At 73.1% G+C, this 113,484-nt stretch carries 113 protein-coding genes, 2 pseudogenes and 1 riboswitch (2 of these 116 cut by a window edge); of the genes and pseudogenes, 42 read left to right on the plus strand and 73 right to left on the minus strand.

Annotation, left to right across the window (positions count from 1 at the left end):
• The 7 genes from ACERM0_RS03155 to ACERM0_RS03185 all read left to right on the plus strand — a co-directional run.
• Nucleotides 1-3,033: the 3' portion of a BTAD domain-containing putative transcriptional regulator gene (locus ACERM0_RS03155; protein WP_373677066.1), read on the plus strand. Its footprint begins 507 nt before the window's first position; the window shows 3,033 of its 3,540 coding nt (coding positions 508-3,540); its start codon lies beyond the left edge, outside the window; the stop codon is at nt 3,031-3,033.
• A 246-nt stretch (nt 3,034-3,279) separates the two neighbouring features.
• Complete coding sequence (locus tag ACERM0_RS03160) at nt 3,280-4,767, plus strand: HNH endonuclease (RefSeq protein WP_373677067.1); 1,488 nt, start codon at nt 3,280-3,282, stop codon at nt 4,765-4,767.
• A 228-nt stretch (nt 4,768-4,995) separates the two neighbouring features.
• Complete coding sequence (locus ACERM0_RS03165; RefSeq protein WP_373677068.1) at nt 4,996-5,388, plus strand: carboxymuconolactone decarboxylase family protein; 393 nt, start codon at nt 4,996-4,998, stop codon at nt 5,386-5,388.
• A gap of 33 nt (nt 5,389-5,421) precedes the next feature.
• Nucleotides 5,422-5,604, plus strand: coding sequence for a hypothetical protein (locus tag ACERM0_RS03170; protein WP_373677069.1), 183 nt, complete (start codon nt 5,422-5,424; stop codon nt 5,602-5,604).
• A gap of 70 nt (nt 5,605-5,674) precedes the next feature.
• Complete coding sequence (locus ACERM0_RS03175) at nt 5,675-6,259, plus strand: OsmC family protein (protein ID WP_373677070.1); 585 nt, start codon at nt 5,675-5,677, stop codon at nt 6,257-6,259.
• A 39-nt stretch (nt 6,260-6,298) separates the two neighbouring features.
• Nucleotides 6,299-7,078 (plus strand): methanethiol S-methyltransferase, encoded by a 780-nt coding sequence (gene mddA, locus ACERM0_RS03180; RefSeq protein WP_373677071.1) that lies wholly within the window; start codon nt 6,299-6,301, stop codon nt 7,076-7,078.
• Between the two features lie 15 nt (nt 7,079-7,093).
• Nucleotides 7,094-9,277, plus strand: coding sequence for an alpha/beta fold hydrolase (locus ACERM0_RS03185; protein WP_373677072.1), 2,184 nt, complete (start codon nt 7,094-7,096; stop codon nt 9,275-9,277).
• A gap of 8 nt (nt 9,278-9,285) precedes the next feature.
• On the opposite strand, the gene ACERM0_RS03190 is transcribed toward ACERM0_RS03185, so the two are convergent.
• Nucleotides 9,286-9,588 carry a hypothetical protein gene (locus ACERM0_RS03190; RefSeq protein WP_373677073.1) on the minus strand — a complete coding sequence of 101 codons (303 nt, stop codon included), beginning with the start codon at nt 9,586-9,588 and terminating at the stop codon, nt 9,286-9,288.
• 457 nt (nt 9,589-10,045) lie between these two features.
• Here ACERM0_RS03190 and ACERM0_RS03195 point away from each other — a divergent pair, with 457 nt between their 5' ends.
• Both ACERM0_RS03195 and ACERM0_RS03200 read left to right on the plus strand, forming a co-directional pair.
• Complete coding sequence (locus ACERM0_RS03195) at nt 10,046-10,939, plus strand: ABC transporter ATP-binding protein (protein WP_373677472.1); 894 nt, start codon at nt 10,046-10,048, stop codon at nt 10,937-10,939.
• On the plus strand, nt 10,936-11,790 hold the full coding sequence (locus ACERM0_RS03200; RefSeq protein ID WP_373677074.1) for an ABC transporter permease: 855 nt from the start codon (nt 10,936-10,938) through the stop codon (nt 11,788-11,790). Before ACERM0_RS03195 ends, ACERM0_RS03200 begins: the two co-directional genes overlap by 4 nt.
• Before the next feature lie 57 nt (nt 11,791-11,847).
• On the opposite strand, the gene ACERM0_RS03205 is transcribed toward ACERM0_RS03200, so the two are convergent.
• Nucleotides 11,848-12,507 (minus strand): response regulator, encoded by a 660-nt coding sequence (locus ACERM0_RS03205; RefSeq protein WP_373677075.1) that lies wholly within the window; start codon nt 12,505-12,507, stop codon nt 11,848-11,850.
• Nucleotides 12,504-14,387 carry a sensor histidine kinase gene (locus tag ACERM0_RS03210; protein WP_373677076.1) on the minus strand — a complete coding sequence of 628 codons (1,884 nt, stop codon included), beginning with the start codon at nt 14,385-14,387 and terminating at the stop codon, nt 12,504-12,506. The genes ACERM0_RS03205 and ACERM0_RS03210 overlap by 4 nt, the downstream gene beginning before the upstream one ends.
• A 168-nt stretch (nt 14,388-14,555) precedes the next feature.
• On the opposite strand from ACERM0_RS03210, the gene ACERM0_RS03215 reads away from it, so the two are divergent.
• Nucleotides 14,556-15,263, plus strand: coding sequence for a hypothetical protein (locus ACERM0_RS03215; protein WP_373677077.1), 708 nt, complete (start codon nt 14,556-14,558; stop codon nt 15,261-15,263).
• Nucleotides 15,264-15,367: 104 nt separating this feature from the next.
• Here ACERM0_RS03215 and ACERM0_RS03220 read toward each other — a convergent pair whose 3' ends face one another.
• Nucleotides 15,368-15,931 (minus strand): hypothetical protein, encoded by a 564-nt coding sequence (locus ACERM0_RS03220; RefSeq protein WP_373677078.1) that lies wholly within the window; start codon nt 15,929-15,931, stop codon nt 15,368-15,370.
• Nucleotides 15,932-15,949: 18 nt separating this feature from the next.
• Between ACERM0_RS03220 and ACERM0_RS03225 the strand changes: the two genes are divergently transcribed.
• Both ACERM0_RS03225 and ACERM0_RS03230 read left to right on the plus strand, forming a co-directional pair.
• On the plus strand, nt 15,950-17,185 hold the full coding sequence (locus ACERM0_RS03225) for a sensor histidine kinase (protein ID WP_373677079.1): 1,236 nt from the start codon (nt 15,950-15,952) through the stop codon (nt 17,183-17,185).
• On the plus strand, nt 17,182-17,847 hold the full coding sequence (locus ACERM0_RS03230) for a response regulator (protein WP_373677080.1): 666 nt from the start codon (nt 17,182-17,184) through the stop codon (nt 17,845-17,847). Before ACERM0_RS03225 ends, ACERM0_RS03230 begins: the two co-directional genes overlap by 4 nt.
• 141 nt (nt 17,848-17,988) lie before the next feature.
• Here ACERM0_RS03230 and ACERM0_RS03235 read toward each other — a convergent pair whose 3' ends face one another.
• A complete protein-coding gene (locus tag ACERM0_RS03235; protein ID WP_373677081.1) occupies nt 17,989-18,573 on the minus strand; it encodes a TetR/AcrR family transcriptional regulator in 585 nt (194 codons plus the stop codon).
• A gap of 103 nt (nt 18,574-18,676) precedes the next feature.
• Here ACERM0_RS03235 and ACERM0_RS03240 point away from each other — a divergent pair.
• From ACERM0_RS03240 to ACERM0_RS03255, 4 genes and pseudogenes are all read left to right on the plus strand, one after another.
• A pseudogene (locus ACERM0_RS03240) lies at nt 18,677-19,369 on the plus strand (MFS transporter); the annotation flags it as partial.
• A gap of 67 nt (nt 19,370-19,436) precedes the next feature.
• Nucleotides 19,437-19,817 (plus strand): hypothetical protein, encoded by a 381-nt coding sequence (locus ACERM0_RS03245; RefSeq protein WP_373677491.1) that lies wholly within the window; start codon nt 19,437-19,439, stop codon nt 19,815-19,817.
• Between the two features lie 101 nt (nt 19,818-19,918).
• The gene (locus ACERM0_RS03250; RefSeq protein ID WP_373677473.1) at nt 19,919-20,527 is read left to right on the plus strand and encodes a TOPRIM nucleotidyl transferase/hydrolase domain-containing protein; all 609 of its coding nucleotides are present in this window, start codon (nt 19,919-19,921) and stop codon (nt 20,525-20,527) included.
• Between the two features lie 80 nt (nt 20,528-20,607).
• Nucleotides 20,608-21,060: an SRPBCC family protein gene (locus tag ACERM0_RS03255; protein WP_373677082.1), complete on the plus strand. Its 453-nt coding sequence runs from the start codon at nt 20,608-20,610 to the stop codon at nt 21,058-21,060.
• A gap of 26 nt (nt 21,061-21,086) precedes the next feature.
• Here ACERM0_RS03255 and ACERM0_RS03260 read toward each other — a convergent pair whose 3' ends face one another.
• The 3 genes from ACERM0_RS03260 to ACERM0_RS03270 form a co-directional block, all read right to left on the minus strand.
• On the minus strand, nt 21,087-21,542 hold the full coding sequence (locus ACERM0_RS03260) for a GNAT family N-acetyltransferase (RefSeq protein ID WP_373677083.1): 456 nt from the start codon (nt 21,540-21,542) through the stop codon (nt 21,087-21,089).
• 51 nt (nt 21,543-21,593) lie between these two features.
• A complete protein-coding gene (locus ACERM0_RS03265; RefSeq protein WP_373677084.1) occupies nt 21,594-22,655 on the minus strand; it encodes a carbon-nitrogen hydrolase family protein in 1,062 nt (353 codons plus the stop codon).
• Between the two features lie 122 nt (nt 22,656-22,777).
• Nucleotides 22,778-23,365 carry a helix-turn-helix domain-containing protein gene (locus tag ACERM0_RS03270; protein WP_373677085.1) on the minus strand — a complete coding sequence of 196 codons (588 nt, stop codon included), beginning with the start codon at nt 23,363-23,365 and terminating at the stop codon, nt 22,778-22,780.
• 90 nt (nt 23,366-23,455) lie between these two features.
• On the opposite strand from ACERM0_RS03270, the gene ACERM0_RS03275 reads away from it, so the two are divergent.
• Entirely contained in the window at nt 23,456-24,403 is a 948-nt protein-coding gene (locus ACERM0_RS03275) for an NAD(P)/FAD-dependent oxidoreductase (protein ID WP_373677086.1), read from the plus strand.
• A gap of 52 nt (nt 24,404-24,455) precedes the next feature.
• On the opposite strand, the gene aroE is transcribed toward ACERM0_RS03275, so the two are convergent.
• The 7 genes from aroE to ACERM0_RS03310 all read right to left on the minus strand — a co-directional run bounded on the left by aroE (nt 24,456) and on the right by ACERM0_RS03310 (nt 31,851).
• A complete protein-coding gene (aroE, locus tag ACERM0_RS03280; protein WP_373677087.1) occupies nt 24,456-25,355 on the minus strand; it encodes a shikimate dehydrogenase in 900 nt (299 codons plus the stop codon).
• Entirely contained in the window at nt 25,352-26,479 is a 1,128-nt protein-coding gene (mltG, locus tag ACERM0_RS03285) for an endolytic transglycosylase MltG (protein WP_373677088.1), read from the minus strand. The genes aroE and mltG overlap by 4 nt, the downstream gene beginning before the upstream one ends.
• 62 nt (nt 26,480-26,541) lie before the next feature.
• On the minus strand, nt 26,542-27,021 hold the full coding sequence (ruvX, locus tag ACERM0_RS03290) for a Holliday junction resolvase RuvX (RefSeq protein WP_373677089.1): 480 nt from the start codon (nt 27,019-27,021) through the stop codon (nt 26,542-26,544).
• A complete protein-coding gene (gene alaS, locus ACERM0_RS03295) occupies nt 27,021-29,702 on the minus strand; it encodes an alanine--tRNA ligase (RefSeq protein WP_373677090.1) in 2,682 nt (893 codons plus the stop codon). The genes ruvX and alaS overlap by 1 nt, the downstream gene beginning before the upstream one ends.
• An 83-nt stretch (nt 29,703-29,785) precedes the next feature.
• The gene (locus tag ACERM0_RS03300) at nt 29,786-30,061 is read right to left on the minus strand and encodes a hypothetical protein (RefSeq protein WP_373677091.1); all 276 of its coding nucleotides are present in this window, start codon (nt 30,059-30,061) and stop codon (nt 29,786-29,788) included.
• A gap of 12 nt (nt 30,062-30,073) precedes the next feature.
• Nucleotides 30,074-30,424 carry a DUF948 domain-containing protein gene (locus ACERM0_RS03305; protein WP_373677092.1) on the minus strand — a complete coding sequence of 117 codons (351 nt, stop codon included), beginning with the start codon at nt 30,422-30,424 and terminating at the stop codon, nt 30,074-30,076.
• Nucleotides 30,421-31,851, minus strand: a complete 1,431-nt coding sequence (locus tag ACERM0_RS03310; RefSeq protein WP_373677093.1) for a replication-associated recombination protein A — start codon at nt 31,849-31,851, stop codon at nt 30,421-30,423. The genes ACERM0_RS03305 and ACERM0_RS03310 overlap by 4 nt, the downstream gene beginning before the upstream one ends.
• Nucleotides 31,852-31,945: 94 nt before the next feature.
• Between ACERM0_RS03310 and ACERM0_RS03315 the strand changes: the two genes are divergently transcribed.
• Nucleotides 31,946-32,902: a hypothetical protein gene (locus ACERM0_RS03315; protein ID WP_373677094.1), complete on the plus strand. Its 957-nt coding sequence runs from the start codon at nt 31,946-31,948 to the stop codon at nt 32,900-32,902.
• A gap of 6 nt (nt 32,903-32,908) precedes the next feature.
• Here ACERM0_RS03315 and ACERM0_RS03320 read toward each other — a convergent pair whose 3' ends face one another.
• The 26 genes from ACERM0_RS03320 to ACERM0_RS03445 all read right to left on the minus strand — a co-directional run bounded on the left by ACERM0_RS03320 (nt 32,909) and on the right by ACERM0_RS03445 (nt 58,936).
• Complete coding sequence (locus ACERM0_RS03320) at nt 32,909-33,331, minus strand: VOC family protein (protein WP_373677095.1); 423 nt, start codon at nt 33,329-33,331, stop codon at nt 32,909-32,911.
• Nucleotides 33,328-33,579: a helix-turn-helix domain-containing protein gene (locus ACERM0_RS03325; protein ID WP_373677096.1), complete on the minus strand. Its 252-nt coding sequence runs from the start codon at nt 33,577-33,579 to the stop codon at nt 33,328-33,330. The genes ACERM0_RS03320 and ACERM0_RS03325 overlap by 4 nt, the downstream gene beginning before the upstream one ends.
• The gene (locus tag ACERM0_RS03330) at nt 33,579-34,250 is read right to left on the minus strand and encodes a DUF2975 domain-containing protein (RefSeq protein WP_373677097.1); all 672 of its coding nucleotides are present in this window, start codon (nt 34,248-34,250) and stop codon (nt 33,579-33,581) included. The genes ACERM0_RS03325 and ACERM0_RS03330 overlap by 1 nt, the downstream gene beginning before the upstream one ends.
• 193 nt (nt 34,251-34,443) lie before the next feature.
• Entirely contained in the window at nt 34,444-36,264 is a 1,821-nt protein-coding gene (gene aspS, locus ACERM0_RS03335; RefSeq protein WP_373677474.1) for an aspartate--tRNA ligase, read from the minus strand.
• A gap of 93 nt (nt 36,265-36,357) precedes the next feature.
• The gene (gene hisS, locus ACERM0_RS03340) at nt 36,358-37,668 is read right to left on the minus strand and encodes a histidine--tRNA ligase (RefSeq protein WP_373677098.1); all 1,311 of its coding nucleotides are present in this window, start codon (nt 37,666-37,668) and stop codon (nt 36,358-36,360) included.
• An 83-nt stretch (nt 37,669-37,751) separates the two neighbouring features.
• The gene (locus tag ACERM0_RS03345; protein ID WP_373677099.1) at nt 37,752-38,489 is read right to left on the minus strand and encodes an MBL fold metallo-hydrolase; all 738 of its coding nucleotides are present in this window, start codon (nt 38,487-38,489) and stop codon (nt 37,752-37,754) included.
• A gap of 90 nt (nt 38,490-38,579) precedes the next feature.
• On the minus strand, nt 38,580-39,446 hold the full coding sequence (locus ACERM0_RS03350; protein ID WP_373677100.1) for a GNAT family N-acetyltransferase: 867 nt from the start codon (nt 39,444-39,446) through the stop codon (nt 38,580-38,582).
• Nucleotides 39,446-41,668, minus strand: a complete 2,223-nt coding sequence (locus ACERM0_RS03355; RefSeq protein ID WP_373677101.1) for a bifunctional (p)ppGpp synthetase/guanosine-3',5'-bis(diphosphate) 3'-pyrophosphohydrolase — start codon at nt 41,666-41,668, stop codon at nt 39,446-39,448. The genes ACERM0_RS03350 and ACERM0_RS03355 overlap by 1 nt, the downstream gene beginning before the upstream one ends.
• Nucleotides 41,669-41,857: 189 nt before the next feature.
• Nucleotides 41,858-42,382, minus strand: coding sequence for an adenine phosphoribosyltransferase (locus ACERM0_RS03360; protein ID WP_373677475.1), 525 nt, complete (start codon nt 42,380-42,382; stop codon nt 41,858-41,860).
• A 44-nt stretch (nt 42,383-42,426) separates the two neighbouring features.
• Nucleotides 42,427-43,482, minus strand: coding sequence for a protein translocase subunit SecF (gene secF, locus ACERM0_RS03365; RefSeq protein ID WP_373677102.1), 1,056 nt, complete (start codon nt 43,480-43,482; stop codon nt 42,427-42,429).
• On the minus strand, nt 43,479-44,963 hold the full coding sequence (secD, locus tag ACERM0_RS03370; protein WP_373677103.1) for a protein translocase subunit SecD: 1,485 nt from the start codon (nt 44,961-44,963) through the stop codon (nt 43,479-43,481). Before secD ends, secF begins: the two co-directional genes overlap by 4 nt.
• A gap of 32 nt (nt 44,964-44,995) precedes the next feature.
• The gene (locus ACERM0_RS03375) at nt 44,996-45,895 is read right to left on the minus strand and encodes an HD domain-containing protein (protein ID WP_373677104.1); all 900 of its coding nucleotides are present in this window, start codon (nt 45,893-45,895) and stop codon (nt 44,996-44,998) included.
• Nucleotides 45,892-46,167 carry a preprotein translocase subunit YajC gene (gene yajC, locus ACERM0_RS03380; RefSeq protein ID WP_373677105.1) on the minus strand — a complete coding sequence of 92 codons (276 nt, stop codon included), beginning with the start codon at nt 46,165-46,167 and terminating at the stop codon, nt 45,892-45,894. Before yajC ends, ACERM0_RS03375 begins: the two co-directional genes overlap by 4 nt.
• 174 nt (nt 46,168-46,341) lie before the next feature.
• Nucleotides 46,342-47,994 carry a potassium/proton antiporter gene (locus ACERM0_RS03385; RefSeq protein WP_373677106.1) on the minus strand — a complete coding sequence of 551 codons (1,653 nt, stop codon included), beginning with the start codon at nt 47,992-47,994 and terminating at the stop codon, nt 46,342-46,344.
• Between the two features lie 41 nt (nt 47,995-48,035).
• Nucleotides 48,036-49,163, minus strand: coding sequence for a Holliday junction branch migration DNA helicase RuvB (ruvB, locus tag ACERM0_RS03390; protein WP_373677107.1), 1,128 nt, complete (start codon nt 49,161-49,163; stop codon nt 48,036-48,038).
• Complete coding sequence (ruvA, locus tag ACERM0_RS03395; protein ID WP_373677108.1) at nt 49,160-49,786, minus strand: Holliday junction branch migration protein RuvA; 627 nt, start codon at nt 49,784-49,786, stop codon at nt 49,160-49,162. Before ruvA ends, ruvB begins: the two co-directional genes overlap by 4 nt.
• Complete coding sequence (gene ruvC, locus ACERM0_RS03400; protein ID WP_373677476.1) at nt 49,783-50,427, minus strand: crossover junction endodeoxyribonuclease RuvC; 645 nt, start codon at nt 50,425-50,427, stop codon at nt 49,783-49,785. Before ruvC ends, ruvA begins: the two co-directional genes overlap by 4 nt.
• Before the next feature lie 239 nt (nt 50,428-50,666).
• Complete coding sequence (locus ACERM0_RS03405) at nt 50,667-51,425, minus strand: YebC/PmpR family DNA-binding transcriptional regulator (protein WP_373677109.1); 759 nt, start codon at nt 51,423-51,425, stop codon at nt 50,667-50,669.
• A gap of 364 nt (nt 51,426-51,789) precedes the next feature.
• On the minus strand, nt 51,790-52,680 hold the full coding sequence (locus tag ACERM0_RS03410; protein ID WP_373677110.1) for an AEC family transporter: 891 nt from the start codon (nt 52,678-52,680) through the stop codon (nt 51,790-51,792).
• 7 nt (nt 52,681-52,687) lie between these two features.
• A complete protein-coding gene (locus ACERM0_RS03415) occupies nt 52,688-52,972 on the minus strand; it encodes a hypothetical protein (RefSeq protein ID WP_373677111.1) in 285 nt (94 codons plus the stop codon).
• Between the two features lie 10 nt (nt 52,973-52,982).
• Nucleotides 52,983-53,591, minus strand: coding sequence for a pyridoxal 5'-phosphate synthase glutaminase subunit PdxT (gene pdxT / locus ACERM0_RS03420; RefSeq protein WP_373677477.1), 609 nt, complete (start codon nt 53,589-53,591; stop codon nt 52,983-52,985).
• A gap of 92 nt (nt 53,592-53,683) precedes the next feature.
• Nucleotides 53,684-54,592, minus strand: a complete 909-nt coding sequence (pdxS, locus tag ACERM0_RS03425; protein ID WP_373677113.1) for a pyridoxal 5'-phosphate synthase lyase subunit PdxS — start codon at nt 54,590-54,592, stop codon at nt 53,684-53,686.
• A gap of 128 nt (nt 54,593-54,720) precedes the next feature.
• A complete protein-coding gene (locus ACERM0_RS03430; RefSeq protein ID WP_373677114.1) occupies nt 54,721-55,800 on the minus strand; it encodes a DUF3048 domain-containing protein in 1,080 nt (359 codons plus the stop codon).
• Nucleotides 55,801-55,962: 162 nt separating this feature from the next.
• A complete protein-coding gene (locus tag ACERM0_RS03435; protein ID WP_373677115.1) occupies nt 55,963-57,081 on the minus strand; it encodes a glycosyltransferase family 4 protein in 1,119 nt (372 codons plus the stop codon).
• The gene (locus ACERM0_RS03440) at nt 57,078-58,103 is read right to left on the minus strand and encodes a phosphatidylinositol mannoside acyltransferase (protein WP_373677116.1); all 1,026 of its coding nucleotides are present in this window, start codon (nt 58,101-58,103) and stop codon (nt 57,078-57,080) included. Before ACERM0_RS03440 ends, ACERM0_RS03435 begins: the two co-directional genes overlap by 4 nt.
• Nucleotides 58,100-58,936, minus strand: coding sequence for a CDP-alcohol phosphatidyltransferase family protein (locus ACERM0_RS03445; protein ID WP_373677117.1), 837 nt, complete (start codon nt 58,934-58,936; stop codon nt 58,100-58,102). Before ACERM0_RS03445 ends, ACERM0_RS03440 begins: the two co-directional genes overlap by 4 nt.
• Nucleotides 58,937-59,109: 173 nt before the next feature.
• On the opposite strand from ACERM0_RS03445, the gene msrB reads away from it, so the two are divergent.
• Entirely contained in the window at nt 59,110-59,514 is a 405-nt protein-coding gene (msrB, locus tag ACERM0_RS03450) for a peptide-methionine (R)-S-oxide reductase MsrB (RefSeq protein WP_373677118.1), read from the plus strand.
• 47 nt (nt 59,515-59,561) lie between these two features.
• On the opposite strand, the gene ACERM0_RS03455 is transcribed toward msrB, so the two are convergent.
• Nucleotides 59,562-60,350, minus strand: coding sequence for a lysophospholipid acyltransferase family protein (locus tag ACERM0_RS03455; RefSeq protein ID WP_373677478.1), 789 nt, complete (start codon nt 60,348-60,350; stop codon nt 59,562-59,564).
• Nucleotides 60,351-60,585: 235 nt separating this feature from the next.
• On the opposite strand from ACERM0_RS03455, the gene ACERM0_RS03460 reads away from it, so the two are divergent.
• Nucleotides 60,586-61,041 (plus strand): hypothetical protein, encoded by a 456-nt coding sequence (locus ACERM0_RS03460; RefSeq protein ID WP_373677119.1) that lies wholly within the window; start codon nt 60,586-60,588, stop codon nt 61,039-61,041.
• A gap of 16 nt (nt 61,042-61,057) precedes the next feature.
• Here ACERM0_RS03460 and ACERM0_RS03465 read toward each other — a convergent pair whose 3' ends face one another.
• The 12 genes from ACERM0_RS03465 to ACERM0_RS03520 form a co-directional block, all read right to left on the minus strand.
• Nucleotides 61,058-63,205, minus strand: coding sequence for a prolyl oligopeptidase family serine peptidase (locus ACERM0_RS03465; RefSeq protein ID WP_373677120.1), 2,148 nt, complete (start codon nt 63,203-63,205; stop codon nt 61,058-61,060).
• Nucleotides 63,202-64,008 carry an endonuclease/exonuclease/phosphatase family protein gene (locus ACERM0_RS03470; protein ID WP_373677121.1) on the minus strand — a complete coding sequence of 269 codons (807 nt, stop codon included), beginning with the start codon at nt 64,006-64,008 and terminating at the stop codon, nt 63,202-63,204. Before ACERM0_RS03470 ends, ACERM0_RS03465 begins: the two co-directional genes overlap by 4 nt.
• Nucleotides 64,005-64,976 carry an ROK family protein gene (locus ACERM0_RS03475; protein ID WP_373677122.1) on the minus strand — a complete coding sequence of 324 codons (972 nt, stop codon included), beginning with the start codon at nt 64,974-64,976 and terminating at the stop codon, nt 64,005-64,007. The genes ACERM0_RS03470 and ACERM0_RS03475 overlap by 4 nt, the downstream gene beginning before the upstream one ends.
• 62 nt (nt 64,977-65,038) lie before the next feature.
• Nucleotides 65,039-65,458: a hypothetical protein gene (locus ACERM0_RS03480; RefSeq protein WP_373677123.1), complete on the minus strand. Its 420-nt coding sequence runs from the start codon at nt 65,456-65,458 to the stop codon at nt 65,039-65,041.
• Nucleotides 65,455-66,672, minus strand: a complete 1,218-nt coding sequence (locus tag ACERM0_RS03485; RefSeq protein WP_373677124.1) for an ArsA family ATPase — start codon at nt 66,670-66,672, stop codon at nt 65,455-65,457. Before ACERM0_RS03485 ends, ACERM0_RS03480 begins: the two co-directional genes overlap by 4 nt.
• A 99-nt stretch (nt 66,673-66,771) precedes the next feature.
• A complete protein-coding gene (locus tag ACERM0_RS03490; RefSeq protein WP_373677125.1) occupies nt 66,772-67,260 on the minus strand; it encodes a hypothetical protein in 489 nt (162 codons plus the stop codon).
• Nucleotides 67,257-68,042: an alpha/beta hydrolase gene (locus tag ACERM0_RS03495; RefSeq protein WP_373677126.1), complete on the minus strand. Its 786-nt coding sequence runs from the start codon at nt 68,040-68,042 to the stop codon at nt 67,257-67,259. Before ACERM0_RS03495 ends, ACERM0_RS03490 begins: the two co-directional genes overlap by 4 nt.
• Before the next feature lie 50 nt (nt 68,043-68,092).
• Nucleotides 68,093-69,223: a glycosyltransferase family 4 protein gene (locus ACERM0_RS03500; RefSeq protein ID WP_373677127.1), complete on the minus strand. Its 1,131-nt coding sequence runs from the start codon at nt 69,221-69,223 to the stop codon at nt 68,093-68,095.
• Nucleotides 69,220-70,596, minus strand: coding sequence for a M48 family metalloprotease (locus ACERM0_RS03505; RefSeq protein WP_373677128.1), 1,377 nt, complete (start codon nt 70,594-70,596; stop codon nt 69,220-69,222). The genes ACERM0_RS03500 and ACERM0_RS03505 overlap by 4 nt, the downstream gene beginning before the upstream one ends.
• A 26-nt stretch (nt 70,597-70,622) precedes the next feature.
• Nucleotides 70,623-71,837, minus strand: a complete 1,215-nt coding sequence (locus tag ACERM0_RS03510) for an NYN domain-containing protein (RefSeq protein WP_373677129.1) — start codon at nt 71,835-71,837, stop codon at nt 70,623-70,625.
• On the minus strand, nt 71,837-72,082 hold the full coding sequence (locus ACERM0_RS03515) for a hypothetical protein (RefSeq protein WP_373677130.1): 246 nt from the start codon (nt 72,080-72,082) through the stop codon (nt 71,837-71,839). The genes ACERM0_RS03510 and ACERM0_RS03515 overlap by 1 nt, the downstream gene beginning before the upstream one ends.
• 18 nt (nt 72,083-72,100) lie before the next feature.
• A complete protein-coding gene (locus tag ACERM0_RS03520; RefSeq protein ID WP_373677131.1) occupies nt 72,101-72,703 on the minus strand; it encodes a DUF309 domain-containing protein in 603 nt (200 codons plus the stop codon).
• A gap of 235 nt (nt 72,704-72,938) precedes the next feature.
• Here ACERM0_RS03520 and mutM point away from each other — a divergent pair, with 235 nt between their 5' ends.
• Entirely contained in the window at nt 72,939-73,772 is an 834-nt protein-coding gene (mutM, locus tag ACERM0_RS03525) for a bifunctional DNA-formamidopyrimidine glycosylase/DNA-(apurinic or apyrimidinic site) lyase (RefSeq protein ID WP_373677132.1), read from the plus strand.
• A 30-nt stretch (nt 73,773-73,802) separates the two neighbouring features.
• Here mutM and ACERM0_RS03530 read toward each other — a convergent pair whose 3' ends face one another.
• On the minus strand, nt 73,803-74,432 hold the full coding sequence (locus ACERM0_RS03530) for a TetR/AcrR family transcriptional regulator (RefSeq protein WP_373677133.1): 630 nt from the start codon (nt 74,430-74,432) through the stop codon (nt 73,803-73,805).
• A 198-nt stretch (nt 74,433-74,630) separates the two neighbouring features.
• Between ACERM0_RS03530 and ACERM0_RS03535 the strand changes: the two genes are divergently transcribed.
• The gene (locus ACERM0_RS03535) at nt 74,631-74,888 is read left to right on the plus strand and encodes a WhiB family transcriptional regulator (RefSeq protein ID WP_373677134.1); all 258 of its coding nucleotides are present in this window, start codon (nt 74,631-74,633) and stop codon (nt 74,886-74,888) included.
• 249 nt (nt 74,889-75,137) lie between these two features.
• A complete protein-coding gene (locus tag ACERM0_RS03540; RefSeq protein ID WP_373677135.1) occupies nt 75,138-77,027 on the plus strand; it encodes a DEDD exonuclease domain-containing protein in 1,890 nt (629 codons plus the stop codon).
• Here the strand turns inward: ACERM0_RS03540 and ACERM0_RS03545 are convergent.
• The 3 genes from ACERM0_RS03545 to trpD are packed head-to-tail and all read right to left on the minus strand — an operon-like array spanning nt 76,937 to nt 78,921.
• Nucleotides 76,937-77,407: a hypothetical protein gene (locus ACERM0_RS03545; RefSeq protein ID WP_373677136.1), complete on the minus strand. Its 471-nt coding sequence runs from the start codon at nt 77,405-77,407 to the stop codon at nt 76,937-76,939. The genes ACERM0_RS03540 and ACERM0_RS03545 overlap by 91 nt on opposite strands.
• A 4-nt stretch (nt 77,408-77,411) precedes the next feature.
• A complete protein-coding gene (locus ACERM0_RS03550) occupies nt 77,412-77,864 on the minus strand; it encodes a tRNA-binding protein (RefSeq protein WP_373677137.1) in 453 nt (150 codons plus the stop codon).
• A complete protein-coding gene (gene trpD, locus ACERM0_RS03555; RefSeq protein WP_373677138.1) occupies nt 77,857-78,921 on the minus strand; it encodes an anthranilate phosphoribosyltransferase in 1,065 nt (354 codons plus the stop codon). Before trpD ends, ACERM0_RS03550 begins: the two co-directional genes overlap by 8 nt.
• A gap of 147 nt (nt 78,922-79,068) precedes the next feature.
• Between trpD and ACERM0_RS03560 the strand changes: the two genes are divergently transcribed.
• Nucleotides 79,069-79,797: a response regulator gene (locus tag ACERM0_RS03560; protein ID WP_373677139.1), complete on the plus strand. Its 729-nt coding sequence runs from the start codon at nt 79,069-79,071 to the stop codon at nt 79,795-79,797.
• Nucleotides 79,798-79,815: 18 nt separating this feature from the next.
• Here ACERM0_RS03560 and ACERM0_RS03565 read toward each other — a convergent pair whose 3' ends face one another.
• Complete coding sequence (locus ACERM0_RS03565) at nt 79,816-80,268, minus strand: response regulator (protein ID WP_373677140.1); 453 nt, start codon at nt 80,266-80,268, stop codon at nt 79,816-79,818.
• A gap of 103 nt (nt 80,269-80,371) precedes the next feature.
• Between ACERM0_RS03565 and ACERM0_RS03570 the strand changes: the two genes are divergently transcribed.
• The 3 genes from ACERM0_RS03570 to ACERM0_RS03580 all read left to right on the plus strand — a co-directional run bounded on the left by ACERM0_RS03570 (nt 80,372) and on the right by ACERM0_RS03580 (nt 83,115).
• Nucleotides 80,372-81,532 (plus strand): cysteine desulfurase family protein, encoded by a 1,161-nt coding sequence (locus ACERM0_RS03570; RefSeq protein ID WP_373677141.1) that lies wholly within the window; start codon nt 80,372-80,374, stop codon nt 81,530-81,532.
• A riboswitch (cyclic di-AMP (ydaO/yuaA leader) is annotated at nt 81,528-81,664 on the plus strand. (Overlaps the previous gene by 5 nt.)
• A 1-nt stretch (nt 81,665) precedes the next feature.
• Nucleotides 81,666-82,787, plus strand: a complete 1,122-nt coding sequence (locus ACERM0_RS03575; RefSeq protein ID WP_373677142.1) for a universal stress protein — start codon at nt 81,666-81,668, stop codon at nt 82,785-82,787.
• Between the two features lie 67 nt (nt 82,788-82,854).
• The gene (locus ACERM0_RS03580; RefSeq protein ID WP_373677143.1) at nt 82,855-83,115 is read left to right on the plus strand and encodes a sulfurtransferase TusA family protein; all 261 of its coding nucleotides are present in this window, start codon (nt 82,855-82,857) and stop codon (nt 83,113-83,115) included.
• On the opposite strand, the gene ACERM0_RS03585 is transcribed toward ACERM0_RS03580, so the two are convergent.
• Nucleotides 83,109-83,654 carry a hypothetical protein gene (locus ACERM0_RS03585; protein WP_373677144.1) on the minus strand — a complete coding sequence of 182 codons (546 nt, stop codon included), beginning with the start codon at nt 83,652-83,654 and terminating at the stop codon, nt 83,109-83,111. The genes ACERM0_RS03580 and ACERM0_RS03585 overlap by 7 nt on opposite strands.
• A 172-nt stretch (nt 83,655-83,826) precedes the next feature.
• On the opposite strand from ACERM0_RS03585, the gene ACERM0_RS03590 reads away from it, so the two are divergent.
• Complete coding sequence (locus tag ACERM0_RS03590) at nt 83,827-84,084, plus strand: hypothetical protein (protein WP_373677145.1); 258 nt, start codon at nt 83,827-83,829, stop codon at nt 84,082-84,084.
• Between the two features lie 30 nt (nt 84,085-84,114).
• Here ACERM0_RS03590 and ACERM0_RS03595 read toward each other — a convergent pair whose 3' ends face one another.
• From ACERM0_RS03595 to ACERM0_RS03605, 3 genes are all read right to left on the minus strand, one after another.
• Nucleotides 84,115-84,489: a DUF983 domain-containing protein gene (locus tag ACERM0_RS03595; RefSeq protein WP_373677146.1), complete on the minus strand. Its 375-nt coding sequence runs from the start codon at nt 84,487-84,489 to the stop codon at nt 84,115-84,117.
• Between the two features lie 51 nt (nt 84,490-84,540).
• Nucleotides 84,541-85,035 carry a DUF2243 domain-containing protein gene (locus tag ACERM0_RS03600; protein ID WP_373677147.1) on the minus strand — a complete coding sequence of 165 codons (495 nt, stop codon included), beginning with the start codon at nt 85,033-85,035 and terminating at the stop codon, nt 84,541-84,543.
• Nucleotides 85,036-85,216: 181 nt separating this feature from the next.
• Nucleotides 85,217-85,573 (minus strand): HesB/IscA family protein, encoded by a 357-nt coding sequence (locus tag ACERM0_RS03605; protein ID WP_373677480.1) that lies wholly within the window; start codon nt 85,571-85,573, stop codon nt 85,217-85,219.
• Nucleotides 85,574-85,717: 144 nt separating this feature from the next.
• Here ACERM0_RS03605 and ACERM0_RS03610 point away from each other — a divergent pair, with 144 nt between their 5' ends.
• Nucleotides 85,718-86,410 (plus strand): DUF1775 domain-containing protein, encoded by a 693-nt coding sequence (locus ACERM0_RS03610; RefSeq protein WP_373677148.1) that lies wholly within the window; start codon nt 85,718-85,720, stop codon nt 86,408-86,410.
• Nucleotides 86,411-86,476: 66 nt separating this feature from the next.
• Here the strand turns inward: ACERM0_RS03610 and ACERM0_RS03615 are convergent, their stop codons facing one another.
• On the minus strand, nt 86,477-88,669 hold the full coding sequence (locus tag ACERM0_RS03615) for a 5'-nucleotidase C-terminal domain-containing protein (protein ID WP_373677149.1): 2,193 nt from the start codon (nt 88,667-88,669) through the stop codon (nt 86,477-86,479).
• A gap of 279 nt (nt 88,670-88,948) precedes the next feature.
• Nucleotides 88,949-89,959, minus strand: a complete 1,011-nt coding sequence (locus tag ACERM0_RS03620) for a glycerate kinase (protein ID WP_373677150.1) — start codon at nt 89,957-89,959, stop codon at nt 88,949-88,951.
• A 172-nt stretch (nt 89,960-90,131) separates the two neighbouring features.
• Between ACERM0_RS03620 and nadA the strand changes: the two genes are divergently transcribed.
• The 4 genes from nadA (at nt 90,132) to ACERM0_RS03640 (ending at nt 95,139) form a co-directional block, all read left to right on the plus strand.
• Nucleotides 90,132-91,385, plus strand: coding sequence for a quinolinate synthase NadA (gene nadA / locus ACERM0_RS03625; protein WP_373677151.1), 1,254 nt, complete (start codon nt 90,132-90,134; stop codon nt 91,383-91,385).
• Nucleotides 91,386-91,592: 207 nt separating this feature from the next.
• Entirely contained in the window at nt 91,593-92,198 is a 606-nt protein-coding gene (locus ACERM0_RS03630) for a hypothetical protein (RefSeq protein WP_373677152.1), read from the plus strand.
• Complete coding sequence (gene ctaD / locus ACERM0_RS03635; RefSeq protein WP_373677153.1) at nt 92,195-94,141, plus strand: cytochrome c oxidase subunit I; 1,947 nt, start codon at nt 92,195-92,197, stop codon at nt 94,139-94,141. Before ACERM0_RS03630 ends, ctaD begins: the two co-directional genes overlap by 4 nt.
• A gap of 131 nt (nt 94,142-94,272) precedes the next feature.
• Nucleotides 94,273-95,139 (plus strand): YhjD/YihY/BrkB family envelope integrity protein, encoded by an 867-nt coding sequence (locus ACERM0_RS03640; protein ID WP_373677154.1) that lies wholly within the window; start codon nt 94,273-94,275, stop codon nt 95,137-95,139.
• A 1-nt stretch (nt 95,140) separates the two neighbouring features.
• Here the strand turns inward: ACERM0_RS03640 and ACERM0_RS03645 are convergent, their stop codons facing one another.
• Nucleotides 95,141-95,401: a hypothetical protein gene (locus tag ACERM0_RS03645; protein ID WP_373677155.1), complete on the minus strand. Its 261-nt coding sequence runs from the start codon at nt 95,399-95,401 to the stop codon at nt 95,141-95,143.
• A 114-nt stretch (nt 95,402-95,515) separates the two neighbouring features.
• Between ACERM0_RS03645 and ACERM0_RS03650 the strand changes: the two genes are divergently transcribed.
• On the plus strand, nt 95,516-96,664 hold the full coding sequence (locus ACERM0_RS03650) for a phosphatidylserine/phosphatidylglycerophosphate/cardiolipin synthase family protein (RefSeq protein WP_373677156.1): 1,149 nt from the start codon (nt 95,516-95,518) through the stop codon (nt 96,662-96,664).
• A gap of 6 nt (nt 96,665-96,670) precedes the next feature.
• Here ACERM0_RS03650 and gcvT read toward each other — a convergent pair whose 3' ends face one another.
• A complete protein-coding gene (gcvT, locus tag ACERM0_RS03655) occupies nt 96,671-97,774 on the minus strand; it encodes a glycine cleavage system aminomethyltransferase GcvT (protein WP_373677157.1) in 1,104 nt (367 codons plus the stop codon).
• Between gcvT and ACERM0_RS03660 the strand changes: the two are divergent.
• The 5 genes and pseudogenes from ACERM0_RS03660 to lipA form a co-directional block, all read left to right on the plus strand.
• Nucleotides 97,692-98,264 (plus strand): annotated as a pseudogene (locus ACERM0_RS03660) (biotin/lipoyl-containing protein); the annotation flags it as partial. The gene gcvT and the pseudogene ACERM0_RS03660 sit on opposite strands and share 83 nt — an antisense overlap.
• A gap of 231 nt (nt 98,265-98,495) precedes the next feature.
• Nucleotides 98,496-99,920 carry a dihydrolipoyl dehydrogenase gene (lpdA, locus tag ACERM0_RS03665; RefSeq protein ID WP_373677481.1) on the plus strand — a complete coding sequence of 475 codons (1,425 nt, stop codon included), beginning with the start codon at nt 98,496-98,498 and terminating at the stop codon, nt 99,918-99,920.
• 5 nt (nt 99,921-99,925) lie between these two features.
• Nucleotides 99,926-101,449, plus strand: coding sequence for a 2-oxoglutarate dehydrogenase, E2 component, dihydrolipoamide succinyltransferase (gene sucB / locus ACERM0_RS03670; protein ID WP_373677482.1), 1,524 nt, complete (start codon nt 99,926-99,928; stop codon nt 101,447-101,449).
• Between the two features lie 80 nt (nt 101,450-101,529).
• Nucleotides 101,530-102,210: a lipoyl(octanoyl) transferase LipB gene (lipB, locus tag ACERM0_RS03675; RefSeq protein ID WP_373677483.1), complete on the plus strand. Its 681-nt coding sequence runs from the start codon at nt 101,530-101,532 to the stop codon at nt 102,208-102,210.
• Nucleotides 102,207-103,244, plus strand: coding sequence for a lipoyl synthase (gene lipA / locus ACERM0_RS03680; protein ID WP_373677158.1), 1,038 nt, complete (start codon nt 102,207-102,209; stop codon nt 103,242-103,244). Before lipB ends, lipA begins: the two co-directional genes overlap by 4 nt.
• Nucleotides 103,245-103,260: 16 nt before the next feature.
• Here the strand turns inward: lipA and ACERM0_RS03685 are convergent, their stop codons facing one another.
• The 4 genes from ACERM0_RS03685 to ACERM0_RS03700 are packed head-to-tail and all read right to left on the minus strand — an operon-like array spanning nt 103,261 to nt 106,713.
• Nucleotides 103,261-103,911, minus strand: a complete 651-nt coding sequence (locus ACERM0_RS03685; protein ID WP_373677159.1) for a response regulator transcription factor — start codon at nt 103,909-103,911, stop codon at nt 103,261-103,263.
• Complete coding sequence (locus ACERM0_RS03690) at nt 103,908-105,005, minus strand: sensor histidine kinase (RefSeq protein WP_373677160.1); 1,098 nt, start codon at nt 105,003-105,005, stop codon at nt 103,908-103,910. The genes ACERM0_RS03685 and ACERM0_RS03690 overlap by 4 nt, the downstream gene beginning before the upstream one ends.
• A complete protein-coding gene (locus ACERM0_RS03695) occupies nt 105,002-105,793 on the minus strand; it encodes an ABC transporter permease (protein ID WP_373677161.1) in 792 nt (263 codons plus the stop codon). The genes ACERM0_RS03690 and ACERM0_RS03695 overlap by 4 nt, the downstream gene beginning before the upstream one ends.
• Nucleotides 105,790-106,713, minus strand: a complete 924-nt coding sequence (locus ACERM0_RS03700; RefSeq protein WP_373677162.1) for an ABC transporter ATP-binding protein — start codon at nt 106,711-106,713, stop codon at nt 105,790-105,792. Before ACERM0_RS03700 ends, ACERM0_RS03695 begins: the two co-directional genes overlap by 4 nt.
• A 244-nt stretch (nt 106,714-106,957) precedes the next feature.
• Between ACERM0_RS03700 and ACERM0_RS03705 the strand changes: the two genes are divergently transcribed.
• Entirely contained in the window at nt 106,958-107,251 is a 294-nt protein-coding gene (locus ACERM0_RS03705; RefSeq protein ID WP_373677163.1) for a hypothetical protein, read from the plus strand.
• Nucleotides 107,248-109,929, plus strand: coding sequence for a pyruvate, phosphate dikinase (gene ppdK, locus ACERM0_RS03710; RefSeq protein WP_373677164.1), 2,682 nt, complete (start codon nt 107,248-107,250; stop codon nt 109,927-109,929). The genes ACERM0_RS03705 and ppdK overlap by 4 nt, the downstream gene beginning before the upstream one ends.
• An 81-nt stretch (nt 109,930-110,010) precedes the next feature.
• Here the strand turns inward: ppdK and ACERM0_RS03715 are convergent, their stop codons facing one another.
• Nucleotides 110,011-111,240 carry a mechanosensitive ion channel family protein gene (locus ACERM0_RS03715; protein WP_373677165.1) on the minus strand — a complete coding sequence of 410 codons (1,230 nt, stop codon included), beginning with the start codon at nt 111,238-111,240 and terminating at the stop codon, nt 110,011-110,013.
• Between the two features lie 476 nt (nt 111,241-111,716).
• On the opposite strand from ACERM0_RS03715, the gene glnA reads away from it, so the two are divergent.
• A complete protein-coding gene (gene glnA, locus ACERM0_RS03720; RefSeq protein ID WP_373677166.1) occupies nt 111,717-113,150 on the plus strand; it encodes a type I glutamate--ammonia ligase in 1,434 nt (477 codons plus the stop codon).
• 163 nt (nt 113,151-113,313) lie between these two features.
• Here glnA and ACERM0_RS03725 read toward each other — a convergent pair whose 3' ends face one another.
• A protein-coding gene (locus ACERM0_RS03725; RefSeq protein WP_373677167.1) for a glycosyltransferase crosses the window boundary here: on the minus strand, nt 113,314-113,484 show its end. The gene runs 876 nt beyond the window's last position; the window shows 171 of its 1,047 coding nt (coding positions 877-1,047); the start codon falls outside the window, past its right edge — the gene reads right to left on this strand; its stop codon occupies nt 113,314-113,316.

Raw genomic sequence — 113,484 nt, forward strand, 5'->3', positions numbered from 1 at the left:
GCCCGCGCCGCGCTCGAGCGCCTCCGTCACGACCTTCGCCGCCTCGGCTGGGACGCGGCCCTCGCACTCGGCGACGCCGCGGGCGCGCGCGACCTGGCCCGCGACGCGCTCGCCGCCGACCCGCTCGACGAAGTGGCAGCGCGCACCGCCATGCGGGCGGCGCATCTGCTCGGCGAGCAGGCCGACGCGCTGCGCACCTACGACGACCTGCGCACGGCGCTGGCGGACGAGCTGGGCGTCGACCCCGACGTGCGCACGCGCCACGTCCACCTCGCGATCCTGCGCGACGAACGCCTCATGGTCGACGGCGATCGGACCACACCGACGCCGGTCGTGGGCCCGTCACCTCATGACGCCAGCAAGACCGTCTCGGCCGGCTTCGTCGGTCGCGACCACGAACTGGCCGTCCTGCGGCGCCAGTGGGAAGCCGCGATCGGGGGACGCTCTGGACTGGTACTGGTCGTCGGCGAGGCCGGGATCGGCAAGACCCGACTCGCCGAGCAGCTGGGCGAGCTCGTGCGGTCCACCGGCGGCCGGCGGCTGCACGTGCGCTGCCACGAGGCCGAGCAATCCCAGTTCGTCGCGCCACTCGTCGAGGTCGTGGTGCAGCTCGCCGGCAGCGAGCCGCCGGACCGGCTCCGCGAGCTCGCCGGGCCGTGGACGGGCACGCTGGTCGAGCTCGTCCCCGAGCTTCGCCCGATCCTCGAGCCCGGTCCGTACGACCGGGCGTCGGCGGACATCGAGCGGCGCCGCGCCTTCCAGGCCGTCACGGACCTGCTCGGTGACCTCGCGCGGGACCGGCCGACCCTGCTGCACCTCGACGACCTGCACCTCGCGGGTGCGTCGACGCTGGAGGCGCTGCACTTCCTCGCGCGCCACACGATCGTTGCCCCGTTGCTGATGGTGGCGACGATCCGGGTCGAGGAAGGCGCCGAGGTGCTGCGCGAGCTACACGACGTCGCACAACGCCTCGACCTCGGACCGTTGCCCGACGATGCCGTGGCCGCCCTCGTCCGCGCGGCCGGCGCCGAGCGGTTCGCGGCGCGGATCCTGTCCATGACCCGGGGGCACACGCTGTCCGTCGTCGAGTCGCTCGCTGCGCTGGCGGAGGCCGACGACGACGCGGACGAGCCGCCCTTGCCGGTCACGTTGCAGGCCGCCGTCCTGCGTCGGGTGGAGCGGGCCGGCGCCGACGTCGAGGAGCTGCTGCGCGCCGCGGCCGTGCTCGGGCCGACCTTCGAGCCCGGCGCCGTGGCCGCCCTGCTCGACCTGGCAGTCGCCGAGGCGGTGCGCCGTGCCGGACGTGCCGTGCACGCCCGGCTGCTGGTGGAGGACGGGGTCCGGTTCGCGTTCGGCAACGACCTGAACCGGGAGATCGTCTACCGGTCGATCCCTGGGCCGGCCCGGGCTCTGCACCACCGGCGTGCAGCCGCGCTCCTGGCCGGGCAACCGGAAGCCGTGGCGCGCCATGCCCACGCCGCCGGCGACCTGCCCCTGGCGCTCGAGTCCTGGCTGGACGCCGCCGACGACGCAGCGAGCCAATACGCGAACCGCGACGCGGAGCGCCTGCTCACCCAGGCCATTGACGCCGGCGAGCGCCTCGACGACACGATCGGGACGGCACGCGCCCGGCTCGCGCGCGGGGCCGTCCGGGAGGTCCAGGGCGACTACGTCGGCGCCTTCGTCGACCTGGAGGTGGCCGCGGAGCTGGCCCGCGGCAGCGCCCGGCCAGACCTGGAGGCGGCCGCGCTGCGAGCTCTGGGCGGGGACGTGATCGTCGGGCTCGGCCGGCCGACGACCGACTGCGTGCCCTACCTCGAGGTCGGGTTGGACGTCGCCGAGGCGGCCCGGCTCGGCACGATCGAGGTCGAGCTGATGGGGCGGCTCGCCGTCGTGTGGGCCAACCGGACCCGCTTCGACCTCGCGTCCGACCTAGCCGACCGTGCGCTCGCCCGCGCCCGCGAGCTCGACGACGACCGGGCGCTCGCCCTGGCGCTGGACGCGGTCAAGAACGTCACCGCCTACACCGGCGACCTCGACCGGCTCCAGGAGGTCGTGCCGGCCCTCGAGCGGCTCCTGCGCGACACCGGCGACCTCGCCCTGCTGCAGTGGTGTCTGTTCGAGTCCGCCATGCCCCCGTTCGCACGCGGCCGGTGGCGGACCGCCGAGCTGGTCCTGGACCGCGCGTTCGCGCTCAACCGGCGCACCGGTCATCCGTGGCGGGCCTTCTTCCTCGCCCACCGTTCGTGGTTCCGACGGGCGCAGGGCGACTACGGGCGGGCCATCGACGACGCGCGCACGGCCGGTCGCGCCGAGGTCTCGGCACGCCACCCGTGGTGGACGGCGTTCGCGGCGACGATGCTGGGCTGGGTACTGAGCGACGCCGGCGCCCATGAGGAAGCCGTCGACCGCCTGCAGCAGGCGGTCACGGCGGTCGAACGCGACGGCATGGAGGGCTACCTGCTGCGCTGCGTCGCCCACCTCGCGCTGGCGACGTGGCGTGCTGGCGACACGGAGCAGGCAACGAGGTGGCTCACCCGCGGCGAGCGGCTGGCGGCGGCGGTGCGGACGCCACCGCGTCAGGCGTTCCTCCACGGGGCGCACGCCTACGCGGCCCTGGCAAGGGTACGACTGGCGCGCGGTGACCTGGACGCGGCCGAAGCCCTCCTGGCACCCGTCCGCGCACCGGCGGCCGCCGCCGACTGGCACGAGATCGTCGTCACCGACCGGCTGCTGCGCGGCCGATCCCGGCACCTGCTGGGCGACCACGAGCACGCGCGGCGCCTGCTCGACGAGGCACACCGCACCGCCGAGGAGGTCGGGCTGCTCCCCCTCGCCTGGGAGGCACGCGTCGCGAGCGGCCACGCCTGTACCGCCATGGGCGACACGGACGCCGCCGTCGCGCACGCCGTGATGGCGGACCGCCACCTCGACGCCATCGCCGCATCCGTCGACGACGCCGCGCTGGCGGCGCGACTCCGCCAGGTCGCACAGCGGCGGGCGGCGGACCCGACGGGCGAGCCGGCCGGCTGACCCGGGGCAGCCGGGAGCAGGTCCTCGGGCTGCGTCAGGCCGGGATCGTGCTCGGCGTCGCCCGGTCATCGCGGCTGGCCCGCCGGGATCGGCCACGTCGGTGTCCTGGTGACTCCCGACGCCCGCGTGGCGCGGGCGTCGTCTTGGTCGTGCGGTGCTGCAGGCTGTGGAACGTTGACCGACGAATCCACAAGGAACCGCAGATCCAGCCGCTGAATCGCCAACCCGCCACATACCATACGCACCATGCCCACACCCCCCGCCACCCCGCCCAGCACCGTCAGCGCGGTGCCCGCGACCGCGCCTCGCGCGGGGTACCGAGCAGTCCGGCTGCACCACAACGGCGCCCGCGAACACGCCCCGGACTACACGACCGACGCCGCTCCGGTGCCCGGCCACACCGATGGTGGGGATCTGCGCCTGGCGATCCGGCACGCGGCCGCTGCGATGGAACGGGTCCGGGTGTTGGCGGCCGACCGGGCCGTGTCTGGTAACGGGGAGCTGGCCGGGCTGCTGGAACTGCTCGCCACTGCTGACACCTGCCAGGCCGCGGTGGTCGAACTGGTCGACCGCATCGAAGACGGCTCGCTGGCCGAACGTCGGGCCGGTCTGCCGTTGGAGGGGCTGCTCGCATTGCAGTCCAAGGCCACGTTCGGGGACCGGCGGTTCCTGCACACCGTCCGGGACGTGCTGGCCTGTATGCCCAACGTCAAGGCCGCGTTCCATGCCGGTGCGCTCGGCTGGGGGCAGGTCCGCGCGATCGTGTGCGAAGCCGGCCCGTTGACGGTGGCGCTGCGGGCCGAGCTCGACCAGCGGTTCGCGGATCTCGACGAGCTCGAGCGGCTGCAGGCCGACGAGCTGGTCGACCACGTGCGGGTCGCGGCCGGCCGGCTACGTGAAGACCTCGAACAGGCCCGTAGTGTCCGGCGGGTCGAGCGGCGCTATCTGCACGTCCAGCCCGACCTCGAAGGCGGCGTGCGCGGTTCGTTCGCGTTCCCGGCCACCGAGGGGGCGCTGCTCCGCGAGGCGCTCGAAGCCGCCGCCGCACCGCCCACCGGTGACCGCGACGTGACCCGTGACGCCCTCGACCCTGATCCGGACACCGTCGACGACGACGGCCCGGACGTGCTCGGCGAGGGGTTCGATCGGCCGCGGGGCCGGCAGCTGGCGGATGCGTTCGTCAAGCTGGCCGAGGTGTTCCTGTCCGGCCACCGTACCGACGGCACCATGGTGCGTGCCCGCCCGTCGATGGTGGTGGTCACCGACATCCAGTCCCTGGTCGGTGACTCCGAGCAGGCGCGGCGGGCGCGGCTGTTGTGGCGGCTGCCGGGCGCGCCGCCGGCGCTGACCCCGTTGGCGTTGCGGCGGCTGACGGATGACTGCCGGATGCAGTTCGTGCTGACCGACGGGCACGAGGTGCTGGGCATCAGCGCCCCGACCACGTCGATCCCAGCCCGGCTACGTCAGGCGGTGCTGGCCCGCGACCAGGGCTGCCGGTTCCCGGGCTGCCGGATGCCGGCCGCCTGGACCGACCTGCACCACGTCATCCCACGCGAACACGGCGGCCACACGGTGCTGCACAACCTGGTCGCGCTCTGCCGACGGCATCACACCGCGGTCACCGAAGGCCGCTGGCAACTCGACATGACCGTCGACGGGACCGTCACCGTCAAACGCGGACTTCGGCGGGCGACCTCCGACCCGCCGCTACGGCGACAACCGGTCACCGCCTGACCTCGCACTTGCGGCGACATCCGTCGACCGCACCCGACCGCACCACGCTCGGCACGCCCGGCTACATCCGCATGTCGCCGGGCCGTCAGACGGGCGCCGTCACAGGCGCGCGGCGAGGCGGTCGTCGTCGGTGGCCAGCCCGAGCAGCCGGTTGCGCTGTGTCGCTGCAACGCCGCTGCAACAGGGCGCGGCAGTGTGTGGGCATCACCACGTCAGGAGGGATGCCCCATGACCACGACCGCACGCGCACGTACCGAGGTGGAGGCCGAGATCAAGGAGACGCTGGGACTCGTCCCGAGCTTCTTCACCACCATCCCGGAGGACACGCTCGACCACGAGTGGCAACTGTTCCAGCGCATGGAGTTCGGCGAGACCCGCATCCCGAACAAGTACAAGGAACTGCTGATGCTCGCAGTGCACGCGGAGACGCGCTGCCGCTACTGCACGCTGTTCCACACCGAGGCCGCGAAGCTCTTCGGCGCGACCGACGAGGAGATCCAGGAGGCGGTCCACCTCGCCAAGTACACGGTCGGCTGGAGCGTGTACCTGAACGGCATGCGCGAGCCCGAGGACCGGTTCGCCGACGAGCTCGCGCAGATCGGCGCGCACCTGTCCGCCTGACCGCGAGGCGGCGTCTGCCCAGGAGGAACGCTCGTGAGGGTCGAGCGAGTCCGACCGACCGCATGGCGCGTGACGTTCCACCCGCTGGAGCTCGCGGCGCTCATCTCCGCGGCCCGGTGGGCCGAGGGCGGGGCGGAGGGCGAGCTGCCCCCGGAGGCGCGCTCGCAGCTCCGCGCCGTGCTCGACAGCTACGACGAGGCGGTCGCCCGCAGCTGACCGCCGCAGCCGCGCCGCGCGCCTCCCTGCTGCGGGCCTGCGAATCCCGAACGCCGTCCGGAGGTACCACATGCACCGCAATGGACTGGATCTGACCGTACTCGAACGTTCCACGGCGCAGCTCGCCGCCGGACCGGCTGCCGGCGCCACCCGTCTACGCGTCACCAACCGCTGGGCGGGCGCCTTCGCCGCGACCGCGCGGGCCGACGAACTCCGCGTCGGGCCGCTCGCCCTGCCGCGCGATCACGAGGTCGGCGTCGACCTGCCCACACCCTTCGGCGGCCACGACCGTGCGCCCGCCCCGGGCGAGCTGCTGCTGTCCGCGCTCACGGGCTGCGTGTTGCACCAGTTCGTGCAGCATGCCGCCGTCGGCGGGCTCGACCTCGACGGGCTGACGATCAGCGCCGAGGGACACCTCGACCTGCGCGGCAGCCTGGGAGTACCCGGCGTCGAGCCCGGCATGACACGAATAGCGCTCCACGCCGAGGTGGCGACCGAGGTGGACGATGGCGCGCTGCGCGAACTGCTCGCCTCGGCCGTCGCCACCTCGCCGGTCGCCGGCTCCCTGCGCGGCTCGGTCCACCTCGACGCCGAGGCGGAGGCGATCGCGCCGGTGCGCCCGACGCCTACGACTGCCACGACCGCCACGACCTGACAGCCAGGGACGCGACGACCACGCAAGCGGAGGATGATCATGCGACGGCTGCTCCTCGTCGGGTACGGCGCCCTCGCCTACCTGCTGTTCCTCGGCGTCTTCGCCTACACGGTCGGGTTCCTCGCCAACGCGGTGGTCCCACGCGGCATCGACGAGGGGCCGGCCGGGCCACTGCCGGTCGCGATCGCCGTGAACGCCGCGCTGCTGGGGCTCTTCGCCGTCCAGCACACGGTCATGGCCCGGCCCGGTTTCAAGCGCTGGTGGACCCGATTCGTGCCGCCGTCGATCGAACGCAGCACGTTCGTGCTGGCCGCGAGCCTGTCGCTCGTGCTCGTCGTCCGGCTCTGGCAGCCGATGCCGGAGACGGTCTGGCCCGTCGAGTCCGGATGGCTACGGGTGGGGCTGTGGGGCCTGTACGGCCTGGGTTGGGTCACCGTCGTGGGCAGCACGTTCATGATCGACCACTTCGAACTGTTCGGGCTGAGCCAGGTGGTCGCGCGCGCCCGCGAGCGCGCCCACGTCCCGCCGCCGTTCCGTCTGACGATGCTCTACGCGTTCGTCCGGCACCCGATCATGGTCGGCTTCCTGATCGCGTTCTGGGCCACGCCCGACATGAGCCAGGGCCGGCTGCTCTTCGCGGCGCTCGGCACCGGCTACATCCTCTTGGGGGTCCGGTTCGAGGAGCGCGACCTACGGGCGAGCCTCGGCGACACCTACCGGCGCTACGAGGCCGAGGTCCCGCGGTTCGTGCCTCGGTTCGCCCGCCCGCACGAGGGTGCGCCGGTGGACGATGGCGTGCCCGTCGCGCAGGATGGCTGACGGAGGGAGCGGATCATGCGAGCGCGGGAGGCCGACGCCGACGGCTTCGTCGAGCACGAGGGCGTCAAGATCCACTACGAGGTGTTCGGCGACGGCGCCCCGACGCTGCTGCTCCTGCCGACCTGGACCATCGTCCACAAACGGTTCTGGAAGGCGCAGATCGGCCACCTCGCCCGCCACTTCCGCGTCGTCACCTACGACGGTCCCGGCAACGGCCGCTCCGACCGGCCCGTCGACCCGCAGGCCTACCACCATCAGCGGCAGGTCGCTTACGCCCTCGCGGTGCTGGACGCCACAGGGACGGAGCTGGCCGTGCTCGTGTCGCTGTCGCAGGCCGCGAACTGGGTGCTCGACCTCGCGAGCAACCACCCGGACCGGGTCCTCGGTGCCGTCTACGTCGCGCCGTCGCTGGACGTGGCGGACGGCCACGATGCCCGCAGCGTCGGTGTCGACTTCTCGGGTCCGGCGCCGCGCGGACTGCAGCCGTCGCGTGTCCCGTCGGGCGGACGCGATGCGGCCACCGACTGGCCCAAGTACAACCTCGCCTACTGGCAGGAGCACCACGAGGACTTCCTCTGGTTCTTCTTCGGCCAGTGCTTCTCCGAGGAGTTCTCGACCAAGCCGATCGAGGACTGCGTCGCCTGGGGCCTGGAGACGACGCCCGAGGTGCTGGTCGCCGAGGCGCGGGGGCAGGCCAGGCCCGAACGCCCGGTCGTCGAGGCATGGGCGGCCGCCGTGGCCAGCCCGACGCTGGTGATCCACGGCGATCGGGATCGCATCAGCCGACTGCGACGGGCCGAACGGTTGGCGGAGCTGACCGGGGGTGAACTGCTGGTCCTGGAGGGCGGCGGGCACCTGCCGCTGGCACGCGACCCCGTCCGGCTCAACCTGGCGATCCAGCAGTTCGCCGAACGGTTCCGGCCGGCTCCGTCGGGGCGCCGCACCTGGCGGCGTGCCGCACGGCGTGGCAGGAGCGTGCTGTACCTGTCCTCGCCGATCGGGCTGGGTCATGCCCGCCGCGACCTCGCGATCGCACAGGAACTGCGCCGCCACCACCCGGACGTCGAGGTGGACTGGCTCACGCAACATCCGGTGACCCGGTTCCTCGAGCAGGCCGGCGAGCGCGTCCATCCAGCCAGCGCCTGGCTCGCCAGCGAGTCCGGCCACGTCGAGGCGCAGGCCGGCGAGCACGACCTGCACTGCTTCCAGGCGCTGCGCGAGATGGACGAGATCCTGGTCGCCAACTTCCACGTCTTCCACGACCTCGTCGCCGACGGCACCTACGACCTGGTCGTCGGGGACGAGTCCTGGGACGTCGACCACTTCCTCCACGACAACCCGGAGCTGAAGCGCGGCGCGTACGCGTGGTTCACCGACTTCGTGGGGATGCTGCCGATGCCGGGCGGCGACCGCGGGCCGTTCTCCGGCTCGACCGACCCGGACGCGCGCGAGGCGGTCGTGGCTGCCGACGTGAACGCGGAGATGATCGAGCAGATCGAACGGTTCCCGTACGTACGGGACCGGGCCATCTTCGTGGGCGACCCCGAGGACATCGTGCCCGGTCGCTTCGGTCCCGACCTGCCCGGGATCCGCGAGTGGACCGAGGCGCACTACGACTTCGCCGGCTACGTGACCGGCTTCGACCCGGTGGGCCTGCCCGACCGCGACGAATTGCGCGCCGAACTCGGCTACGCGCCGGGCGAACAGGTGTGCATCGTCACGGTGGGTGGATCGGGTGTCGGCGGCGACCTGCTGCGTCGCGTCATCGCGGCCCACCCGCAGGCCGCACGCGCGGTCGACGGGCTGCGCATGGTGGTCGTCGCCGGCCCGCGTATCGACCCGGCGTCCCTGCCGAGCCACGACGGTCTCGAGGTGGTCGGCTTCCTGCCCGGCCTCCACCGCCACCTCGCGGCCTGCGACCTGGCCGTGGTGCAGGGCGGGCTGACCACCTGCATGGAGCTGACCGCGACCGGCCGCCCGTTCGTCTACGTGCCGCTCCGCCACCACTTCGAGCAGCACCACCACGTGGCGCACCGGCTGCGACGCTACGGCGCCGGCCGCCGCCTGGACTACCAGGAAGCGGACCCGGACCACCTCGCGGCCGTGATCGCGCAGGAGATCGGCCGGGACGTCGCCTACCGGCCGGTCGCCACGGACGGGGCCGAACGCGCCGCGGCGCTGCTCGCCGACCTGCTGTGACGGCCGGATCAGCTCGCGGTGTCCCGCGGGTGGTCGCGGATCCGTTCGGGTCGCCAGGGCCACGCGTTCTCGAGCCACGCGCGGACGGTCGCGGCCAGCAGCGCGTCGAGATCCACCCGGTCGACGCGAACCCAGCTCTGCACATGGACGTCGGTGCCGGGCTGGTCGTCGGGGTAGATGTAGACGCACCCGATGACGTCGGCGACGTCGGCGGGGCCACGAGCCTCGAGCACGGTGTAGGTGAAGCCGACCCGGTCGCGGAAGTGGTCGTGGTGGCGCTGCAGGTCCGCGAGGTTCTGCTCGAGCGACATGGGCCGCGGCCAGCTCCCGTCCGGATACCCCGGCGTCGAACGGATGTGGTCGATGGAGCCCATCCACGCCGCGTGGTCGCGCTCGTTGTGTTCCGGGCCGAGAAGGCCGGAGCCGGAAGGCCGTGTGGTCCAGGTGCGTCGGCGGTGAGAAATCGGCCGGGACGAACGGTTCTTGGTCCTGGCGTATCGGCACGGGCGCTCCTCCGTGTCCGGGCATCGCCGCGATCCTACGGCCGCGAAGCCGCCCAGTTCAGATCGAGGTCGGTGACGGCCCCGCACCGGGGCGAGCACGGTGGATCGGTGCCATATTCCCCGGCTCGTTCCGACCGCACGGCCGCCCTCGAACGACTAGACGTACGACTTGCGCTGCGCAATGAGCCCGCGAGGAGGCCATGTGGACGGTTCGAGGGTCGAACAGGCTGGCGCCGAACATCCCGTCGTCGTGCGCGGGTTGCGGATGCGGTACGGGAACAGCGACGTGCTCACGGGTGTCGACTTCGACGTGGCGCGCGGGGAGGTCGTCGCGCTGCTCGGTCCCAACGGTGCCGGCAAGACCACGACGATCGAGATCCTCGAGGGCTTCCGGATGCCGTCCGGCGGTGAGGTCACCGTGCTCGGTGCGGACCCGGCGACCGGCGACGAGTCCTGGCGGGCACGCAGCGGGGTGGTGCTGCAGTCGTGGCGCGATCATCCGCGATGGACGCCCCGTCGGCTTCTGACCCACCTCGGCCGCTACTACCTGCCCTTCTCGACCGCGGAGAGGCCACGTCCCCGTGACGTCGAGGAGCTGATCTCACTCGTCGGCCTCGTCGAGCAGGCCGACCAGAAGATCGTCACGCTCTCCGGAGGCCAGCGCCGCCGGCTGGACGTGGCCATCGGCATCGTCGGCCGCCCAGAACTGCTCTTCCTCGACGAGCCGACGACCGGGTTCGACCCGCACGCGCGCCGGGAGTTCCACGACCTCGTGTATCGACTGTCGGAGGTCGAGGACACCACGATCCTGTTGACCACCCATGACCTGGCGGAGGCCGAGAAGCTCGCCGACCGGATCCTGATCCTGGCGGCGGGCCGGATCGTCGCCGACGGTTCGGCCGACGAGCTCGCGCGGCAGGTCGAGGGCAAGACCCACGTCCGCTGGCGCCGCGACGGGGAGCACCACGTGCACGCGGCCGACGACGCCGTCGGCTTCGTCCGGCAGCTGCTCGCCCAGTACGACGACCTCGACGACCTGGAGGTGCGCCACACGAGCCTCGAGGACACCTATCTGACGATGGTGCAGCAGCACGAGTCTGGCGACGCGGTCGATGCGGCATCCACGTTCACGCGCACGACCGAGGAGGTGGGTCCGTGAACCCCAAGTTGCATGCGAGCCGGATCGGGCTCCACCGAGGCTGGACCGAGTTCCTCCAGAGCTTGAAGAGCCCGCAGGACCAGGGGTTCTACCTGTTCATGGCGCTCGCCGTGCTCGGCTACCTCTTCATCCGTCGCAACACGGTCATCGACGAGATCGGGATGACCATCCCGCAGGTGTCGATGCCGTCGATCCTGGGTGGCTTGCTCGCGTTCGGGGTGGTGATCGGTCCTGCCTACCAGTTGGCCATGGATCGGGAGGACGGCACGTTGCTGCGCTACAAGGCCATGCCGCACGGCATCGGCGGATACGTCACCAGCCAGCTCGCCTACCACTCGCTCGGGTTGGTACCGATGCTGCTGGTCATCCTGGTCCCGGGCTTCCTGTTGTTCGACGGGCTCATGCAGCGCGGCACGACGGGCTGGCTGACCATGATCTGGGTGCTGCTGCTCGGTCTGGCCGCGATGATGCCGATCGGCATCGTCATCGGCGCCCTCGTACCGAGCACGCAGAAAGTCGGCAGCTGGGGCATGCTGCCGATCATGGTGCTGGTGAGCATCTCGGGCATCTTCTTCCCGATCCAGGCCCTCTGGGGCTGGGTCCAGCCGATCGCGCAGGCCTTCCCGCTCTACTGGATCGGGCTCGGCATGCGCTCGGCGTTCCTGCCCGATGCCGCCCTGGCGATCGAGGTTGGACAGTCGTGGCGCACCGGCGCGACCGTCGCCGTCCTCGCCGCGTGGGCCATCGTCGGCACGGCCATCTGCCCGCCGGTGCTGCGGCGCATGGCACGCCGCCAGTCCGGCGCAGCGGTGCAGGCTGCCCGTGAGCAGGCGACGCAGTGGGTGCGATGACCGCCGGGATGGACCGTGGAACTGGCGCAGTGACCTCGCAACACGACACCAGGCTGGTCAGCCTTCGCCGGGGCTGACGAGACCGGTTTCGTAGGCGAGCACGACGGCCTGGACGCGGTCGCGGAGTCCGAGTTTCGCAAAGATGCGGGTGACGTGCGTCTTCACGGTGGCCTCGCCGAGGTAGAGCTCGGCAGCGATCTCTGCGTTGGACAGACCGCGGGCGATGACGCGCAAGACCTCGATCTCCCGTGGTGTGAGTGCGGCCAGGGTGTCCGGGATGTCACCCGAGGCTGGGGGATGATGGACGTAGGTCTCGACGAGCCGGCGGGTGACGGTGGGTGCGAACAGCATCTCGCCCGTGTGGCAGGCACGTACGGCGTCGGCGAGGTCAGCTGGCGGTGTGGTCTTGAGCAGGAAACCGCTCGCACCCGCGCGTAGGGCACCGACGACGTACTCGTCGAGGTCGAACATGGTCAGGATGACGACTCGGCAGTCGGGGCGGGCCTGCAGGACGGTCCGGGTACCGCTGATGCCGTCGACGTCGGGCATCTGGACGTCCATGAGCACGACGTCCGCCTGGTGGGTGGCCGCGGCGGTGGCGGCGTCGAGCCCGTTGGCGACCTCCGCCACGACCTCGATGTCGGCTTCGGCATCGAGGATGGCGCGCAGGCCACCGCGGATGAGGTTCTGGTCGTCGGCGATCACGACCCGGATCATGGCTGCACCTGGGGGGCGGGTCGGTCCAGGGGGAGCCGCGCGGTCACGACGAAGCCGCGGTCGCTCGCGGGTCCGGCGGTGACGGTGCCGCGAAGGGCGCGGACACGTTCGGCCAGGCCGACGAGCCCGAACCCACCGGCGGAGGGGATGGCGGGTTCGTGTCCGGGGCCGTCGTCTCGGACGATGACCTCCAGGATGCCGTCCTGGTCGGCGACGGTGACCTGCACGGCGGCGCCGGGCGCGTAACGGGTCGCGTTCGTGAGCGCCTCCTGGACTATCCGATAGATCGTCGCCGCCAGCGGAGGATCGTGCGGCAGCCGTTCGGGCAGGCCCAACGACACGGTCAGGCCAGCGGCCTCGATCCGGCCCGCCAGGGCGTGCAGCGCGTCGTCGAGGCCGCTCGTTTCGGGGCTGGCGGCCAGTCCGGCCGCGCCGACCGCACCGGCGTCGAGCAGACCGAACAGCATGTCGAGCTCGACCTGCGCGTCGGCGCCGGTGCTGCGCACCGTGGCCAGTGCCTCCCGGGCCTGTGCGGGTGCCCGAGCGGCCAACGCGGCGGCAGCGCCAGCCTGCAGGACCATGACTCCGACGGCGTGGCTGGCGACATCGTGCAACTCACGTGCCAGGCGTAGACGCTCGCTCTGGACCGCGGCCGCAGCGATCGCGTCGTGCTGGGCCTTGAGCGAGGTCGCGGTCGCCTCCGAGCTTCGCTCCTCGCGCTGGCGGGCGGTCCACACGTGCCCGGCCACCGCGGCCAGGGCCAGCAGCGCGGAGGTCATGACGACGTTGTCCGGCTCGTCGTGATAGACGTCCGCCAGCACCAACACGGCCAGGAGCGACAGCGCTCCACAGGCACGCCGGCTCCTCTCGCCGGCGGCGGACCAGGCCAGCAGCATGAACACGGCTGCGCTCCACAGGCCGTAGGGCAGCGGCTGGCCCAGGATCAGGGCCCCAGCGGGCGCGAGCGCAGCGGCCAGACAGGCCAGCAAGGGGTCGGTGCGGCGCAGCGCGAGACTCGCGACGAACCCGCCCGCCAACACGACCCCGAGCAGGCCGCCCAGGGCACGCTCCGGCGCCACGTCCAGCCGCGCGTACAGGACCATCTCGCCGACGTACAGCACTGCCACCGCGGCGGCGGTGGCCAGGTCGGTGCGCCAACGTGGCGGTGGCCGAGGGGCTGGCGGCGGGTCGGCGACGTCCGCTTCCGTGCGCAACAGGCCGAGGAGCCGTCGCAGTTCGGTGGTGGCGTCCCTGCCCTGCTGCTGGATCGCGACCATCGCGGACCGGTCGAGGTCACGCCCCGCCTGCTCGGCATGGCCGGCCATCCCCACCACCGCGGCGCGGATCGTGCGCAGCGCCTCGCCGGCCAGGCGCGCCCGCTCTTCGGCCACCACCTGCGCGGCCGTCACCTGCGGGTCGGTCGCGGCCAACTCGGCGGCCACCTCAGCGGCCTGCTCGGCCCCCAGTGTGCGACGGCGAACGAGGTAGCCACACACCCAGATGGTCCCCACCAGGACGACGACGAACAGGCCGGTCGCGAGGGTTGGGTCGGTGGCCCACTGCGCGGCGGCGAGCACCCCGGCGACCGCCAGGCCCCCGGCTCTGTCGGCGTAGCGCCCGAGCGCGTAGGCCACGATGAGGAACACCGCCATGCCGGCCGGGCTCTCGGCGGGCACCCCCAGGGCGGCGCGCAGCAGGTGGAGACCGGCCGTGCTCAGGCCCGCGACCAGCGGGGCACGGCGGAAGCCCAGCACCACCAGCCCGCTCAACGGCGCGCTCAGCACCGGTCCCAGCCCTTCGGCGGCCAGCAAGAGCGCATCCGAGGCGACGCAGCCGGCCGCCAGGGCGGCCTCGAGACGGTAGGCAGGACCGATCCTCATGACCGGACCATAACGACACGCAGCCCCGGCCGCGTCCGCCTGGAGGTTGAGCCGCCTCCGACCTGGCGCGAGCCCGGTCGGTGCGTCGAGGCTGACGCGAAGGGGCGCCGCAGCGCTGAAGGTGACCGTGGACCGCGGAACGGGCCGCGGACGACATGGAGCACCCTCATGAGCTCTGCGAACCGACTGATCGGCGGGATGAGCATCGTGCTCGTCCCGCTGCTGTTCGGCATCGGCGACCAACTACGCATGGCGGCCGAGCCCCCCACCGGCCTGGGGAGTGTCGACCCCGACTACGGCGTCGCCGAGGCCACCGCCACCCTGGCCAGCATCGACGCCAACCGCGGCCTTTTCCTCGCCGCGTCCTACCTCGTCCTGCTCGCGGTGCTGCTGTCCTTCCCGGCGATGCTCGCGGTCTGGCGGCTGTCCGTCGAAGGAGCGCCGCGCTGGGCCTGGGTCGGCGCGACCCTGGCCGCCCTCGGCATCATCGGCCAGGCCGTGCACCTCGCTGGCTACTTCGGGCTGTCCCTCGCCTTCTCCGCCTTCCACGATCTCGGCGTCGCCGCCGAGCTCTTCGTCGCGACCGGGGTCAACAGCTTCCTGATCGCGCTGTTCGTCCCGTTCCTGCTGGGGCTGCTCGCGCCCATCCCCCAGGTCGTCGGCCTGCGCCGCGCACGAATCATTCCTTTGTGGGCCGCACTCGCCGTCGTCGCAGGTGTCGCCGTCATGGTCATCGCCGGGTCGACACCCGCGACGTCCGCCTTCACCGCGATCCTGCTCGCGGCCGGGCTGTTCCCCGCGGCGCGCACGATGCTCCGCACACACGAACCCCCCGCCACCACGCATTCCGTCCGCACGGTTCCCGGACCGGCCTGACGCGCTGAGCCCGGCCCAGCGGCCGGGTGCAGCCCCGCACCCTCGGCCCGACGGTCGCCGCGACAGCGGCGAGTGTCCGGCGCCCGACCCGCTTCTCGACGTCGCTAGTCAGCCACAGCTGGCAGTGGGGCGGGCCCGGGGTCCGCGGCCAGGGCAACGGCCAGCCAGACCAGAGCCATGCCGAAGCCGTTCGCGAAGGGGGGTAGCAGGAACATGATCGGGAGGAACGCTGCGACGCCTGCGCCGGTCCACCAGGGCCAGCGCCTGCCGGTGCCGAGTACCCCGGCCGCGACCAGGCCGACGAAGGTCGGCAGGACGGCGAGTACGAACAGCCAGTCGGGCGGCTCCGACCCGGCGACGGGCACACTGACCATGGTGAGACCGGCGAGGGTCATCCCGGTGGGGGCCAGCCACCAGAGCAGCGCCCGCCAACCGGTCACGGGCACGATCAGTGCGAGGGCAACGGCGCCGGCGAGGAAGGCGAGCCCTGCCGTCACCTCTGACACGAGGCCGAGCCCGGTGGTGTGCTCGTCGACGTCGCCCGCGAGCGCGACGAACCCGTTGGTGACCAGCATGGCCGTGGCGGCGAGGGCTGCGAGACGGGCAGGGCGTCGCCGGTGATCGTTGGTCGCGGCAGTGGCGCGGCTCGTGAGTGGGGACCAGGACATGACAGGCTCCTTCCGAACGTGTCGGACCGACATGGCCCGACTGCGAGGAGGCAACCGGAACGGCGCCCGGCCGACCTCCCCCTGGTGGCTCGATCGCCTCTGTCTCGAGGCAGAGATCTGCCGTGCGCTACCGCCGGGGTCCTTAAGATCGCTGGCATGAAGCTCGCGCCCCGGACGCCGTTCGCGCGCGACCTGCTACTCGCGGTCGCGGTGACGGCGGTGGCCCAAATCGAGCTGGTACTGCTCGCCGCGCAGGCGGGCGGGCCAGTGGTCTGGCACCACGCAACGAGCCTGCTGATCCTGCCCGCGCTGGCGTTGCGGCGGCGAGCTCCACTCTGGTCGATCCTGATCGCTGCAGTCGGGCTGCTGTTCCAGCCTCTCATCGGTCCGGCCGCGGTGGCCACGCCGTATCTGGCCCTCCTGTTCTTGCTGGCGTCGCTCGGTTGGTTCGCTCCACTCCGTCAGGGTGTGGTCGGGGTGGCGGTGACGCTGGTCTGCGGGCTGGGATACGACACGCTGGCCGGTGCGGCGCCAGTGGCCGACGTGGTCGTCAACGCGGCGCTGCTCGTCCTGGCGTGGGCGGCCGGTCGGGGGCTGCGGGTGACGACCGATCGACGGGTGGCTGCCGAGGTGGAAGCTGACCGGACCGCCCGCGCCGCCGTGGACGCGGAGCGCGGTCGCATCGCTCGGGACGTGCACGACTCGTTGGGCCACGCACTGACGTTGATGACCCTGCAGGCTGGCAGCGCCCGTGAACGGGTCGATCAGCCGGTGGCCTCGGAAGCGTTGACGCTGATCGAGCGGACCGGCAGGGAAGCGCTGACCGATCTCCACCGGGTTCTCGGGCTGTTGGATCTCGAGGGCGACAGGGGCAAGGGCCTGGCGCACCTTCCCGACCTGGTCGCCGGTATCGCCCCCGTCGGACTGCAGGTCGACCTGGAGGTCCAGGCGCACGAGGTCCCGCGCAGCGTCGCGAACGCGACGTACTGGGTGGTGCAAGAGGCGCTGACCAACATCGCGCGGCACAGCCACGCGCGCGTGGCCGACGTGCGTGTGTGTTCCCGGGCGGGCGAGCTGGTGACCGTCGTGGCCGATCCGGGCCCCGCCCGACACGGCGCCAGGCCGGGTACGGGTCGCGGGCTCATGGGCCTGCAGCGGCGACTCGAACCATTGGGCGGCACGCTGGCGGTCGCTTCGGACGCAGCCGGCTGGCGGGTGGAAGTGCACATCCCACTGCCGGAGCGATCGCCGTGACCGGCTTGCGGGTGGTGATCGCCGACGACGAACCACTCGTCAGGCAGGGGCTACGGATGGTCATCGAGTTCGATGGCGACATGACCGTGGTGGCCGAGGCCGCCGACGGGCGTGAGGCACTGAGACGCGCCATCGAGCATCGACCCGACCTGACGCTGCTCGACGTCCGGATGCCGATCATGGACGGGGTCGAGGTCTGCCGCCGGATCGTCGCGTCCCCCCAGCTGGCAGCCGTCCGCCCGGTCGTGCTGACCACGTTCGCCGAAGACGAGTTGGTGGTAGCCGCGCTTCGTGCAGGTGCCGCCGGCTACCTGCTCAAGAGCATGCCACCCGACCAGATCCGCCAGGCCGCCCGCACCGCGGTAGAGGGCCAGACCGCGCTCGCCCCCGCGCTCGTGGACCGGCTGGTTCGCGACTACACCACCCGACGGGCCGAGCCCTCACCCGCATTGACACGGCTGACCGAACGCGAGACCGACGTGCTGCGCGAGATCGCCCACGGCCGCTCGAACCTCGAGATCGCCGATGCTCTCTACATCAGCGAGGGCACGGTCAAGACACACGTCGCCTCGCTGTTGCGCAAGCTCGAGCTGCGAGACCGCACCCAAGCAGCCGTGGCTGCCTATGAGCTCGGGCTCGTGCGCCCGGGTGACGCCAACTGATCTGATGCATCGGCCGATCACGAACGACCGAGGAACGGCATCCGCCCGGTAGGAGGACCCGAGGCAGGATCGACGAGATCCGAGGCGTGCACCTGCTGGGACGGATCCGGCCTGCGGTAGCGAGGCAACCATGCAGCCCCATCACGCCACGTCGAGCCTCGAGTGGGCAAGCGCCCGTGCCCTCTCGACGGCGACGCTGGGGGGTTCGAGCATCATGGCGGAGAGGGCGCCGCGGTAAATCAGCTCGACGTCCGCGGCGAGGCGGTCCGGGTCGTCGGCGTCGGTGTCGGCGGCCAGCGCCCGGAGGCAACCGGCGATGGCCGTCCAGTGGTCGACGACGACGCTGGTGGCCGGATGTGACGGGTCGGCCACCTCGACGAGTGCGTCGACGAACGCGCAGCCTCGCGCTCGGCGCGTCTCGTCCTCCCAGGTGTCGAGCGCATCGAAGATGGCGAGCAGGCGCCCCTCGGGGGTCGACTGTGCGTCGATGGCAGCCTGCCAGTGCGCCGTCCATCGCCGGTCGCGGGTCCGCAGGTACTCGACCACGAGACCGTCCTTGCCGCCGAACTGGTGGTAAAGCGTCTTTCGAGCGACTCGAGCGTGGTCGAGGATCGCGTCCACACCGGTGTTCACGATGCCGCGTGCGAAGAAGAGTTCGTCGGCAGCCGCGAGGAGCCGTTGGCGCGGCGACGCCACGGCGACTTCGTCCTGCGATCTTCCGGTCATGCCGGTCATGGTATGCGCCGCTACGGTAGACCGATCGTTCTATCTACCGGGTGAGGCGCTGATGATCGAACCATCACGGCAGGCGGGAGACGTGCTGACCGGGATGGCGGTCATCGCGGTCTGCTACGGCCTGGGCCGGTACGCCTATGGCCTGTTCGTCCCGGAGCTGCAGGAATCGCTGGGTCTCGGCTCGACCGCCAGCGGCGCGATCGGCGGCCTCTCCCACGCTGGCTACGCGCTCGGACTCGTCGGCGCGCCACGGCTCGCCCGCCGCCTCGGCGCCGACCGGATCCCGGCCGGGGCCGGTCTGTGTGCCGCCGTCGGGCTGGGTGCGGTCGCGGCGAGCGTGGGACCGATCAGCCTGGGGGCCGCGGTGTTGGTGGCCGGCACCGGCAGCGGGCTGTCCTCCCCCGCCCTGGCGCAGCTCGTCGTGCAGCGGTTCCGGCGCGCGGACCGCTCGCCCGCGCAGACCTGGATCAACAGCGGCACCAGCCTCGGGCTCGCGATCTCCGCCCCGACGGTGCTGCTGGCCGTGCAGTGGAGGACCACCTGGAGCGTGTTCGCGCTGCTCGCGGCCCTCGTGGCGGCGACGGCGTGGGTCAGGCTGACCAACCGGAGGCGTGACGCTGCCGGCGGAGCCCCGAGAGATCGACGTCCCCGCCGGCGACCGACGCCCACGAGGAGCCTGCTGTCGTTCTCCCTGGTGGTCGGGATGACCAGCGCCCCGTACTGGACGTTCGCTCGCGAGCGGGTCATCGCCGCAGGACTCACCGCCGGCTGGTCCGCCGGCTTCTGGATCGTCATCGGGGGGCCTCGGCGTCACCGGCGGGGTCGCGGGCCTCATGGCGGCGCGGCTGGGTCTCGTGAGGACCCTGCGCATCTGGAGCGCCCTGTGGGCCCTCTCGCTCGGGCTCCTGGCGCTGCCGACCCTGCCCACCGTCGTCGCCCTCGGGTCGGCCGGCATCTTCGGAGCCGCCTACATGGCCCTCACCGGGCTCCTCATCCTGTGGGGCGTCGCGGACATGGCGGACGACGCGACAGCGGGCGTACGCGCCTGCTTCCTCGCCCTCGGCGCCGGTCAGGCGATCGCCACGCCCATGGCCGGTGTCGTTGCCGACGTGTGGAGCCTGCCGGCCGCGTTCGCCCTCGCCGCCACCGGCAGCCTCGCCCAACTCGTCATCGCCCCGGCCGCCGAACGTGCAGGCACCTCCCCGCCACCGCTGCTGCACGCCGAAGCCAGCTGACCGCCAGGCACGGCCGCGGGCCGCGGAAGCGCTTCCGCGGGAGCGTCCGACCGCTTCCGCGGCAGCCGGCAATTGGCACCCGGGTGCGGCACGCTGGCACCATGAGCAGCAGGATTCCCCAGGAGGTCGCCAGCGCCGCCGCGGCGGTTGTCGCGGTCGGAGCGCGTGCGGCGATGCTCGTCGAAGGCGGCAGTGACCGGGCGGCGGTGCGAGCACTCGCGGCGCGCCGGGGCCGCGACCTCGATGCCGAGGGCGTCGCCGTCGTCGCCCTGGGCGGCATCACCAATCTCGGGCACTACGTCGAACTCCTGGGTCCCCGAGGGGCGGGCCTGCACCTCGCCGGGCTCTACGACGAGCCGGAGGCCGGCGTCGTGCGCCGCGGGTTGACGGCCTCCGGCATCCCTGCCGGCCAGGACCTGACCGTCCACGGGTTCCATGGCTGCCGCCGCGACCTCGAGGACGAGCTGCTGCGTGTGCTGGGTGCCGGTGCCGTGCTTCGCATCTTCGAACAGGACGGCGAGGCGGGACGATTCAGGACGTTCCAGCGCCAACCTGCCCAGCGGGGACGGCCGATCGAGGCGCACCTGCATCGGTTCCTCGGGATCCGGTCGGGTCGCAAGCTCCGGTACGGGCGGCTCCTGGTCGAGGCGCTCGACCTGGATCGCGTGCCCGCCCCGCTCGACGCCGTCCTGACCGAAGTGTGCACCTGACCCCAGCAACGCCGGAGACGTCCGCCATGCGGGGCATCCGGGCGGCTACCGTGCCGACGATCGCCGCACGTGGAACCGTGATGCCTGCCATGACCGTCAGCCGCCACGTCGACGCCCCACCGGAGCGGGTCTGGGCCGTCCTGACCGATCTCGAGCGCTCGCCCGAGGTCATCGGCGCCATCCAATCGGTGGAGGTCCACACCGGCCCAGGCTTCGAGGTCGGCACACGCTGGACGGAGACCCGCACCATGATGGGTCGGACCGCCAGCGAGACCATGGAAGTCACGGCGGTCGACCCGGGACGGTCCTACGTCGTCGAAGCGGACAGCGGCGGCACCCACTACCGCAGCGAGTTCCGTCTGGCTCCGGACGGCGACGGCACGGCCCTGACCATGACCTTCGACGGCCAGCCGTCGGGGCTGGGCGGCCGGGTCGCGGCGGCCACGCTCGGACGACTCCTTGCGCGGCCGACCCGCAAGGCCCTGGCCGCCGACCTCGACGACATCGCACAGGCCAGCGAACACGGCGGCTGACGCAAGCCGCAACGTCGAGCGAGCCGCTACGTCGAGGTGCCGGCAAGCGACAGGCGTGCCACGACCTCGCCGTCATCCATCTCGCCGTTCGGCTCGAAGCCGAGGCCGAGGTAGAACCGTTCCGGGCTGCCGTCACCCGGCACCCAGCTCGTGTGGATCGAGGTGCCACCGCGCGAGCGGATCTTCTCGAAGGCCAACGCCAGCGCGGCGGACGCGATCCCCTGCCGTTGATGGGCGCGACCGACCATCAACCGCCACAACCAGTAGGGACGGCCATCCTCGTCGTCGAGGTCGATCTCCAGCATCAGGAAGCCCACGACCTCACGGTCGCGCACGATGGCGCGAGGCCATGCGTGGGCGTAGTTGGCGTAGGCCTCGGCCAGGGACCAGACGTTGTCCGCGACGAAGCGCTTCTGATCCGGTGCGACCTCGAGGTCACACACCGCCGCGACGTTCTCGTCGGTGATCGGCTCGAGACCCACCGTCGACGTCGTAGGCCCCACCAGAGTTCCGATCTCGGGCCGCCAGGAGTTCTACCGGCGTGCATCCGCCGTGGCAGGCTGCTGCATGGCGCCAGACGAGGACCGTCGGGCGACGTCATCGGCGGTGGCCGCGCCCCCGTGATGCTCGTCGTTCCCCGTCGTCGTAGCCGCGCTGGACGCTGGCGATGCCGCGGTCGAACGAGCAGGTGGGCGGGGACGCTCGTCGACCTCGAGCCGGAACACGTCCGGGCGGGCGTAGTGGCCGACGGGGTCGAACTGGCGCCGGGCACTCACGAGCGCATCCAGATCGCAGTCGGCGATCACGATCCCGGGTTCGCCGACCAGCGGTCCCGCGAGCAGCTGACCACCGGGACCGACGACGCAGGAATTGCCGCGCGCCAGCCAGTCGTCGCTGCCCCCGTAGATCTCGTCGCGCCCAGGGATGCCCTGCGGGACGTCGGACCCGCGCAGGCAGAACGTCACGCCGACCACGAAACAGCGGCCTTCCTTGGCGATGTGACGCATCGTCGGAACCCAGGCATCGCTGTTGTCCCAGGTCGGCGCCACCAGGACGTCCATCCCCTGGGCGTAGAGGTGGTAGCGAGCCAGCGGCATGTAGTTCTCCCAGCAGATCAGGCCACCGAGCCGACCCACCGGGGTGTCCAGAACCGACATCGTCGAGCCGTCGCCCATCCCCCAGACCAGCCGCTCGCCGCCGGTCGGCATCAGCTTGCGATGCACGGCCAGGAGATGCCCGTCCGGGCCGAACCACGCCAGCGAGTTGTACAGCGTGGACCCGTCACGCTCGTTGATCCCCACCGCGAGGTGCACCCCCGCCGACCGTGCCGCGTCCGCGAGTGCGTCGACCGCGGGCCCTGGCACGGTCACCGACTGCTCGACCAATCGCTCGTACCAGCGGGCCGGCCCGTCGGCCCACGGGGTCGTGCGCCACACCCAGTCCGGGTAGGTCGGCACGAACGCCTCCGGAAAGACCACCAGCTCGGCCCCTTCGGCCGCCGCCTGGCCGGTGAGCGCGTGCACCCTCGCCACGGTGGCATCCCGGTCGAGGAACACCGGCGCGTCCTGGACGGCTGCCACACGGACGATGGTCACGATCGCTCTCCTGGCATGCCGTGATGGGGCCCACCCACCAGCATCGAACGAGCCGCCCGGGCACGTCAAGGTGCTCGGGCCACGCGTCACCCCACACCCAGCGGGAGCGACGGGTGTCGGCATCAGGTGCGCAGGTGGAAGCGTTCTCCCTGGGGGCTGAAGATGGCGATGAGCTCGACGGGTTCGTCGAAGGTGCCGAACCAGTGGGGCGTGAGGGTGGAGAACTCGACCGCTTCGCCGGCCTCGATCACGAGGTCGTCCTCGCCGAGGATGAGGCGCATGCGGCCGCTGAGGACGTACATCCAGTCGTGTCCCTCGTGGACCGGCAGCACCGCGGGAGGGTGGCTGCGGCCGGGCTCGACGAGGTACTTGTAGGCGTGCAGCCCGCCGGCAGGTCCGCGGTGGGTCAGCGGCCACACCGTGACGCCGTGACGGGCCGTCGGGGCGTTGCGCACCCGGGGGTCGGGTGTGACCGCGGGCGCGAGGAGGTCGTCGATGCTGACCCCGAGCGCGGAAGCGATCCCGGGGAGGTGGTCGACCGCCAGGCGGCGCTTGCCGGACTCGAGGCGGCTGAGCGTCGACACGTCGAGGCGTGCCGCATCGGCCACCTGCTGCAGGGTGAGTCCGCGGTCCGTGCGCAGCTGTCGTAGTCGGTGACGGATCCGCTGGTCCAGGTCCCGGTCAGGGGTCTCGGCCACGGCGGCCTCCATGGCGTCGCGTGGTTTGCCAGTTCAGCAATCCATCTTGCCAGGCCGAGTCACCGAGGTCACGCTGTTGCGACCCGTGAAGGAGGACGCCCGATGTCTCTGCCTGCCGAACGCCTCGTCGACGTCTGCGTGATCGGCGGTGGGCCGGCCGGCCTGTCCGCCGCCCTGGTCCTGGCCCGCTCGCGGCGGTCCGTGCTGGTCATCGACGCCGGCGAGCCCCGCAACGCGCCCGCCGTGGCCATGCACGCGTTCCTCAGCCGTGACGGCATGGCGCCGGCCGAGTTCCTGCGCCTGGGGCGTGCGGAGGTCGTCGGCTACGGCGGCGAGGTCGAGTCCGGCCAGGTGGTCGACGTCGAGCGCACGGAGGGGCGGTTCCGGGTCGTGCGTGCCGATGGCCGCGCCGTTCGTGCTCGCCGGCTGGTCGTCACCACGGGGCTCGTGGACGAACTTCCCGGCGTCCCCGGTCTGGCCGAGCGCTGGGGTCGGGACGTCGTGCACTGCCCCTACTGTCACGGTTGGGAGGTGCGCGACCGTCTGATCGGGGTGCTGAACACCTCGCCGATGTCGCTGCACCAGGCGGGCCTGTTCCGCCAGCTCAGCGAGCGCATCGTTCTGCTCGCGCACGACGGGCCCTCGCCGGATGCCGATCAGGCGGCACAGCTGGCCGCACGTGACGTCGAGGTGGTCGAGGGTCGGGTCGCGGCGCTGGAGATCGAACAGGACGTTCTCACGGGCGTGCGACTGGAGGACGGACGCGCGGTGACGCTGGAGGTGTTGGCCGTCGCCCCGCGCTTCGTGGGCCGCTCCGCCCTGTTGGAGGAGCTCGGGCTGGACCCGGTGGAGCTCCCGTCGGCGACCGGGCTCCACGTGCCCTCGGATCCCACGGGGGCGACCAGCGTCCCCGGCGTGTGGGTGGCCGGCAACGTCACCGACCCGAGCGCCCAGGTCATCACCGCTGCCGCGCAGGGCAACCGCGTCGGGGCCGTCGTCAACGCGGACCTCGTCACCGAGGACCTGGCGCTCGCACGGGTCGGTCCCTGACGAGCGCACGACCGCGTGCACGGAACCGCTCGCGGGCGGCGTGGCCAGCGCGTCAGCGGTGGGCGAGCGCGGCCAGGGCGGCTGCCGACATCGTCTCCACGGGTGCCGGCCGGCCGGTCCAGCGCCGGTAGGAGGCGGCAGCCTGGCCGATCAGCATGCCCAACCCGTGGAACGTGTCGGCGCCGCGGTCGCGGGCGTCCTGCAGGAACGGGGTCGGCTCCGCGCCGGCGGCTACTGGCACGCGCGGATACAGCAGGTCGTAGGCGACCTGCCCGACCTGCAACGCGTGGAAGGCCGGGGGCAGTCGTTCGCCGTGCAGCCCCAACGGCGTGGCGTTCACGACGAGGCGTGCCCCATCGACGGCGCGAACGACGGCGGCCTCGTCGGCGAGGTCGACCGCTTCGGGCTGTCGCGCGCCGGCCCGCTCCCCCAGCGCCGCCAGCTCGTGTGCCGCCTCCGCGCGCCGGCCGACGACCGTCAGCCCGCAGCCGAGACGCCCCGCGGCGACCGCCGCGGCCCGGGCGGCGCCGCCGGTGCCGAGCAGCAGCAGCCGGTCCCCCGGCGCCAGCATCACGTCGGCGCGCAGCGCGTCCGCGAGCCCGACGGCGTCGGTGTTGTCGCCCAGCAGCCCGTCGGTGTCCCAGACGAGCGTGTTGGCGGCCCCGATCAGCTGGGCCTCGGCCGTCAGCCGATCGCACAACCGCGCAACGGCCTCCTTGTGCGGCACCGTCACGTTCGCACCGACCCCACCCACGACACCGAACGCGTCGACCGTCCGTGCCAGTGCGTCCGGTGGGCACGGCAGGGCCAGGTACACCAGGTCCAGGCCGTGCTCGTGGAACGCGGCGTTGTGCATCACGGGCGACAGCGAGTTCGCCACCGGCCAGCCGAACAGCGCCACCGGACGGGTGCTCGCCGTCGGCCAGGGGGCTCCGTCGGCCGGCCGGCTCACTCGGGCAGGTCCTCGCCCTGGCAACGGCCGGCATCGCGGAACGCGGCCACGTTGACGTTGTGCTCGTCGAGCGTGTCCGCGAACGCGTGCCGCCCGTCGCACTCCGGCGTCAGCACGTAGAAGCGGTAGCTGACGTCGGCCGGCTCGTACGCGGCCAGCAGCGACGCCCGGCCCATGCCGGAGATCGGCCCCGGCGGCAGGCCCTCCACGACGTAGGTGTTGTAGGGGTGCTCCACCTCGAGGTCCTCGAGGAGCACGACGTCCCGCGGCTCCCCGACGGCGTAGACGACCGTCGCGTCGATCTGCAACCGCATGCCGTCGTCGAGGCGGTTCTCGATCACGCCCGCCACGGTCTGCCGTTCGTCGTCGACCCGGGTCTCGCGCTCGATCAGGCTGGCCAGCGTCAGCATGTCGAAGCGGTTCAGCCCGCGATCCTCCGCCGCCGCGACCTGCTCCTCGGGCACCTCGGACATCACCCGCTCGAGCTGGTCGACCATGCGTTGCAGCACGTCCAGCGGCGCGGCGTCGGCACGCACCTCGTAGGTCTCGGGGAACAGCAACCCCTCGTAGGGCTCCTCGACCTCCTCGGGAGCTTCGGCCGGCTCTGGCACCCACTCGGGCAGCTGCAACACCCCGTCGGCGTTCTCGCCGGCCTCGGTGCGCTCGTCCAGCACGGTCTGGAAGTCGGCCTCGTCGTACGCCTCGAACTGGTCGGCCAGGCGCGCCAGGGTCTGCTCGACGGTCAGACCCTCCTGGACCGTGAAGCGCACCCCGGCGTTGGCGCCGCCGCGGGCAGGCCCGTCCATGAGCGTCTGGATCACGGCCTCGGAGTCCATGCCGGTCTGGAAGTCGTACTCGCCCGGCTGCAGTTGCGCGGCCAGTTCGACGTCGCTGGCGGCGATCCGGAACGTGGTGGCGTTGCGGACGACCCCGGCCTCCTCGAGCCGGTCGGCGACCGAGCGCACCGACTCGCCCTGCTCGACGGTGAGCGAGACGGGCTGGCCGGCCTCGACGCGGTTCGGCGTCGGCAGCGCGTCCGCGAGCCACATCACCCCGGCACCGACCCCCAGTGCGACGAGTCCGAGGAACCCCAGGAACCACTTCGAGCCCCGGCTCAACGCCACCTGCCTACTCCTTCTTCGTGGCCGTCGGCCGTGGTCGTGCGCCCCGCTCCCCCGTGGCGGGCTCAGCCGGCCCGATGCCGGCGCTGCGCCTCCAGCACGGACTGTAGGAGGATGCTGGCCGCCACGCGGTCGATGTGCTGCCGGCGATCCTCGCGTGACGCGTCCTGGTCGAGCATCACGCGCTGCGCCTCGGTCGTCGTGAACCGCTCGTCCCAGAGCGCGACGGGCAGGCCGGTGCGGGCCCGCAGCCGCTCGGCGAACCACCGCGAGCGCTGCGCCGGGTTGCCTTCGCTGCCGTCGAGCTGGCGTGGCTCGCCGATCACCAGCCCGACGACCTCGTGGCGGGCGACGGCGTTGACCAGCCCGTCGAGCGCCGGACCGTCCTGGTTGCGCGGGACCTGCAGGGTCTCTGCCGGCGACGCGATCGTCTGGGTCGGGTCGGAGACGGCGAGCCCGATGCGCACCTCACCGAGGTCGATCGCCAGCAGCCGCCCGGTGGTGGGCAGCTCGTCGGAGCGGCGCTTGCCGAGCTCGTAGCCCATCAGCGACCCCCTGCCGCGTCGCGGGCCTCACGGGCCGCGACCTGCAGCGCCTCGTCGAGCTTGGCGCCCTGCTTGCCGCCGGCCTGGGCGAGGTCGCCCTTGCCGCCGGCGCCGCCGCCGACCACCTGCGCCGCCGGGTGCAGGATCGGGCGGGCCTCGACACCCGCGGCCGCCAGGTCCGGCGACACCGCGCAGATCAGCTGGGCCTTGCCGTCGTCGGTGGCCGTGCCGACGACCACGAGCGCGCGCTCGCCGAGGTGGCCGCGGATCTCCGTCGCCAGCCGGCGCAGGTCGTCCATCGCCAGCCCGTCGGCACGCTGTACCACCACCGCCAGCCCGTCGTCACGGGCCGTCTCGTCCGCGATGCGCTTGGCCTCCTGCGACAGGTTGGCGCCGCGCAGCTTGGCGAGCTCCTTGTCGGCGACCTTCAGCCGGTCCAGCAGCTGGCGGACCCGCTCGACGGCCTGGTCGGTCGGCGCGTCGACCAGCCGCGAGATCTCCTCGGCCACCAACCGCTCGCGGGACAGGTGCGCGAACGCGTCCGCGCCGGTCAGCGCCTCGATCCGGCGGGTGTTGGACCCGATCGACTCCTCGCGCACGATCGTGATCGTGCCGATCTTCGCCCCCGACGGGACGTGCGTGCCGCCGCACAGCTCCTTGGAGAACTCCCCGATCGTCACCACCCGCACGACCTGGCCGTACTTGTCGCCGAAGTTGGCGACCGCCCCGGAGCGCTTGGCGTCGTCGAGGCTCATCACCTCGGTGTGCACGTGCGGGTCGCGCAGGACCCGCTCGTTGATCGACGACTCGATCTCCGCGAGCCGATCGCGCGAGACCGACTCGAAGTGCGGGAAGTCGAACCGCAACCGGCCGGGCTGCACCAGCGAACCGGCCTGCTGGGCGTGGTCGCCGAGGAACTCCTTGATCGTGGCGTGCAGCACGTGCGTCGCGGAGTGGCTGCGGGCCGTCGACACCCGTCGGGACGGGTCGACGTGCGCCTCGACCGGCTGGCCCTGGCGCACCTCACCGGCCACGACCCGGGCACGGTGCACGATCAGGCCCTCGATGGCCTCCTGGGTGTCGAGCACCTGCAGGCGACCCGTCGGCGTCTCCAGCGCGCCGGTGTCGCCGACCTGACCACCACCCTCGGCGTAGAAGGGCGTGCGCGGCAGCACGACCTCGACCTCGTCGCCCTCGGTGGCGGTGTGCTGGATGCCGCCGGGCGTGACGATCGCGCCCAGCTCGGCCTCCGCGGTCAACGACTCGTAGCCGAGGAAGTCGGTGGTACCGACCTGCGCGGCCGCCTCGCGGTAGGTCTCAGGGGACACCCCGCCGCCGCCCTTCTTGGCCGCGGCCCGGGCCCGTTCGCGCTGCTGCTGCATCAGCTCGTCGAACCGGTCGCGGTCGAGCGCCAGGCCGGCGTCCTCGGCGATCTCGGCCGTCAGGTCGATCGGGAACCCGAACGTGTCGTGCAGTTCGAAGGCGACGTCGCCTGGGAAGGCGTCCTTGCCGGTGTCGCCCGCCCGCACCGTCGTGATGGCCTGGTCGACGCGCTCGAGGCCCTGGCGGATGCGCGCCCCGAAATCCTTCTCCTCCGCGCCGGCGATGCGCGTGACGAGCTCGCGCTGCTTCTCCAGCTCCGGGTAGGAGGCGCGCATCTGCTGAATGACCTGCTCGACCATCGGCAGCAGCAGCTGGTCGCCGGCACCGATGTCCATGCCCAGAAGCTGGCCGTGGCGCACCGCGCGGCGCATCAGGCGGCGCAGCACGTAGCCGCGGCCCTCCTTGGACGGCAGCACCCCGTCGGCGATCAGGAACGCCGACGTGCGCGCGTGCTCGGCGATGACCCGCAGCGAGACGTCCTGGTCGTCGCTCTTGCCGTAGGTGGCGCCGGTCAGCTCGCCGGCCCGCGCCAGCAGCGGCGCGAACAGGTCGGTCTCGAAGACGTTGTCGACGCCCTGCAGCAGCACGGCCATGCGTTCCAGCCCGAGGCCGGTGTCGACGTTCTTGGCCGGCAGGTCACCGAGGACGTTGCCGTCGTCGTCCTGCTCGTGCTGCATGAACACGAGGTTGTAGTACTCGAGGTAGCGCTCGCCGTTGACGACGGGGCCACCCTCCTCGCCCCACTCCGGACCGCGGTCGTAGTTGAGCTCCGAGCAGGGCCCACACGGTCCGGCCGCGCCCGTGGACCAGAAGTTGTCGGAGGCGTCCAGCCGCGACGAACCCTCGGGTACGCCCACCCGCTGGATGCGCTCGGGCGCGATGTCGGTCTCCTCGAGCCAGTAGCGCTCGGACTCGTCGTCGTCCTCGAAGACGGTGACCCAGATGCGCTCCGGGTCGAGCCCGAACCGGTCGACCGACAGCTGCCACGACCAGCGGATCGCCTCGCGCTTGAAGTAGTCGCCGAAGCTGAAGTTGCCCAGCATCTCGAAGAACGTCAGGTGCCGGGTGGTGTGGCCGACGTTCTCGATGTCGTTGGTGCGGGCGCACTTCTGGTAGCTGGTGGCACGCGGGGCCGGCGGTGTGGCGTCGCCCATGAAGTAGGGCTTGAACGGCAGCATGCCGGCGATGGTCAGCAGGACGGTCGGGTCCTGCGGGATCAGCGAGGCCGAGTCGAAGCGCCGGTGGCCGTGTTCGACGTAGAAGTCGAGGAACGTGTTGCGGATGGTCAGGGAGTCCAACGTGTTCTCACTGTCGTCGGCGCCGCGTCCCACCGGATCTCTTCGTGGGGGGCGCGCATGCGGCTGAGGTCGGGCGGCCGGCGTCAGTCGCCGATGGCGCGCGCCTGCTCGGCGGCCGCCGTGGGCAGGTCGGGCACGCGGTAGCGGGTGCGCAGCTCTGCTTCACGCGCCTGTGCGGCGCGGCGACCTTCCTCGGCGGCGTAGCGCAGCCGTTCGCTGAACGTGCCGGCGGCCTGGCCGGCCCGGCCGGCGACGTGGACGGGCGAGGTCGCACGCTTGGCGGCGTCGAGCTTGCGCACGGCGTAGGCGCCCAGCAGCAGCCCGGCGCCGAGTCCGAGGGCGAGCGAGAAGACGCGCATGGGTGGCTCCGGTCAGTCGCGCAGGGCGCGGGCGGCCTTGGCGGTGCCCGCGGCCACCGCGGCGGCCTTGATCAGGGGGCTGGCGAGGGTGGCGTGCACGACCCCGAGGATGCGGTCGGTCGTCGAGGTGATCGACTGCACGCCCGCCATGATCGTGTCCACACGGGCGAGTTCGACGTTCACGCCGGCGACGGTCTCGTTGACGCCACGCAGGATCGGGACGGACTCGTCGGTGACCCGCCCGACCGTGCCGATGACGTTGTCGAGCAGCTTGACGGCGCGCATGACCAGCAGGCACAGCGCGGCGACGAGCACGCCCCAGAACAATGCGGCGGCCACGATCGCCCAGTCCCTGACGGTCACGTCGACTCTTCTCCCTGGTCACGGTGCTTGGTGGCGGAGCGGCCCCGCGCCTGCTCGCGCAGGGCGGCGACCCGGTCGGCGACGGCTGCCTCGTGGCCGTGACGGGAGGGCTGGTACAGCCTCGCCCCGTCCAGCTCGTCGGGCAGGTACCGCTGATCGGACGCGAACCCGCTCGGGTGGTCGTGAGGATAGTCGTAGCCGACGCCGTGCCCGAGGGCGCGCGCGCCCTTGTAGTGGGCGTCGCGCAGATGGGGCGGCACCGGGGCGTTGCCGTGGCGGCGCACGGCCTCCAACCCAGCGCCGATGGCGCGGGTCACGCTGTTGGACTTGGGGGCGACCGCCAGCGCGATCGCGGCCTGGGTGAGCGCGAAGCGCGCTTCGGGCAGCCCGACCTTGTCGAGGGCGTCGAACGCGGCCACCGCCAGCGGCAGCGCCTGCCGGTCGGCCAGCCCGACGTCCTCGGAGGCGAAGATCACCATGCGCCGCGCCACGAAGCGCGGGTCCTCGCCGCCCTCGAGCATCCGCAGCAGCCAGTAGACCGCCCCGTCGGGGTCGGAGCCGCGCATCGACTTGATGAAGGCGCTGACGATGTCGTAGTGCTGGTCGGAGGCCTTGTCGTAGCGGAACCGCTGCATGGCGTCGGCGACGTCGTCCACGCCGAGGTGGGCGGTGGGGCCCTCCGCGCCGGGGCGGGTCACGCCGGCGGCCGCGGCGGCGATCTCCAGCGCGGTCAACGCCGCGCGGGCGTCGCCGTCGCCGACGTGGACGAGGTGGGCGACCGCGTCCTGTTCCAGCGTGACGCGACCCCCGAACCCGCGGTCGGGGTCGTCGGTCGCACGCGCCAACAGCGCGCGCAGATCCTCGTCGGTCAGCGACTGCAGCCGCACCAGCTGGCAGCGCGACAGCAACGGTGGGTTGAGCTCGAAGAACGGGTTCTCCGTCGTGGCGCCGATCAGCGTGACCCAACCCGCCTCGACCCCGGGCAGCAGCGCGTCCTGCTGGCCCTTGTTGAAGCGGTGGATCTCGTCGACGAACAGCACCGTGCGCCGGCCCCGCAGCTCCAGCCGGCTGCGGCCCTCGTCGATGATGCGGCGCACGTCCTTCACGCCGGCGGTGACCGCGGACAACTCGGTCCAGGCGGCCTCGACATGGGCGGCGATCACGGTCGCGAGGCTGGTCTTGCCCACCCCGGGCGGGCCCCACAGGATCAGGGAGCGCAGTTCGCCCTGGTCGAGCATGGCGCGCAGCGGCTTGCCGGGCCCGAGCGCGTCGAGCTGGCCGACGTACTCGTCCAGGTCCCGCGGCCGCAGCCGGGCCGCCAGCGGCATGCCGGCGGGCACGCTCGCGGGCCGGGAGCGGTCCCCCGCCGCGGACGTGTCGGTCGGCGCCGGGCGCGCCGGCGCGTCGTCGAACAACTGATCGCTCATCCGCGCCACCGTACCCGCGCACCGGATCGCACCGGCGCGCACCTGGAACCGTCGGCCGCCCGCGGACGTCAGACTGGCCGGCGAGGAGGCGACGATGCGAACGGCGAGGTACCTCGGGATCGGACTCGCGCTCGGCCTGGTGCTGGGCGGCTGCGGCGGTACACCGGCGTCCGAGCCGGGCGCGGCACCGGGCGCCGCGGACGACGGGTCGGCGAACGGCGGCAGCGGAGCGGACGAGGTGTGCCGGCCACCGCTGACCGACGACGACCCCGACCCCCTCGCGGGCGGCGGCCAGCACGACGTGTTCGCCGGCGAGAACTGGGTGGAACCGGTCATGCAGGCGGCGCTGCGCGACCACGCCGACACCTTCGCGGGGCTGTGGCTCGACCAGCACGCGGGCGAGGTCGTCGTGATGCTCACCGGCGACGACCCCGGTCCCGTCCTCGAGGCCCTGCGCACCCACGCCGATCACCCCGAGGCGCTGGTGTGCATGCACGCCGAGCACACCGAGGCCGACCTCGACCACCTCGCCAACGAGGCGTTCACCGCCCTGCAGGCCGGCGGCAGCGTCGTGTCCGGCGGCACCGACCTGGTCCGCAACCGGGTCGTGCTCGAGTACGAGGGCGACCCCGAGGAGGCACGTGAGCTGCTCGGCGAGCTCGCCGACCACCCGGCACTGCTGGTGCGGCAGCCGGCCTGCGCGGAGGTCGAGCCCGTCCCGGACGACGCAGTCGCCCTGCCCGGCGACGGCTCGACCTGCGTCGCCATGGACGCGTTGGCCTCCGGCACGCTGACCGGCGACGCGGGAGCGGGCTGCCTGTGGCTGGAGCACGACGGCACGCGCACCGACGTCGTGTGGCCGCGTGCCTGGTACGTCACGTCCGACGGCGTGGTGCACGACCACCACGGCCAGGCCCGGGCCGCCATCGGCGACGAGGTGGGCGCCGGTGGCGGCAATGCCGGCCCGGACGGCGGCGACGCCCTGCCCGACGACTGCCGCGAACCCGGCGCGAACGTGTGGGTGCTCGGCAGCCTCGACCCGGCGGGGTGACGTCGGCTAGGGGCGGTCGCCGACCTGGGCGTCGGCGGGTGCGTCCGAGAACAGCGTCAGCTGCAGGTTCGCCGGTGCCTCCAGCCGGGCGTTGAGCGAGCGCCACGGCGTGACCGTCGGCGGGGCGACCAGCTCCGCACCCGCCCCGGTCGCCGCCTGGGTCGCCTCGATGCTGTCGTCGACGCGCAGCGCGACCCGGACGTGCCCGGCGACGCGCTGTCCCACCTCGACATCGTCGATGTAGGCCGCGTGCACGGGGTCGGTCAGCTCCAGCGTCGCGCGGCCCGCCTCCAGGATGGTGACGTGACCGCCGTCGACGACGTGGGCCTCGCGTTCCGGCATCCCCAGCACGTCGCGGTAGAACCGCAGCGCCGCCTCGTGGTCGTCCACGGTCACGACCAGCCGCAGCTCCTGCACCCCGCCCGTCATGCTCCTGCTCCCGGTCCGTCGACGCTGAAGAGGTCGCCCGGCTGGCAGTCGAGCACATCGCAGATGGCCGTGAGCGTGGAGAACCGGACCGCCTTGGCACGGTCGTTCTTCAGCACCGAGAGGTTCACGACCGTCACCCCGACCCGGTCCGCCAACTCGCGCAGGGTCATGCCGCGGGCGTCGAGCAGGGCGTCGAGGTGGCAGCGCACCCGGTGGCCGGTCCCGGCCGCGGCGTCGGCGGCCGCCATCAGACGAGCCCCTCGACGTCGTCGGCCAGGGCGCCGCCGTGGCGGAAGACCTCGGCCATGACGAGCAGGGCCGCCACCAGCAGCAACGGCAGCAAGGGCAGGTCGAGGATGGTGAAACCCACCGGCGCGTCGCCGGCCGGATCGACCCGACCGAGGACCGCCACGGTGGCCAGCGTGCCCAGCGCCGACGGCAGCAGCGCGACCGCCAGCACGGTCGCGGCCATCCCCCGCCACCGGGTGACGTTGCGGTGCGCGAAGGGGCGGCCGGCCGCGACCTCGCGCAGCAGACGGCTGAACAGCCACGACCCGGCCAGCGTCAGGACCCCGATGGCCACGGCCGGGGACGCCGCCAGCAGGCGCAGCGCCAAGGGCAGCCGATCGACCTCCAGGACCGCGTCGGCGCCCTCTCGTCCGCCGCTCTCCACCGTGACGGCCCCGCCGTGCCCGTCACCCACCGCCAGGCTCGTCCCGGCGGGCAGGCCCGCGACGTCGTCGAACCCGAGCAGGTCGGCGTCGACCACCACCGCCACGGCACCACCCGCGTCGGCCACCTGCACGGCCGCGACGATTAGCCCGCCGACGAACGTCAGCACCCCGAAGGCGAGCACGAAGCCCGCCAGCAGGCGGGCGCGCCGCTCCAACCGCTCCGGTGCCGCGATGCCCGATCCCATGACCCGCCCTCCGTGCCGCGGGCCACGCACCCGCCGCCATATCGAAAGACGATAACGCATCGAAAAACGATATGCCACCGGGCGAGCGGCGCTAGAGAGATCGGATGCGTGCATCCTGACGCGCACGGACGGCGGGTCGGGATGCACGCATCCGCGCCGGACCGCGGCCCGCAGGCGGCGGTCCGGGCGCCGGTCAGTCCGCCTTGGGCTTGGGCAGCTCGCGCAGCCCGAGCTCCTTCAGGGCGGCCGGGTCGTAGGGCGCCGGCGCGTCGGTCAGCGGGTCGCTGCCGGTCTGCGTCTTCGGGAAGGCGATCACCTCGCGGATCGACCGCTCGCCGCAGATCAGCATCACGGTGCGGTCGATGCCGGGCGCGATCCCGGCGTGCGGCGGCACACCGTGACTGAAGCCGCGCAGCAGGAAGCCGAACTTCTCCTCGGCCGCCTCGTCGGAGATGCCCAGGAAGCGGAACACGCGCCGCTGCAGGTCCGCGTCGTGGATCCGGACCGACCCGGACGCCAGTTCCACGCCGTTGAGCACGATGTCGTAGGCGCGGGCGGTGGCCTCGCCGGGACGCTGCTCGAAGTCGTCGAGGTACTCCGGCGCGGGCGAGGTGAACGGGTGGTGGTTGGGCACCCAGCCGGACGAGGTGGCGGCGGTGGGGTCGTCGGACTCGGCCGCGGGGTCGAACATCGGCGGCTCGACGACCCAGCAGAACTCCCAGCGTCCCTCCGGGACGAGGCCGCGCTCCTCGGCCAGCGCGACCCGCAGGGCGCCCATGAGCTGCCGCGCGAACGAACGCGGGCCGGCCCCGAAGAACACCGCGTCGCCGGGCTCGGCGCCGGTCTCGCGCAGGACGCCCTCGAGCTCGGCGTCGGACATGAACTTCGACAGCGGACTGCGCAGCGTCGGCGGGCCCGCTCCCCCGTTCCCGCTCTCGCCGGGCTCGACGACGCCCCAGGCCAGGCCCTTGGCGCCGCGGCGCTTCGCCCACTCGGTCCACTCGTCGAACTCGCGACGGGTCAGCTCGCCGCCCTTGGGCAGCGCCAGCGCGACGACCGCACCGCCGGACGCCAGCACGCCCTTGAAGACGCCCACCTCGGTGTCGGCGAAGACCTCGCCCAGGTCGGCGAGCTCCATCTCGAAGCGCAGGTCGGGCTTGTCGGTGCCGAAGCGGCGCATCGCGTCGGCGTACTTCAGGCGCGGGAACGGCGCCTGCAGCTCGACGTCGAGGACCTTGTCGAAGATCTCGACGAACATCTCTTCCATCAGCGCGTAGACGTCCTCTTCGTCGCCGAAGGACATCTCCAGGTCGAGCTGGGTGAACTCGGGCTGGCGGTCGGCGCGCAGGTTCTCGTCGCGGAAGCAGCGTGCGATCTGGTAGTAGCGCTCGATGCCGGACACCATCAACAGCTGCTTGAACAGCTGCGGCGACTGCGGCAGCGCGTAGGTCGTGCCCGGCTGCAGCCGCGACGGGACCAGGAAGTCACGGGCCCCCTCGGGGGTGGGCCGGGTCAACTGCGGCGTCTCCACGTCGATGAAGCCGTGCCGCTCCATCACCCGGCGGATGATCGAGACGACCTGGGCGCGCACCTGCAGATTGCGCAGCATCCGCTGGCGGCGCAGGTCGACGTAGCGGTGCTGCAGACGGCGCTCCTCGGCCACCTCGACGTCGTCCTCGACCGGGAACGGCGGCGTCTGCGCCTCCGACAACACCTCGATCGAGGTGGCGGCCAGCTCCACGTCGCCGGTGGCCAGCCGCTGGTTGCGCATGCCCTCGGGCCGCTCGCGGACGGTGCCGGTGACCTTCACGACCCATTCGGTGCGCACCCGGTGGGCCGCCTCCAGGGCCTCCGAAGCCTCGGGGTCGGCCACCACCTGGAGGATGCCGCTGCGGTCACGCAGGTCGAGGAACGCGACCCCACCGTGGTCGCGGCGGGTGTCGACCCAACCGGCGACGGTCACGCTCTCACCGGCGTGTTCGGAACGCAGGGTGCCCGCACCGTGGGTGCGCATGGCGCCGAAGGGGGTGATGCTCACGTCGTGGTCCTCGTGTGTGGTCTGTCGGAGTCGCGGCCGACGGAGGCGGGGTGCGCCGGCCCGGGATGCTCAACGGCCGAGCAGCCGGTGCAGGTGGTCGGCCAGATCGGCCTCGGCGACGGTCTGCTGGTCACCGGAGGCGAGGTGCTTGACGGCGACCGTACCCGCGGCCCGCTCGTCGACCCCGCGGATCACGGCCGCGCGGGCACCGCGACGGTCGGCGTGCTTGAGCTGCTTGCCGAGCTTGCCGCTGCCCGCGTAGACGTCGGCGCTGAACCCCTGACCGCGCAGCCGCTGGGCCAGCGCCAGCGCGTCCGCGCCGGCCGCGTCGTCCAGGACGGTTACCAGCACGTCGGGGCCGACCTGCACGTCCTGCTCCTGCTGTTCCAGCAGCAGCAGGATGCGTTCGATGCCCAGCGACCCGCCGGTCGCCGGCACGTCCTGGCCCTGGAACATGCCGACGAGACCGTCGTAGCGCCCGCCCGCCGCGATCGTGGCGTCGAGGCCCTCGTGCACGACCTCGAACACCGGCCCGGTGTAGTAGGTCAGCCCGCGGGCCAGGACCGGCGCGAAGGCGATCCGCCCGCCGGGAAGGTCACCGACGAGCTCCAGGACCCGGTCGACCTCGGCCAGGCCCTCGCGGCCGCGTTCGGTGTCACCGAGCCGTTCGCGGACCCGCTCGACGAGGTCGCCGGCGGCGAGGTCCTTGGCCAGGGTGTCGACGGCCGCGGACGGCACGCCGCGCTCGACCAGTTCGGCCGCGACCCGCTCGGGCCCGATCTTGTCGAGCTTGTCCAGCGCGACCAGCGCCGACGCCTCCAGCTCCTGCGGTACCCCGTAGGCCTCGATCAGGCCGTGCAGCGCCTTGCGCGAGTTGAGCTGCACCCGGAAGCCGGCCAACCCGAGCCGGTCCAGGACGTCGGCGACGGCCACCAGGGTCGCTGCGTCGGCGAGCAGCGAGTCGGAGCCGACGGTGTCCACGTCACACTGGAAGAACTCGCGGTAGCGGCCCTTGCCTGGTCGGTCGGCGCGCCACACCGGAGCGATGTGGTAGCGCTTGAACGGCGTCGGCAGCTGTGAGCCGTAGCGCGCCGCCACCCGCGCGAGCGGCACCGTCAGGTCGTAGCGCAGCGCCAGGTCGGCCTCGCCGGTGGCGGCGTGCTCGCCCCGGCGCAGGATCTTGAAGATGAGCTGGTCGCCCTCCTCGCCGTACTTGCCGGTGAGGACCTCCAGGCGCTCGAAGGCCGGCGTGTCCAGCGGCTCGAAGCCATGGGCGTCGAACGCCGCGCGGATGGTCGCGAACGCGCGCTCGCGCCGCGACACCTCCGCGGGCAGGAAGTCACGCGTGCCCGACGGCGGGTTGGCGTCGATGGTGGCCATGGCGGGACGGACCTCTGCGGGGGCGACGGGGCAGCCCGACGCGACGACGGGCGATCCGCGAGGCTAGCGGCCGCGCGGCCGGGTCAGCGCTCGCCGCCCGCGACCAACTGCCGCAGGAACGGGTTGGTGCGACGCTCCTGTCCCACCGTGGTGTCGGGGCCGTGACCGCTGAGGACCAGGGTGCGGTCCTCCAGCGGGAGCACGGTCTCCGCGAGCGAGCGCTGCATGTCGGCGAGCGATCCGCGCGGGAAATCGGTCCGGCCGATCGAGCCGGCGAACAGCAGGTCGCCGGAGAACAACACCTGGTCGGTAGCGGCGTCCGCTCCACCGAGCGCGAACGTGATCGGCACCTCGGCGAGCTCCTGCCCGAGGTAGGTGACGTGGCCGGGCGTGTGCCCGGGGTTGTGCTGGACGTCGAAGCGGAACCCGGCGAACTCCAGCCGTTCGCCGTCCTTCACCTCGCGCAGGTACTCGTGCGGCGGATCCCACGCGAGCCCGAACTGCTGCTCGAGCAGCTCCGGCGGCGCGCCGAACGCGGCGGCCGGGTCGTCCCACAGCCAGCGGTCGTCGGCGTGCAGCAGCACCGGCACGTCCAGGGTGCGCGCCAGTTCCGGCACCGCCCAGACGTGGTCGAGGTGGCCGTGGGTGAGCAGGATCGCCTCGCACGCCACGCCGGCGCTGGCCAGCCGGGTGGGGATCGCTTCGGCGCCGCCCTCGCCAGGGTCGACGACCACGGCGCTGCCGCGCGCCCGGTCACCGATGATCCAGCAGTTGGTCTGCCAGCGGCCGAGTGGCGTGCCCAGCACGAATCGTTCCGTCACGAACGCACCTCACGGGGGAAGGTCGACCGGGCGAGGCTAGCCACGGGCCGGACCTTCGTGACAAGTCGGACGCCGGCCGCTCGTGGGCGTTCAGACCGCGAGACGCCAGTGGGCCTGTTCGCCGACGACCCGGTAGCCCAGTCGCTCGTAGAGGGCGTTGCTGGTCGGGTTGGCCGCGTCGGTGTTGAGGAACGCGAACCGCCGACGACGCAGCACGTCGCGGGTCACGGCGGTGACGGTCGCGCCGGCGTAGCCACGACCGCGGTGGGCCGGCGGCGTGTAGACGGCCGAGACCCGCTGTCCGTCGGGGGTCTCCGCGTCGGCCTCGGCCATGGACACCACCGTGCCGTCCGGGCGCTCGAACACCCACAGCCCGTGCCGGCCCGCGAGCCGGCGCACGAGCCCCTCCCGCAACGCGTCCACGTCCAGTTCCGCGCGGGGCATGGCCTCCTGCTGGAACGCGACGGCGAAGCGGACCAGCACCGTCAGGTCCTCGGGGCGGGCGGCGCGGACCCGACCGGCCGGTGGCGAGGGCGCCGCCTCGACCCGTTCGCAGGCCAGGACCGGCAGGCACATCACCTGCTCGGCCCCGACGCCGGCGCAGGCCGCCAACTCCCTGGCGAGCCCTTCCGTCAGTGCCGCCTCACCCACGAGGTCGCGCGGCAACCCCTCACCGGCGAACGTCACGGCAATCGCGTCGGCGAGGTCGCGCGGGTCCTGCGCGGGCGACAGGGCGACCAGCCACGGTCGCGGCGGCGTGCGCTGCACGACGCCGGCCACCGCGCCGTCCTCGTCGTCCTCGACCACCCAGAACCGCGCGTCGGCGTACTCGCCGGCCTCGACCCGCGACAGCACGCCCAGGGCCAGACTGTGGACGGCTTCGCCCTGGGCGACGAGGAACGGGCGCGCGACCGCGGCGTACGCGGCCAGGTCCGCGACCGCGCGCAACCGCAGCATCAGCGACCGGCGGCCTGGGGGATCACCCGGTACGCGTCGTAGACGCCCTCGACCCGTCGGACGCTGCGCAGCGCGTACTCCAGGTGGGTGGGGTCGCCGAGTTCGAAGGAGAAGCGCAGCACCGCGACCCGGTCCTTACGCGTGGCGACCTGGGCCGAGGTGATGTTGATGTGCAGGTCACCGAGGACGGCGGTGATGTCGCGCAAGAGGTGCTTGCGGTCGAGCGCCTCGATCTGCACGGACACCAGGAAGTTGGCGGTGACCTCGCCCGACCAGTCGACCGGCACGAACCGTTCCGGGTCGCGTTCGAGGTCGGCGACGTTCGAGCAGTCGGCGCGGTGGACCGACACCCCCCGGCCGCGGGTCACGAACCCGACGATGTCGTCGCCGGGCACCGGCGTGCAGCAGCGCGCCAGCTTGACCAGCATGCCGCTGTCGCCCTCGACCTCGACGTCGTCGCCGTGGCTGGGCGAGAGCCGGATCGGCGCGCTGGTCGACTCGAGCGCGGCCTCCTCGGTCGGCTCCTCCTCGACCTCGGTGAGCTCGTTGAGGACCTGCTGGGCGACCGTGCCGGCGCTGACGTGGTTCTCGCCGACGGCGCGGAAGAGCGCCTCGACGTTCTTGTACGACAGGGCGCGGGCGACCTCGGTGAGGTCGCCGGCCGCCATCGCCCGGGCGTAGCTGATGCCCTTGCGGCGCAGGGCGCGGGTGATCGCGTCCCGGCCGCGGGTGATGGCGTCCTCGCGCCGCTCGCGGTTGAAGTAGGCCCGGATCTTGGACTGCGCGCGCGTGGAGGCCGCCACCTGCAGCCAGTCGCGCGACGGGCCGGCGTCCTCGGCCTTGGAGGTGAGGATCTCGATCGAGTCACCGTTGACCAGCTGGTGGTCGAGCGGCACGAGCCGGCCGTTGACGCGCGCGCCGATGCAGCGGTGGCCGACCTCGGTGTGCACGGCGTAGGCGAAGTCGATCGGGGTCGAGCCGGCGGGCAGGCCCATGACCTCACCCTTGGGCGTGAAGACGAAGACCTCGTCCTGGTACAGGTCGATCTTGAGCGACTCCAGGTAGTCGCCCGGCTCCTGGACCTCCTGCTGCCATTCCAGCAGCTGCTCGATCCACGGCAGGTCGTCGGTGCCGGCGTCGTCGCCGCCTCGCGAGCCGTCCTTGTACTTCCAGTGCGCCGCGACGCCGTACTCGGCCGTCTCGTGCATGGCCCGGGTGCGGATCTGGATCTCCAGCGGGCGGCCCTTGGGGCCGATCACCGAGGTGTGCAGCGACTGGTAGAGGTTGACCTTCGGCATCGCGATGTAGTCCTTGAAACGTCCCGGGACGGGACGCCAGGTCGCGTGCAGTTGGCCGAGCACCGCGTAACAGTCACGGACCGACGAGACGATGACGCGGACCGCGACGAGGTCGTAGATCTCGTCGAACTCCTTGCCGCGCAGGACCATCTTCTCGTAGATCGAGTAGTAGTGCTTCGGGCGGCCGGTGACCTCGCCACGGACCTTGAGCTCGCGCAGTTGGTCACGGATCGCGGCCATGACCTCTTCGATGTAGGCCTCACGCTCGGGGTTGCGCTCCTCGACCATCGCCACGATCTCGTCGTAGCGCTTGGGGTGGAGCGTCTTGAACCCGAGGTCCTCCAGACGCAGCTTGAAGTTCTGCATGCCGAGGCGGTGGGCCAACGGCGCGTAGATGTCCAGCGTCTCCTGCGCGATGCGCTTCTGCTTGTCGCGCGGCATGTGGCCGATGGTCTCCATGTTGTGGAGCCGGTCGGCGAGCTTGATGACGAGCACCCGGATGTCGCGGGCCATCGCCAGGATCATCTTGCGCAGCGTCTCGGCCTGCTGCTGCTGCTTGGACTCGACCTGGATGCGGTCGAGCTTGGTGACCCCGTCGACGAGGTGGGCGACCTCGTCCCCGAAGCCCTGGCGGATGTCCTCGAGCGTGCAGGGGGTGTCCTCGACCGTGTCGTGCAGCAGCGCGGCGGCCAGGGTGGGCGTCCCCAGCCCCAGCGTCGCCAGCTCGGTCGCGACCGCCACGGGATGGGTGATGTAGGCCTCGCCGGAGCGGCGCCGCTGCCCCTCGTGCAGCATCTCCGCGAAGCGGTAGGCGCGGACGACCTCGCGTAGGTCGGCCCGGGTGGAGGCCCGGATGGCGGCCGCGAGTCCCTCCAGCTCCGGGGGGACGTGCTCGCGCTGGACCAGCGGCAGTCGCGACAGCACCCCGAGAACGCCCGACGGGCGCGCGGGACGAGGGACAGGACGCGCGTCGCGCTCCTGCTCGGTCCCGGTGGTGCTGTCCTGCGCCAGCTCCCCACTCCCCTCGGCTCGCGGGTGTCGTTCGACCAACTGTACCGACACCCGGGCGGGTCCCCGTGTGGGCGTTCGGGACGAGCCGGCGCCGCGGCCGGGTCAGTAGGTCAGCAGCGAGACGTGGTCGTACTTGAGCCGCTTCGCGCCCTCGAGGAAGCCGAGCTCGATGAGGAAGCCCAGCCCGACCACGTCACCGCCGAGCTGCTCCACCAGGTCGATGGTGGCGGCCGCGGTGCCGCCGGTCGCCAGCACGTCGTCGACGATCAGCACGCGATCACCGGCGGCGATCGCGTCGCGGTGCAGCTCCAGCGTCTCCGAGCCGTACTCGAGGTCGTAGGTGACGGACACGGCCTCGTGCGGGAGCTTGCCGGCCTTGCGCGCCGGGACGAACCCGGCGCCGAAGTGGTAGGCCACCGGGGCGGCCAGGATGAAGCCCCGTGCCTCGATGCCCACGACCTTGTCGACCGTGCCGCGTCCGAACCGGGTCACCAGCCAGTCGACCGCGGTCGAGAACGTGACGTGGTCACCCAGCAGCGGCGTGACGTCCTTGAAGACCACGCCCGGCTTCGGGTAGTCGGGGATGTCCCGCACGCGAGCGGCGAGCACCGAGGGGTCGAGCTGGATCTCCAACGGGCTTCTCCTGGAAGCGGACGACGGTCCGGCGGCGCTCAGCGGCGTCGCTTCTTGCGCTTGCCCTCGCCACGGACGTACTCGGTGGTGATCGGTGCGCGCCGCTCGCTGCTGGCGGTCACGGCCGGGACCTCGTCGGCCTCGTCGCCGCCGCGCTCGAGCCGCTCGGCCTCGCGCTCGGCGGCCTTGCGGTTCTCCGGCTCGCGCATCTTCCACCAGGCGAGGAACGGCGCCGCGACGAACAGCGACGAGTACACGCCGACCAGCATGCCGATGAACAGCGCCAGCGCCAGGTCCTGCAGCGTCGTCGCGCCCAGCACCTGCGCGCCGATGAACAGCAGCGCCGCGACCGGCAGCACGGACGTGATCGAGGTGTTCAGGGAGCGGTACAGCACCTCGTTCATCGACGCGTTGACGAGCTGGGCGTAGGTCCGACGGCCGGGCTCGCCCAGCTGGACGCCGTTCTCCTTCACCCGGTCGAACACGACCACGGTGTCGTACAGCGAGTAACCCAGGATGGTGAGCAGCGCGATCACGGTGGCGGGCGAGACGTTGAACCCGACCAGCGAGTAGACCCCGATCGTGATCAGCAGGTCGTGCACCAGCGCGATGACGGCCGCGACGGCCATCTTGAACTCCAGCCGGAACGAGATGTAGATCACGACGACGACCATGAACACCAGCAGTGCCTCGAGCGCCTGCTGCGTGATGCGTTGGCCCCAGGTCGGCCCGACGAAGCTGATGGTCGAGTTGTCGGCGCCCGACACCTCGACCAGGGCCTCCTCGACCGCCACCGCCTCGGGACTGCCCGGCTCGAGCGCGTCAGTGCGCACCAGGGCACCACGGGCGTCGCCCTCGCCCTGCAACTGCGGGATGACGTCCTGCGCGCCGGCCTCCTCGGCGGCCTGCTGCAGCTCTTGCGAGGTGGTGTCCGGGTCGATGCCCTCCAGGCGGTAGGCGGTACCGCCGACGAAGTCGATCGACAGGTCGAGCCCGCCGATCAGCAGCGAACCCAGGCTGACCAGGATGACGGCGCCGGAGATGGTCGCCCAGAGTCGGGCGCGCCCGACGAAGTCGAAGTTCGGCGTCCTCATCGGCGGCCTCCCGCGGTCGCGACGGCGGCCGGCTCGGCGGCCCGCACCGTCTTGCGGTTCATGACCTTCGTGCCCGACAGCAGGAACACCAGCGGGCGGGTGAAGAAGAACATGATCATGATGTCGAGGATGCTCGCGATCCCGAGCATGAGGGCGAACCCGCGCACCGGCCCGACGGCGAGGAAGTACAGGATGACGGCCGCCGCCAGCGTAACCGTGTTGCCGGCCAGGTTGGTGCGGAAGGCCGAGGCGAACGCCGTCTTCACGCTGGTGCGGACGGTCTTGCCGAGGTTGGCCTCGTCGCGGATGCGTTCGAAGAAGATGATCGACGAGTCGGCGGTGATGCCGATGGACACGATCAGACCGGCGATCCCGGCGAGCGTGAGTGCGAACCCGAAGTTGCCCAGCAGGGTGATCAGCGACAGGGTGACGACGCCGAAGATCCCGAGCGCCCCCAGGGCGACCAGCCCGAGCACCCGGTAGAAGAACAGCAGCCAGATCCCGACCAGCACGAGGCCGATCGCTCCGGCCAGCAGGCCCGACTGCAGCGACTCGGTCCCCAGGGTCGGCGACACGACGTCGAAGGTGGCGGCATCCAGGCTGATCGGGAGCGCACCGGTACGCAGGATCAGGGCGAGGTCGACCGCGTCGGCCTCCTGCTCCTCCTGGGTGGCGCCGCCGGTGGTGATGGTCGCGGTGCCGCCGGTGATGCCCGTGCCGCAGGCCACCCCCGGGTTCATGCCGGGCGCGGACTCCACGACGTTGTCGAGCACGATGGCGAGCATGCCCGGCTGGCCCTGGTCGCGTTCGCAGGCCAGCTCGCTGGTGATCTCCGCCCATTCCTGGCCGCCCTGGTTGTCGAGCTCCAGGGTCACCTCGAACCCGCCCTGGCCCAGGGTCGGGAAGGCGTTGTCGATGCGCTCGCCCGTCAGGGCGACCGGCCCGACGCGGTACTTCTCCACCGGCGTCGCGGCGGCGTCCTCGTCCGCCTCGCCGGGGCTGGCGCCCTCGGTCGGTGAGCCACAGAGGATCCCCGACTCGCCGGCCGCCAGCTCCTCGCGCTCGTCGACGGGCGCGGCGCAGTCCGGTCCTTCCTCGTAGTCCGGGTCGCCGGGCGGGATCACCGCCTCGACCGGACGGAAGGCGAGCTGCGCGGTCGTGCCGATGATCTCCTGCACGCGCTCGGCGTCGGAGATGCCCGGCAGCTGCACGATGATGTCGTTGCCGGCGCGCGAGATGTCCGGCTCGGCGACGCCGAGGCTGTCGACGCGGGCCCGGATGACCTCCACGGTCTGGTCCAGGATGTCGTCGATGCCCTCCTCGGGTTCGTCGCCCTGGAGCTCGGCGGTGTAGATGGCACTGATGCCGCCCTGCAGGTCCAGGCCGAGGTTGGGCCGGTTGCCCAGCCCGAGGTACGTGCCGGCGAGCAGCACGATCAGGAGGGTCACCGTCAGCGTGGCGACGTAGCTCCGCTTGTTCACGTCAGGGTCCTACGGTGTCGGGCGTGCCGGCGTCAGCCGAGCGGCACGCCGTTGGCGGTGATGCGGAACTCGCAGCCGAGTGTCCGTGCGGCCCGGCGGCACATCACCATCCGTTCCAGGAAGATCTCGAAGTACTCGATGACCGTCGACCGGGTCGTGTCGAGCTCGAGCTCGAGCGTGATGGTGGCGGCGTCCGCGTCCACCCGCAGGAACGAGTGCGTCACGGCGTCGTTGACCCGGTCGTGGATGTCGGCCGCCGTGTCGGCGCCCTTGCGGACCCGGCTGCGGTGCACGTCGGCCTTGTCCGCCAGGATGACGGCCGCGCCGACGGGCCCGATGGAGGATCCGTACTGCTCCTCGTGGTTGCCGATCGCGGAGAGCACCAGGCCGATCCGGTAGGGGTCGACCTCCAGTCGGCGCAGGGCGTCGTAGGCGATCCAGGCACCCGACAGGCCGTGGTTCATGCGGCTGACGACGTTGCCGACGTCGTGCAGGTAGCCGCCCACGGCGGCGAGGTCGCACAGCTCCCGGTCGGCGCCGAGGTGCAGCAGGACGTTGTGGGCGATGCGCCCGACCAGGTTGGCGTGGCGGAAGCCGTGCTCGGTGAAACCTTGCGCGTCGAGGAACTGGTCGGAGAGCTTGATGAAGGCGCTGACCACCTCGTCCGACTGCAGCTGGGTGAGGATGTCGACCGACCCGCCGGTGCGGCGCTCGGTCTCCAGGGCCACCTCGGCGGCCTCCGCGACGGCGTCCTGCGCGTCGATACCGCGCACGAGCGCGGCCTCGGCCGACCCGGCGATCGCGACCGCCGGGTCCCCCAGCTGCTGAGGCCGCTCCACCTCGGCCGCCTCGGGTGGCGGGGGCGCGTCGTCGCGCTCGGCCGCCGCGGGGTCGAGGTGGTCGCGGTCCTCGGCGAGGCGGTCGTCGGTCACGTGTCCGCCGTGTCGTCGTTCACCACGCGCGCGAGCGCGCTGCGCTGGTAGCGCAGGATCACGTCGTCGGTGACGAGCAGGTCCATCGTGTCGTCCGTGAGCGCGGTGATGCGCCCGTGCAGACCACCGATGGTGACGACATCGTCGCCGACCTGCAGGTCGGCAACCTTCTTCTGATGTTCCTTCTGCCGCTTCTGCTGCGGACGGATCAGCAGCAGATAGAGCACCACCAGGAACAACAGCGGCAGCAGCAGGCCACCAAGACCTTCCACGACGACGTCCTTTGTCGACCTCGAGACGATTTCCGCGCGGCGCTCGCACCGGGCGGCGCCCGGTGGCCGCGCGGAAAGCCGCCCGACCGTTCCGGCGGGGTGCGCCGGTGGCGAGGGCCGGCATGGTGCTCGCCGGAACCCGTGGCCCGTACGGTGGGCGGACGGACGGTCAGCCTACCGCTCGTCGGCGCCCGTGCCAGGTTGCCGTGACACGGTGTCGTCGTCGCCGGCCGACTCGCGCAGCGGTTCGGCGCCGTCGGCCTGCCGACGGCGCACCGGGCCTCGCCTGACGCCGTCGGCGTCGAGGGCCGTGGACCCGCCCGGCACGCCAGCCGTCGGGCCGTCCGGGAGGTCCTCGCCGCGCGCCCAGGCGGTCAGCCGGTCCGCGGCATCACCCTGCCGCTCGGTGGTCAACAGCAGGACGTCGCCGTTGGCGAGGCGCGTGTCACCACGTGGGATCAGCACCCGGTGCTCACGCACGATGGCGGCCACGAGCGCGCGGTCGGGCGGCGGGATCTCGTGCAGGCGCCGGCCGTGGAGGGCGAGGTCCTCGGTCACGAAGACCTCGATCAGGTCGACGTCGATGCCCTCGATGGGCAGGGCCTCGGCGACGGGGGCCCAGCCCGGCCGCTCGACCTGCAGTCCGAGGCGCTTGACCAACGGCAACAGGGTGGTGCCCTGCACCAGGACGGACACCAGGACCACGAAGAAGACGACGTTGAAGATCGCGCCGCCGTCGTCGACGGTGGCCGTTGCGGGGAAGGTCCCCAGCACGATCGGCACGGCGCCGCGCAGTCCGCCCCACGACAGCAGCATGCGTTCCTGCCATGAGTACCGCTGCCCGAGGGTGCACAGCCAGACGGCGGTCGGCCGGGCGACGAACGTCAGGATCAGCGCGACGAGCAGGCCCGAGAGGACCACCGGAATCAGCTCGGACGGGGTCACGAGCAGTCCGAGGAGCAGGAAGAGCCCGATCTCCGAGGCGTTGGCGAGTGCCTCGTGCACACCGCGGATCGAGCGTCGGTGCCGAGGCACGAACGCGCCGATCAGCAACCCCGCGACGTAGACGGCCACGAACCCCGAGGCCCCCACGGAGGCGGCCGCGGCGTAGGCCATGGCGCCCAGGGCACCGGCCACGACCGGGTACATCCCTTCGACACCCAGTTCGAGCCGGCGCAGGGCCACGGCCCCCAGGGCGCCGATCAGACCGCCGACGATGCCGCCGCCCAAGAGCTGCACGACGGCAAAGAGGGCCCAGTCGCCGGGCCCGACGCCACCGTCGACGATCGTCGCGATCATGCCGACGGTCAACATGACCGCGATCGGGTCGTTGGCGCCGGACTCCAGCCGTAGCAGCGCGGAGATCCGGCGCGGCAGCGGGGTCGTGCGCATCATGGAGAACACGGCCGCGGCGTCGGTGGAGGCGACCACCGCGCCGATCAGCATCGACGTGGCCGGGTCCAGGTCCAGGAGCCACCAGATGCCGAGCCCGGTCACGGCCGCGGTGACGGCGACGCCGATCGTGGCCAGCGCGGTCCCCGGTAGGGCGGCCAGCCGCAGGTCGGTCGGCTTGGTGGTCAAGCCACCTTCGAAGAGGATGAAGAGCAGGGCGATCGTGCCGACGTTCTGCACCAGGGCCGCGTCGTCGAGGACGACCAGGCCGACCCCCTCGTTGCCGGCCACCATGCCCAGTACGAGGAACAGCAACGCGCCGGGGACCCGCAGGCGCTGACCGAGCTTGTCGAGGACCGCCGCGGACAGTCCGGCCAGCAGCAGCAGCGTCGAGCCGACGAGCAACAGGGCGTCCACGCCGATCTCGAGCTGCACGCGTCACCTTCCGTCCCGGGCTCGTCGGGATTCTGGAAACGCTAGCCCGTGTCCGGCGTGCCCTCGTCCGCGTCGTCGAACAGCGACACGGCACCCGGTGTGCGGTGCGGCAGCGCCGCGCCAGGTGGCGGCATCGGGCGGCCGAGGTGGGCGTACGCGCCGGCGGTGGCGATCCGGCCGCGGGGCGTGCGCTGGAGCAGACCGCAGCGCAGCAGGAACGGCTCGACGGCGTCCTCGAGGGTGTCGGGTTCCTCGGCCACGGCGGTGGCCAGGGTGGTCAGCCCGACCGGTCCCCCACCGAAGTTGTCGACGACCGCCTCGAGGACGCGACGGTCGAGCCGGTCCAGGCCGAGCTCGTCGACGTCGAAGACCTCCAACGCGGCCCGGGCCACGGCCAGGTCGATCCGGGAGCCGGCCTCCACCTCGGCGTAGTCACGGACCCGGCGCAAGAGCCGGTTGGCGATGCGGGGGGTGCCGCGCGAGCGGCTGGCGATCTCCGCCGCGCCGTCCCCGTCGACGTCCACGCTCAGCAGGCCCGCGGAGCGGCGCACGATGGCGAGCAGTTCGTCGGTCTCGTAGTGCTCGAGGTGGGCGGCGAACCCGAACCGGTCCCGCAGCGGCGAGGAGATCAGGCCGGTGCGCGTGGTGGCGCCGACCAGCGTGAACCGCGGCAGGTCCAGCCGGATGGAACGCGCACCGGGCCCCTTGCCGACGACGATGTCGAGCTGGAAGTCCTCCATCGCCGAGTACAGGACCTCTTCGACGGTGCGGGGCAGGCGGTGGATCTCGTCGACGAACAGGACGTCGCCGCCTTCCAGGCCGGTCAGGATCGCGGCCAGGTCGCCCGGGCGCTCGATCGCCGGGCCGGACGTGGCACGGAACTGCGCGCCCACCTCGGCGGCGACGATGGCGGCCAGGGTCGTCTTGCCGAGCCCCGGCGCGCCGGACAGCAGCACGTGGTCGGCGGGCTGGCCGCGGCGGCGCGCGCCGGTCAGCACCAGCTGCAGCTGGCGGCGCACCCGGTCCTGGCCGATGAACTCGTCCAGCCGGGCCGGGCGCAGGCTCGCCTCCAGGCCGTCCTCGCCCGGCAGCGACCCGACGTCGAGCAGCGGGTTCTCGTCCGCGGCGAACGGCCCGTCGGCGTCGGCGGGGGCGTCCTGCCAGCTCACGAGCGGGCCCCCTCGAACGCGGCGGCACCGAGGTGGCGCAGGCAGGCGCGGATGAGGTCGGTGACCGCGGCGTCGGCCGGTATCGCACCGTCGGCGGCGACGGCGGCCAGCGCCTGCTGGACCTCGCCGGCCGAGTAGCCCAGGGCGAGCAGCGCGTCGCGGGTCTCCGCCTGCAGGCCGGGGGTGCCGACACCGACGGCGGCGCCGGGCAGCTCCCCGCCGGTCGGGCCGCCGACCTTGTCCTTGAGCTCGAGCACGAGCCGCTCGGCGACCTTCTTGCCGACGCCGGGGATCGCGGTCAAGGTGGCGACGTCGGCGCCGCCGATGGCGGTGCGCAGCACGTCGGGTCGGTGGGTGCCCAGCGCGGCGAGCGCGAGCTTGGGACCGACGCCGGAGGAGGTCAGCAGCAGCTCGAACAGCTGCAGCTGGCTGCGCTCCGTGAAGCCGTAGAGGGTCATCGACTCCTCGCGGACCTGCAGCGAGGTGTGCAGCTCGACCGGCTCGCCGCGGGGCGGTATCCGCTCGCCGGGCGTCACGTGCACGAGGTAGCCGACGCCGCCGACGTCCACGACGACGGTGGCGGTGTCACGGTGGGCGACGCGGCCTCGCAGGGACGCGATCACGGGCGACCTCCGGCGCGGTTGGCGGGTCGGGCACGGTGCCGGGACGGCGGGCTGGGTGAGGCGGGTGGCAGCCGGTCCCCCAGCACCGCCTCCCAACCGCCGCGGGCAGCGGTGTCGGCGGCGCGGTGGGCGTCGGCCAGCTCGCCGGCCGCCGCGGTGCCGATCGCGCGGGTCTGCAGCCGCGAGCGGGCGAGGTGGGTCAGCGCCACGGCGAGGGCGTCGGCGACGTCGGCCGGACGCGGCACCTCGGCCAGCCCGAGCTGGGCCGCGACCAGCCGGCCGACCGCGTCCTTGTCCGCGGCGCCCGTGCCGGCGACCGTCTGCTTGACCTCGTTCGGGCTGTAGGCGGTGACGGCCAGCCCGGCACGCGCGGCGGCGGCCAGCGCGACGCCCGCGGCCTGTCCGGTCGCCATCGCCGAGCGGACGTTGGAGGAGAACAGCACCCGCTCGACCGCGACGGCGTCGGGCCGGTGCCGGGCGACGACGGCCTCGATGGCCTCCTGCACGGCCAGCAGCCGGCGTTCCAGCGGCAGGTCCGGTGAGGTCCGCACGCACTCGTGGTGCACGACGGTGGGCCGGGCCGCCGGGCCGCGCACGACACCGAGCCCGCAGCGGGTCAGGCCCGGGTCGATGCCCAGCACCGTCGTCGGTACGGCGCCCACCTCGTCGGCCACGCTGGCTCCTCGAACCGCTCATCGAACGTGCGTTCGCACGAGCCTAGCAACCGTGGGAGACGCGCCCCGGGAGGCGTCCCCACCGCCGCTTTGCCGCCGGTTCCTGCTCGACCGGCGCCTGTGGCGGCCGTGGGTGGCGGGCGAACCGTCACCGGCGGCGGGACCCGCTCGCTGCGCGGTGCCCGGCGCCAACGGTCGCCGGAGGACTACTCCTCCAGGCTCTCGATGAGTTCCTCGGGGATGTCGAAGTTGGCGTAGACGTCCTGGACGTCGTCGTTGTCGTCGAGGGTGTCGAGCAGGCGCAGCACCTTCTTCGCCTCGGCCACGTCCGCGATGGGGACCGTCGAGGCGGGCACCATGGTCGAGCCGGCCTCGACGATGCCGAACCCGCCGTCCTCGAAGGCCTTGCGCAGCCCCGCCACGTCGGACGGGTCGCACCAGGCGGTGTACTGCTCGCCGCTGTGCTCGAGGTCCTCCAACCCGGCGTCCAGGCCGACCATCATCAGGTCGTCCTCGCTGTGACCGTTGGCGTCCACGACGACTTGGCCGCGGCGGGAGAACAGGAAGGACACGGAGCCGGGCTCGGCGAGGTTGCCGCCGGCCTTGCTGAAGGCGCTACGCACGTCGGAGGCGGTGCGGTTGCGGTTGTCGGTCAGACAGTCGACGAGCACCGCCACACCGCCGGGCGCGTAGCCCTCGTACTGGGCGCTCTCGTACGCGGCGGCGCCGGCGTCCTCGCCCGAGCCGCGCTTGCAGGCGCGCTCGATCGTGTCCTTGGGTACGTCGGCGTCCTTCGCCTTCTGCACGGCCAGGGCCAGCGAGGGCGACTGCTCCGGGTCGGAGGTGTTGGCCTCGCGGGCGGCGGACTCGATCGCGCGGATCAGCTTGGCGAACTGCTTGCCGCGCTTCTTGTCCTGCGCCGCCTTGCGGTGCTTGATGTTGGCCCACTTGCTGTGGCCGGCCATGCGCTGCCTTTCGTGCGCGACACGCCCTGGTCGCGGACGGGGTGAACTCGACCGGCAAGCCTACCGGGGCCGGCCGGCGAGCAACCAGACCGCCCTCACCGGTCGACCAGCACCTACGACGGCCAGCGCGGTGAGCGGCCGGGTGCGGAGTCGGGCGGCACGAGGTCGACGCAGCGACGCAGGGACGGTGCAGCGTTGCCCCGGTGCAGCGCTGGCCCGACCGAGCGACCTCGACATCGCGTCGTGCCGGACCGCGCCCGACCGTGTGACGTTCCGACACCTCGGTGACACCGGACACACACCAGCGCCGCTCCCGCGTCACATCGACCCGCTGGCGTCACACTTCCGGCCGCCCGTGGGCTCCTCAGCCCAGAGCGAGGGTCCACAGCGGCAGGGTGGCCATGGCGACGACCGCGCCGACGGCGATCAGCTGGGCCGCGAGGCGGTCGTCGAGTCCGGCCGAGGCGGCCACGACCCCGCCCATCACCATCGGCGGCATGGCCGACTCCAGCACCGACACCCGCCAGACGTCGTCCAGGCCCACGGAACGGGCGACGAGGAGGACGACCGCCGGTGCCAGCACGAGGCGGGCGGCAAGGCCGGCGGTCAGTGGTGCGGGTCGCCACCCGGCGCCGCGCAGCCGCAGGCGCATGCCGACCGCGATCATGGCGACCGGCGTGACGGTGGCGCCGAGCGTCGTCGCGACGTCCCCCAGCGCCGGGGGCAGCCCACCCAGGCCGTTGGCGAGCAGGCTCACGACCAGGGCGACGAAGGGCGGGAACCGCAGCACGCGACGGACCATCACCGCCGGGCCGGGTGGCGTGGCGGCGCCGTAGCGGGCCGCGACGACGGTGGAGAGGGTCGCCAGCGCCAGGAAGGAGCCGAACTGGTCGTAGACGACGGCGAACGGCAGTACGGCGGCGCCGAGCAGCGCCTCGACGGCAGGGAAGCCGAGGAAGCTGGTGTTGCCCAGCGGCACGACCACCAGCAGCGTGCCGGTGGTGCGCCGGTCGAGGTCGGCGAGGCGGCAGCCGGCCCACACCAGCAGGCTCAGCCCGAGCACGACCGCCCAGGCGACGGCGGCCGGCAGCAGGAAGCGGGCGTCGACCTCCAGGTCCGGCACCACCGCGAGGATCAGCGCGGGCAGTGCCACGCGAACCAGGAAGGCCTCCAGCGTCGCGGCGGCGTCCCGTGGCAGCACCCGGACGTGGCCGAGCAGGACACCGACGAGCAGGAGGGCGAGGACCGTGAGCACGCGCCGCCTACCGGCGCCGGCGGTGCGGCGGGTGCCGGCGGGTCAGCAGGCAGCGGACCCGGACGGTGTAGACGAGCGTCCCCAGCAGCAGCACCCCGGCGGCGAGGAACGAGCCCCGGACCGCGAGCACGACCGCCAGGGCGGAGCCCAGCCACGGGACCAGCGGCGCGGCCGGCGGGGGCTGGCGACCGGGCCCGACGGTGGGTTCGCGCACGGCGAGAGCGGTCGCCAGGCCCAGCGTCACCAGGCCGATGGCGACCAGGACACCGGCCTGTCCGAACACCTCGCGCACGTCGAGGAGGCTAGCGCTGCGGCGACGAACTCTGGACGACGGCCGCCACGAAGGCGGCGTGGAGACGGTCGTCGCCGGTCACCTCGGGATGGAAGGCGGCCGCCAGCAGGTGCCCCTGCCGCACGATGACGGGATGACCGTCGACCTGCGCGAGCACCTCGACGTCACCGTCGAGCACCGTCTCGACCCGCGGTGCGCGGATGAACGAGACGTCCATCGGCCCACCGTCGACACCGGCCACCTCCAGGCGCGTGTCGAACGAGTCGACCTGCCGGCCGAAGGCGTTGCGGCGGGTCCGGACGGCGAGCCCGCCGACCAGCGGCTGTGGGCGGTCCTGGTCGAGTTCGTCGGAGAGCAGGATCATCCCGGCGCAGGTCCCGAACACCGGCAACCCGTCGCCGATGCGCTCGCGCAGCGGCTCCATGAGCCCGAAGCGCTCGAGCAGCTTGCCGATCGTGGTGGACTCGCCGCCGGGGATGATCAGCCCGTCGACGGCCGCCAGTTGCTCGGCGGTGCGGACCTCGACCGCGTGGGCCCCGCAGCGGCGCAGCGCGCGGAGGTGCTCGAGGACGTCGCCCTGCAGCGCGAGCACGCCGATCGTGGGCGCGTCGGCGGGCAGCTGCGGGTCCGGCTCACGGCCCACCAGCCGCTCCCCCGGCACCCAGGGCCGGCGGGGTCGGCGGGACGCGGCGTCGGGACGGGTGCGGGTGCTCACCACCCGCGGTCGGCGTACTTCTGGTTCTCCGGCAGGCTCTGGATCTCGATGCCGACCATCGCCTCGCCGAGGTTGCGCGACACCTTCGCGATGACGCCGGCGTCCTCGAAGTGGGTCGTCGCCTCCACGATCGCGCGGGCGCGCTGCTGCGGGTTGCCGGACTTGAAGATGCCGGACCCGACGAAGACGCCGTCCGCGCCGAGCTGCATCATCATCGCCGCGTCGGCGGGCGTGGCGATGCCGCCGGCGGTGAACAGCACGACCGGCAGCCGGCCGGTGTCGGCGACCTCGCGGATCAGCTCGACCGGGGCCCGGTGCTCCTTGGCGGCGGCGTACAGCTCGGTCTCGTCCATCGTGGCGAGCTTGCGGATCTCGCCGGTGATGGACCGCATGTGCCGGGTGGCCTCGACGACGTTGCCGGTGCCGGCCTCGCCCTTGGAGCGGATCATCGCCGCCCCCTCGGCGATGCGGCGCAGCGCCTCACCGAGGTTGGTGGCGCCGCAGACGAACGGGACGTCGAACGCCCACTTGTCGATGTGGTTGGCCTCGTCGGCCGGCGTGAGCACCTCGGACTCGTCGACGTAGTCGACGCCGAGGGACTGCAGGACCTGCGCCTCCACGAAGTGGCCGATGCGGGCCTTGGCCATCACCGGGATGGACACGGCCTCGATGATGCCGTCGATCATGTCGGGGTCCGACATGCGGGCGACACCGCCGTCGCGGCGGATGTCGGCCGGCACCCGCTCGAGCGCCATGACGGCGACGGCGCCGGCCTCCTCGGCGATACGGGCCTGCTCGGGCGTCACGACGTCCATGATGACGCCGCCCTTCAGCATGTCCGCGAGCCCGCGCTTGACGCGGGTCGTCCCGTGCTTGGTGGACGTGGCCTGGTTCGTGTCGGTCATCGTGCTCTCGAGACATCAGAGGCGGGGTCGACGGCCAGCGTACTGCGTGGCCCTTGCAGCATTCATCCCGGTGCCGTGCGAACGGTGTCTGCGGCCCGGACGGGCCGAGTGACCCGCGGCCGGTGTGGTCAGCCGGCGGCTGGTGCGGCTGGCAGACGGCTGGCGTCCGGCAGCAGCAGCCAAGTCGGACCGGGCTTGAGCGCGAGGTCCCCGCCGTCCTCGTCCAGCAGCCGCAGCGGGGCGGTGTCGTCGGCCTTCTCCCACGTCGCCTCGAACCAGGCACCGTCGCGCAGCACGATGGCGCGGCCCTCGCCGGTCACGTCGGTCTCGTCGTAGGGGTTGCCGGCGGTGTCGCAGCAGCCGGACTGGTAGTGGCGGGCGCCGATGACGACCACGTTGGCCGCAGCGACGCGTCCGTCACCGGTGACGGTGAACGGCTCGCCGTTCTGCAGGCGCCGGTAGACGCCCTCGGCCGTGTCGTAGGTGAAGCCGGTCCGGAAGCTGCCCGACATGGCCACCTCGATCGCGGCGCCGGCGCTGTCGCAGTCGGGCATGGCGCCGGGGCACGACGGCAGGTCGGTGTCGAACCGGAACGCGGCGGCCTCGGCCGGCGGCGTCGCACCCCGTTCGGCGACGGTGGCCAGCGTCTCGGGGGTGCGGACGTAGAGGTTGTGGGGCGCCTTGCGGCCGCTGTCGCGGTAGAAGCCGCCCTCGCCCTCGGTCACCAGCACGAGGGGGCTGCCGGCGAGCAGGCCCTGGACCTGGTCGCGGGCGCCCGAGTAGGCGAACCCGGCGCGCTCGGCCAGGCCGGAGGCGACCTGGACGTCGATCGGCCGCGCGGAGCGGACCGGCCCGGCGGTCTCGGGTACGTGGCTGTGGAACACGGTGATGAAGCGGGTGACCCCGCCCTCGACCAGTTCCTCGAACACGAGATCCGCGGCGTCGAGGCCGGCCTGCGGCCGGGCCGCCGGCGAGTTCTCGATCTTCACGACGAGCGCCGGCCGGTCGGTGAGGTCCTCGGAGGTCGGCAGGCCGGTCAGCGGTGCGAGGGTCTCGTCGACCGGCTCGGCATCGGGCTCGGGCTCCGCCTCGGACGCATCGGGCTCGGCCGCGGCCGTCTCCACGGGCTCGGGCTCCCCGTCGGAGGAGCAGGCGGACAGCAGCAGGGCGGCGGCGAGGCACGCGGGCACGAGGCGGCGGAACGACACGAGGAGACCTCTGGGGGACGAGCGGCCGTGGTCATTCGGTCAGGTCGGCCGGCGGCGTCAGAATACGACGAGAGCCGTCCACTCCGGGACATCTGTCCCATCACCGGTGCGGCCGGCGCTCGCACCGCCACGAGCGGGCGTGGGCGCGGCGACGCGCGGGTGTCAGCGCGCGCTGACGTCGAGGTAGATCTCGCGCAGCCGGCCGGCGACGACGGGCCAGTCGTGTGCTGCCGCGGTGCGCCGCCCCTCGGCCGCCATCGCCGCACGCAGCGCCGGATTGTCGAGCAGCGTGCCGATCGCCTCGGCCAGCGCCCGCGGCTCGCCTGGCGGGACGAGCCGGCCCTGCACGCCGTCGCGGGCGACGCTGCGGTAGCCGGGCAGGTCCGAGGCGACCAGGGGTCGGCCCGCTGCCATCGCCTCCAACAGCACGATGCCGAAGGACTCGCCGCCCAGGGCCGGGGACACGTACAGGTCGCAGGACGCGAAGAAGCGCGGCAGTTCCTCCTGCCCGACGCGACCGAGGAAGACCACGTCGGCACGGAGGCGGGCCGGCAGCAACTGCTGGCACCGGTCGCGTTCGGGGCCGTCACCGACCACGTACAGGCGCAGGTCAGGACGCTGGGTCTTCAACAGCGTGAACGCGCGGATCAGCGGCTCGAGCCCCTTGCGGCGCTCCAGCCGTCCGACGAACAGCAGCGTCGGACGGTCGGCGTCGATGATCTCCGCGATCGGCGCGGCCTCGGCGAACCGGGCGACGTCGACGCCGTTGGGCACGATCCGGAACCGGCCGACGGGCAGTCCCAGGGCCCGGGCGTGGTAGGAGGCGGCCGCGTCGCTGACCGCGATCGCGCTCGCCAGCCGGTTCAGGATCCGCCGTCCGTAGGGGCGCGCCACCTGGTAGGCCCGGGCGTCCGCCGACCACGCATGGAAGGTGCCCACGACCGACGCCACGTCGGCGCGGACGGCCGCGAGGCCCGCCCACGGGACCACCGGCTCGTGTACGTGCACGGCGTCGGGTGCGAAGGCCCGGAGCTGCTCCCGCAGCCGGCGGACCGCCAGCGGTGAGGGCGCGACCGGCGCGATCGAGCCGTTGAACGGCACCCGGAACGAGCGCCCGACCGGCGGCCGCTCGGTGCTGCCGGGCCCGAGCACCACGACCTCGTCGCCACGGGTTCGCAGGGCCGCCGCCAGGTGCTGGACGTGCGACTGCACGCCACCGGGTACCTCGAGGTCGTACGGCGAGACCAGCGCCACGCGCAGCGGCGGGACGTCGGCCGTCACAGCCGCCCCCCGAAGTTACGCCGGCGCTGGGCCCAGTCGTCGCGGGCGAGGGCGGCCCAGTCGTCACCCCGACGCCAGGCGGCGACCACCGGGTGGTCGGGCTCGCGGTCGGCCAGCCAGTTGGGGACGAACACGTGCCACTGCTCGGGCGCGAACCGGACCAGTGCCTCGAGCTCGCGCGCGACCGCCTGGGTGCCGTCGTAGACGTCGAGGCGGTCGACCTCGATGGGCGGGCGGACGTGGCCGTGGAAGCCGTCGCCGCGGGTGAAGAAGGCACCGGCGGCGACCGGCCGGCCGGTGCGGCGCGCCAGCGCGGCGGTGCCGGGCGGCAAACGGCACGGCTCACCGAAGAAGTCGACGATCGGGCCCTTCTTGGTGAGGTCGCGATCGGCGAGCAGGGTGGCGACCGCGCCGGCCTCACGGACCCGTCGTTCCAGCTGGTCGAGCATGTCGCCGCCGCGCACGAGCGGGATCACCTCGATGCCTGCCTGCTCGCGCAGCCGGACGAAGCGCTCGAACAGGCGCCGAGGCTCCACGAGCTCGGCGACGACGACCATGCCCCAGCGCCGCTGGGTGGTGAAGAAGGCACCGACGTCCCAGGAGCCGAGGTGGCCGGTCGCGAACACGCCCCCCTCGCCCGAGTCGCGGACCGCGTCGACGTGATGGAGCCCCTCGCCCGTGGAGGCGGCGACCACCTCGGCGCCGTCCATGGTGTGCAGCCGGAAGCTGTCGAGCCAGTAGCGGGCGTAGGACACGTAGGCGTCACGGACGAGGTCGCGGAGCTGGGACGGCGAGGCGTCCGGGACCACGCGTGCGAGGTTGCGCCGCACCTGGTCGCGCTGGCGGTCGGAGGCGGCGCGGTACCACACCGGCCCCAGCCTGGCCGGCAGCCGCCGGGCGACCGGTGCCGGCAGCGCCGCGGCCGCCTCCCACACGGTCCGGTACTGCCAGTAGGCGGCCCGCTGGCGGAGTGTCTCGGGTGGCGCGGGCGGCAGGTCGGCGAGCGAGGCCGAGCGCCTCACCGTCCCCTCCCCCGGCCGAGGCGACCGGACAACCGGCGCTCATCGCGGCGACCCCGGGCGGTGCCGTCACCGTCACCGTCGACGCCCTCACCGTCGGGCCGCGACAGCTCCTGCGTGATCTGGGCGGCGCGCTGCGCCGAGTCGAGGGCCGGGTCGAAGTTGTACTCGCCGTAGAACCGACGTGCTGCCCGCAGGAAGCCGCGGCTCCAGGCCCGGTCGGCGACGGCCAGTTCGAGCAGTTCCTCGGGGATGTCGCGGTCGATCTGGCACCAGACGTGATGGATGCGCTGCACCACGGTGACGGTCGCGCCGACTGCGAGCAGCCACAGCACCGGTTCCAGCAGCCAACGGTGGAAGATCAGTGCGAACATGAGCAGGATGGCGCGCTCGGCCCGTTCCATGATGCCGATGTCGCAGGTCAGGTCGATCGACTCCGCCTTCGCCCGCACGTAGCTGGTGACCTCGGCCGCGACCAGTGCGACCACCGCCAGGACGAACACCCGTGGCTCGTCCCGCACCCACCACGCCACCCCGGCGAGGATCAGGCCGTCGGAGATCCGGTCGCTGACCGAGTCGTAGAACCCACCGAACGGCGTCGAGCGGCCGGTCGCGCGGGCCACGGCGCCGTCGAAGGTGTCCATCAGGCCGCCCGCGACCAGGACCCACCCGCCGATGATCGGCTGCCCGTTGGCGACGAACCACGTGGCCACGCCCGTGAGCACGAGCCCGAACGTCGTCAGCCAGTTCGGCGTGATGCCGGTACGAGCGATGCCCCGGCCCACCGGCGTCGTCACCGCGTCGACGTACTCGGGGAACCGAGACCGCAGTGCCACGTCGTCCTCGTTCGCTGGGCTCGGGGCCGACGCCGGCCGTCGGCCCCGAAGGGCGCATCCACGCTAGCAATACCGGGCGGTTCGGCCCGGGACCGCTGTCCACACGTCGCGCAGCGCCCGTCGCCGTACCCTGCGTCGGGCGCCACCACGATCGGCCGGAAGGGGCTCGTCCCATGACCGAGAAACTGCAGATGACCGACGCCGAATGGCGGGAGCGCCTGACCCCCGAGCAGTACGCGGTGCTACGCCAGCAGGGCACGGAGCGGCCCTTCACGGGCGCCTACTGGGACGAGCACGGCGAGGGCACGTACCGCTGTGCCGGCTGTGGGACGGCGTTGTTCCGCTCCGACACCAAGTTCGACGCCCACTGCGGCTGGCCGAGCTTCTACCAGCCGGTGGACGACGAGGTGGTCGAGGAACACCTCGACACCAGCCTCGGGATGCGGCGCATCGAGGTGACCTGCGCGACCTGCGGCGGACACCTGGGCCACGTCTTCGACGACGCGCCGGACCAGCCGACCGGCCTGCGTTACTGCATCAACTCGGTCTCGCTCGACCTCGACCGCGACGGCGCCTGATCCGCGCGCGCCGTTCGCGTCGTCGGTCGCCGGTCGCGCTGGTCGCGTCAGCCGGCGGCGCGCTGGTCGGCGCCCGGCTCGTCGCTGCCGATGTCGTCGGGCATCCCCACCGCGGCGCCGCCGTCGACGACCGGCTCGGCGGTGACCGGGTCGGCGGTGACGTCGACGTCGCCCGACTTCACCCGCGCCGCGTACTCGTCGACGTACTCCTGCCCGCTGAGCATCATGATCTCGTACATCAGCTCGTCGGTCGCCGAACGCAGCACGAACGGGTCGGTACGACGGTCGCGGTAGCGCGACAGGTCCAGCGGCCGCCCGTAGCGGACGGTGATCGGGTGGCGGGTCGGCACGTAGCTGCCGGTCGGCATCGCCCGGTTGGTGCCGAGCACGGCGCACGGGATGACCGGGACCTCGGCCTCCAGCGCCATGCGCACCGGGCCGGTCTTGCCCCGGTACAGGCGGCCGTCGGGGCTGCGGGTGCCCTCCGGGTAGATGCCCAGCAGGTCACCGCGACGCAGGATCTCCACGCCGGTGCGCAGGCTGTCGCCGCCCTTCTCCCCACCGCCACGGTGGACCGGGACGACGCCGGTGCCCTGGAAGAACCAGCGCGTGCGCCAGGAGTCCCAGTAGTCGGCCTTGCCGAGGAAGTACACCGGCCGTGGCACGTTCAGTGGCAGGACGATCGAGTCGATGAACGACAGGTGGTTGCTCGCCAGGATGGCCGGCGCCGCGACGGGCACGTGCTCGAGCCCCTCCAGCCGCAGGCGCGTGTAGCGGTTGACGACCGGTGGCAGCGCCCGCTTGAGCGTTCGATACATCCGTGGCGCGTCTGCCATTCCGGGCACGGGGGCCTCCTCGGTCGTTCCCGCGATACAAGCATCTCGGTCGACTCGTCCGGGGACCGTCCGCCCGACGTGCGGCCGGCTGACTCCCCCGTCGCCGCTAGCCTACGGTCGCCCCGAGGAGGCGTCGAGCCCCCTCCGTCCGTGACGCACCTTCGGACGACCGTGAGCCCACCGACGGACGGCCGGAGCGGCGGCGGAACCCGCGCGCGACGACAGGAGCCTGGGAGTGGCGAGTGACCTCGGAGCGTGGCCGGCCGAGCAGGCGAGCGTCCTGCTCGAGGTCCTGCAGCGGGACGGGCTGAACCCGGAGGCCCGGCGCACCCGTGAGGGGATCCTCGTGCTGGTCCCGGACGAGCAGTCCGACCAGGCGCACCAGGTCCTGGCCGCCAACATGGACATCATCGCCCGGGCAGCTCGGCCGTCCGGCCATGGCCCGCGAACCCGCAGCCGCCCGGCGCGGCGCAAGGCCGAACCGCCACCGCGCCGCCGGCGCACCGACCAGGACCCCAGCCTCACCAGCGAGCGCATGCTGCGCATCGGGCCGGCGATCGCCCTGTTCCTGATCACCCTGCTCCTGGCCGGCCTGGTGCCGGGAGGTGCCCTACCGATCCTGGCCGCGGGCGTCCTGGCGAGCATCTGGCTACTGGGCAAGCAGACGCAGCGCGACCAGGACGACGACTGACGGACCCGTCGTGTCCCTACCGGAGCGCGGCCCGCAGGAACTCGACCTGCAGCCGCAGCAGCTGTTCGGCAACGACCTCCTGCGGCGTCATGTGGGTCACCCCCGACAGGGGCAGGAACCGGTGTGCCCGCCCGTCCGCCAGCAGGGCGCTGGACAGCTGCAGGGCGTGCGCGGCCACGACGTTGTCGTCGGCCAGCCCGTGGATCAGCAGCAGGTCGGGCACCGGGTCCGGCCAGGCCTCGGCGCCCAGCAGGCGGCCGTCGGGATCGACGAGGCTGGAAACGGTGTACGCGCCGGGCTGGTCGCCGGGGTGCCCGAGGTAGCGCTCGGTGTAGTGGGTGTCGTACAGGCGCCAGTCGGTCACGGGTGCGCCCGCGATGGCGGCGCGGAAGACGTCGGGGCGGCGCAGCACGGCGAGCGCCGCCAGGAAGCCGCCGAACGACCAGCCACGGATCGCCACGCGCGTCCGGTCCAGGCGCGGGTCGGCGTCCGCGGCCGCGTGCAGCGCGTCGATCTGGTCCTCGAGCACCGGCGTGGCCAGGTCGCCGTGGATGGCCCGCTCCCAGGCGGGGCCACGCGCCGGTGAGCCGCGCCCGTCGACGACCAGCACCGCGAACCCCTGGTCGGCCAGCCACTGCGACGTCAGGTGTGCCGCGCCGTTGTGCAGCACACGCTGGGCGTGCGGGCCGCCGTAGGGGTCGAGCAGCACGGGCAGGCGTGCGTCGGGTCCGGCGTCCTGCGGCACGAACAGGGCCGCCCGCAGCCGTCGCGGTCCGAGCTCCAGCAGGCGCGGACGCGGACGCAGAACGGGCGTCGCGGCCCGCACGGCGACCTCGGCCACCACGGTCCCGTCGGCGTCGACGACCTGCACGCGGGGTGCGGTCGTCGTCAGCGTGGCGCTGGCGACGACGTAGCGACCGGCCGAGGCAGCCGCGCAGACGTGGACACCCGGTTCGGCGGGGCCGAGCCGGCGGACCCCGCCCGCCGGCCGCCAGGCGAAGGCGTGGACCTGCGTCGGATCCTCCTCCGAGGCCGTGAACACGACCTCGTCCGCGTCCGCCGACACCACGGCGCGCACCTGCAGGCCCGGCGGCGTGACCGGCCGGCCGTCGACCATGAGGGCGCGGCTGCCGTCGGGGCCGTGCTCGGCGAGGTCCTCGACCGTGACCAGCGAAGGGCCCTGCCAGGCCGGCGTGCCGTCGACCAGTTCGACCCAGGCGTCGTCGCGCTGCTCGTGGAGGAGTTCCGTCGCGCCGGTGTCGGGATCCGCCCGCAGGACCTGCGCGTGGCGCTGGTCGCGGGACTGCACCTGCAGCACCAGGCCCGCCTCGTCCCAGTTCACCCGCGCGAGGTACGGGAACGCCTCGCGGTCCCACACGACGTCGATGCGGCGCCCACCCTCCAGGCCCAGCACGGCGAGCCGGACGTCGGCGTTGTCGGTGCCGGCGGCCGGGTAGGCGATGCGCTGCGGGGTGCGCTCCGGGTTGGCCGGGTCGGCGATCCACCAGCTCGGCACGGCGGACTCGTCGACGCGCGTCACCGCCACGCGCTCGCCGTCCGGCGCCCACCACGTGCCGCGGCCGCGGCCCATCTCCTCGGCCGCGACGAACTCCGCCCGCCCCCAGGCCACCCCGTCCTCCACGACGAGCGGGCGGGTGACGCCGGGCTGGGTCGGCCCGCCCACGAGGTCGAGCACGTGGACGGCGTCCCCGCTGACGTAGACGACGCGGCGGCCGTCGGGGGCCGGCCGCGGGTCGAAGGCCGGACCGGCCGACGGGTGCTCGACGAGGGTCTCGTAGGCACGCTCGTAGGTGTGCAGGCGCCCGCCGAGGGTGAAGGCGACCAGCGTCGCGTCCCGGTCGGTCGCGTACGACGTGATGCCGCCGGCCATCTCGCGGGCGCGTTCGCGGCGGGCGCGTTCCTCGGGTGGGAGGTCGGACGGGTCCTCCGCGCCGAGCGCGGCGGGATCGACGAGGCAGCGCTCGCCGTCGGCACCGTCGGCCACGGCGTCGAGGTCGAGTTCCCACAGGCCGGTGACCGGGTCCTCGCCGTCCGGAGAGCGCAGGAAGAGCAGGCGCCGACCGGTCGGGTCGAAGCGGAACGCCCGCGGCACGCCGAGGGTGAAGCGGCGGGTGCGGGCATGCTGGCGCGGGAAGTTGCTCACGCGGGCCTCCGGCGGGGCTGGTGGTCGGGTGCCGCCGGCCCCGTGGCCGCCGGACCGGCGGCGGGGTCGTCCCCCGGCCGGACCGACGGCGGTTGCGGGCGCAGCCCCCGGTCCTCCAACGGCAGCCGGGTGGCGTCGTCGGCGAACCCGGCGACGTCGGCGACGACGGGGCGATGGTGGCTGGCGATGGCGACCGGGTGCTGCGTCGGGACGAAGCTGCCCAGCACCCGCAGGGACCGGTCGACGAAGACGAAGTCCTGACGGGTGCTGGGATCGACGGTCGGGTAGGTCTCGCCGCCGCCGGTGCCCGCGACGGCGTGGGCGTCGAGGAACCGCTCCGCCAGCGCCGCCGCGACCGGCGAGCGCGTCGACTCGTTGAGGTCGCAGCCGACGATGCTGGGCGCGTCGACCGTGTCGAGGAAGGTCTGCAGCTGTTCGAGGTTGGCGCGCCGGTACTCGGGCCGCAGCCCGAGCTGGACGGCCGTCACCGAGAGGCGCAGGCCGCCGATCCGGGCGATCACGTGGGTCGCCTCACGCCGGGGTACGTCGCGTGGGGTGCGCAGCGGTACCCCGGCCGTGGAGCTGACCCGCACGTCGGCATGGACCAGCACGGCCGTACCGGCGCCCCGCCGACCCGAGCGGGCGGCGACCCGCAGACCGGCCGAGCCGGCCAGCCGCTTCAGCCGGGCCGCCCCGGGCGCCTCCAGCACGCAGACGATGCGGGGGTCGAGGTCACGCAGGACCGTGGCCGCCGCCCCCAGGTCGAGGCCGCCGCTGACGTTGTACGCGACGACCCGGATCACGCGAGGCTGCCCTCGTTCTCGCCGGCCCCGCGCTGGGCACGGTCGGCGGCGAGCAGGGCCGCACCCACCATGCCGGCGTCGTCTCCCAGCGCGGCCAGCTCGATGGCCGGGGCCTTGCGCCACTCGGCGCCGATCATGCGCTGCTGCAGCGCCTCGGACGCGGCCGGGACGACCCACCGGGACGTCGCGAGCGCGGCACCGCCACCGATGAGCACCACCTCGGGGTCGAGGAGGTTGACGAGGCTGGCCGCGGCGACGCCCAGCCACGTGCCGGCCTCCGTGAGGACCGTCTGCGCGAGCGGGTCGCCGCCGAGAGCGGCCTGGCTGACGTCCTTGCCGGTGGGGGCGTCGAGTCCTCGCAGCACCGTCTCGCCGGGGTGGTCGGGTGCCCGCTCCGCCGCGATGCGGCCGATGGACGTGCCGGACGCGTACGCCTCGATGCAGCCGCGGTTGCCGCACGGACAGCGGCGCCCGCCCTCCTTCACGATGATGTGGCCGGTCTCCGCGGCGAACCCGTTGGCGCCGAGCAGCAGGTGGCCGTCGACGACGACACCGCCACCGACCCCCGTGCCGAGGGTGATCATCACGACGTCGCAGTGGCCCCGTGCCGCACCGACCCGTTGTTCGCCGAGGGTGGCGGCGGACGCGTCGTTGACGACGGCGATCGGACCGGCGGTGGTGTCGGCCAGCTCCCGCGCGATGGCCACGTCCCGCACGCCGATGTTCGGGCCGTACCGGATCACGCCGTCGGGGCTGACCAGACCGGCGATCCCGATGCCGACCGGCAGGTCCCCACGCTCCCCGGCGAGCTGCCGGATGGAGGTGCGCAACGTGTCCAGCAGCAGGCCGGTGTCGTGCGCCGGCGTCTCGCGGCGCTGACGGTCGAGCACGCGGCCATCCGCGGCGATGGTCGCGGCGACCAGCTTCGTGCCACCGATGTCGATGCCGATGGCGACGGGGTCGGGCACTGCAGCGGCCTTTCTGGTGGAAGCGTTGGTCGCGGGCGAGCCTGGGAGCGGCTGGAGCGGCGTCAGTCGAGGTCGATGCGCTCGAGCGGGTCGTCTCCGCGGCCGCCGGCGCCGCGCCCGGCGGCGTCGGCGCCACGGCCGGCGGCGTCGGGGCCGGCGGGCGGCTGCAGGTCGGCGACCAGGGCGCGGACGGCCTTCGTCAGATGGCGGGCGGCGTCGGTGAGGTGTGCGACCGCCTCGGGATGCGAGGCGGCGAGCGCCCGCAGCCCCGCACACCAGGGGCACACACCGCAGACGTCCGGGCCGTGCGCCTGCTGGTGGGCGTCGCCGTCCTCGTCCGGCGCGGCAGGGTCCTCCGTCTCTTCACCCGCGGTTTCCTGGCCGCGGCGGGCGGCGCGGTGTGCCTCGACCGGGTCCGCGTCCCCGAGCCGCCCGTCGGCCCCGTCGGACGCCCACCACGGATCGCGTGCGTGCGCGCTCATGTCGCCACCTCCACGCCGCCGGCGACGGCCTCGACCGGCCGGAAGCGGACCTCCAGCCAGCCGTCGCGCAGGGCGGCGCCGGCGACCTCGTCACGGCGCAGCGCCCCGGGCAGCGGCACGGTCCGTCGCACGCCAGCGACCTTGAGGTGCAGGTCCCCGCCGCGGCGGTGGAGGTCGACCTCGTCGCGGCCGGCGAAGGGCAGGGCGACGCGCAGCACGTGCCCGTCCGCGGTCGGTGCCACGGTGACCGGGCGGACCGGCGGCAGCAGGCCGTCGGGTTCCACGTCGGCGTACAGCGCGTCGGCGAGGCGCGCGAGCCCCGGCACGCCGATCACCTCGTCGTCCAGCAGCGGGGCCCGCAGCACCGGCGTCGGGGCGAAGGCGGTCTCGATCGTGCGCAGATGGTGGGCCTGACGGTCCTTCCACCGGGCCAGGTACGGGTCGGTGACACCGTCCGGCAGGACCCGGTTGACCACGACCGCGTCGACGCCGTAGCCGAACAACGACAGCGTCGTGGCGGTGCGCTCGGTCTCGGCCACCGACAGCCGCTCCGGGTTGCACACCAGGCGCAGTGCGGCCCGGGCCGGGTCCTGGAGCAGGGCGTGGACGTCGGCCAGGTCGCGGTGCACGCGTTCCACGGTGGCGAACACCGCGTCGTCGGGCAGCGGCAGGGCGGCCAGTCCGGCGCCCCGTGCCAGCGGTCGCAGCGCGCGGGCCATGCGCCGGCCCGGACCGGCGAGCCGGTCGACGTACCACCCCAACGCGTCGGGCAGCGCCAGCAGGCGCAGCGTCTCGGCCGTGGGAGCGCAGTCGACCACCACGAGGTCGTAGGCGCCGCTGGCGAGGTGGTCGCGCAGGTCGATCAGGGCGAACAGTTCGTCGATGCCGGGCAGCAGTACGAGCTCCTCGGCCGCGATCTCGCCGAGCCCGCTCCAGGACAGCAGTGCGACGAGGTAGTCGCGCACGTCGCGCCAGTGCCGCTCGAGGCGCGCCTGCGCGTCCACCTGCTGGGCGTGCAGGGAGCCGGCGACGCGGCCCGTCATCGGGACCGGCTCGGCCCGGTCGCCCAGCGGCACGTCGATGGCGTCGGCCAACGAATGGGCGGGGTCCGTCGAGGTGACCAGCACCCGCGCCCCGGCCGTCGCGGCGCGCACCGCCGTCGCGGCGGCGACGGACGTCTTGCCGACGCCGCCCTTGCCGGTGAAGAGCAGCACGCGGGTCAGGATCGCCTCGATGTGGGCAGGGGCGTGAACGGCCAGAGGCTAGCGAACACCACGTCGTGGCCCGCCCCCCGGGCCGGCCGTCGGCGGGGGTCAGGGCAGCAGGCCCGCCGAGGTCCGCGACTCCAGGTGCAGGTGGTCCTTCAGGCCCCACAGGCCCCGCCGTACCGCCCGGCGGTAGTCGACCAGCACCGCGCTGGCTCGCGCCTTGGGTGCGCTCGCGACCAGCAGGTGGTGGACGACCGTGCCGCCGTGGCCGGGCTCGAGCCAGAACTCCGCACGTCCCTCGAGGTCACCGCGCAGTGCCAACGCGAACCCCTGCTCGTGTCGCCAGCCGTGCAGCCGCGCGGCGATCCGGATCCGCCGCAGCGGCGCACCGGCCAGATCGAGCGCCCACACCTCGTCGGGGGCGGCGTCGGGCGGCGCGTCGGGGGCGCACTCGGGCGGCAACGGCCGCACCCGGATCCCCGGCCACCAGTCGGGCCAGCCCGCGACGTCGGTCAGGCGGCGATAGACGAGGCCGGCCGGGGCCCGGACGAACCCGTCGTCGTCGACGTGGAGGTCGGTCCGGGAGCGCCTCATCCCACGTGCCCGGCCACGAACTCGAGCAGGGCGCCGCGCAACCGCTCGGCGTCGTAGTCCAGCTGCGGCAGGTGGTAGGACCGCTCGCAGACGAGCGTGGCCACGTCGACCGAGGCGACCAGCTGTTGCAGGTTCTTCGCGTTCTCCGCCGGGACGGTGTGGTCGTCGGGCGACCAGGCCACGAACAGCGGCTGCGTCAGGTCGACGAGCTGGGCGCGGATGCGGCGCAGCTGGGAGATCAGCGACTGCGCGGCCCGGGCCGACACCAGCGGGTAGGCGCCCTCGGCGACTCCCGGCCGGGCGATGTCGTTGGACGGCAGGCCGGCGAGGTCGCGGGGCAGGTAGGGCAGCAGGTACTGCAGCACGGGGGCGACCTTGGCCAGCGGCTGGATCGGGTCGGACACCTGCGGGTTGACGACCGCGACGGCGGCCACCCGGTCCGGGTGCGCGCTGGCGTAGTCGAGCGAGAGCGTGCCGCCCATCGAGTGACCGACCAGGACGATGCGTGAACAGCCACCCGCGAGGTGGTCGACGGTGCGCGACAGCGCGTCGTACCAGTCCGCGTAGCGGGTGGCGCCGAGGTCACGGACGCTGGTGCCGTGCCCGGGCAACAGCGGGACCTCGACGGCGTAGCCCTCGGCGGCGAACCACTGACCGATGGGGCGTGTCGCGAGCGGGTTGCCGGTGAACCCGTGCGTGACGACGATCCCGATGTCGGCCCGCTCGCCGGTGCCACGCGACGTCCACGGCTCGGCACCCTCGATGCTCACGATCGCGTCCAACGCCACCCCTCCTCGCCCGCCGGCGAACCGTAGCGCGTGAGGGGCGCGGATCAGGCGCCGACCACGTCGTCCAGCAGCCGGGCGAAGCGCTCGGCGATCGCGGTCCACGACCACTGCCGCTCGACCCATGCCCGCCCTACGGCGCCGGCGTCCGCCCGGCCGCGGTCGTCAGCGAGCCAGCCGTCGATGGCGGCCACGATGGCGTCGTCGTCGCGGCCGTCCACGACCGTGCCGGTCTCTCCCGGGCGGACCGCCTCCGGCGCACCACCGGAGTCGCCGGCGACGACGGGGACCCCGCAGGCCTGTGCCTCGAGGTAGACGATCCCGAGCCCCTCGACGTCGGTGCCGGCCAGGCGGGTGCGGCAGGGCATGGCGAACACGTCGAGCGCCGCGTAGCAGGCCGGCAGGTCCTCCCACGGCGCCCGGCCGGCGAGCACGATGCCGGCCTGCCGGCCGCCGGCGTCCGCCGCCGCCCTGGCCAGCCTCGACGCCAGCGGCCCCTCTCCCACCACGACGAGCCACGCGTCCGGGTGCGCCGCCCGGACGCGCGGCCACAGTCGGACCAGCCGGTCCTGTCCCTTGCGCGGCACCAGCCGCGACACACAGCCGACGAGCGGCGCGTCGGGCGGCACCCCCCATCGTTCGCGCAGACGTCCGCCGTCGACGTCGGGGGTGAACCGCTCCTCGTCGACACCGGGCGGGACGCGGACGAGCCGAGGTGCGGCGACGTGGGGCCGCAGCCGATCCTCGGTCCAGTCGCTGATGGTGGTCAGCGCGGCCAGGTCCCGGGTCGCGCGGCGGACCAGTCGGCCGAGACCCACGCCGGGCAGGCCGGCCTCCAGTCCGTGCGAGAGCGACACGACCGGCACGCCGAGCCCGTCCCCGAGTCGTCCGGCCAGCTCCCCCAGTGGCCACGACGCGCCGAGCACCACCACGTCGGGCCGGTGCGACCGGCCGACGGTCAGGGTGCTGCGCAGCGTGCGCGGCGTGGGGAACACCGGGCCGGGAAGGCGGACGGTGCGGTAGCGCTGGCGGGCGTCATGCGCCGCTGCCTCGTCGTCGCCGGCCGGCCCGACCACCAGGGTGTCGTCGGGGTGGACGCGGTCGAGGAGGTTCCCGACGAACTGCTGGATGCCGCCCGCCCGGGGCGGCAGGTCGTTGGTGAGCCACAGCACTCTCACGGGCGCGCGCCTCCGGGCTCCGCGGGGGGTGGCCCGGCGATCGCGGGATGCCGCTGGTCGGCTTCCAGGGCCTCCAGCTCGGCCAGGGACGGCAGTTCGACGCCGGCCGCACGGGCCCACCCGTCGAGGTAACGGATCCGCTCGGCCACGGTGGGGTGGGTGCCGTAGAGCACGCGCGTCCAGGCCGGCGGCTGCGGTGCCGACAGGTCGCGGACGGTGAAGACGCGGGTCGTCGCGAGCAGGGTGGTGGGATCGCGGGTCAGCTCGACGGCACGTGCGTCGGCGGCGGCCTCGGCCCGTCGGCTGACCGCGTTGCCGATGGGGGTGCCGACCAGTTCCAGCACCGCGGTGGCGGCCAGGACGACCGCGATCATGCGCGGGTCGCCCGCACCACGGGCATTCATCGCCCCGCGTAGGCCGGGTCGGGCCAACACCCAGCGCAGCGTCAGGCCGCCGGCCAGCAGCGCGGCCGCGGACAGGGCGACGCCGCGCAGCAGGTCGGCGTGCTCCTGGTGGGCCAGCTCGTGGGCGACGACGCTGGCGATCTGCTCCGGGGGCAGCTCGAGGAGGTTGTCGTAGACGACCACCCGCTCGGTCGGTCCGAGCCCGGTCACGAGCGCGTTGACCCGGGTCGTCCGCAGGCTGGCGGCACCGACGCGCAGGTCGACGTCGGGGTCCCCGGCCCGCGCGAGGACATCCTCGACGGCCGCGCGTGCCGGTCCGGCCGGCATCGGCGAGGTGGGCAGGAACAGTGGCTGTACGACCAGCGGGTGCAGCAACACGAACCCGGCGGCCAGGAAGGTGCCGGCCACCGTCACGCGGTACGGCCACGACGTCGGCCACCGGCGCACGGCGGCGAGCAGCAGCGCCGCGAGCACCGCCACCGCCAGCCACCGCCCTCCCGCCCGCAGCAGCCAGTCACCGAACCAGCCGGCGACCGAGCGGGTACGGAAGCCCCAGCGGCCGTCGTGGACGATGCCGACGAAGATCGCCAGCGGCAGCAGCGTGAGCGAGGTGAGCACGCTGATGCGCAGCGCGATCAGTGCCGCCCGCAGGGGCGCGTTGCCGGCCCCGCGGGCCCAACGGTCGACGTGGCGTCGGCCCCAGCGGGTCACGACGAAGACCGACGGGACGAGGACGCCGAGCGCGGTGGCCAGTCCCGCCACGACGTAGCGCGGCGTGCGGTACTCGCGGACGGCGTCGAGCACCTCGACGGAGAACCGGGCGAGCCCACCGTCCGTGGCCGGGACAGGTGGCGCGAGCGGGCGCCATACCGAGGCCACGATCCCGGCGACCGCCAGCACGACGGCCACCCAGGCCCACACCCCGGCACGGTCGCGGCGGCCACCCACGTGGAGGGCTCCGCGCCTCATCTGCACCCCTCCGGGGAGCCTCGCGGTCATCCGAGTGCCCACAGGAACTCGCGCGTGCCCGCCACGTCCGCTCCGGACATGCGCACCCGTGCCTGCAGTTCGCGGTCGTCGGTCACCACCAGCACCGGCTCGTCGGTGCCCTCGACGCTGAGCACCAACTCGTCGTCGGCGGTGACGCCCTCCGGGGTGAAACGCACCTCGACCTCCCGGCTCGCCAGCGCGGGACGGGCACGGCTCGCGCGCTCGCCGTCGAAGATCGCGACCGGCCGGATGCGGCGCTGCAGCGCCGCCGTGGCCAGCAGTTGGACCAGCCAGGCACGCTGGGTCTCCAGGTCGAGGTGGTCGCGGTGCTGGCGGGTCAGGTTGTAGCCGTCGACCAGGACGAGCCGGCCAGGGTGCAGCAGCAGCGCCACGGCCTCGGCGGTGCCGGAGCGCACGCCCTCGGGCAGGCGGCTGGGCCGCCCCGGCACCACCCGCGGCGGCCGGTCGCGTCGTTGCCGCTCACGGCGTCGCTGTGAGTCGCGTGCCTCGGCCACCTGGGCTCGGCGCCGTTCGTCCGCGCGGCGGCGCTCGGCCCGCCGTTCCTCGTCTGCACGGCGCAGCGCGGCGAGTTCCTCGCGCAGCCGCGCCTGGGCGGACTCACCTCGCCGGCGCTCGCGTGCCACCGCCGCCTCCCGTGCAGCCTCCGCCGCGGTGAGCTCCTCCTGCGCGGCGGCCAGTCGCGTCCGCGCGTCGGCGAGTGCCGCCTCGGCGGTCGCCGCGGCCTCCTCGGCCCGCTTCGCACGCACCTCGGCCGCGTCGAGGCGGCGCCGCAGCGCGTCGCGTTCGTCCCGGGCCTCGCGGAGCCGCTCCCGGGCCCGCTCGAGGGCGCGGCGGTCGGTGGCCGGCGGCGGAGGCGCCGGTGCCGGTGCCGGTGGAGCCGGTGGCGGCGCCGTCGTGAGCGCTCGGGTCCACGTGTCGAGGAGGCCCTCGTCGACCAGCCGGCGGTGCAGCGCCCGCCACGCGGGCCCGTCGTCGGCGAGCAACGTGCACAGGTCGCGGCGTACCCGCCCGCCGGCGAGTCGACCGGTCGGGGCGGACCGCAGCCGCCGCAGGACGGGGCTGGCCGCCGCCTCGTCGACGTCGTGCAGGGCGGCTCGGATGCTCGGCAGCAACGACGCCCACACGTCGGCCGGCAGGTCGAGCAGCGCCGACGCGGCGGGCGGCGGCGGGACCTCGGTCGCGGCGTCGTCGGTGGGCACTAGGCGCCGGCCGGAGCCGACTCCACGTGCACCGCGTCGGCCCGTCCGCACCAGCGGCAGGTCACCGACTCGATCGTCTGCTCGAGGATCTCCTCCTCCTCGACGCGTCGGTCACCGCCGAGGTCGAAGTGGTGGAAGCGACGGGTCCGGGTGGTGGCCACCACGTCGAAGCGGGTGACGTTGCCGCAGCCGTCGCAGCGGAAGCGCCCGCCGGCCTCCAGGCCCCGGGCGAGATCGTCGGTCACGGACGGCTCCTTCACGGCTCAGGCGTCGCGGCGGCGCGGTTCGCGGGCACGGCCCGCCGCGAGCCACACCGGCTCGTCGGGGATGGGGGTGGGCGCGGTCGGCGGCTCGAGCGCCGCGGGGTCCGGCGTGAACCAGGGCCCGTCGTCCATCGCCGGGAACCGCGGGAAGCCGACCTCGATGACCGCGCCGGCGTCCTCGAGCGCGGCGACGGCGCCGGTGCAGGCCACGCGGAGCTGTTCCACGTCGACGCCGCGGTGCACGTCCGGGTAGGGGTCGAGGCGCTCGGCCGCCCGGCGGAACAGCGAGATCGCACCGGACAGGTTGCCCCGCTGCAGGTGCACCCCGGCGACGGCGACCTGGATGACCCCCTGCCAGAAGTCGGCATCGGCCTCGGGGGCGGCGTGCCAGACGTGCTCGAGGCATTCGTGGGCCTCGAAGAAGCGCTCGTCGTTCCAGAGCGCCACCCCGAGCCGCAACGCCTCCTCCACCGAGGAGGGTTCGTGCTCCTCGGCCAGCGGGACGTCCGTCGTGCCGTAGGGCAGGGGGCGTCCCGTCCGGTCGCGCGGCCGGGCCTGCTCCGGTCGGCCGTCCTCGCGCCGGTCGCGCTGGTCGTCGCTCACGTCGGCGTCCCGTCCTCGTTCGGGTGCGTCGCGAGCGTAACCGGCCGCACCTCGACGTCCGTCCCACCGATATCGTCCCCGCCATGCCAGAGCTGCCCGAGGTCGCCTCGTGCTCGGGGCGCGGCAGCTCGGACCCACCCGCCCGCACGTAGGTTCGCCATGCCAGAGCTGCCCGAGGTCGCCTCGTGCTCGGGGCGCGGCAGCTCGGACCCACCCGCCCGCACGTAGGTTCGCCATGCCAGAGCTGCCCGAGGTCGAGTCGGTGCGCCGGCAGCTCGCGCCGGAGCTGACGGGGCGACGGGTCGTGGACGTGTGGTGGGACGCGCACCCCCACGCCCGGCTGTCGGACCTGGACCTGCTGACCGGTCGCCGCATCGAGGCGGTGCGGCGGCGCGGGAAGTTCCTGTTGTGCCCGCTGGACCTCGACGAGGACGGCCACGCCTACGAGCTGGTGCTGCACCTGGGGATGACGGGCTCGTTCCGGTTCGTGCCGGCGGCGGCGGGCTTCGGCGACCTCACCCACGTGCGGGTGCGCGCCGAGCTGGACGACGGGCAGGCGCTGCTGTTCCGCGACCCGCGGCGCTTCGGGCGGGCGTCTGTGGTCCCCGCGGGTGACTATGCGCGCGTGGTGCCGACGCTGGCGCGGTTCGGGCCCGAGCCGCTGTCCGACGAGTTCGACCCGGACGTGTTCGCGGCGGCGTTGGCACGTAGCCGCGCCCCGGTGAAGGCGCTGCTGCTCGACCAGCGTGTGGTGGCCGGCGTCGGCAACATCTACGCCGACGAGGCGCTGTGGCTCGCGCGCATCCATCCGGCCAGCCGGCGGGTCGGCCGCGAGCGTGCCCGGCGGCTGCACGCCGCGATCCGCTCGGTGCTGGCCGCCGCGATCGAGCGCGAGGGGACGACCTTCCGCGACTACCAGATGGTCAACGGCGAGTCGGGCCGCAACGCCGACTTCCTCATGGCCTACGGGCAGGGCGAGCTGCCGTGCACGCGGTGCGGCACGCCGATGGTCCGCTCGGTCGTCGCCCAGCGAGGCACCACCCACTGCCCCACCTGCCAGCGCCGCTGAGCCACCCCCACGGGGCATCCGGGTGCGAGGTCAGGCCCGGAAGCCGCCGGCGACCAGCGCGTGCGCGAAGGCCCGCGCCTCGGCCTCGTCCTCCACCCGGACGTACAGCGGCGGGATGCTGAAGTACGACAGCATCAACCGCATGATGACCTCGGCCGCTGCGGGCGGGTCGACCGGCCGCAGCTCGCCGCGCTGAACGCCCGTGCGGAGCAGGTCGGTGAACAGCTCCAGCCCGCGGCGTACGAGCGGCCCACCGTTGGCCGTGATCCGCGGCAACAGGATGCCCGGCTCCTCGTCGCGGCCGCGGGTCATGACCGGATGGTTGACGAAGAAGCTGACACCGGCCACGAACGCCGCCTCGATCCGCGAGGGAGCGTCGTCGTGTTCCTCGACGGCCGCGCGCAGGCGCCGGTCGAGGCGGTCGGCCTCGCGCTCGAGCAGCGCGTCGAGCAGGGCGTCCTTGTTCGCGAAGTGCCGGTAGAGCGTCGCCTTGCCGGCCCGGGCCTCGCGGGCGACGTCCTCCATGGTGGTCTTGCGGATGCCCACGGCCACGAACCGGCGGGCGGCGGCGGCGAGCAGGTCCTCGCGGCGGTCGCGCCGACGACCGGCCTCGTCGTCCTCGTGTGCGGCACCGCCGCCGTCAGTGTCGGTGCTGCGCACGCCGTCGTCACCTCGTCCGGACCGTCGGTTGTCCGACCCCGTCCGGACGACGGTGCCGGTAGCGGGCCGGCGACGACCACGCTGCACCTGCCCGCTGAAAGGCACACCGTAGCGGCACCGGACCCCAGGTCACGGCTGCCGCGTCGGCCCATCCCCGCGGCTCCCCGCGCCGCACCCGAACCCAAAGACGGAGGCACCGTGTCCGCGCCGCTCCCCCTGGTCGTTCCCGGCTCCTGGCACGAGGAGGCCAACTGCAAGGACGTCGAGGTCGACGTCTTCTTCTCCCTGGACGAGGAGGACCAGCGCGAGGCCCTGGCACGCTGCCACGCCTGCCCGGTCCGCGCCCAGTGCCTCGAGTACGCGGTCGTCAACCGCGAGCAGTACGGCATCTGGGGCGGCACCCGTGAGCAGGAGCGCCGCCGCCTGATGCGGGACCGGCGCCGCTACGCCGCCTGATCGGTCTGCGCCCCGCTCCTTGCCGGCTCGGCGCAGAGCGGACCGCGGCGAGCTACGAACCGCCACGGGCCGCGATGTCCCGCTCGCGCGCAGTCACGTCCGCGCAGCGTCATGTCCGCGCGCAGTCACGCGCGCGCTGACTCGTCGCGGCACTGACGTCGCCGCGGTGACGATCACCGTGGCGTTGTCGCACGGACCTGGTAGAACGCATGTTCGTACGAACACGTGTTCCCTACCGGGAGATACCGGGTGGCCGCGACGGCGACGCAGTTCGGGTTCGAGGAGCTCGGGACCGCGCTCTTCGACACCACGTTCGTGGTCCTCGACCTGGAGACCACGGGTCTGCAGCCGGGCCACGACCGCATCACCGAGGTCGGTGCGGTCAAGGTCCGCGGCGGCGAGGTGCTCGGCGAGTTGCGCACGTTCGTGCACCCGCAGCGGCCGATCCCCCCGGCGATCACGGCCGTCACCGGCATCACCGACGCCATGGTCCGCGACGCGCCACCGATCGGCAGCGTGGTGCCGATCCTGCGGGAGTTCCTCGGCTCGGCCGTGTTCGTCGCCCACAACGCCACGTTCGACCTGTCGTTCCTGCGCGCGGCGTGGGAGGCCACCGGTCACGGCACCTTCGACCCGGTCGTCGTCGACACCGCACGGCTCGGCCGCCGGCTGCTGCGTGACGAGGTGCGCAACTGCCGGCTGGACACGCTGGCCCGGCACCTGCGCGCGCGCACGCTGCCGGAGCACCGCGCGCTGACCGATGCGCGCGCGACCGTGGACGTGCTGCACGGGCTGATCGAGCGCGCCGGTGCGCTCGGCGCCACGACGTTGGAGGATCTGCGCGACCTGTGCCGCTCCACCTCGGACAAGGCGTTCCGCCGCATCGACCTGGTGCGCGAGGCGCCGGCGACCTGCGGGGTCTACCGGTTCCTCGACGCCCGCAGCGAGGTGCTCTACGTCGGCAAGGCGACCGACCTCCGCTCGCGGCTGCGCACCTACTTCGGGCAGGACCGGCGCCGGCGGATGGCCGACCTGGTGCGCGAGACGGAGCGGGTCACCTGGACGCCGACGGCGACGCTGCTGGAGGCCGAGGTCCGCGAACTGCGCGAGATCCACGCCCACCGGCCGCGCTACAACCGTCGCTCGACGCGTCCGGAGGCCGCCGTCCACGTGGCGCTGACCCGCGAGGCGTTCCCGCGGCTGTCGGTGGTGCGCACGCCGGGCCCGAGCCACTTGCGGACGCTGGGGCCGCTGCCGTCGCGGGCGGCGGCCCAGCAGCTGGTGGACGCGCTGCACGACGCCTTCCCGCTGCGTACCTGCTCGCCCCGGCTCCGCCGCGCGCAGGACCATCCCGCCTGCGTGCTGAAGGAGCTCGGTCGGTGTGGCGCGCCCTGCGACGGCACGCAGTCGGCGGACGACTACGCCCGGGTGGTGGCCGCGGTGGAGACCGCCTGGGAGGACCCGACGGACCTCCTCGGACGGCTGCGGGCACGGATGCTGCGCTTCGGCCGCGACGGCCGGTTCGAGCGGGCCGGCGAGGTGCGCGCCCGCCTGCACGCGGCGGCCCGGGCGGTGCACACGGCCCGGGCGCGTGCGGCCCTGGCCACCGTCGACGAACTGGTGGTCGCCCGCGAGGACCGCGACGGCTGCGAGGTGGTGGTCGTGCGGCGTGGGCGCCTGGCCGGCACGGGGCGCCTGTCACGTCGGAGCAGCGATGCCGAGGTGCTGGCGTGGCACGCGCAGGCGGCGCTGGAGCCCTGCGCCGGCCCCCCCGGCCGGGACGACGCCGAGGAGATGGCGCTGGTGCTCGCCTGGCTCGACCGCGCCGGCGGGCGCGTCGTCGCCGTGACGGGCGACTGGGTCCTGCCGACCGCCGGCGGCGCGGCGCTGTCGTCGGCGGTCGAGGAGGCGCGCCGGCTGGGACGCCAACTCCGCCGTGACCGCCAGGTGCTGTCGGGCGCGAAGGTGGTGCGCCGCGCGGACCATCGGGCCGCACACACCGAGGCGCCCGCGCGTGCCGCCGAGGGGACCTCGCCGGCCGTGCGGCGTCAGGCCAGCGAGAACCAGCGGCTCCAGGCGTCCGTCGGCTCGGTCGGCACACCGGGCTCGCGACCCAGCCAGCTGACCCGCACGCGGTAGCGGCCCGGCTCCGCTCGCGGCCCCGGCGGCTGGTCGCTCCACGCGGGCACGAGCGGTCCAGTCGTCTGGTTCCAGTACGTCGGCATGACCAGCATCTGCCCGGGCAGCCAGCGGTCGACGGCCGGCGCCTCGGCCGCGCGCGTGACGGCGTCGTCGGCCACGACGCGGTGGTACTCGTCGCGGACGCTGACGACGCAACGCTGCCAGCCCGGGTAGCGGTGCTCGACGAACCGGTCGCCGGTGTTGGCGGCCGTGACGGTGATGCGGACCGTCTCGCCGGGCGCATAGGCGGCGCGTTCGACCAGCACACCGACCTCGAACCCGGCGAACGGTTCGAGGTCGATCCGGAACGGGCGCTCCTGGTCCGTGGGGTCCGTCATGGGCTCAGGCGACCACGGAGCCGGGCGCGAGTTCGCCGTCGACCTCCAGCAGCCGCACCGTGCCGTCCGCTTCCAGACCACCGAGCACGAGGAACTCGCTGACGAACCCGGCGATGCGCTTGCGACCGAGGTTGACCGCACCGACCACCTGGCGGCCGAGCAGGTCGTCCGCGGCGTAGTTGGTGATCTTCGCGCTGGTGCGCAGCGTGCCGAGGTGGGGGCCGAAGTCGACCGAGAGCTTCCAGGCCGGTTGGCGGGCCTCGGGGAAGGGGTCGACGGCGATCACGCGCCCGACCCGCAGGTCGAGCGCCAGGAAGCCCTCGATGCCCACCTCGCCCTTGGGCGGTAGCAGCGCCGGGTCGTAGGGGGTGGTCTTCGGGTCGATCCGGTGCTGCCGTGGGTGCGACGCCCCGTCCCGGGGGCCGGTCGCGGTGTTCGTGTCGGGTCCGTCAGCCATGTCGACGTGGCTCCAGGGCGAGTTCCTTGCTGCGCTGGACCCAGCGGTCGCGCAGGTCGCGCGCGGCGCCGGAGGCCAGCGTCTCGCGGGCCGTCGCGATGCCGCGCGCCAGGTCGGGGACCGCGTCGGCGGCGTACAGCGCCGCGGCGGCGTTGAGCACGACGATGTCGGTGGGCGCGCCCGGTTCGCCGGCCAGCACGGCATCGGCGATGGCGACGTTCTCCGCCACCTCGCCGCCCCGCAGGTCGGCCAACTCGGCGCGGTCGATGCCGTGGTCCGCGGGCTCCAGGACCCACTGCTCGACGTGCCCGTCGCGGACCTCCCACACGTGGCTCGGGCCGGTCGTCGTCAACTCGTCGAGGCCGTCGTCGCCGCGGAAGACCAGTGCGTGGTGCTTGCCCAGGCGGCCGAGCGCCTCGGCCATGACCGGGGCGAGCCGTGCGTCGCTGACACCGACGACCTGGTGCGGGGCGCCGGCGGGGTTCGACAGCGGGCCGAGCACGTTGAAGGCGGTGCGGATGCCGAGCTGGGCCCGGACCGGCGCGACGTGCCGCATCGCCGGGTGGAACGAGCGGGCGTACAGGAAGCCGATGCCGAGCTCACGGACGCAGGCGGCGACGGCGAGCGGCGGCAGGTCGATGGCCACCCCCCATGCCTCGAGCAGGTCGGCGCTGCCGCAGACGCCGGACGCGGCCCGGTTGCCGTGCTTGGCCACCGGCTGGCCGGCGGCAGCCGTCACGACCGCCGCGACGGTCGAGATGTTGAAGGTGTTGGCGCCGTCGCCGCCGGTGCCGCACGTGTCGACCAGCTGGTCGACGACGTGCTGGTCCAGATCGATGGGCTCCGCCTCGGCGAGCATGGCACGCACGAAGCCGGCGACCTCCGAGGGTGCCTCGCCCTTGGCGCGCAGGGCGATGAGCAACGCGGAGACCTGCGCGGGCTCCGCCTCGCCACGCATGAGCGTGCCCATCACCTCGGCGGCCAGGTCCTCGTCGAGGTCCTCGCCGTGCAGCAGTCGGGTCAACACGACGGACCAGCGGAACGGCTCGTGGGTCACGGCGTGCCCGCCTTTCGGGAGACGTCTTGGTGCGCGACGGTAGCGCTGCCCGCCCGACCCTCGGAACCGGCGCGTCGCGACGCTGCTAGCGTCACGACGTCCTCGGCGCGCCGGGGCGGCCGTGCCGGGAGAGCCGGGGAGGGCACCGTGGACGGGGCGCATCTGCTGGTCGTCGACGACGAGCGCGAACTCCTCGCGCTGGTCCGTGCCAATCTGGAACGTGCCGGTTTCCGGGTCAGGTCCGCGCACGACGGCGAGGAGGCACTGGCGCTGCTGCAGGAGAGCCGGCCCGACCTGCTGCTCCTCGACGTGATGATGCCGCGCATGGACGGCTGGGACGTGCTCGCTGCCCTGCAGCGCCTCGACGGGCTGGCGGACGTGCCCGTGGTCATGCTGACGGCGCTGTCCGGCGAACGTGACGTGATCCGCGCGCACCTGTCCGGCGCCGTCCACTACCTCACCAAACCCTTCGACCTCGAGGCACTGCTGAGCACGATCCGCGAGGCGCTGCAGCCGGCGACGGCGGAGCAGCGCCAGGACCGGCGCCGGCAGCTGCGCGGCTTCGTGCAGCGGCTGGCGGAGCTCGACGCCGGGCGTCAGGCAGCCGGCCCGCGCGTCACGCTGTCTCGGCTCGAGGCGCCGCGACGTCCCACGGACGAGCGTGAGCGGGGCCGGACCCTGCTGGCGAGCCTGACCCCCCGGCAACGGCAGATCGCGACCATGCTGGCCGACGGCGTCGAGGCCCGCGCCATCGCGGAGCAGTTGGGCACCTCACGCAGCAACGTCTACGCGGCTCGCAAGCGCATCGCGCACCACCTCGGCGTGCCGCCGGAGGCGGTGGGACGCACGGCCAAGGAACTCGGCCTGCACGGCTGAGACGACGACGTCGGGGTCTCAGTCGCGGTCGGGGGTCTCGCCCAGCGCCGCGGCGACCTGCTTGGCGGTGCCGCCCGAGCCACCGTACGGCGGCGCCGGCTGCCCGAGCAGTTCCTTCACCTTCGCGGAGAGCTGGAACGGATCCACCGGCTTGAGCATGGTGTCGTTGGCGCCGGCCCAGTCGGCCAGCCACGCGTCCTGGGTCCGGCTGATCAGCACCAGCGACGGCAGGGGCGTGAGGTCGTTCAGCGTCGCGTTCTGGCGCAGGTCGTAGAGGATCGCGAACCCGCCGCGCGGCTGCAGGTCACCGTCGACGACGACGACGTCGTACGCGTCCGGCTCACGCAGCAGGGCCTGGCGTGCCTGCTCGCCGCTCTCGGCCTCGGTGACCTCCGCATCGGCGTGCAGCTTCAGGGCACTGACGGCCCGCAGCCGCTCCGACAGGTTCTCCGCAACCACCAGGACGCGCACGCGTGATTCTCTCGACTCGACCGACGGGTTCTCGCGCGAACCGTACCGCGCGCGCCCGGCCCCCGGTTCCCCGCCCCCCCGACAGCCGCCTACGGTTGCCGCGATGGCCGCTCGCGTCTACCTCGACCACGCCTCCGCCTGGCCGTTGCGCCCGGAGGCGCGCCAGGCATGGGCCGACGCGTCCGCCGTGGCCTGGGCCGACCCGTCGCGCGGGCACCGCGAGGGGCGGGCCGCACGCGACCTGCTCGACCGGGCGACCGCCACCGCTGCGGCGGCCGTGGGCGTCGACGAGCGCTCGCTCGTGTGGACGTCGGGCGGCACCGAAGCGGTCCACCTGGCGGTCCTCGGAGCCGCCCGCGCCGCTCAGCGGCGGGGCGTGGTGCGACGCCACCTCGTCTGTTCCGCGGTGGAGCACTCGTCGGTGCTCCGCGCCTGCGAACGGCTGCGCGACGAGCACGGCTACCACCTCGACGTCGTCGGCGTCGACGGCGCGGGCGTGGTGGACCCCGACGCGGTCGCCGCGCTCGTCGACGACCGGACGCTGGCCGTGCACGTCCAGCACGCCAACCACGAGGTCGGCGCGATCCAGCCCGTCCATGCGGTCGCAGAGGCGTGCGCGCGACACGGTGCGCTGCTGCACGTCGACGCCTGCCAGACCGTCGGGCAGGTCGGTCTGAGTCTGGAGGGTCTCGGCGCCGACCTGCTGACGGCGTCGGCGGCCAAGTTCGGCGGTCCGCGCGGCACCGGGTTCCTCGCGCTGGGCCCGCGTGGGCGCGTCCACGCGCTGCAGGAGGGCGACGAACGCCAGCGTCGCCGGCGGGCGGGGCTGGAGGACGTGCCCGGGATCGCCGCGACCGCGGTCGCCCTGGAGGTCGCGCGGGCCAGCCTGCAGACCGAGTTCTCCGCCCGGGAGATCGTGCGACGCCACCTGCGGCGCCGCCTGCCCGAGCTCGTCGAGGACGTGCAGGTGCACGGTCCCCTCGCCGACGCGCATCCCGGGATCGTGGCGGTCAGCGCCCTGTACGTCGACGGCGAGGCGCTGGTGTCCCGCCTGGACGAGGCGGGGTTCGCCGTGCACTCGGGCTCGTCGTGCGCCTCCACCTCGGGCGAGCCGTCGCACGTGCTGGTCGCCATGGGCGTGCTCACGCACGGCCACGTGCGCGTCTCGATCGGGCCGGAGACCTCCCTGACGGATGCCGACGCCTTCCTCGACGCATACGCCGAGGTGGTGCAGCGCCTCCGGCAGTCCTCGGGGGTACGCTGAGCGCGCGCCGAACCCGGGTCCGCCCGGGACGGGGGAACCGAGTTCGTGGGGCGAGTCCCGACAGCCACGTCGGGTAGGGCTGCTCCGGCCCGAGCCCGTCAGCTAACCCCGTAGGCAGCGAGGAGTTGCTGACGTGTCCGAACCCGTGGGCGAACGCACGATCCTGGTCCCGATCGCCAACCCGGCATCGGTCCGGCCGCTGTTGGGCCTGGCGGCGTCGCTGGCCACCGACGCCGACACGCTCGTGCCCCTGACCGTCGTCAAGCCGAACGCGACGGCGGACGAACGTGCCCACGCCTGGAACTCCATCGCGGCCGCCGAGGAGGCCGGCCAGGAGCTGTCGACGCCGATCCAGGGCCGGGTCGTGGAGGCCGAGGACGTCGCCGAGGGGGTGCTGGCGGCGGTCGCCGGGAACCCGACCTCACTGGTGGTCATGGGCTGGCGCGGCCGCAGCTCCACCACCAACGTGTTCGGGCGGCTGCTCGACACGATCGTGGGACGCTCCGTCGCCCCCCTGGCCGTGGTCCGCCTCGGGACGGTCCCGTTCCGGCGCGTATTGCTGCCGATCAGCGCCGACCACCTGCTGCCCGGCGGCAACCGCGGGCTCGACCTCGCCGTGAGCCTGGCCCAGCGGCTGGACGCCGCGACGCCGGAGCCGGCGACGGTGCTGCGCACCGGCGAGCGCGAGATGCACCTGCCCCACCACCTCGAGCGCGTCGGCGACCGTGTCCACCACGACCCGCGCCGCACCGACCAGGCCGTGGGGGCCTTCGCGCGCCCGGAGGACGTGATCGTGGCCGCCGTCGCGCCGACCGTCAGCGGGCTGCGTGCCGCCACGACCCATCTCGCCTGGGCGGCACCGGACGCGACGCTGCTGGTCGCGATCGACGTCGGACCGACCCGGGAGGAGGGCCTGGCCGACGCCGTCGACCACGCCGGGCGGCCGGCACCGTCACACGATGGCGCGGGTGCTGAGCGACCGGTCCGGATCGTCGTCACGGCTCGGCTGCCCGAGGCCGGCGACGTCCGCCCCGACGACCTCGACCGTGTGCTGCAGACCGCCGGGACCACCGATCAGGTCATGGCCTGGTGGCCCGCGAGCGACCCTCACCCGCACGTGCGCGCGACGGTCACGGTGGCCGCGCCCAGCGTCAACGCCGCCATCGCCAGCGTCATGGTCGCCGTCCACGAGGCCCCCGCCTTCCTCGGCGCGGAGATCACCTACGACGTGGACCGCAGCCGCTCGGGCGGCTGACCGCCCGGCGGCGGTGGTCGGGTCGGGGTCCGTTAGCCTGCCGGTGCCGCCGTCCAGGAGCCCCGCGATGCCGCAGGCGTCCGACCCCACCGCGTCGACCGCACCGGTCGTCGAGGTCGACGCGACCGGTCTGAGCTGCCCGATGCCGGTGATCGAGCTGGCCAAGGCGGTCAAGGACGTCGAGGTCGGCCAGGTCGTGCTCCTGCTGGCGACCGACCCCGCCGCCAAGGTCGACGTGCCGGTCTGGTGCCGTATGCAGCGCCAGCAGCTGGCCGGCCAGGTGGAGGTGGACGGCGTGTGGCGCTTCGAGGTGCGCCGCGTTCACTGACGCCGGCGGCACGCGCCGGTGATGAGTCCGACGAGGATGCGCAGGTCGTCGTCGCCCCGCGCGGGACCGTCGAGGTGGGCGCGCAGTCCCTCGAGATCCACGAGCAGGCGCCCGCCCAGCCACAGGGGATCGGGCGGGCACGTGGAGACGTCCGTGCCCGCCGCCTCGGCCGCGGCGACGGGCAGCGACTGCAGCAGGCGGACCACCTCGGGTTCGGCACCCAGGGGCACGCGGGCGAGCCGGCCACCGCGCGACCAGCGGACCCGCAGCCGCTCCCAGACGTCCTCGTAGCAGGCCCACGCCGCCTGGGAGCCCAGCTCGTCCAGATCGGCGCCGGTCTCGTCGCGGATCGCGACGACCACCAGGCGGTGCAGGTCCTCGACCCAGGCGTAGCGGGCGGCCTCCAGGTCGCTGAGGGTGCGCACGAGCTGGCCGTGGCGGCACTGGCTCAGCCGCTCGACGCGCGTGACGACGGCATCACGCACCCCGGCGTGCCACCCCCCGGTCAGCACGTCGTTCCAGCCGGTCTCGTCGTCCACGCGCGCACCCACCCGGTCCTGCACGCTGCTCCCGCTCGACACCCTACCGGTCACCGACGGCATCTGGACGTCCGGACGTGGTCTCGTGACCAGGACGTGCCCTAGGTTGCCGCGCACAGGCGTCAAGACCGCGGGGCCTGACCGGTCGAAGACCAGTCGGAGGCCCACGCACATGAGCGCCGGGGAGCACGTCACCGCCACGAGCGACGCCGCCGTGGACGACCCGGCCCGGTGTGTGGCCTGCGGGGTCGCCCTGCCCGGCTTCGGGTGCTGTTCGTTCGCCTGCGTGCGCGCGGCCCGACGCGAACTCGAGCGCAACGTGCTGCAGCTGCGGCGCCTGCAGTCGCGCGACGGGCCGGCCGAGACGCGTCACCGACTCGTGGCGCGCAACGGCCGGCTCACGGCCGCCCTGCTCACCTGGCGTCACTGACGCCGCCCGTAGTGGCCGATGGCGGGCCGCTCAGCGGGGTCGTGTGGTCTCGTCGCGGTTGCTGGTGACGAACGCGTGATGGAGTCCCATCCACGTCGTCTTCGACCACGGGTACAGCGCGACCGGGACGATCGCGTTGAGCGCCAGACCGGTGATCAGGAACGCCGTCCACGGCACGTCGGGCCAGGTCAGCAGCATCCCGCCGACGAACACCAGGCCGAAGATCGCCTCGGTGATCCCGATCGCGACGACCATGGCGCCCAGCCAGTAGCCCTCTTCCCGTTCGAACTCGAGGTCACAGGTCGGGCACCGCGGCGGCAGTGTGAAGTAGCCGGTGAAGAGCTTGCCGGTCCCGCAGATCGGGCACCGCATCCGCAGCCCGCGCGTGAGGGCCCTGCCGTCCATCCCGTGCTCCTCCGCGAGCCATCGGTCGGGCGAACGGTACCGCGCCGCCGCTCAGGACCGGGCCGCGACGCCGATGCGGCCCCGCGTGCGCACCAGCAACCAGCCGGCCGCGGCCAGCACCAGGCCGATGGCGAAGAACCCCCAGTTGTACACCGAGGTGTTGGCCACGTCCTGGCGGATGTCGTGCAGGCCGAGGGCCTCGTGGAAGACCAGCTGGTCGACGACGTGGAACGCACCCCAGCCGACGAGCGTGAGGCCGACGAGGGCGGCGAGGTTGCCCGTCGCGCGGTCGTGACGCTCCCAACCGCGCCAAAGCAGCAGCACCCCGATAACCAGCACGATCGTCGTCGAGAGGTGGAACACCCCGTCCCAGAACAGGTTCCGCTCCAAGGCGGCCAGGTCGTCGGGCGGGACCCGGGCGCTGACGAGGTTGTGCCACTGCAGGACCTGGTGCAGGACGATGCCGTCGGCCAGGCCGCCCAGACCGAACCCGAAGGTCACGGCGCCGGCGACGAAGGTCCGGGGACTGCCGACGGGACTGCCCACGAGTGACCTCCGCTCGCGCCGTGGTCGCGGTCGCGTGCCTCGACCCTAGGCGCGGGCGCGCGGCGCTCCGTGCGGCGAGCGTCCGGACGACCACCGCTGGGAAAACGACGGCACCCGGCCATGTCGGCCGGGTGGCGTGAAGTCGCGTCGACGCCCGAAGTTCGCACCGGGCGCCGGGAATTCAGAACGTGGCGCTGTCGCCGCAGGCGCAGGAGCCGGACGCGTTGGGGTTCTCGATGGAGAAGCCCGACGCCTCCAGGGACTCCTTCCAGTCGATGACCGCGCCCGCGAGGTAGGGCGTCGACATCTTGTCGATCCGGATGCGGATGCCGTGCTGCTGCTCCTCGACGTCCCCGTCGAGCTGGCGGTCGTCGAAGAACAGCGCGTAGCGGAAGCCCGCGCAGCCGCCGGCCTGGACCGCGACGCGCAGGGCGATGTCGTCGACGTCCGGCTGGTCGGCGAGGAAGCTGCGCACCTTCTCGGCAGCCGTCTCGGTGAGGACGATCGAGCTCTCGACGGTGTCGGCGCTCACGGCGATGCTCCTGTGCTCGAAGACTGGTGGGACACCGGCCACAGCGATGGGCGGGCGTCCGGAGTCGGCAGTGTATCGACGCGCGACGCCGACGGGCCGAGGCCCTGACCGTACCCTGCGCCGTCCCCGAGCCCTCGGAGCATGGATCCGGTGCGTCGAACCTGTCTGCCGCTCGTCGTCACCGGTGCGCTGTTGCTTCCGGCGTCCCCCGCCCTGGGTCATGCGGAATTGATCCCCTATCAGCTGCCGCCCGGCACGACCTCCGACATCGCGATCGTGCTGAGCCACGGATGTGGGGACGACGACGAGTGGCTGTCGTCGGAGCCGCAGGACGACCCACCGACGACGGGCGTGACGCTGCAGGTACCACCCGGGGTCCAGGCCGCGCCCTACGCGATCGAGGGTTGGCAGGTGACCGTCGATGGCGACGACCAGCGCATCGAGACCATCCGGTGGGAGCTCGAGGACCCGGCCGGCACCACCGAGACGGTCGCCCTGCCGTTCTCCGTCACCCTTCCCGACGGTCCCAGCGGCACGCAACTGTGGCTGCCCATCGTGCAGGACTGCGTGGGCGGCGAACAGCTGTCGTGGACCGAGGAGGGCGAGATCCGCGGCGGCGACGCCGTCCCCGCCCTGCGGCTGTTCCTGAACGAGAACTCGGCGCCGAGCGACCTGTCGAACCTGGTCGAGATCGACCGTGAGCAGGGGTTGGTGACCGACCCGGTCGTGGAGTCGAACGTGCTCGGGCGTAGGCTGCCCGCGTTCGGGCTGGCGCTGGCCGGCCTCGGTGCACTCGTCGTCGCGGCGGTGCGCCGCCGGCGTCGGCTGCCGGCAGCCGGCTGAGACGCGGACCGGGGGTGGGCCGTCGCGGCCCACCCCCGGTGCGTGTTCGGGTCGATCCGTCGAGCGTCAGGCGACGTCGACGATGCGGCCCTCGACCTCCGTGCTGACCGGCGCGTCGAGGCCCTCGATGCGGTCGATCAGGTACGAGTCGAGCACCGGGCCGGCGTTGCCGTCGACCAGGACGTTCAGACCCTGGAACATGGTGAACCCGTCCCCACCGCCGAGGGTGAAGTCGTTGGTCGCCATGACGTAGGTCCGCGACGGGTCCAGCGGCGCACCGTTGATGGTCACCGTCTGCACCCGAGCGCCGGCAGCGAGGCTCGAGTCGTAGGTGAACTCGATGCCGCTGACCTGCAGGAACCGACCGTTGAGTCCAGGCGCTGCGGCGACCGAGTGTTCGAGCGCCTCGAGCAGCGTCGCACCCGAGATCTCGGCCACGACCAGGCGGTTGCCGAACGGGAAGATCTCCGCGATGTGGCGGCGCGTGATCTCACCGGCCGGGTAGACCTGGTTGCCCCGGATGCCACCGGAGTTGGTCACCGCGATGTCGATGTTGCTGACGTTCGGGCCGGTGTAGGCCCGCATCTGGTCGGTGAAGAAGTTCCCGGCCGCGTTCTCCTGGTTGCGCAGGTTCTCGTTGCGGGTGTCCCAGGCGACCGTCCGCTCGCCGATGACGACGTCGAGTTCGGCGGACAACCGCTCGTCGTAGTCGTCGACCACGTCCTGGATGGCCGGCAACGGCGTCAGGCCGCCGACGAGGTCGCGCAGCGCGTGCAGGGTGCGGGACGAGTCGCTCACCTCGCCGTCGGTCACCTCGAGGGTCACCTCGCCGAGGAACTCGTACTCGTCGCTCACCAGCGACACGATGGCGCCGCCCGGCTGGTCGGAGACGTAGAACTGCGGGTTGATCGCGCAGTGGTCACCGGCGTACAGGTGCACACCGAGGTCCAGGTCGGCGAGGGCCAGCGCGTCGGGTCCGCACAGGTGCGAGCTGACGACGATCAGGTCCGCCCCGGCCGCGCGCATCCGCGGCACGACGAACTCCAGCGCCTGCTGCGCCGGGACCTGCTCGGTGTCCGGGCCCATCGTGGTGATGCTGGCCATGCCCTCGGGAGCCAGACCGGTCACACCGACGTTCAGGCCGTCCACCTCGAAGACCAGGAACTCCTCGACGCCCAGGTCGGCACCGAAGACCTCGCAGGTGTCGACGTCGCGGACGTTGGCGGTGACGTACGGGAAGTCCGCGGCCTGGATGATCTCGCGCAGGTTGTCCGGGCCGTAGTCGAACTCGTGGTTGCCGAAGGTGTTGACGTCGACCGGCGCCTCGTTGAGGGCGTCGATCATGTGGATGCCCTTGGGCTCGAAGAGACCCGAGTACACCGACGGGGCGATGTCGTCACCGTTGGCCAGGAACAGCCCGGTGCCGTCGAGGTCATCGAGCCGCTGCTCGACGAGCGCGAAGTACCGGCCGATGTCGAGGTCGGTGCCGGACACGGTCTGCACGTACTTGCCGTGGAAGTGCGTGTCGTGCAGGAAGGTGACCTCGTTCACACCCTCGTGCTCGCCGTTCACGAGGTCGAGGAAGCGGATGACGACCGAAGCGGCCTGGTCACGGCGGGTGCTGTCGGCGGGCGCGAACCGGCCGTTGCGCTTGCCCTCCATGAGCTCGAGCTCGAAGGCGAGGTCGACGTTCTCCGCGTGGACGCCGGTCCTGACGTCCGGGAAGTGGCCGCGCTCCTCGGGCTCGAGGTCGTCGTCGACCAGCCACTCGACCGTGCGCACCAGCATCGAGGCGAGCTGGTCACGGCGGACGGGGCGGTTGGTGCGGAACTGGCCGTCCTCACGACCTTCCACGATGCCGGCCGCAGCCAGCCGGCGGATGTTGTCGGCGTGCACCACACCCTGGTCGGGGAAGGTCGGCGCGCCATCCAGCGACGGCAGCTCGATGTGTCCTGCCTCGAGCGTGCGGGCCAGCAACGACGCGACCTGTCCGCGGCGGATCGGCGCCGCCGGCGCGAAGGTGTTGGGGGCCGTACCCCGCACGATGCCGAGCAGCACGCCCAGCTCGATGTTGTCCTTGTGCACGTTGACGTCGGGGACGTCCCCGAACTCGGTGCCGGGCGCGCCCGGACAGGCCGCTCCCCGTGTGTCGGCGGCGGCGGTCGCCGCCCCGCTTTCCTGTTGCCCCGACGCGGGGACCACGGCCGTGCCCAGCACGAGCCCCGTCACCAACGTCGAGACGGCCAATCTGCGCATCATGCGCGCCACCTCTCCTCGTGGACGTTGCGGCCGTCACGGCCGCACCCCACCACGAAGCCAGAGGACGGGCGGGGCAGACCGGACCCTATGCCGCGACACCTCGACGGAGGACGTTCGTCCCGGAATCGTCGCCCACACGTAAGCGTTCGGGCGGTCCATGCACGCCCTTCGTGTCATCCCGGCGCATGCGGGAGACTGGCCGATGCTCACGAGCGAGCTACTCGGTGCAGGACCGACCCGTCGACGCACGGACTGACAGCGGTCGGCGTCAGCGGCGCGTCAGGAGGCGAGTACCGACGCGACCCGCTCGGCCCAGTCCGCCGGCCCGTCACCTTCGCCGACACCGTCGGCCGGCGGCGTCACCGTCCACAGGTGCCGGTCCGACTCGGACGCGCGGGCGGCGGCGTGACGATGCACCGCCCCACCGGGGTCGGCCACGACGACCATGCCGTCGCAGTCCTGCAGGCGCCCGTCGCCACCCTGCAGGTCCCACACGCCGACGGCGGCGGGACGGATCGCCGCTCGGAGGGCGGCGGCCAGACCGAAGGCCAGCCCCCCGCCGGCGCCCGCGCCCGGGCTCGCGCCCAGTCCGGGGCAGTCGAGGTCCCGTTCCACGACGGTGCGCCACGTCGCCAGCGCCGCGGTCGCCGCCGCTCGTTGCTCGTCGGCGACGACGACCTCGGCAGGCAGCGTCGCCGGGGCGCCGGTGAGGTCCGCCTCGGTGTCCGCCAGGACGACCACCTCGACGCCGTCGGGCACCTGGGCCCAGCCGCGCTCGACCCGGCGGATCCGGTGCAGATCCCCGCCCCCGATCTTCAGCCCCGAGCCGTCCTCGACGCGCAGGCGGAACCCGAGCCCGGTGAGCGCGCCCGCGCCCCCGTCGGCGGCCGCCAGGCCGGCCACACCGACCACCAGGCGTCGCGCGCCCGTGTCGAGCGCCGCCTGGACCAGTTCGCCGGCGCCGAACGAGGTCGTCAGCGTGAGGTCGGCCTGCCCGCCGGGCGCCAGCGAGGGGGCCGCCGCTCGGGCCGCCTCGATGATCGCCGTGCCGTCCGGGCGCAGCAGGAAGGCCGCCTCGACGGGATGCCCGTGTGGGCCCGCGACCTCCGTCGTGACCCAGGTGTCGCGGGCATCGCCGACGACGTCGAGGAGCCCCGGCCCACCGTCGGACAGCGGCAGCGCGGCCAGCGCGTCCTGCGGGCGGTGCTCGTGCCAGGCTCGCGCGACCTCCGCGGCGACTTGCGGCGCCGAGCGACCGTCGGCGCGCTCGGCAACGACGAGCACCCGCACGAGGCGTCCTTTCCGCGGTCTCTGGAGACGTCCGTGTCCCAGCGCTGGAGCCTAGGGGACGCGGTTCGCGTGGCCGTCGCGGCATGTTCCGGTACCCTGCCCAGTAATGGTCACCCTGACCACAACTGCCCGGGCCGTGCCGAAGCCCGCCCGAGGACGAGAGGACTCCCCCTTGAGCGCTGCCCGTCCTTCTGCCGCGCCCGCCCGCAACACGACCGACGTGCCCACCATCCCGCTGGGCTCGCCGCTGCTGCTGCTCGGCCGCGGCACGGACGGCAGCACCGAACGCGGCGTGGTCTGCCCGGGCGACCTGCCGGCACCCGACGACCCGTCGCTGCGGGACCGCGCCCGGCGCGCCAAGGCCGCGCTGGGTGAGCGCGTCATGATCCTGGGCCACCACTACCAGCGCGACCAGGTCATCGAGTTCGCCGACGCCCGGGGAGACTCCTTCGAGCTGTCCCGGCAGGCGTCGACGGCCGCCGCGCCCTACATCGTCTTCTGCGGCGTGCACTTCATGGCGGAGTCGGCCTCGATCCTGGGCCGCGACGACCAGACCGTGATCCTGCCGGACCTGGCGGCCGGCTGCTCCATGGCGGACATGGCCGAGCAGCACCAGCTCGTCGACGCCTGGGCGCGGCTGGAGCGCGCCGGCGTCGCCGGCGCGACGGTGCCGCTGACCTACATGAACTCGACCGCCGCGATCAAGTCGTTCTGTGGCGAGCACGGCGGCGCGATCTGCACGTCGTCCAACGCCCCCGCCGCGATGCGCTGGGCGTTCGAGCAGGCTCCGGAGACCGGCGGCAAGGTGCTCTTCCTGCCCGACCAGCACCTCGGACGCAACACCGCGGTGCTGTCGCTCGGGCTGTCGCTGGACGACTGCGTCGTCTACGACCCGTGGCAGCCCGACGGCGGGCTCACGGACCAGCAGCTTCGCGACGCGACGGTGATCCTGTGGAAGGGGCACTGCTCCGTCCACGCCCGCTTCCAGCCGCACATGGTCGATCGCGTCCGGGCCGAACTGCCCGGCGTCGAGGTGCTGGTGCACCCCGAGTGCCGCCACGAGGTGGTCCTGCACGCCGACCGGGTCGGCTCCACCGGGCAGATCATCCGCTGGGTCGACGAAGCCCCGGCCGGCGCGCGCATCGCCATCGCGACCGAACTCAACCTCGTCAAGCGGCTCGCGCAGGAGCACCCCGACAAGGAGGTCGTCTTCCTCGACGACACGGTCTGCTTCTGCGCGACGATGAACCGGATCGACCTCCCGCACCTGGTCTGGGTGCTGGAGGCACTGGTCGACGGCGAGGTCCTGAACGAGGTGCGCGTCGACCCGACGACCCGGCACTGGGCCCGCGTCGCCCTCGAGCGCATGCTGGCGCTGCCCGGCGACGGTGCCTCCCTGACCGCGACGGCCGCCGCCCCCGCCTGACCGGGCCGCGGCCACCAGCGGCGGATCCGCCGCACGGCCGCACCGCCCTCGAACGCCCCCCGCCACGACGCGGGGGGCGTTCGTCACTGTCGCGACGGCAGCTGCGGTGGTGAGCTTCGCGGTATTCGCCACTGCGGACCGAACCGGGCCGGCGCACGGAGCGTCCCACGGCCGGCCGGCAGGCCACGCGGCACCCGGAGTGGGGTCGTGTCAGACACGGATGCGGGAACGACCTCGCTGGTCGCGTCCTTCCCCGACGGCGCCGCCGCCCGCCGGGCCATCGAACGGCTGTCCCGCGCCGGTGTCGACGGGGCGGACATCCGCCTGCTCGGCGCCGTCGAGGTGGTGGCGGCCGGCCGCTACGGCGATCGCCAGACCGACCTCGGCAGCGCCCTGGCCGTGGGCCGGCGCGCCGTGCGTGGTGTGGTCCTGGGGCTCCCACCCGGCGCCGTGTTCGGCCTCGTGCTGCTCGCCGTGTACGGCGACCCCACCGGCTGGACGCTGTGCTGTGGCGCTGGCGGCGGCGCGGTGTTCGGCGCGAGTCTCGGACTCACGACCACGCTGATGGCCACCCCGACCATGGTGGCCGGCTGGGAGCGCACCTTCGCGCCGCTGGTCCCCGGCGGCGTCGCCGTCGGGGTGCAGTGCCGCGGGACGACACGGCTCGCCCGCGCTCGCTCGGCGCTGTCCCGCAGCGGCGCGCAGCGCGTCACCACGATCGACCACCTCGACGACTACCCGACCGGGCCGCTCGACGTCCACGCCCTGGACGTCCCGGCCGTGACCGGCGGTGGAGGAGCAGGCGAACGATGACCACCCAGGCACCGGCACCGCGGACCGTCTTCTCGCGCCCGACGAGGCTGACGGGCTGGAGCAGCTGGCTGACGACGACCGATCACAAGAAGATCGGCATCATGTACTTCGTGACCGTCCTGGTGTTCTTCTTCCTGGGCGGGCTCGAGGCGACCATCATCCGGCTGCAGCTGGCCCAGGCCGAGCAGACGCTGGTCACCGCCGAGGTCTACAACCAGCTGTTCACCATGCACGGCCTGACGATGGTCTTCCTGGTCGTGATGCCACTGTCGGCGGCGTTCTTCAACTACCTCATCCCGCTGCAGATCGGTGCCCGCGACGTCGCCTTCCCCCGGCTCAACGCGTTCAGCTACTGGATGTACGTCGTCGGCGGAGTGGTGTTGTACGCCAGCTTCTTCCTCGGCGGTGCCCCGAACGGAGGCTGGTTCGGGTACGCGCCGCTGTCGATCGACGACGTGTCGAACATGTCGTTCTACGCGGTCGGGCTGCAACTGCTGGGCGTCAGCTCGCTGGCCGCGGCGGTCAACTTCATCACCACCATCCTGAACATGCGCGCGCCGGGCATGACCTTCATGCGGCTGCCGATGTTCATCTGGATGTCGCTGGTCACGAACTTCCTGCTGCTGTTCGCGCTGCCGATCATCGCCGTGGCGCTGTTCATGCTGTACCTGGAGCTGGCCATCGGCGCGCAGTTCTTCAACCCGGCGACGGGGGGCGACCCGATCCTGTGGCAGCACCTGTTCTGGCTGTTCGGGCATCCCGAGGTCTACATCATGATCCTGCCCGCGATGGGCATGGTGTCCGAGATCCTGCCGGTGTTCAGCCGCAAGCCGCTGTTCGGCTACGCCGCCGTGGCCTTCGCCGGCGCCGCCATCGGTTTCATCGGCTTCGGGGTGTGGGCCCACCACATGTTCAGCTCGTCGGTCGGACCGGTCGCCCGTTCGGCGTTCGCGCTGTCGACGATGTTCATCGCCATCCCCACCGGCATCAAGATCTTCAACTGGGTGTTCACGATGTGGGGCGGCAAGCTGCGCTTCACGACGCCGATGCTGTTCGGGATCGGGTTCGTGTCGATGTTCACCATCGGCGGGCTGTCCGGCGTCACGCACTCGATCGTGCCCCACAACTGGCAGCAGACCGACACCTACTACGTCGTGGCCCACTTCCACTACGTGCTCTTCGGTGGCGCACTGTTCGGGCTGGTCGGTGGGATCTACTACTGGTTCCCGAAGGTCACCGGCCGGCTGATGTCCGAACGGCTCGGCAAGGCCCACTTCTGGACCTGGCTGCTGGGCTTCAACCTCACGTTCGGCCCGATGCACATGTCCGGCCTGCTGGGCCAGCCACGACGGACCGCCGTCCTGCCCGCGGAGCTCGGCGGCAGCGTGGAGTTCTACAACTTCCTCAGCACGGTCGGCGTCGGCGTGCTGGTCATCTCCTCGCTGATCTTCCTCTACAACCTCGTGGTGTCCGTGCGCCACGGTGTCGCGTCGGGCCCAGATCCCTGGGACGCGCGCACGCTGGAGTGGCTGTCCGCCGCCCCGCCGAAGCACCACAACTTCGACGTCATCCCCACGGTCAACCACCGCGACGAGTTCTGGCACCGCAAGTACGCCGAGGACGAGGCGGGCCGGCCGCTCGCGGTGCCCGCCGGTGCCAGCGTCGACGCCAGCGGCCACACCGAGGACGGCGACGGCCACGACGACCGCGGCGAGCACATCCACATGCCAGACCCGTCGTACTGGCCGTTGGTGGCCGCACTCGGGTTCCTGCCCCTCGGGTTCGGGCTGCTCGGCCCGACGCCGTGGCTCATCGCACTGGGTGTGGTGTGGGCGGTGATGGGCTTCTACGCCTGGGTCATCGAGCCGGTCGCCGAGGGCGACGACGACGACGAGCCCGGCCTGGACGTGGCCGCGCCGCGAGCGGGGGTGACCGCCCGGTGAGGGGCGGCGGCAACCGGCCGGTGCCGCCACCGCCTAGCGTCACGAACGCGGCGCCCGACCGTCCGGAGGGCGTCGACCGGGCCGCCGACCGGGGCGACGGCCCGCTCCCGGGCCGGGCGGCAGGAGGGGCCATGCTCGGCGCGGACGCGTGGGACGGGGCGCGTCGCCGCGTCCGGGACCTGGCCACGACGACCATGGCACGGCTCCCCCGCCGGGTGCGCGACCTCGCCGTCCGCATCGCCGACCGCGACCTGGTCCAGCAGGCCAGCAGCCTGGCGTTCTTCGGCCTCGTGTCGGCCCTGCCGCTGCTGCTGCTGGGGCTCGCCCTGGTCGAGGCGGTCGCCGGCGAGCAGGCGTTGACGACGTTCCTGGAGCAGGCCAGCAGTTCCGGACCCGAGGGCAGCCGCCAGTTCCTCGAGCAGCTCGCCGAGCACGGCGGTTCGTTCACGTTCGTGACGCTCGTGCTCACGCTGTGGCCCGCGACCGCCTACGGCGCCGGCCTCCGTCGCGCCCTGCTGCGGGCCAGCGGCGAGCAGGAGACGGCACCCGGTCTGCGCGGACGGCTGCGGGCGGTCGGGCTCGTGCTGCTGCTGCCCGTCCTGCTGCTCGCCGGCCTGCCGCTGGCGTTCGTGCTGACCGGTCTGTCCGGCGACGGCGTCCTGACCACGGTGCTGGGCTGGCTGCTCGCGCTGGCCGCCGCAACCGGGCTCGGCGGCGTGGCCACGACGGCGCTCTACCGCGCGTTCGCGCCGGGCGACCTCGGCTGGCGCGACACGCTCACCGGCGCGCTGTGGACCGCCGTGAGCACGGCGGTGTTCTCGGTGGCGTTCGTGATCTACCTCAACGTCGCAGAGACCGAGGAACGCTTCGGTGGCGGCACGATCGCCCTCGTCGTGCTGCTCGGCGTGTGGCTCTTCGTCGCGAACATGCTGCTGCTCGCGGGCTACCACGCGGTGCTGGCCCTGGACACCCGACGCGACCCGTCGGCCACGGCGTGAGTCACCCGGTCGGCAGAGGCTCGTGACCCAGATCGCGCAGGAGTTCGCGGGCCCGCTCCAGGTCGGCCTCCGCCACCGCGACGACGTGCCCCTCGACCCAGTCGATGGAGGGGTAGACCGACGCCGGGGCGGTCATCGCCTCGATGCCGTGCACCCGCAGCGTCGTCACCAGCAACTCGGCGGCCGGCTGCGAGCCGAGCGCCACGACCGGCCGGTGTTCCTGCCGCTGGACCTGCTCGTACACGTGCGTCCCCTTCGACACCGGACAGGGTACGACGGTCGATCCGGTCGGGTGATCGCGCGACGGACGAGCGTTTGCGCAGTAGCGTGCGCCGGTCGCCGCCGCCGTCGGGCCGCCGGGCGACAAGGAACGCGGGTGGAGTCGATCAGCCGGTACCGGCGAGCGCTGGAGGGCCTGCTGGGCGTGCCCGCCACCGAGGGCAACGTCGTCGAGGTCCTGCGCGACGGCGTGGAGATCTTCCCCTCCATGCTCGAGGCGATCGACGCCGCGGAGCGGACCGTCGACCTGCTCACGTTCGTGTACTGGCAGGGCGAGATCGCGGAACGCTTCGCCCGCTCCCTGTGCGACCGGGCCAAGGCCGGCGTGCGCTGCCGGGTCATCCTCGACTCCCTCGGCGCGAGGCACGTGCAGAACGACCTCGTCGAGGCCATGGAGGAGGCCGGCGTCCTGCTGCACTGGTTCCGGCCGTTGCTGCCCGGGTCGGACCCCGGTCACCGCACGCACCGCAAGGTGCTGATCTGCGACGAGCAGGTGGCCTTCACCGGCGGCATCGGCATCGCCGACGAATGGGACGGGTCCTCCGACGACGGCACCGGCTGGCGCGAGACGCAGATCCGCCTGCGCGGTCCCGTGGTCGACGGCCTGCGCGCCGCGTTCGTCGACGACTGGCTGGACGCCGATCACCTGCTCTTCGACGACCACGACCGCTTCCCCGACCAGCCGCAGGACGGCACCACCACCGCCATGGTGGTCCGGGGTGAGTCCGAGCACGGCTGGTCCGACGGTGCGCTGCTGCGGCGCGCGCTCCTGGACCTCGCGGAGCGGCGGGTCCGGATCACGACGGCGTACCTGGCGCCCGACCCGGCCATGATCGAGGCACTGACGCGTGCGGCCGGGCGGGGCGTGCAGGTCCAGATCCTCCACCCCGGGCCGCAGACGGACAAGGAGATCGCCCGCCTGGCCGCCGAGCACGTCTACGACGACCTGCTGGAGGGCGGCGTCGAGCTGCACGAGTTCCAGCCCACCATGCTGCACGCCAAGGTCCTGACCGTGGACGGCCTGCTCTCGGTCGTCGGCTCGTCGAACCTCAACACCCGTTCGCTGTCCCACGACGAGGAGGTGGACGTGGTCATGTTCGACGAGCAGATCACCGCGCAGCTGGACGCCCACACCGACCAGGACCTCGAGCGCTGCGAGCCGGTGGACCCGGAGAACTGGAACGACCGCTCCCCGGCGCGGTGGGCGCCGCAGAAGCTGGTCGGCCTCATCCAGCACTGGACCTGAGCGGCGTCACGCCTTCGGGTCGCGGTCCACGAACGGCGGGCGAACCACCTCGAACGGCACGGCGGTGCCGCGCACGTCGACCACGACCTCCGCACCGGGCTCCACCTCGGCGTCCAGCAGCGCCAGGCCGATCCCGATGCCCGCAGTCGGCGAGAACGACCCCGAGGTCACCCGACCCACCGCGCGGTCGCCGTCCAGCACCGTCATCCCGGCGCGCGGCGGTCGCCGCCCGCTGCCGCGGAGCCCCCACAGCCGCCGGGCGGGGCCGGCCGCCTTCGCCGCGACCAGCGCGTCCCGGCCGACGAAGTCGTCGCGGTCGAGCTTCACGGCCCAGCCCAGCCGGGCCTCGCCCGGCAGCACGTCGACGGACAGGTCGTTGCCGTGCAGCGGGTAGCCCATCTCCAGGCGCAGCGTGTCGCGCGCGCCCAGGCCGCAGGGGGTCGCCCCGGCGGTCAGCAGAGCGTCCCAGAGCCCTTCCGCACGGGCCGCCGGCACCAGCAGCTCGGCGCCGACCTCACCGGTGTAGCCGGTCCGGCAGACCAGCACCGGTGCATCGCCCATGGGCACCTCCAGGATGCCGAGGTGGGGCACGTCGGCCGGGTCGAGGTCGTTGCCGAGGGACTCGAATGCCACGCGGACGGCGTCCAGTGAGTCGGGTCCCTGCACGGCCAAGATCGCCCAGTCGGCGCTCTCGTCCGTGATCCGCACGTCCCGGTCCGCGCCGCGTTCGCGCAGGCGCTGCACGACGGCGGCGGTGTTGGCGGCGTTCGGGATCGCGAGCCACCGGTCGGCCGCCAAGCGGTAGACGATCAGGTCGTCGACGATGCCGCCGCGCTGGTCGCAGCACAGCGTGTACTGCGATGCGCCGTCGCCGAGCCGGCGGGGATCGTTGGTGAAGCTCGCCGCGACGGTGGGCTGTGCGTCCGGACCCTCGACCCAGACGGTGCCGAGGTGCGACACGTCGAAGACCCCGACCTCGCGGCGCACGGCCTCGTGCTCGGCGACGGTGCCCGCGAACTGCAGCGGCATGTCCCAGCCGGCGAACGGCGCCAGCTTCGCGCCGGCGGCGCGGTGGCGGGCGGTCAGCGGGGTCGGGCGGGGGTCGCTCATCCGGACTCCTGGCGGCGCAACTCGGGCCGGCCACCGTAGTCCGGCGGACGGTCGGTCGGTCGTCTGCAGGTCCCTGCCGGTGTCCGCTAGGTTCGGGCCCACGCGCGTGCCCGCGACGACGTCCCACGACGACGTCCCACGGGCGCCACCGGTCGCCACGCGACACGTGCTCGCGAGGTGTTCGAAGCTCCCACCCGGGGGGAGCCCGCCGCTTCTCCCGCCGCCCGTCCCTGCGGCACACCCCCGTCGCCGCGAACACGAGGAGACCCGTCACGTGGCCACTGAGGTCGAACTGCCCCAGCTGGGCGAGTCCGTGACCGAAGGTGTCATCACCGCCTGGCTCGTCGAGGTCGGTGACGAGATCCAGGTCGACCAGCCGATCGTGGAGATCTCCACCGACAAGGTCGACACGGAGATCCCCTCCCCCGTCGCCGGCACCGTCCAGGAACTGCGCGCCGAGGTGGACGACACCATCGAGGTCGGCCAGGTCATCGCCGTGATCGGCGAGGGCGCCGCCGCCGGTGGTGACGACGCGGGCGACCAGGACAGCGGTGAGCAGGCGTCGGACGACGAACGGGTCGCGCCGACCCCGGAACCCTCCGGCAGCGGGCAGGACGCCGCCGCCCAGGGCGCGCCCGCGTCCGGGGGTGCGGAGTACGTCGGCGGCGCCGAGGGCTCGCCGTCGGGCCCCACCGGCGGCGAGCAGCCGTCCGGGCAGCGGATCCAGCGTGGCGACGACCACGACTTCGACGTGATCGTGCTCGGTGGCGGCACCGGCGGCTACTCGACGGCCCTGCGCGCCGCGCAGCTCGGGCTGTCGGTCGCGCTGGTGGAGAAGGACAAGGTCGGCGGTACCTGCCTGCACTGGGGCTGCATCCCCACCAAGGCCGTCCTGCAGACCGCCGAGGTCGCGGAGTTCGCCCAGGAGGCGGCCGACTTCGGCGTGACGCTCGACTACCAGGGCATCGAGGTCAAGGCCCTCAACGAGCACAAGGACGCCGTGGTCGACAAGATGTGGCGTGGCCTGCAGGGCGCGCTGAAGGGCCGCCAGGTCGAGACGCTGCACGGCACCGGCAAGCTCACCGCCCAGGACACGGTCGAGGTGGCGCTCGACGAGGGCGACACCCGCACCATCAAGGCCCCGGCGATCGTGGTCGCGACCGGCTCGGCGCCGCGTGAGCTGCCGTTCGCCCCGTTCGACGGCAAGCGGATCATCTCCTCGGACCACGCGCTGCACCTGACGAAGCTGCCGAAGAAGGCCATCGTGCTGGGCTCGGGCGCCGTCGGCATGGAGTTCGCCACCGCCTGGAACGCCTTCGGCGTCGACGTCACGATCGTGGAACTGGAGAACCGCCTGCTCCCGCTCGAGGACGCCGACTCCTCCAAGGAGATCGAGCGGGCGTTCCGCAAGCGCGGGATCACCGCGCTGACCGGCGCCAAGCTCTCGGACGTGGAGACCACCTCGCGCACGGTCAAGTGCAAGGTGGAGACCAAGAAGGGCGTCGAGGAACTCAAGGCCGACCTGCTGCTGGTCGCCGTCGGCCGGCGCACGGTCACGGAGAACGCCGGGCTCGAGGACGTCGGCGTCAAGCTGGACGACCGCGGGTTCGTGGCCGTCGACGAGTACTGCCGCACCAGCGTGGACGGCATCTGGGCCGTGGGTGACGTCATCCCGACGCTCGGGCTCGCCCACGCGTCGTTCGCCGAGGGCTTCCTCGTCGCCGACCAGCTCGCGGGGCTCGAGGTGCTGCCGGTCGACTACAAGGGCGTGCCGCGGGTGACGTACTCGCACCCCGAGGTCGCATCGGTCGGCTACACCCAGCAGCAGGCCGAGGACGCGGGCTTCGAGGTCGTGACGGAGAAGTACCCGTTCCAGGCCCTCGGCCGGGCCGCCATGGCCAAGGCGACCGGCATGGTGAAGCTGATCGCGGAAAAGGACGACGACGCCGAGGGCGGCGCCGGCCGGGTCCTCGGCGTGCACATCGTCGGTCCGCGTGCGACCGACCTGATCGGCGAGGGCCAACTGATCTACAACTGGGAGGCGCTGCCCACCGACGTGGCGCACCTCATCCACGCACACCCGTCGTTCAGCGAGGCGATCGGCGAGGCGCACCTCGCGCTGGCCGGTCGCGCGCTCCACGGCTGACACCGATCGACCAACGTCCGCCGCCCACTGCGACGACGGCGGACCCCATACCGCACAGGAGAGCACCCGTGGCCGAGGTGGAGCTGCCCCAGCTGGGCGAGTCCGTCACCGAGGGCGTCATCACCGCCTGGCTGGTCGAGGTCGGCGACGAGGTCGACGTCGACCAGGCGATCGTGGAGATCTCGACCGACAAGGTCGACACGGAGATCCCCACGCCTGTGGCCGGCACCGTCCAGGAACTGCGGGCCGAGGTCGACGACACCATCGAGGTCGGGCAGGTCATCGCCGTGATCGGCGAGGGCGCGTCGACCGGTGGTGACGACGCCGGCGCGGACGACGCCGGCGAGGACACCGCGGAGGCCGAGGCTCCTTCGCCGGCCGAGGAGGCGGACGCCTCGGAGACGTCCGACGAGGACACCGCAGCAGACGAGTCGGCGCAGCCGGCCCCGGCGCAGGCCGCGCAGCCGGCCCCGTCCGCGCAGGGGGGCAACGGCGAGGTCCGCGGTGAGAAGGCGCTGACCTCGCCGCTGGTGCGCAAGCTGCTGCGCGAGGCCGGGCTCTCGACGAAGCAGGTGCGGGGATCCGGACCGGGCGGTCGCATCACCCGCGAAGATGCCGAGCGCGCCATCGCCAGCGGCGGTGAGGGGCAGCCCGCCGCCGGCCAGGCCGCGCCGGCCGACGGCCAGGCCGCGCCGCCGGCGGCGGCGCCGCAACCCGCTGCCGCACCGGTGCCGCCACCACCGCTGCCGGCCGCCGCACCCGGCCGCAAGCGTCCCGAGGCCTCGCCGCTGACGGTCGACTTCGGCGGCCAGCGCGAGGTCACCCAGGACCTGTCGCGGGTCCGCAAGGCGACCGCGAAGGCCATGATGACGGCGATGCAGACCACCGCGCAGCTGACGGCCGCGGTCGAGGTCGACGTCACCAACATCATGAACCTGCGCGCCGCCTACAAGGACGCGTTCAAGGCCAAGGAAGGCGTCAGCCTCTCCCCGCTGCCGATCATCTCGCGGGCGGTCTGCATGGTGCTGCCGCGCCACCCGGCGCTCAACAGCTCCATCGACACCGACGCCGGGACGGCCACGTTCCGCAACTACATCAACCTCGGCATGGCCGTGGACACCGAGGCCGGGCTGCTGGTCCCCAACATCAAGGACGCCCAGGACCTCACCGTCCCGGGGCTGGCCCGCCGCATCGGTGACATCGCCAGCCGGGCCCGCTCGAAGAAACTGCAGCCCGACGACATCCAGGGCGCGACGTTCACGATCACCAACACCGGCTCGCGCGGCACCCTGTGGGACACGCCGATCTTCACGCCGCCGCAGGTCGCCATCCTGGCCACCTGCGCGATCGAGAAGCGTGCGGTGGTGATCTCCGACCACTACGGCGACTCCATCGCGATCCGCTGGATGTCCTACCTGTGCCTGTCCTACGACCACCGGATGGTGGACGGCGCGGACACGGCCCGGTTCCTACAGGACCTCAAGTACACGCTCGAGACCCACGACTTCGCGTCGGAGCTCGGGCTCTAGGAGCCCTCGTGGACGACGTTCACGTCTCCCGGCGCCCCGCCCTCGACCCGCACGACCTGCGGGCCGACGGCGGGGCGCCGCTGTCGGTCGTGCGGCCCGGGACGGTCCCCTACCCGACGGCCTGGGACTGGCAACGCCGGCTCGCGAGCGCGCGGGCGGACGGTTCGCTGGCGCGCGACCTGGTGTTCCTGCTCGAGCACCCGCCGGTCTACACGCTGGGGCGGCGGGCGGACCGCTCCAACGTGCTGTTCGACGACGCCACGCTGCGGCAGCGCGGCATCGAGGTCGTGCCCGTCGACCGCGGCGGCGACGTGACCTATCACGGGCCCGGCCAGCTGGTCGGCTACCCGATCCTGCGACTGTCCGGCATGCGGGTGGTCGACTACGTCCGGGCCCTGGAGGAGATCCTCATCCGGGCGCTCGCCGACGTGGGCGTGACCGGCGAACGCTCGACGGGCTACACCGGCGTCTGGGTCGGCGATCAGAAGGTGGCCGCCATCGGGGTCCGGGTCTCCTCGGGCCGGGTGACCACCCACGGCTTCGCGCTGAACGTGCACCCCGACCTGGCGGACTTCACCGGCATCGTGCCGTGCGGCATCAGCGACCGCGGCGTGTGCTCGCTGGCCAGCCTCGGTGTCGACGTGACCGTCGCCGACATGGCAGACCGGGTCGAGGCGGCGATGGCCGAGGTGCTCGGCGCTACCCTCGAACCGGCGTCCCTGGACGCCCTTTCTCCCCTCTCGTCGAAGGTCGCCTCGTGACCGACCGTCCCGTCATCCCACCCGGCGCGAAGACGCTCGCCGTCCTCGGACGCGAGCAGATCCAGCGGGCCGGCGTGGTGCGCAAGACGATCGACACCTCCCTGCCCGGCGGGCGCAAGCCCGAGTGGCTGAAGGTCAAGGCCAGCTTCGGTGACAACTTCAAGGACGTCACCAAGCTCATGGAGGGCCTGGAGCTCAACACCGTCTGCGCCCAGGCGCGCTGCCCCAACATCTACGAGTGCTGGGAGATGCGCGAGGCGACGTTCCTGATCGGTGGTGAGGACTGCACCCGCCGCTGCGGGTTCTGCCAGATCAAGACCGGCAAGCCCAAGGGCTACGACGTCGACGAGCCCCGCCGCGTCGCCGAGGCGGTCCAGCACCTCGGCCTGCGGTTCGCGGTCGTCACCATGGTGGCCCGCGACGACCTCGACGACGGCGGCGCGTGGCTGGTGGCGGAGACCATCCGCCAGATCCGTGCCCGCACCCCCGACGTGGGGGTCGAGGTGCTGCCCAGCGACTTCGGCTACGGCCACGACCCGATGAAGGGCGCCGCCGCCCTCGAGCAGGTCGTCGACGCGGAGCCGGACGTCTTCGCGTTCAACCTGGAGACGACCCGCCGGCTCTTCCCGGTGATCCGGCCCGCGTTCGACTACGACCGCGGCCTGGCGTTCCTCGGGCTGGCGCGCGAGCGCTTCCCCGCCACCACCGCGGTCAAGTCGAACATCATCGCCGGCATGGGCGAGACCGACGACGAGATCCGCGAGTGCATGCGCGACCTGCGGGCCGTCGGCGTCAACACGCTCACCATCGGGCAGTACCTGCAGCCCTCCGCCCAGCACCTGCACCTCGACCGTTACGTCACGCCGGCGCAGTTCGCCGGCTTCCGGGAGTACGGCGAGCAGGAGCTCGGCTTCGACCACGTCGAGTCGGGCCCGATGGTGCGCTCGAGCTACCACGCCGGTCAGCAGGCGATGGACGCCAACGCCTGGGCGCCCTCCCCCGGCCAGCCCGGCGCGCCCCTCCCCGTCGTCTGACGCGGGCGGACGCAGCTCAGAGCCAGCCGCGTTCGCGCGCCAGGTTGGCGGCCTCGACCCGGTTGCGGGCGTGCAGCTTGGCGATGGCGCGGGACAGGTAGTTGCGCACGGTGCCGTCGGCGAGGTGCAGCGCCGCGGCGATCTCGCTGTTGGGCCGCCCGTCGCCGGCCAGGCGCAGCACGTCACGTTCCCGGTCGGTCAGCGGGTCCTGGGCGTCCCACACCGCCACGGCCAGTTGCGGATCGATCACCCGCTCCCCCGCCGCCACCTTGCGCAGTGCACCGACCAGGTCGGCGATGGGCGCGTCCTTGAGCACGTAGCCCATCACCCCTGCCTCCATGGCCCGCCGCAGGTAGCCCGATCGCGCGAACGTGGTGACGATCAGCACCCGGGTCGGGCTCCCGATCCGGCGCAGTTCGGCGGCGACGTCCAGGCCAGTGCGTCGCGGCATCTCGATGTCGGTCAGCAGCACGTCCGGCGCGTGCTCACGCACGGCGGTCAGCGCGGCCTCGCCGTCCGCGACCGTCGCCACCACCTCGACGTCGGGTTCGAGGTCCAGCAGCGACGCGAACGCGCCCAGGACCATCGCCTGGTCCTCGGCGAGAACGACCCGCAGCCGCGCGGCCGGCTCCGGCCGGACGGCGGCCGTCGGCGTCCCGGCCGTCATCCGGCGACGTCCTGCGGGACGGTGACGACCAGGCGCGTCCCGGCGCCCGCCTCACGCTGCACGCGGCCGCCGATCGCGGTCATCCGCTCGCGCATGCCCCGCAACCCGTTGCCGTCCTCGCCCGGCGCGCCGGTGCCGTCGTCGAGCACTTCGAGGCGCACCTCGCCGTCCTGTTCCGTGAGCCGGATCGCGCACCGGTGGGCCCCTGCGTGCCGCACGACGTTGGTGACGCCTTCGCGCAGGGCGAGGCCCAGAGCCTGCTCGACCGACGGTGCGAGCCGGACGTCTGGGTCCAGGTCGACGACCAGGTCGACACCGACCCGCTCGAGCGCCTGCCGTGCGACCTCCGCCTCCTCGTCCAGGACGATCTGTCTCCACCCGGCGAGGGTGTCGCGGATCTCTCCCAGGGCGGCCCGGCCGACCCGCTCGATCTCCGACGCCTCGACGGCGGCGCGCTCCGGGTCCGTCGCGGCGAGCCGCTGCACCAACTGGGCGCGCACCACGATGCTGGTCAACGAGTGGCCGGTCAGGTCGTGCAGGTCACGGGCGATGCGTTCGCGTTCGGTCGCGGTGGCCAGGTGCTCGATGCGGGCGTTCTCCACCCGGAGGCGGGCCGCCTCGACGTCGCGCTCGCGGTCCTCGATGCAGGCCATCCCGACGATCCACACGAGCACGACCACCGGCAGGAACGTCACCAGGCGGAAGATCACGTCGGCCGGACTGATCAGCGCGAGCACGATGCTCAGCAGGCTGAGCCCCGTCAGCCACCGCAGCGCCTGACGCCGTGGCCGCGTGCTGCCGGCCGCGGCGGCGGCGTACACCAGGAACACCGAGGCGCCCACGTTGATGGTGAGCAGCGTGACGGCGAATCCAGTGGCGATCGTGGGCAGCCACCGTTGCAGGCGGCCCGGTCGGCACGCCGCGCGCACGAACACCACGGCGAACGCGACCGCCGCCGTGCCGGCGAGCGCCCAGTGCCACCAGCGTGTCCCAGGATCGAACGCGGGCTGCCACGCCAGCGACAACAGGTACACGAGGTACCAGTAGTTGGAGGCGCTACGCCGTTGGCGCGGCTGCGGTGGGGGGCTGCTCATGGCTTCGCCGAACGATACGCCACCCCCGCCGCCACCGCGCCCAGCACCGTGAAGGCGACCAGCGGCCAGACGTGGCCCGACGCGGACCCGACATCGATCTGCGCCAGCGCGAGCTGCGACAGGTGGTAGGTCGGCAGGACCGGCGCCAGGTACTCGCCCACGAACGCCGGCAGCTGCTCCAGCGGGATCCACAGCCCCGAGGCGACCGCCGCCGGGATGTAGATCGCGTTCAGGATCGCGGTCGTGGCGTTGGGCGTCGCGAGGAAGCCGACCGCCAGCGCCACCAACGCGAACGGCCAGGCCGCGGCGACCAGGACCGCCGACAGCCGCAGCCACGTCCCTGCCGCCATGTCGAGCGAGCCGAGTGCCGCCGCCACGCCGGTCATCGCCAGCAGCACCCCCAGGGAGTACGGCATGGTGGCCAGCACCTTGGCCAGCAGGGTCACCGGCAGGGGCGTCGCCGTGACCCGCTTGTGCCGCAGCCATCCCCGCTCACGGTCGTCAGCGACCCCGATGCCGGGGTTGAGCAGCGTGACGCCCAGCACCCCGAAGGTGCCGAACGTGGCCAGCATGCGCGTACCGACCGTGACGCCGCCGGCCTCCTCGCCGCCGTAGAGGCCGGCGAAGAGGGCGAAGAACCCGACCGGCATCGCGATGGAGAAGAACAGGCCGGTCGGCTCGCGCAGGATGCTCAGCAGTTCGTCGCGGACCTCGACGCGCAGCAGCCGGGCGAGCTGACGGAGCTCGCTGCCCGTCCGCGGGCGGGCGGTGACGTGGGTGGCGGTCATGCGGGCGTCTCCTCGAGGTCCAGTTCGCGTGGGTTGTCGGTCGTGCCGGTGAGGTGGAGCAGGGCCTGCTCGAGGCTGGCGCCCTCGACGCGCAGGTCGCGCAGCCCGGGATCGGCCGCGAGGAGGTCCCGGACCAGGTCCTCCATGTCGGTGCCGGTCAGCCGCACGAGGTCACCGGTGTGTCGGACGTCGGTCACCCCGCGCAGGCTGCGCAGTCGTTCCGCGTCGAGGCTGGTCCGCGCGGTGACGGTGCGGTCGGGCAACAGGGCGGCCAGTTCGGCAGGCGCCCCCTCGCCGACGACCCGGCCGCCGCCGAGGACGACGACGCGGTCCGCGACCGCGGCGGCCTCCTCGACGAGGTGGGTGGTGACGAGGATCCCGGTGCCGCGGTCACGCCGTGACTGCAGGGTGCGCCAGAAGGCGCGACGCGCACACACGTCCAGACCGACGGTCGGCTCGTCGAGCAGCAGCAGGTCAGGGTCGGCGACCAGGCCCATCGCGAGCTGCAGACGTTGCTGCTGGCCGCCCGACAGCTTGCCGGCGCGCCGTCCGTGCAACCCGGTCAGCTCAACCTCCTCGAGGACCGCGTCGGCCGCGGACGCCGGCACGGCAGCGCGTACGGCGGCACCACGCACCAACTCGCCGACCGTAAGGGTCCGGGGGAAGCCGATCGACTGCTGCACCACCCCGAGTCGACGGCGGGTGGCGGCCCGCCGCGGGTCGCCGCCCGCTACGCGGACGCCACCGGCCTGCACGGCCAGCAGGCCGGTCGCCAGGCCGATCAGCGTCGTCTTGCCGGCGCCGTTTGGGCCGAGCAGCGCCACGCACTCGCCGGGTTGGACCCGCAGGTCGACGCCGTCGACCGCGAGCGTGGTGCCGTAGCGGTGCCGCGCGGCGGTGATGTCCAGGACGGGTTCCACGTCGGTGACTCCATTCGTTCCTCGTCGCTGAGGACCATCGCCGCTGGCGCGCGACGGCGGCAGTCGCCGTCGTCAGGTACCGGCCGTGACAACTGTCACACGGGTCGGCCGGCCGATGTGCTCGGGCCTTCCGCCCCTGTGTCGACGACGCGCGCGGACGGACCTTGTGAGTGCGCCGCGGGCCGGGCCGCGACACCGGCCGGCACCGGCGACCCGGCACCGGCGGCGCGAGAGGAGGCCCGCCATGCGATCACTGTGGGAGTCGCACCGCACCACCGTCGCCTTCGGCATCGCCGTCACGACGCTCGTGCTGGGCGTGGGCGCCTTCGCGTTGCTCGACGCCGCACACCTCCACCCCGCCCGCGCGGTCGTGCTGGCGCTGCTGTTCGTCGTGTTCGCCAGCGCATGCACCGCCATCGTGCTGTTCGAGGAACGCCGACCGCGCACCGACGCCGACCGCCGCCGCGGGCGCACCGACGGCGCGGAGCCGGGCCGGCGCACCGCACCGACCGACCCACGCAGGAGGATCGACGTATGACCACGACCGCTGCCCCACGTCGCTCGGCGCCCCGGTCAGCGGGCCCGCCGCTGCGCTGGATCCGCCGCTTCACCGAGGGCAGCGCGGACCAGCGCTTCCTGCTCGGTGGCAAGGGTGCCAACCTCGCCGAGATGACCCGCATGGGCCTGCCGGTCCCGCCCGGGTTCACGATCACGACCGAGGCGTGCCTGGCGTATCTGAAGACCGGCGGGTTCCCGGACGGGCTCCTCGACGAGCTGCGCGTCGTGGTCGCCGAGCTCGAGGAGGAGATGGAGCTCGCGTTCGGCGCCGTCGGGGCGCCGCTGCTGTTCTCCGTGCGCTCCGGCGCCGCCTTCTCCATGCCGGGCATGATGGACACCGTGCTCAACCTGGGGTTGAGCCGCGACTCGCTGAAGGGCCTGGCCGCCAGGACCGGCGACCCCTGGTTCGCCGCCGACGCCTACCGCCGGCTGCTGGAGCTGTACGCCCACATCGTGCTGGACGTCGACGAGGACGTCCTGCACCGCGCGATGCGCGGCGTGCTGGACCTGTACGGGGCCAAGGACGCCAGCGCACTGGACCTGATCGGCCTGCAGGACCTGGTCGGCGTGCTGGAGGTCACCATCGCCGACCAGACCGGCGCGTCGTTCCCCGCCGACCCGTGGATCCAGTTGGAGCAGGCCATCGCGGCCGTGTTCCGCTCCTGGAACGGCCGGCGGGCGCGGGACTACCGCCGCGTCGAGGGGATCTCGGACGATCTCGGCACGGCCGTCAACGTGCAGGTCATGGTGTTCGGCAACGCCGGCATCGACTCCGGCACGGGTGTCGCGTTCACCCGCGACCCCGCCACCGGCGAGCGGCAGGCCGTCGGCGACTTCCTGCTCAACGCCCAGGGCGAGGACGTCGTCGCGGGCGTGCGCAACACCGAACCGCTGCACCAGCTCGCGACCCACTTCCCGGACTGCGCCGCGCAGCTGCACGAGGTCATGGAACGCCTCGAACAGCACTACCTCGACATGTGCGACGTCGAGTTCACCATCCAGCACGGCCGGCTGTTCATGCTGCAGACCCGCGTCGGCAAGCGCACGGCGCTCGCCTCGCTGCGCATGGCCGTCGAGATGGCCGACGAGGGCCTGATCGACCGGGCGACGGCCGTGCGCCGCTTCCGTCCGGACGAGCTCGAGCGGCTGCTGCACCCGCGCTTCGACCCGGCGGCCGACGTGCAGGTGCTCACCAAGGGGCTCCCGGCGTCGCCGGGCGCCGCGTCCGGCCGCGTCGTGTTCGACGCCGACCGGGCCGAGGCGCTGGCCAACGCCGGTGAGGACGTCCTGCTCGTGCGGACCAACACCTCCCCGGCCGACTTCCACGGCATGGTCGGCGCCAAGGGCATCCTCACCAGCCGCGGCGGCCTCGTCAGCCACGCCGCGGTGGTGGCCCGCGGCATGGGCAAGCCGGCCGTGTGCGGCGCCGAAGACCTCGTCATCGACTGGCACGGCCGGTACGCGACCATCAACGGCGTGCACATCGAGCCGGGCGACCTGCTCTCCATCGACGGCACCACCGGCGAAGTCGTGCTCGGCCGGGTCCCGGTGCTGCCACCGGCGGCCCCGCCGGAGCTCGACCGGCTGCTCGGCTGGGCGGACGAGCTGCGTCGCATGGCCGTGTTCGCCAATGCCGACACCGCGGCCGACGCGGCCACGGCGCGCGCGGCGGGGGCCGCGGGCGTCGGGCTGTGCCGTACCGAGCACCAGTTCCTCGGCGACCGGCTGCACCTCGTGCAGGCGGTGATCCTCGCCGACGACGAGGCGGCCCGCCGGCCAGCGCTCGCGGCTCTGGAGGAGGTGCAGGAGCGCGACTTCGTCGAGCTGCTGGCGGCGATGGACGGCCTGCCCGTGACCGTGCGCCTGCTCGACCCGCCGCTGCACGAGTTCCTCCCGAACGTCGAGGAACTGCTCGTCGCCGACGCCAGGGGCGAGCTGCGCGGCACGGAACGTCGGCTGCTGGAGGCCGCCCTCGACTGGCGCGAGGTCGACCCGATGCTCGGCATCCGCGGGGTCCGGCTCGGGCTGCTGCTACCGGGGCTGTACGCGACCCAGGTCCGGGCACTGCTGCGCGCGGCCGCAGCGCGCCGGCGCGCGGGCGGCGACCCTCGGGTACGCATCATGATCCCGCTGGTGATCGGTACCGGCGAGCTGTCGGCCGCCATCGCGCTGGTCCGGGAGGCGGCCGCGGCCGTCACCGCGGAGATGGGCGAGGAGATCCCCTTCGAGGTCGGCGCCATGCTGGAGACCCCGCGCGCCGCGCTGCTGGCCGGCGAGCTCGCCCCGCTGGTCGACTTCTTCTCCTTCGGCACGAACGACCTCACCCAGATGACGCTGGGGTTGTCGCGTGACGACGTCGAGGCGCGCCTCATGCCCTACTACCTGGAGCACGGCCTGCTGGCCGCCGACCCGTTCCGCACGCTGGACGCCTCGGGGGTCGGCGAGCTGGTGCGGCTGGCGGCCGAGCAGACCAAGCAGGCCGCTCCGTCCGTGGAGCTGGGGGTCTGCGGCGAGCACGGCGGTGACCCGGACTCCATCGCGCACTTCCACCGGTACGGCCTCGACGAGGTGTCGTGCTCGCCGGGCCGGGTGCTCGTCGCCCGGCTGGCGGCCGCCCACGCCGCGTTCACGGAGGCCGACGCCGACCGCGACCGGTGATGCTGTCAGACCGCCCGGAGCGGCCGGCGCCTTGCGCCCGGCCGCTCCGCGGCCCATGCCGGCCGCGTGCGGACGTGGCCCTCAGGCGCGACCGTCCCCGTCGGCTTCCACCAGCGGACGGTCGGCCTCGTCGGTCGGCAGCAGCTCGGCCAGCTCGTTGGGCGCCCCCGTGTCGCCCTGCTTGGAGGCCCGGACCGCCCGCTCGAGCTTGCTCTCCGGCGGTACCGGCATCCGGTAGGGCGCGGCGTCGGCGGTCCCCACCGCGACCGGCTGCTCGGTGCGGAGCCAGACGGTCCGCTGCGCGAACGGGATCTCCACCTCGGCGGCATCGAACGCGTTCTTGATCCGTCGGCGCAACTCGCGGCCGATGGCCCACTGCTCCCCCGGCTTGGTCTTGATCACCAGCCGCAGGTCCACGCTGTCGGTGCCCAATGCCTGCACGCCCCACACTTCGGGCTCGTCGAGGAAGATCTCCTGGTAGTCCGGCTCGTGCGCCATCTCGCGGGCGACCCGCTGGATGAGCTCGCGGGCGACGTCGATGTCGGTGCCGTAGGCGACGCTGACGTCCAGCAGCGCCCGCGCCCACTCCTGGCTCATGTTCCCGACCCGCCGGATCTCGCCGTTGGGTACGTGCCAGAGCGTGCCCTCGACGTCGCGGATGCGGGTGCTGCGAAGCGTCACGCCCTCGACCACCCCGGTCGCCTCGCCGACGTTCACGACGTCGCCGACGCCGTACTGGTCCTCGATGAGCATGAAGACGCCCGACAGGAAGTCCTTCACCAGGTCCTGTGCACCGAAGCCCAACGCGATGCCGATGATCCCGGCGCCGGCGATCAGTGGGCCGAGGCTGATACCGAACGTGCCGAGCGCCATGGTGATCGCCACCACCCAGACGACCACGCCGATGACGCTGTTGGCCAGCGCGCCGAGTGCGTCGGCCCGCTGCGCGCGGCGCAGGGAATAGTGGGCGCGGCCCTCCTGCGGTGCGACCGCTCCACCTCGGCGTCGGCTCCGCGGCTCGTCCGGCCGCTTCGCGCGGGCGATCGCACGCCGCAGGCCGCGGCGCAGGAACCACAGCAGGGCCCAGGCGAAGACCAGGATGAGCGTGATCTGGATGGCAGGCTCGACGGCATTCTCGATGACGCCGATTGCCCAGTCCGGCAGGTCGGTGTTCTCGCCGAGCCACTCGGCCATCGGGCGCTCCACCGCGTCCGGGTCGCGTAGCGGCACCTCGGCAGGCTCGGCGCCGGTGTCACCGCCCGTGACGGCGTCCGTGGCCGGGTCCTGGGCGAGCAGCAGCCGGTCGTCCATGTGCGCGGCTCCTTCGGGGATCGGCCCGGCAGGCTACTGCCGGGCTTCCCACCAACCTCCAGCGACGGAGACAGGCGCGCGGACGGAACCGACGCCCGCGCGGCCGGAACCGTCGCCTGCGCGACCGTGCCCGCCCCCGACCCGTGCGCCGCCGGCACGTCACTGCGCAGCGGCACCGGACGGCCGACCGGACGAGCGCCGATCGCCCGCGAGCAGTTAACACCCGCGTAACGTCCGGGACACGGCGGTGACGCAGCTACTTCGTAGCGTCTCCATCCGGAAGGAAGCGCGGACCGTTCGCGATCCGCACCGGGCGGGGCGCCCTCGCCGAGCCCAACCGCGGCCGCTGCGCGTCGCGGACCGGCCGTGTCGGTCGGGGGCGCCCCGCCCCCTTCCGAACGCCGCGAGCGACGCCGTGTCCGGCCGCTGGCACCGGTGACCGTCCACCGCAGACCGATCAGCCAAGGAGCGAGAAGTTGGGTAGCTCACCGCAATCCCCCCAGGACGTCCTGGACCTGTTGATGAACGACGGCTACGAGTTCGTCGACCTGCGTTTCATCGACCTGCCGGGCGTCACGCAGCACACGACGTTCCCCGTCACCAACATCGACGCGGACACCTTCGAGAACGGCATCTACTTCGACGGGTCGTCCGTGCGCGGTTTCCAGGGCATCCAGGAGTCCGACATGCTCCTGCTGCCGGATCCCTCGACCGCCTTCGAGGACCGGTTCCGGGCCCGCAAGACGCTGGTGATGTACTGCCACATCCACGACCCGATCACGGGCGAGGCCTACTCCCGCGACCCGCGCAACGTCGCCCGCAAGGCCGAGGCCTTCCTCGCCTCCACCGGCATCGCCGACACCTCCTTCATGGGCCCGGAGGCCGAGTTCTTCATCTTCGACTCGGTGCGCTTCGACTCGCAGGGTCACACGTCGTTCTACGAGGTCGACTCCGTCGAGGGCGCCTGGAACACCGGCCGACACGAGGACGGCGGCAACAAGGGCTACAAGCCGCGCACGAAGGGTGGCTACTTCCCCGTCCCGCCGATGGATCACTTCACCGACCTGCGCTCCGAGATGGTTCACAACCTCGAGGCGTTCGGCATCCAGACCCAGCTGCACCACCACGAGGTCGGCTCCGGCGGGCAGGGCGAGATCGGCATCGAGTTCGACACGCTGGCCAAGATCGCCGACAAGCTCATGACCTTCAAGTACGTGGTGAAGAACACCGCGCACACCCACGGCAGGACCGTCACGTTCATGCCCAAGCCGATCTTCGGCGACAACGGCTCCGGCATGCACACCCACCAGTCGCTGTGGAAGGACGGCGAGCCGCTGTTCTTCGACGAATCCGGCTACGGCCAGCTCTCCGACACGGCCCGCTGGTACATCGGCGGCCTGCTCGCGCACGCCCACTCCGTGCTCGCCTTCACCAACCCGACCACCAACTCCTACCGACGCCTGGTGCCCGGCTACGAGGCGCCCGTCAACCTCGTGTACTCGGCCCGCAACCGCTCGGCCGCCGTCCGCATCCCGGTGTCGGGCGACAGCCCCAAGGCCAAGCGCATCGAGTTCCGCGTGCCGGACCCGTCGTGCAACCCGTACCTGGCGTTCGCCGCGATGCTCATGGCCGGCCTCGACGGGATCCGCAACAAGATCGAGCCGCCGGACCCGGTCGACAAGGACATCTACGACCTGCCGCCCGAGGAACTGCGCAACCTGCCGTCGGTCCCGCGGTCGCTGGAGGAGGCGCTGGCCGGTCTCGAGGAGGACCACGAGTTCCTGCTCGAGGGCGGGGTCTTCACCGAGGACCTCATCGAGACCTGGATCGAGTACAAGCTCGACAGCGAGGTGGCGGCGGTCGCACTCCGCCCGCACCCCCACGAGTTCGAGCTCTACTACGACATCTGACCAGCACGTCAGGAGCAGGCTTCGGACCGGGTTCGGGAGCCTCCCGCTGCCTGCTGCTCCGACATCGGTCCGACACGAGGGCCGAGCGCGGCGTCCATCGCGGACCGCGCTCGGCCCTCGTTCGTGCGTTCGAGGCCGCCCGGAGCGGCCGAGCCGTCAGCCGCTAGAAGGCGCGCCAGGCGTCAGGGAGTTGCGGCCGTCGCCGGCGGGGCGTCGCGTACAACTCCTCGAGCCGTGCGGCCACGACCGGGGGCGCGTGCTCCGCTTCTACGTAGGCTCGCCCGCGCTCAGCCACCCATTCCCGCCGCCGTCGGTCCGAGACCAGTTCGGCCAG

The sequence above is a fragment of the Egicoccus sp. AB-alg2 genome (assembly GCF_041821065.1).
Classification (GTDB): Bacteria; Actinomycetota; Nitriliruptoria; order Nitriliruptorales; family Nitriliruptoraceae; genus Egicoccus.

Bases quoted from the DNA above. Each gene is read 5' to 3' on its own strand.
- ACERM0_RS03160 (WP_373677067.1), top strand. From the start codon at position 3,280: ATGCCCACACCCCCCGCCACCCCGCCCAGCACCGTCAGCGCGGTGCCC.
- ACERM0_RS03165 (WP_373677068.1), top strand. From the start codon at position 4,996: ATGACCACGACCGCACGCGCACGTACCGAGGTGGAGGCCGAGATCAAG.
- ACERM0_RS03175 (WP_373677070.1), top strand. From the start codon at position 5,675: ATGCACCGCAATGGACTGGATCTGACCGTACTCGAACGTTCCACGGCG.
- mddA (WP_373677071.1), top strand. From the start codon at position 6,299: ATGCGACGGCTGCTCCTCGTCGGGTACGGCGCCCTCGCCTACCTGCTG.
- ACERM0_RS03185 (WP_373677072.1), top strand. From the start codon at position 7,094: ATGCGAGCGCGGGAGGCCGACGCCGACGGCTTCGTCGAGCACGAGGGC.
- ACERM0_RS03190 (WP_373677073.1), bottom strand. From the start codon at position 9,588: ATGTCGCTCGAGCAGAACCTCGCGGACCTGCAGCGCCACCACGACCAC.
- ACERM0_RS03195 (WP_373677472.1), top strand. From the start codon at position 10,046: ATGCGGTACGGGAACAGCGACGTGCTCACGGGTGTCGACTTCGACGTG.
- ACERM0_RS03205 (WP_373677075.1), bottom strand. From the start codon at position 12,507: ATGATCCGGGTCGTGATCGCCGACGACCAGAACCTCATCCGCGGTGGC.
- ACERM0_RS03210 (WP_373677076.1), bottom strand. From the start codon at position 14,387: ATGAGGATCGGTCCTGCCTACCGTCTCGAGGCCGCCCTGGCGGCCGGC.
- ACERM0_RS03215 (WP_373677077.1), top strand. From the start codon at position 14,556: ATGAGCTCTGCGAACCGACTGATCGGCGGGATGAGCATCGTGCTCGTC.
- ACERM0_RS03220 (WP_373677078.1), bottom strand. From the start codon at position 15,931: ATGTCCTGGTCCCCACTCACGAGCCGCGCCACTGCCGCGACCAACGAT.
- ACERM0_RS03235 (WP_373677081.1), bottom strand. From the start codon at position 18,573: ATGACCGGAAGATCGCAGGACGAAGTCGCCGTGGCGTCGCCGCGCCAA.
- ACERM0_RS03250 (WP_373677473.1), top strand. From the start codon at position 19,919: ATGAGCAGCAGGATTCCCCAGGAGGTCGCCAGCGCCGCCGCGGCGGTT.
- ACERM0_RS03255 (WP_373677082.1), top strand. From the start codon at position 20,608: ATGCCTGCCATGACCGTCAGCCGCCACGTCGACGCCCCACCGGAGCGG.
- ACERM0_RS03270 (WP_373677085.1), bottom strand. From the start codon at position 23,365: ATGGAGGCCGCCGTGGCCGAGACCCCTGACCGGGACCTGGACCAGCGG.
- ACERM0_RS03275 (WP_373677086.1), top strand. From the start codon at position 23,456: ATGTCTCTGCCTGCCGAACGCCTCGTCGACGTCTGCGTGATCGGCGGT.
- ruvX (WP_373677089.1), bottom strand. From the start codon at position 27,021: ATGGGCTACGAGCTCGGCAAGCGCCGCTCCGACGAGCTGCCCACCACC.
- ACERM0_RS03300 (WP_373677091.1), bottom strand. From the start codon at position 30,061: ATGCGCGTCTTCTCGCTCGCCCTCGGACTCGGCGCCGGGCTGCTGCTG.
- ACERM0_RS03310 (WP_373677093.1), bottom strand. From the start codon at position 31,851: ATGAGCGATCAGTTGTTCGACGACGCGCCGGCGCGCCCGGCGCCGACC.
- ACERM0_RS03315 (WP_373677094.1), top strand. From the start codon at position 31,946: ATGCGAACGGCGAGGTACCTCGGGATCGGACTCGCGCTCGGCCTGGTG.
- ACERM0_RS03320 (WP_373677095.1), bottom strand. From the start codon at position 33,331: ATGACGGGCGGGGTGCAGGAGCTGCGGCTGGTCGTGACCGTGGACGAC.
- ACERM0_RS03325 (WP_373677096.1), bottom strand. From the start codon at position 33,579: ATGGCGGCCGCCGACGCCGCGGCCGGGACCGGCCACCGGGTGCGCTGC.
- ACERM0_RS03330 (WP_373677097.1), bottom strand. From the start codon at position 34,250: ATGGGATCGGGCATCGCGGCACCGGAGCGGTTGGAGCGGCGCGCCCGC.
- aspS (WP_373677474.1), bottom strand. From the start codon at position 36,264: ATGCGCACCCACGGTGCGGGCACCCTGCGTTCCGAACACGCCGGTGAG.
- hisS (WP_373677098.1), bottom strand. From the start codon at position 37,668: ATGGCCACCATCGACGCCAACCCGCCGTCGGGCACGCGTGACTTCCTG.
- ACERM0_RS03350 (WP_373677100.1), bottom strand. From the start codon at position 39,446: ATGCTGCGGTTGCGCGCGGTCGCGGACCTGGCCGCGTACGCCGCGGTC.
- secF (WP_373677102.1), bottom strand. From the start codon at position 43,482: ATGAGGACGCCGAACTTCGACTTCGTCGGGCGCGCCCGACTCTGGGCG.
- ACERM0_RS03405 (WP_373677109.1), bottom strand. From the start codon at position 51,425: ATGGCCGGCCACAGCAAGTGGGCCAACATCAAGCACCGCAAGGCGGCG.
- pdxS (WP_373677113.1), bottom strand. From the start codon at position 54,592: ATGACCGACACGAACCAGGCCACGTCCACCAAGCACGGGACGACCCGC.
- msrB (WP_373677118.1), top strand. From the start codon at position 59,110: ATGACCGAGAAACTGCAGATGACCGACGCCGAATGGCGGGAGCGCCTG.
- ACERM0_RS03455 (WP_373677478.1), bottom strand. From the start codon at position 60,350: ATGGCAGACGCGCCACGGATGTATCGAACGCTCAAGCGGGCGCTGCCA.
- ACERM0_RS03480 (WP_373677123.1), bottom strand. From the start codon at position 65,458: ATGAGCGCGCACGCACGCGATCCGTGGTGGGCGTCCGACGGGGCCGAC.
- ACERM0_RS03490 (WP_373677125.1), bottom strand. From the start codon at position 67,260: ATGAGGCGCTCCCGGACCGACCTCCACGTCGACGACGACGGGTTCGTC.
- ACERM0_RS03505 (WP_373677128.1), bottom strand. From the start codon at position 70,596: ATGAGGCGCGGAGCCCTCCACGTGGGTGGCCGCCGCGACCGTGCCGGG.
- mutM (WP_373677132.1), top strand. From the start codon at position 72,939: ATGCCAGAGCTGCCCGAGGTCGAGTCGGTGCGCCGGCAGCTCGCGCCG.
- ACERM0_RS03545 (WP_373677136.1), bottom strand. From the start codon at position 77,407: ATGACGGACCCCACGGACCAGGAGCGCCCGTTCCGGATCGACCTCGAA.
- ACERM0_RS03550 (WP_373677137.1), bottom strand. From the start codon at position 77,864: ATGGCTGACGGACCCGACACGAACACCGCGACCGGCCCCCGGGACGGG.
- ACERM0_RS03570 (WP_373677141.1), top strand. From the start codon at position 80,372: ATGGCCGCTCGCGTCTACCTCGACCACGCCTCCGCCTGGCCGTTGCGC.
- ACERM0_RS03580 (WP_373677143.1), top strand. From the start codon at position 82,855: ATGCCGCAGGCGTCCGACCCCACCGCGTCGACCGCACCGGTCGTCGAG.
- ACERM0_RS03590 (WP_373677145.1), top strand. From the start codon at position 83,827: ATGAGCGCCGGGGAGCACGTCACCGCCACGAGCGACGCCGCCGTGGAC.
- ACERM0_RS03595 (WP_373677146.1), bottom strand. From the start codon at position 84,489: ATGGACGGCAGGGCCCTCACGCGCGGGCTGCGGATGCGGTGCCCGATC.
- ACERM0_RS03615 (WP_373677149.1), bottom strand. From the start codon at position 88,669: ATGATGCGCAGATTGGCCGTCTCGACGTTGGTGACGGGGCTCGTGCTG.
- ctaD (WP_373677153.1), top strand. From the start codon at position 92,195: ATGACCACCCAGGCACCGGCACCGCGGACCGTCTTCTCGCGCCCGACG.
- ACERM0_RS03640 (WP_373677154.1), top strand. From the start codon at position 94,273: ATGCTCGGCGCGGACGCGTGGGACGGGGCGCGTCGCCGCGTCCGGGAC.
- gcvT (WP_373677157.1), bottom strand. From the start codon at position 97,774: ATGAGCGACCCCCGCCCGACCCCGCTGACCGCCCGCCACCGCGCCGCC.
- ACERM0_RS03685 (WP_373677159.1), bottom strand. From the start codon at position 103,911: ATGACGGCCGGGACGCCGACGGCCGCCGTCCGGCCGGAGCCGGCCGCG.
- ACERM0_RS03690 (WP_373677160.1), bottom strand. From the start codon at position 105,005: ATGAGCAGCCCCCCACCGCAGCCGCGCCAACGGCGTAGCGCCTCCAAC.
- ACERM0_RS03695 (WP_373677161.1), bottom strand. From the start codon at position 105,793: ATGACCGCCACCCACGTCACCGCCCGCCCGCGGACGGGCAGCGAGCTC.
- ACERM0_RS03705 (WP_373677163.1), top strand. From the start codon at position 106,958: ATGCGATCACTGTGGGAGTCGCACCGCACCACCGTCGCCTTCGGCATC.
- ppdK (WP_373677164.1), top strand. From the start codon at position 107,248: ATGACCACGACCGCTGCCCCACGTCGCTCGGCGCCCCGGTCAGCGGGC.
- ACERM0_RS03715 (WP_373677165.1), bottom strand. From the start codon at position 111,240: ATGGACGACCGGCTGCTGCTCGCCCAGGACCCGGCCACGGACGCCGTC.